Genomic DNA, 101,579 nt, shown 5'->3' with positions numbered 1-101,579 from the left:
TGATTGCTTAAAGGTATAATGACCTGAATACATAGGGTTCATTAAGCGAACCCGGGGAACTGAAACATCTCAGTACCCGGAGGAAAGGACATCAACCGAGACTCCCGTAGTAGTGGCGAGCGAACCGGGACCAGGCCAGTGCTCTTGTGAAATAAAGTCGAACGACCTGGAAAGGTCGGCCATAGCGGGTGACAGCCCCGTAGACATCAAACAGCAAGAGACTCGAGTAGGGCGGGACACGTGAAATCCTGTCTGAACATGGGGGGACCACCCTCCAAGCCTAAGTACTCCTCTACGACCGATAGTGAACAAGTACCGTGAGGGAAAGGTGAAAAGCACCCCAACGAGGGGAGTGAAACAGATCCTGAAATCGGAAGCCTACAAGCAGTCGGAGCCCCCATGCGGGGTGACGGCGTACCTTTTGTATAATGGGTCAGCGACTTCATGTGTCGAGCAAGCTTAAGCCGTTAGGTGTAGGCGCAGCGAAAGCGAGTCTGAATAGGGCGCCAAGTTCGACGTATGACGACCCGAAACCAGGTGATCTATCCATGAGCAGGATGAAGGTTGGGTAACACCAACTGGAGGTCCGAACCCGTGAATGTTGAAAAATTCTGGGATGACTTGTGGATAGGGGTGAAAGGCCAATCAAACCTGGACATAGCTGGTTCTCCGCGAAATCTATTTAGGTAGAGCGTCCGACGAATTCCCTGGGGGGTAGAGCACTGGATGGTTGCGGGCTGCGCGAGCGGTACCAATACTAACCAAACTCCGAATACCCAGGAGAACTATCGGGCAGACACACGGCGGGTGCTAACGTCCGTCGTGAAAAGGGAAACAACCCTAACCATCATCTAAGGCCCCCAAGTACTGGCTAAGTGGGAAACGATGTGGGATTGCTTTGACAATCAGGAGGTTGGCTTAGAAGCAGCCATCCTTTAAAGAAAGCGTAACAGCTCACTGATCAAGCGATCCTGCGCGGAAAATGTAACGGGGCTCAAGCCAGTCGCCGAAGGTATGGGTTTGCACTTTGTGCAAGCGGTAGCGGAGCGTTCCGTAAGCCGGTGAAGGTCAACTGCGAGGTTGGCTGGAGGTATCGGAAGTGAGAATGCTGACATGAGTAACGATAAACAGTGTGAGAAACACTGTCGCCGAAAGACCAAGGGTTCCTGCGTAAAGCTAATCTGCGCAGGGTTAGTCGGCCCCTAAGGCGAGGCTGAAAAGCGTAGTCGATGGGAAGCAGGTAAATATTCCTGCACCAGCTGGAAGTGACGGATGGCGTAAGTTGTCAGGGCTTATTGGATTGTCCTGGCAGCGAAGTTGTCCCTGGAAATAACTCCAGCAGAGACCGTACCCGAAACCGACACAGGTGGTCAGGTAGAGTATACCAAGGCGCTTGAGAGAACTGTGCTGAAGGAACTCGGCAAATTGCACGCGTAACTTCGGAATAAGCGTGACTCACCTAGCGCAAGCTAGACTGAGTGGCACAAGCCAGGGGGTAGCGACTGTTTAGCAAAAACACAGGGCTCTGCGAAGCAGCAATGCGACGTATAGGGTCTGACGCCTGCCCGGTGCCTGAAGGTTAAAGGGAGATGTGAAAGCGTCGAACTGAAGCCCAGGTAAACGGCGGCCGTAACTATAACGGTCCTAAGGTAGCGAAATTCCTTGTCGGGTAAGTTCCGACCTGCACGAATGGCGTAACGACTTCCCCACTGTCTCCAGCACAGGCTCAGTGAAATTGAATTCCCCGTGAAGATGCGGGGTTCCCGCGGTCAGACGGAAAGACCCTATGAACCTTTACTATAGCTTCGCCTTGGCGTTAGCGACCGTATGTGTAGGATAGGTGGGAGACTATGAAACCGGGGCGCCAGCACCGGTGGAGTCATCCTTGAAATACCACCCTTACTGTCGTTGACGTCTAACCGAGGGCCGTTATCCGGTCCCGGGACATGGCGTGGTGGGTAGTTTGACTGGGGCGGTCGCCTCCTAAAGTGTAACGGAGGCGCGCGATGGTGGGCTCAGACCGGTCGGAAATCGGTCGTCGAGTGCAATGGCATAAGCCCGCCTGACTGCGAGACTGACAAGTCGAGCAGAGACGAAAGTCGGCCATAGTGATCCGGTGGTCCCGCGTGGAAGGGCCATCGCTCAACGGATAAAAGGTACTCTAGGGATAACAGGCTGATTTTGCCCAAGAGTCCATATCGACGGCAAAGTTTGGCACCTCGATGTCGGCTCATCACATCCTGGGGCTGGAGCAGGTCCCAAGGGTATGGCTGTTCGCCATTTAAAGTGGTACGTGAGCTGGGTTCAGAACGTCGTGAGACAGTTTGGTCCCTATCTGCCGTGGGTGTTCGAAGCTTGAGAGGATCTGTCCCTAGTACGAGAGGACCGGGATGGACGTACCTCTGGTGGACCTGTCGTGGCGCCAGCTGCGCAGCAGGGTAGCTATGTACGGAATAGATAACCGCTGAAAGCATCTAAGCGGGAAACTAACCTCAAAACAAGGCTTCGCTGAGGATCGTGGAAGACTACCACGTTGATAGGCCAGGTGTGGAAGTGCGGCGACGCATGAAGCTTACTGGTACTAATAATCCGATCGGCTTGATCGTTTCTCAGCAAAACTCATTCGATCTTTGAATAGACAATGTCTTCTCTAATCCACTGACCGCCTGGTTGACCCGGTGGCTATGTCGGAGGTTCCCCACCCGATCCCATCCCGAACTCGGTCGTTAAGCCCTCCAGAGCCAATGGTACTTCGTCTCAAGGCGCGGGAGAGTAGGTCGCCGCCGGGTCTACCAGTCGGTCAATGGATCAGAAAACTTCTCGAACACCTTCCTCACACCACCCCTGACGCGGGATGGAGCAGCCCGGTAGCTCGTCAGGCTCATAACCTGAAGGTCGCAGGTTCAAATCCTGCTCCCGCACCCAAACAAACAAAAAGCCCCGCTCGGCACAAACCGACGGGGCTTTTTGACGTCCGGAGACACGCTCAATCCCGCAGGAACGCCTCGAACCGCGGCGTCCAGTCCGGATGCCAGCGCGACAGCGGCGGGCGGTTCTCGATCACATCGCCGATCGCCCAGGCCATCCGCTTCTCGTCCGTGGCGCGATCAACGTCGTTGTCGGGGCAGAGAATGTAGAAGTCCCCGGCCGCCAGCCGCTCCAGCATGAAGTCGACGGTCTCGACGGCGGTCCAGGCGCCGGCGGGCTTGTCCGTGCGATCGCCGGCGGCGAGGGGCGTCCAGACGAAGCCGGGGATCAGCAGGTGGGCGCTGACCCGGGCGCCCGGCGTGTTGCGCAACTGGTGCTGCAGCGCCTCCGTATAGGCCTTCACCGCCGCCTTCGAGACATTGTAGGCCGGGTTCCCCGGCGGGGTGGTGATGCCCTGCTTCGAGCCGGTGTTGATGATCAGGCCCGGCCGGCCGCGCGCGATCATGCGGGGCGCGAAGACCTGGCTGCCGTCGATCACGCCCCAGACATTGACGCCGATCAGCCTGCGCCAGTCGGTATCCGGCCCGAGGGCGTCGGTGGGGATCTGGATGGCGGCGTTGTTCATGACCACGTCGGCGCCGCCGAAACGGTCGGCTACCGCCCGCTCCAGATCCGCGAGGGCGGAGCGGTCGGAGACATCGATCTCGAAGCCGGCGATCTCGGCGTCCTCGCGCGCGTCCGGCGTCAGCTCGGCCACGGCCGCCGCCAGCCTGTCCGGGCCCAGGTCGGCGATACAGACATGCAGGCCCAGGGCGGCGAAACGGCGGGCGGCGGCCAGTCCGATGCCGGAGGCTCCGCCGGTCACGACCGCGACGGCTCCGGGAACGAGGGCGGGATGGGACATGGTCACTCCTCCGTCTGGCGGCTCACCGGGATGGTAGCCGGGTTTCGCCCCGACGCCAGCAGATGAAAGTCATCCGGCATCCGCCTGTCCACGAGTTCATCTGCCCGCCCTGATCGCGCCGCAATTCGCTACAAGTGTAGCGCTACATTTGTGGCGACGAGGATGGCTGGCAATGATCGAGACACTTCCCAGGCGTGAACGCGAGGTGTTCGAGACCCTGTGTCGGCTCGAGCAGGGCACGACCGGCGCGGTCCGCGCGGCCCTGGCTGATCCGCTCAGCGATTCCGCCGTCCGCACCCTGCTGGCGCGGCTGGAGGCCAAGGGGCTGGTGGCGCGCGAGGCCGGGGAGGGCGGCGTGATCTATCGCCCGGCGCCCGAGCCCGAAATCCTGGCCACGGGAGCCTTGCGCCGGATGGTCGACACCTTTTTCGCCGGTTCGGCGGCCAGCGCCGCGACGGCGCTGCTGGGCCTGACCCGCTCGCTCAAGCCGGAAGAGGTCGAGGCCCTGCGGCGCGCGATCGACGACGCCGGGGAGCGCGACGCATGACCCTCGAACTGTTGCTGGAGCTTCTGGTCAAGTCCGGCCTGATCGCCGGGGCCGGTCTGCTGGTCGCGACGGCCCTGCGCACCCGACCGGCGACGGAAGGCGTGGACGTGCTGCGCGCCACGGTCCTTCTGCTGCTCGCGCTGCCGGTCCTGATGCTGGTCTTGCCCGCCCTGGCTGTTCCCCTGCTGCCTGCGCCGGAGCCGGCGGTGGAGATCGCCTCTGCTCCCCTGTGGGCGGGGAATGTGGGACAGGTCGGGGGCGTCACCGTGTCCGCCTCCCTCTTCGAGCCGAGCCCGGCTCTGGTCGCCGCCATGATCTGGAGCCTGGGCGTCATCCTGGTGCTGGGGCGTTTCGCGCTCGGGCTCCTGACGCTGGTGCGCTGGACCCGGGCCGGGCGACCGGTCACCGCTTCCCGCTGGACATCGCCGTTGGCGGAGCTGTCGAAGACGCGTCAGCCGCGGCTGATCGCCTCCGCCTTCGCTCCGGCGCCGCTCAGCTGGGGTCTGCCGCCCGGGGTGGTTCTGATCAGCGATGACCTGGTCCGGCGGCCGGAATGCGCCCGCGCGGTTCTGGCCCATGAGCTGGCTCACATCCGCCGCCGGGACTGGCTGTTCCTGCTGTTGTCCCGGACCGCCGTCGCCCTGTTCTGGTTCAACCCGCTGGTCTGGTGGCTGCACGCCCGGCTGGCGGCCCGCACCGAGGACGCCGCCGACGCGGCCGCTCTCCAGCACCTCGACCCCGCCGCCTATGCCCGCACCCTGGTCGGTCTCGCCGCCGAGTTCGGCGGGGGCGCGCCCCAATCCGCCGCCGTCGGCCTGACCGGCCCGGCCCGTTCTCTCTCGAAAAGGATCGCTCGCATTATGAAGACGTCTCGCACCCTGCCGTCCCGCCCCTTCTTCCTGGCCCTGACCGTGGGTGGTCTGGCCGTCGTCGCGACGCCGCTGGCGGCCGTGGAGCTGACCTCGCGCGCCGGGGACGCCGTCGTGGCGCCGACCGCGCGGGAGGCCGCCCTGTCCTCTCTGGCGGTTGAACCCGGGGCAGGGGAGCAGCGGAGCGAGGCCCGGACGCGCTGGCCCGCGCCGCCCAAACCGCCTTCGCCCCCCGCGGCGCCGATGCAACTGGCGTGGTCCGCCCCGTCGCCGCCGCCGCCTGCCCCTCCGGCCCCGCCGGCGCCTCCCGCTCCGCAGCTGACGGCGCCGCCTGCCCCTCCGGCTCCTCCGGCGCCCCCGGCTCCCTCTGCGCCGCCCGCGCCTCCTGCTCCGCCCGCGCCGCCGCGCTACTGGCAGGACGGTCGCCAGGCGACGGTGTCCGAAGCGGCGCGTGAGGCGGCGCGCTCAGCCCGCGCTGATGCGGCCCGGGTCCGGGCTGAAGCCGCCAGGATGCGGGCTGAGGAACGGGCGCGTCGCCCTGAGGTGATCGCCGCCGCGCGTGAGGCCGAAGCCGGCGCCGCCCGCGCCCGGGATGCAGCGGTGATCGCCCGAGAACGCGCCGCCGCCGCCCGCGTCGATGCCGCCCGGGCCCGGGCCGAGGGGCGGATCAATATGGCCCGCGGCGCCGACGAGATGGATCGTGGCGCCCGCCAGATGCGCGAGGAAGGTCGTCGCCTGCAGGATCCGGCCTATCGCGCCCAGGTCATCCAGCGTCAGCAGGCGCAGGGCAGTCCTGTGACGGACGCCGAGCTGCGGGAGCTGTCGACGACCCTGCCGCAGCGGGCCGACGACCTGGAGCGCCGCGCCGCTGACCTGAGGAGTCGGTCTCGCGAGGGCTGATCCCTTCGCCGGAAAGAGAAACGGCCCCGTCCGGGTTCGGACGGGGCTGTTCTGTTATGCGCCCTGGGCGTCCAGGAAGCGGACGGCGTCCGCGTCGCGGGCGCTGAGTTCCGGGTAGTCCGGATCGGAGCCGACGTCGGGCACCTTGCGCCACGAACGGGCGCATTTCGGATAGTCGGCCAGCCTGACCTCGACCGTGACGGCCTCGCCGCCGTGGACCAGTTCGGCGCCCGAGGTCCGGAAGACCTCGGCGGCGTCCAGTCCGTCGAAGGCCGCGAAGGCGTCGGCCGGACCGGTCACGACCGGCCAGGCGTCCAGAGCCCCGCCGATGACCTTGTCGCGGCGGGCCGCTTCCAGCGCTTCGTTGACGACTTCCAGCACAGTCTGGACCTTGGCCCAACGCTGGGCCTCATCCGCGTTCTCCCACTCGGCGGGCGTCTGCGGGATGACGCGGGCGCAGTTGGAGCCGCCGTCGGGGTAGCGGGTGGTCCAGGCCTCTTCCATGGTGAAGGGCGTCAGCGGGGCCAGCCATGCGGTCAGACGGGCGAAGACCTCGTCCATCACCGTGCGGGCCGCGCGACGGCGGATGCTGTCGGAACGGTCGCAATAGAGGCTGTCCTTGCGGACGTCGAAATAGAGGGCCGACAGGTCGCTCGAGCAGAACTCCAGCACCGGACGGACGACGTCCTGGAAGCGGTATTCGTCGTAGGCGGCGCGGACCTGGCCATCCAGTTCATGCAGGCGATGGAGGATGAACTTCTCCAGCGGCGGCATGTCGGCGTAGGGCAGGCGCTCGGCCTCGTCGAAACCGGCCAGGGCGCCCAGCAGGTAGCGGACGGTGTTGCGCAGCTTGCGATAGGCGTCGACCGTGGTCTGCAGGATCTGTTTGCCGATCCGCTGGTCCTCGGAATAGTCGACCAGGGCCACCCACAGACGCAGGATGTCGGCGCCGCTCTCCTTGATGATGGTCAGGGGATCGGTCGTGTTGCCCTTGGACTTGGACATCTTCTCCCCCTTCTCGTCGAGGGTGAAGCCGTGGGTCAGAACCGCCTTGAACGGGGCGCGGCCGCGGGTGCCGCAGCCTTCCAGCAGGGAGGACTGGAACCAGCCGCGGTGCTGGTCGGAACCTTCCAGATAGAGGTCGGCCGGCCAGTGGGCCGGACGGTCGCCGGTGTAGCCGTGCTCGGCCGTGCGCGGGTCGAGCGTAAAGGCGTGGGTCGAGCCGGAATCGAACCAGACGTCCAGGATGTCCTCGACCTTCTCGTAACGCGAGACGTCGTGGGTGCCGAGGAAGTCGCTGTCCGGAGCGGTGAACCAGACGTCCGCGCCGCCCTTGGCCACCGCCGCAACGATGCGAGCGTCGACTTCCGGGTCATGCAACGGCTGGCCGGTCTGCTTGTCGATATACATGGCCAGGGGCGTGCCCCAGGCGCGCTGGCGGCTGACCAGCCAGTCGGGGCGGCCCTCGACCATCGAGCGGATGCGGTTGCGCCCGCCCGCCGGGTGGAAGGCGGTATCGTCGATGGCCTGCAGGGCGGTTTCGCGCAGGGTGTCGCCCGACTTGAGCGGCTCGTCCATGCGGATGAACCACTGGGGCGTGTTGCGGAAGATGACCGGGGCCTTCGACCGCCACGAGTGCGGGTAGGAGTGCTCCAGTCGACCGCGCGCCAGCAGATTGCCGGCCTCGATCAGCTTCTCCATCACCGCGCCGTTGGCCGGACCGAACTTGCCGGTCTTCTTGCCTTCGGTCTCCAGCACCTTCAGGCCCGCGAACAGCGGAACCGAAGGATAGTAGGCGCCGTCCGGGTCGACGGTGTCCGGCACCTCGTGATGACCGTGGGCCTTCCAGACCTCGAAGTCGTCGGCGCCGTGGCCCGGAGCGGTGTGCACGAAGCCGGTGCCGGCGTCGTCGGTGACGTGGTCGCCGGCCAGCAGGGGCACGGAGAAGCCATAACCGCTGTCCAGCGCGGCCAGCGGGTGGGCGCACTCGAGGCCCGACGGATTGATCTGGTAGACGCGGGTCCAGGCGGCGATCTTGGCGGCCTTGAAGACATCCTCGGCCAGCTTGTCGGCGACGATCAGACGATCGCCGGGCTTGGCCCAGGGCTCGAACTCCAGCCCCTCTTCCATCGCCGTGACCTCATAGAGGCCGTAGCTGATCTCGGGACCATAGCTGATGGCGCGGTTGGCCGGGATGGTCCACGGGGTGGTCGTCCAGATGACGATCGACGGCGTGCTGGCGCGGAAGCTCAGCAGGTCGTCCTCGTGATCGTCCGAGGCGCCGGTGACCGGGAACTTCACCCAGATCGTCGGGCTGACGTGGTCGTGGTACTCGATCTCGGCGTCGGCCAGCGCCGTGCGCTCGACCGGCGACCACATCACCGGCTTGGAGCCGCGATAGAGCTGGCCCGAGTTCTTGAACTTGTGGAACTCGGCGACGATGGCGGCCTCGGAGGCGTAATCCATCGTGGCGTAGCGGTTGGCGAAGTCGCCGGTGATGCCGAGACGTTTGAACTGGTCGCGCTGCAGGTCGATGTATTTGCCCGCGTACTCGCGGCAGGCGGCGCGGAACTCGTCCTTGGAGACCTCGTCCTTGCGGCGGCCCTTGGCGCGGAACTGCTCCTCGATCTTCCACTCGATCGGCAGGCCGTGGCAGTCCCAGCCGGGGACGTAGTCGACGTCGTAGCCCAGCAGGAAGCGGCTGCGGACGACGAAGTCCTTCAGCGTCTTGTTCAGCGCGTGGCCGATGTGGATGTCGCCGTTGGCGTAGGGCGGGCCGTCGTGCAGGACGTAGAGGGGCGCGCCCTCGGACTGTCGCTGCTTGCGCAGGGCGCCGTACAGGTCGCCCCACTGCTCGAGGATCAACGGCTCCTTCTGCGGCAGGCCGCCGCGCATGGGGAAGGGCGTCTCCGGCAGGAAGACGGTGTCGCGGTAGTCGCGGCCGGTGGGGGTGTCGTGGTCGGCGTCAGCCATGAAGTCGGTCTCGTCGTGTCGATCGTTCGCGTGGTTTCGATGGATTGTCCCGACGTGCGCGGGGCCGGCGGCCCTGCAGCGCTACGCCGGGCGGCTAATCGAAATCGGGAGACGGACGCGAACGGTCATGGTGCAGGCGGTCTAGCAGGGGCATGAACCGCGCGCCAGCCGAAGCCTTGCCAAGAGTCCCGACCGGGCCGATATTTGCCCCATGACCGACGTCACCATCCAGCGCGCCGCCAGCGGCAAGCGAGCCGGCAAGAAGCCGAAGGGCGTCACGCTCCAGCGCGTCACCGCGGCGGACGGGCAGAAGGTCACGGTTCGCGCCGTCGACGCCCACAGCCCGACTTTCGGCGAGGACTTCCTCTACGTATTCACCAAGAACGTCGAGGCGGCGCGGCAGGAGAACAAGCGCCTGTTCGGTTCGGCCGATGGCGTCAAGAAGCCCGCGTAGGGCGCCAACCCTCTGGATCATCGCCGGCCCCAACGGTTCGGGGAAGAGCAGCGCCTATGGCATGGCGGCGGTGAATGAGCCCAGCGGCTCGATCTGGATCATCAACCCGGATGAACTGGCCCGCCGCATCGCGGACGAGGAGCGGCTGGAGCTGCTCCCGGCCAATCTGGCGGCGGTGCAGCGTATCGAGGCCTGGCTGTCGACCTCGATCGACGCCTACCAGACCATCGGGGTGGAGACCGTCCTGTCGACGCCGAAGTATCGGCGGCTGGTGGAGCAGGCGAAGGCCAGAGGGTTCTCGGTCAGCCTGATCTATGTCTTCCTCGAAAGCGCGGACCTGAACATCGAGCGGGTGGCGACGCGGGTGCGCAAGGGCGGCCACGCGGTGCCGGAGGACAAGATCGTCAGCCGCAGGCTGCGGTCGTTCGAGCAGTTCGGCTGGTTCTTCGATCAGGCCGATACGGTGGGGGTGTACGACAACTCCGGAGCGACCCCGCAGCTGGTGCTGAGCAAGCGCGCGGATGAGGTGGTGATCTACAGCGACCTGCCGGACGAGATGCTGGGCTCGCTGGAGCAGGTCATTCCCGGGCTGCGCGCCCTCTACGACGCCGACTGAGCCAGGGCCGCGCGGGCGTCGGCGGCGTCCCGGTCGATCTGGACCTTGAGGGCGTCGAGGCCATCGAACTTCAGCTCGCCGCGGAGGAAGGCGAACAGTTCGGTCTCGACCGTCTGGCCGTAGAGGTCCTCGTTGAAGTCGAACAGCCAGACCTCGAGCAGCGGGTCTTCGGTCGGGTACATGGGGCGGACGCCGAGGTTGGCGACGCCGTCGATGAGGCGACCGTCCGGCAGGCGAGTGCGGGTCGCATAGACGCCGTAGGCCGGGCGCATATAGCCGCCGAGGCTGACGTTCGCGGTCGGCACGCCGATGGTGCGACCGCGCTTGTCGCCGTGGATCACCTCGCCCTCGACGACGAAGGGACGGCCCAGGATGGCGGCGGCGCGGGTCATGTCCCCGGCCTTCAGCGCCTCGCGCACGGCGGAGGAAGACAGCTTCAGCCCGTCGGCGTCGTCCAGCCGTTCGGCGACCGAGACGGTGAAGCCGGCGGTCTCGCCATAGCGGCGCAGGGCCTCGGGCGATCCGGTGCGGCCCTTGCCGAAGGTGAAGTCGAAGCCGACGGCGGCGTGGGCGATGCCCAGACCGTCGCCCAGCACCTCGCGGGCGAACTGCTCGTCGGTCATGGCCGCCATCTCGCCGTCGAAGGGCAGGAGGTAGAGGCGGTCGACGCCGAGGGGCTCCAGCGCGCGGGCCATCTGGTCCGGCGTCATCAGACGGAAGGGGGCGGCCTCGGGCTGGAACCAGCGGCGCGGGTGCGGGTCGAAGCTGACCACGGCCAGCGGAACGCCGAGCCGGGCGGCGGCCTCACGGGCGAGGGCGATGACCGCCTGATGTCCGCGATGAACGCCGTCGAAGGCGCCGATGGCGACCGCCGCGCCCCGCTGGGCGGCGGGCAGGTCGCGCCAGCCGCGAACGATCTGGATCAACGGGCCGACGGCTTGCGGCGGCGCGGGACGCGCACGGTGGCGATGCCGTCCATGATCAGCTTGCCGTCGACGAAGCCCTCGCAGTTCAGCTCGACGCGGGCGCTTTCCTGATCGACCGAGATCACGCTGATGCGGATGGTGACCACGTCGTCGATGCGGACCGGCAGGTGGAACTGCAGCTGCTGGGAGATGTAGATCGACCCGGCGCCGGGCAGGACGGTGCCGACCACAGCCGAACCGAAGGAGGCCGAGAGCAGACCGTGGGCGATCCGCCCGCGATAGGCCGTCTTGGCGGCGAAGGCCTCGTCCAGGTGCACCGGATTGAAGTCGTCCGACGCCTCGGCGAACAGGCGAATCCGGTCCTCGGTGGCCGTGATGATTTTCTCGGCGGCCATGCCGACGCGGAGTTCCTCGAGGATGTAGCCGCCCGAGGGATGTTTCTGAACCAGATCAACCATGAGGGGGTGTTAGCGCCCGTGCGTCAGAATGACCATCCTCACCATGCCAGATCGAGCATGGCGTAGCGTGCATATGTGGTTTCAGCCTTCAGGAGATCGGCGGCGCGGGCCGGGTCCAGGCGGCCGTCAGCGCCGCGCGCCTTGTCGCCGTGGATGCCCTGGGCGATGAACAGGCAGTCCAGCGCCTGCTTGTCGGCGCCGAGCACATCGGTGACCACGCCGTCGCCGATGCACAGGACGCGGGAGCGGTTGACCGGGCCGCCCAGCAGGTCGGCGGCGTCCTTCATCGCCAGATCGTAGATCGGGCCGAACGGCTTGCCCGCCATGGTCACCCGCCCGCCGAGGGTTTCGTACAGATCGGCCAGCGAGCCGGCGCAATAGATCAGGCGATCGCCGCGCTGGGCCACGCGATCCGGGTTGGCGCAGATCATCTCCAGCCCCCGTTCGGCGGCCTCGGTCAGGCGTTCGCGATAGTCCTCGGGGGTTTCGACCTCATCGTCATAGGGGCCGGTGACCGAGAGGAAGGCGGCGTCCGATGCGCCCGCGGCGGTGGTCAGGCCGAGACCTTCATACAGCGGGGCGTCGCGGTCGGGACCGATCAGCCAGGCCGGACCGGGCGCGCGCCTGGCCAGTTCGGCGCGGGTGGCGTCGCCGGAGGTGACCACGGCTTTCCAGCTGTCGCGCGGGACGCCGAGCCCGTCCATCTGGGCGATGACGCCGGCGCTGGTGCGGGGCGAGTTGGAGATCAGGATGACGTGGCCGCCCTGCTGGTTGAACCGGGTCAGGGCCTCGCACGCCTCGGGCCAGCTTTCGCGGCCGTTATGGATCACGCCCCAGACGTCGCAGAGCAGGATGTCATAGTCCCCGGCGATGGCGCCGAGACCGGTGAGGGCGTGGGGGAGGCTCATGGGACGGAGATAGCGGTTCGGGGGGGCGGGGTGAAGGGCGGGGAGTAGGGAGTAGGGAGTAGGGAGTAGGGAGTAGGGTGGGCTTGGGGAACCTCGCCAACTCGTCCTTGCTTTCGTCATCCTCCGGCGAGCGCAGCGAGACCGGGGGACCCAGCGGCGCGCGTGAGCGCGAAGCTGTCGCGAGTGCGACTGCCTGACCCTGCTGTGTTTCGCCGCCGTCGCGGCGCCGCTGGGTCCCCCGGTCTGCGCCGCTGCGCGGCTTGCCGGAGGATGACGAAAGCAAAAAGGGGGAGCGGCCATCGCCTTGAAGGGGCGATGGAGAGGTGAACCTGTGCGCGGATGTGGGTTTCGGAGGCTCGTCATCGTCGTCGGAGCCGTTCGCGGAAGGTGCGGCGGCGGTTGGAATCCGGGGCGACGGGCGAGGCCGGGGCTTCGCGGATGATTTTCGCAGCATCGGAAAAATTCGGGTGCGAACAGTGCGGATGGGTTCGGCAAAGGCTGTCGTCGAAGACCCATTTCCCCGCCTTGCCGGCCTCGATGCGGGCGGCGAGGCGAAGAGCGCGCAGGTATTTGACGATCACACGATGGAAAGAGCGGACGCGGCGGGTGTCGCCCTGACGACGGGCGAGCGCCAGCTGCAGCCGGGCGAAGCGATGCTTCTCCCGGAGATCGGCGCACTGGCTGGCGAAGCGGTCGCGGTCCATGCCGGACAGGATCGCATGCCGGTGCGTCAGATTTGGTCGTATGGGGTGGTGGTGACCGCGCCAACCCGACCCCTCCGTCTCTCGGGCTATGCCCTCGAGCCACCTCCCCACTGCGTGGAGAGGTGAGAACCCCTCCGTCTCGTCGGCTGCGCCTCCGAGCCACCTCCCCACCTCCGGTGGAGAGGTGAAGTTCGCCTCACCTCTCCGGCGAAGCCGGGGAGGGGGACCATGCAAGCCGAAGGCGAAGCATGGTGGAGGGGTTGCGGTGAGCGGGTGTCACCCGAACCGGCGGCGCTGTTCGGCGCTGCGCAGGGTGGAGCGGAGGAATTCGGCGGGCGGGTCGGTTTCGGCCAGCACCTGTTCCTTGATGGCGCGCGGCTCGCCGAAGAGGTGGCCCTGGCCCATGCCGACGTCCAGTTCGAGGATATCGACGATCTGGCGCTCGCTCTCGCACTTCTCGGCGATGACCTCGATGCCGTAGCGGCGGGTCAGTTGGGCGAAGTCGGCCGCCTGGATGTCGCGCAGCGACGGGATGGCCGGGCCGTTGTCGAGGTCCAGCAGTTGTTCGATCAGCAGGTCGGCGGCGACCTTGAGGAAGCGGACGTCCGAGCGTTGCAGGTCGGCGAAGTCGAGATCCAGCGTCTGGACCTTGTCGATGGAGAAGCGGAAGCCGAGGTCGGCCAGCTTGGCCATGTTGCGGGCCTCGACCGCGCCGCGGGCGTCGAAGACAGCTTGGCCCAGTTCGAAGATCAGGGCCTGGTTCAGGTCGCGGTTCTCGCTGAGGAAGTCGAGGAACTGCGGGAAGAAGGTCTCGTCGCCCAGGGAGGACAGGGCCACGTTGCAGAAGACGCCGACCTTGCGGTCCTGACGGGCCAGACGGCGGACGATCTGGGCGCAGCGGAACAGCAGCAGGTTGTCGATGGCCGGGACCAGCCCCTCGCCCTCGGCGACCGACAGGTATTCGGCGGGCATCATCACCCGGTCGTCGGCGGCGCGCAGACGGGTGAAGCTTTCGTAGAAGATGGTCCGGCGCTGGGGCAGGGAGACGACCGGCTGCAGATAGAGGTCGACGCGGTTCTCGGCGAGCGCTTCATGGATGGTCTGGAGCAGGACGTTGGACTGCTGCTGGTAGCGGGCCTCGAAGGCGCTGGCGGGCGTCGGGCGGCTCATGCGCTCGTCGATCGAGACGCTCATCTGCTGGATCAGGGTTTCCAGCATGCGGACCTCGCCGGAGAGTTGCTCGGTCGAAGTGAGGGCGCCGGCCTCGATGGCCTGGGCCAGTTCGGTCAGGGCGCCTTGCGTCGACTCCATCGCGTCGGCCAGCAGGCGGTGGGCCTCGCGGACCTGATCAATCTCTTTCTTGAGGGCGGCGCGCTGGGCCCGGCCCACGATCAGGACGTGGGTCGCCAGAAGCAGGCCACCCGCTGCGAGGCCGCCGGCCACGCCCGCGCCGGCGCCGAGGTTCGCGCGCCACAGGAAGGCGCCGACGGTCATCGCCAGGAACAGGTAGCCGAAGAACAAAAAGCCGTTGGTAATGGCGCGCATGGGTTACGGAGTTTCCGCCTTCCCGGATGGAATCGCCCGAGTATCGGGGTATCACGAGGCTACGCATAGGGTCCGGACACGGATTTCTCCCCACGCATTCGAGGTTAACGATGGAATTGTTCGATCTGACCGGCAAGGTCGCGGTGATTACCGGCTCCTCCAAGGGCATCGGCAAGGCGATTGCCGAGCGGATGGCCGAGCACGGCGCCAGGGTGGTGATCTCGTCCCGCAAGGCCGAGCCCTGCGAGGCCGTGGCGAATGCGCTGAATGAGAAGCACGGCGCGGGCACGGCCATCGCCATTCCGGCCAACATCGCCTCCAAGGAAGAGCTGCAGCGGCTGGTCGACGAGACCAACGCCGCCTTCGGCAAGATCGACATCCTGGTCTGCAACGCCGCGTCCAATCCCTATGCCGGGCCGATGGCGGGGATTTCGGACGACCAGTTCCAGAAGATCTTCCACAACAATGTGCTGGCCAACCACTGGCTGACCCAGATGGTCGCGCCGCAGATGCTGGAGCGGAAGGACGGGGCGATCCTGATCATTTCGTCGGTCGGTGGTCTGCGCGGCAACGCCCTGATCGGCGCCTACAACGTGTCCAAGGCGGCGGACATGCAGCTGGTGCGCAATCTGGCCGTTGAATACGGCGCCTCGAACGTGCGGGTGAACTGTATCGCGCCGGGCCTGATCCAGACCGATTTCGCCCGCTATCTGTGGGAGAATGAGGAGGTGCTGAAGGTGACGGTCGAACCGAACCCGATGAAGCGCATCGGCCAGCCGGACGAGATCGCGGGCACGGCCGTCTATCTGTGCTCGAAGGCCGCGGCCTATGTGACCGGCCAGACGCTGGTCGTGGACGGCGGGCTGACGATTGCCTGGTGACGAACGCAAGGTGAGCCTGGGCCAGGATCTGTCCTGGCGGCTGGAGGCGGTGGCCTTCGCCGGCTTCGTGGGCCTGATGCGCCTGCTGGGTGTGGACCGAGCGTCGAACCTCGGCGGCTGGCTGCTGAAGACGCTGGGGCCGCTGACCAGCACCCACAGGACGGTGACGCGCAATCTGCGCATCGCCTTTCCCGAACTGTCCGTGGCCGAGCGCAAGGCGCTGGCGCTGGAGGCGTGGGAGCGGGTCGGCCGGACCTTCGCCGAGACCCCGCTGCTGGACCGGATCACGGTCGAAAGCGGGCGGCTGGAGGTGGTCGGCCTGGAGCGGATGCACGCCATTCGCGACGGCGGACGGCCGGTGGTCTTCGTCTCCGGCCATCTGGCCAATTTCGAGACGATGGCGAGCATGATCCTGTCGTCCGGGGTGCCGTGCCAGATCACCTACCGCGCCGCGAACAATCCCTATGTGGACGCCCAGATCCGCGACACCCGCGCCCGCTACGGCGTGAAGCTGTTCGCGCCCAAGGGGGGAGATGGCGCGCGGGAGCTTCTGCACGGGCTGGAGCGCGGCGAGTCCGTCGCCCTGCTGAACGACCAGAAATTCTCGGAAGGTCCGGAAGTGACCTTCTTCGGCCAGCCGGTTAACGCGGCGCCGGGGCCGTCGCGGCTGGCGCTGCGGTTCGGGACGGTGCTGCAGCCGATCTCGGTGGTGCGGCTGCCGGGCGTGCGGTTCCGGGTGACGGCGCATGAGCCGATCGAGGTGACCGCGACCGGCGACCGGCAGGCGGACATCGCGCGCGGCGTTCAGGCCATCACCACCTTTGTCGAGGATCGGGTGCGAGAGGTTCCGGCGGACTGGTTCTGGGTGCACAAGCGCTGGCCCCAGTCGGTCTATGACGCCCTGCCGCCGGAAGAGTGACGGCGGGCCCCGATCGGGTCAGATGTCGCGCGAATTGTCCTGCGCCCGCCGCCAGGGGCCGTTGTAGGCGCCGGACTGGACCCGGCGGCGGTCGGGGCCGAAATAGCCGTCGGTCTTCACATAGGGACGCGGCTTGAAGATCACGGCCTGGATGCGGTCGAGGATGGCCTTGGCCGTGATCGGCTTGACCACGAACTCGGTGACGCCGGCGTCGCGCGCCTCGTAGACACGGCTCTTTTCCGAATGTCCGGTCATCATGATGATCGGCAAATAGGGATTGGCGCTGTCCGGGCTGTTGCGGACCAGACGGGTGAACTCGACGCCGTCCAGCGGGAACATGTTGAAGTCCACGATGACCAGATCGACCGGATGCTCGCGCAGGATTTCCAGCGCCGCCGCGCCGTCGGTCGCCTCGCGCACCTTGCGGATGCCGGCGGACTGCAGAACGGCGGAGGTGATCGCCCTCATATGCTGGTTGTCGTCAACCAGAAGAACCTGAAGAGAGGCGAGGGAGGACATGCGGACGCGGCTTGAACGGTGACGGTGAAGCCGTCGGACTACTCAGGTCTAGGGATGGATTCGGTTCGCGTCCATCGGCGAACGGCGTTTCAACTTTAGCGTAAACGGCCAAGCTTGCTCAGGATTTGACCAGCAGGGAGGGATCGATGTTGCGGTCCCGCCATTTGCCGCGCCAGCACAGGTGCGGGCCGGTGGCGCGGCCGGTCATGCCGACCCGGCCGATCAGGTCGCCGCGCATGACATCCTGTCCCTGACGGACCTCGATGCGGGACTGGTGCAGATAGGCGGTGATCAGCCCCTGGCCGTGGTCGATCAGGACCAGACCGCCCTCGAAATGCATGCCGGAGCGGGCGAGGGTGACGCGACCGGGGGCGGGGGCGCGGATGGCCGAGCCCTGCGGCGCCGCCAGATCAATGCCGTAGTGGGGGCGGGCGGGCGTGCCGTTCAGCACCCGCTGCGAGCCCCAGCGGCTGGTGACGCGATACGTCTCCAGCGGCCAGACGAAGCCGTCCCGGAAACCGTCGGCGTCGATGCGGCTGGCGAAGGCCTCGGTCTTGATCGCCACCTCTTCCTGGATCCGGGCCAGAAGGGCGGGATCGGTGGGGGCGACCGTCGAGGGCGGCAGGCCGTTGACGCGGGTGGACGGGAAGCGTCCGGGCGCGATGTCGAGGGTGCGCGAGGCGGCGCGGCCCTGCAGCCGGGCCTCGATCTGGACGCTGCCGGGCGCCTCACGGTCGAAGCCGACGATGAACCAGCCGTCGGCCGAGGCGGCGGACAGGGCCTCGCCGTCGACGAAGATCAGGGCGCGGGGCCAGGTGCGGCCGATGGCGTGACCGCCCTGGACGAAGCGGCCGGTGAGCTCGAGGTCGGTGGTCTGCGACCGGGCCTGTCCGGCGGCGAGCAGGGCGGCGCTTCCGGCCAGAAGGCCGCGTCGGTCGAGCATCAGGGCTGCTGGCCCAGACGCTGGAAGGCCTCGGCGGGCCCGGCATAGGGCTCCTGCAGGCTGGCCGACCAGTAGCGCAGGGTCTCCAGCGGAATGGTCTTGCCCGAGACGGCGCAGGTCACGAACCGGCCCGGCTTGAGCACGGCGAACTCGCCGTCGCCGTAGTGGAGGGTGGCCTGCGGATTGGCGGTCTGGTCCATGCGCCAAGCCTAACGTGGGCGGTGGTCAGGCGCCAAGGCGGAATTCCGTCTCCCCGAGGGAGAGGCGCGCGCCTAGAACAGATCACCCTGTCCCGGCGGGGCCGGCCTGGGTTTCGGGGCGGGGCGCGGCTTTGGGGCGGGGATCGGCTCGCCTCCCGCTCCGCCGTCGATGCGCGCGCCCTTCGCGCCGTCGGCGAAGACCAGCCTGACCGCCTGCCCGTCGTGCAGGCCCGAGGCGGAGGCGATCATGGCGCCATGCTCGTCCTCGACGCGGGCGAAGCCGGGCTTGGGCCGTTTCGGGTCGAGGCTGGTCAGGGCGCGGGACAGGGCGGCGAGGCGGGTCTGGTCGCGGTCCAGACGACGGCGGATGGCGGGCTCGAAGCGTTCGGACACGGCGACCATCCGGTCGTGACGACGCTCGATGGCACGGTTCAGCAGGCCGTCGGACAGCCGGGCCGAGACGGCGGCGTACTGGCGCTCGTGGACGGCGACATTGCGGTGCAGGGCCGAGCCCAGCTTGCTGCCGGCGAGGTCGAGGCGCTGCTGGGGCAGGGCCAGCAGGTCCTCGGGCCGGGCGGGCAGGCCGCGGGCGGCGGCGCGCAGGCGGGTGCGGCGGTCCTCGAGCAGACGGCCCCCGGCGCGGACCAGCCGGCGCTCGAAATCGGCGACGGCGTACTGCAGGTCGGCCAGGACCGGGGTGGCGATCTCGGCGGCGCCGGTGGGGGTGGGGGCGCGGCGGTCCGAGACGAAATCGATCAGGGTGGTGTCGGTCTCGTGCCCGACCGCCGAGATGATCGGGATGGAGGCGGCCGCGACGGTGCGGGCCAGAGTCTCGTCATTGAAGCACCACAGATCCTCGACCGAGCCGCCGCCGCGCGCGACGATCAGCAGGTCGGGGCGGGGGACGGGGCTGTCGGCGGTCAGGGCGTCGAAGCCGCGGATGGCGTTGGCGACCTGCCCGGCGGCGGCGTCGCCCTGCACCACGACCGGCCAGACGATGACCCGGCAGGGCCAGCGCTCGGCGATGCGGTGCAGGATGTCGCGGATGACCGCGCCAGTCGGGCTGGTGATCACGCCGATGGTGGTCGGGAAGGTCGGGATGGGCTTCTTGCGCGACCCCTCGAACAGGCCCTCGCCCGCCAGCTTCGTCTTCAGCCGCTCCAGCTGGGCCAGAAGGGCGCCGGCGCCGGCGGCCTCCATGCTCTCGATGACGATCTGATAGGAGGAGCGGGCCGGGTAGGAGGTGATCTTGCCGGTGACGATGACCTCGAGCCCCGACTCGGGGCGAACGCCGAGACCGCGCACCACGCCCTTCCAGACCACACCGTCGATGGCCGACTTGTCGTCCTTGAGGGTCAGATAGACGTGGCCCGAGGCGTGGTGATTCACCTTCGAGATCTCGCCGCGCAGGCGGACATGGCCGAAGCGATCCTCGAGCGTGCGCTTCAGGGCGAAGGACAGCTCGGAGATCGACAGCGGCGGATTGTTGTCGCGCGGCGCGGGCGGTTCGTCCGCCGGGCCCTCGAAGACGTAGTCATCGCTCATGGCCGGACCCTAGCGGGAGGAGGGGGACGGGGGAACTCAGAACCGCTTGGTCAGGCCGACGGTGATGATGCGGCCGCGCGGATCGGCGACGACCGGATCATAGCCGAGGGCGAACTGGGCCAGCGGCGGATCGGAATCCCCGAGGTTCACCACGCCGACCGACAGGTCCAGCGACGGGGTGACGGCGCGGACATATTGCAGGTCCACGGTGGTCCAGCTGTCGATGGTTGCGTCGGTGATGCCGCTGCGGTCATTGCGGTAGCCGCTGGTGTAGTGGGCCAGAAGGGTGACGGTGTCGGTCGGACCGCTCCAGCCCAGCGCGATCTCGCCGCGATCCTGCGGCAGGGAGCGGGCGATGGTGTTCTGGTTGGTCGAGCCGAGGCCCGAGGTCGCGGCGGCGCCGGGCGTCAGGCGGATGTCGTACTTGTCGACGTACGTCCAGGTCGCGGCGGCGGAGAGGACGCCGCCGAACAGGTCGCGGTCGTAGCGGGCGGACAGGTCCAGCCCCTGCGTCTCGATGGACGAGGCGTTGACGAAGCGCAGGTCGACGAAGGTCAGGGCGCCGTTGCCCGCGCGGGTGACGCGCTGCTGGGCGTCGGTGCCGGTCAGGCCGGCCAGATCGTCGGCGGCGGCGCGGTCGATGAGGGTCTGGGCCGACTCCTTCACGATCAGGTCGGTGTAGTCGATCCGCCAGGCGTCGAGGCCGAGGCGCAGGCCGGGCAGGGGCGTCCAGATCGCGCCGAGGGTCAGGGCCTCGGACTTTTCGGGCTTCAGGTCGGGATCGCCGGTGGTCAGGGTGTTGACGAAGACGAAGGCGCCCCGGTCGAAGACCGAGGGCTGCGACGCCTGTGCGCCCGACAGGGTGAAGACGGACGGGGCGCGGAAGCCCTGGCCCCATGACGCGCGCAGGGTCAGCGTATCGGTGGCGTCCCAGCGGACCGCGACCCGCGGGCTGAGGGCGTCGGCGCCGCCGTCATAGACCTCCTCGCGCAGGGCCAGCTGGGCCTCGATGCGGTCGCCGAGGTGCAGGCGGGCCTCGGCGAAGGCGGCGAACACCTCCTGATCGCCGTCGAAGTCGGGCGAATAGCCGGCGGTGAGCAGGTCGCCTGCATTGACCAGATCGCTCCAGTCATGGCGCAGGCTGCTGCGGCGGTACTGGGCGCCGAAGGCCAGGTCGAGGCGGCCGCCGTCCCATGCGAAGGCGCGGCCATCGGTCTGGAGATCGACGGTGGTCAGGGTGGCGGCGCCGCGCAGGCCGGTGGAGCCGGTCAGGCTGGCGATCAGCTCGGGGCTGTTGGCCGTGCCGGTGCCGAGGAAGGCGCTGCCGAAGGGGTTGAACCACTGGCAGGGGCCGACGCCGGGCGTTCCGGTCGCCGGATTGCAGCCCGCGCCGCCCAGACCGTTGAGAGCGTTCTGCAGGGCCGTGCCGATGCTGTCCGGCTTGTCATAGGCGATGTGCTGACGGCTGGAGGTCGCCGAAACGTCCCAGTCCCAGCCGTTGGCGAACTGGCCGGAGACGCCGCCCGACAGGCGCCAGGTCTCATAGTTGAAGACGGCCTCGGAGGCGCCGGCCTCGGCGCCGAGGGCGCGGCCGCGGAAGAGGACCGCTTCGCCGAACGGATTGTCCGGGTGGTTGGCCGGCACGGTCAGGGCGCGGGCGAGGATGGGCAGGGACGGGCTCTGCCGGGCGATGGTCTCGGTTCCCGACCATGCGGCCTGCAGCCGGAGCTCGACGGAACCGACGGGACGACGCCAGTCGGCGAACAGCTGGGTGCGGGTCTCTTCCGGCGCGAGGTCGAAGAAGTCCGAATAGTCGAGACGGCAGAAGGCGTCGGTCGGGCTGTTGCGGAAGGCGCTGGTGAAGGCCGGGTTGGCGCAGTCCGGGTCCGGGGCGTAGCCGTTGGTGCTCGGGCGGAAGTAGGAGCCGGGCTGACCGTAACTGGTCACGGCGGTCCAGCCCGCACGGCCGTAGGTCTCCGCCTGGGTGAAGTCGCGTTCGTCCGAGCCGAGGGCGGAACGGTGGGCGTAGGATCCGGCCAGCGTCAGGTCGCCGCCCAGAACGGTGGTCCCGCCGATGGCCTCGATCAGGCTGTCCTCGGCGCCGTCCATGATCCCGTAGCGGGCGCGCATCTCGGGGCGATCCACGCCCGAGCGGGTGACGAAGTTGACCACCCCGGCCACGGCGTCCGAGCCGTAGACCGCCGAGGCGCCGTCCTTGAAGGCCTCCACCCGCTCCAGCGCGATCAGGGGCACGAGGCTGTTGATGTCGACATAGGCCGAGCCGTCGGTGGCGACCGCGGCGCTGGAGGTCCAGCGCAGGCCGTCGACGAGCACGAGGGTTGAGCCGAGGCCGAGGTTGCGCAGGTTGAACTGGGCCGTGCCCGAGCTCTGGGGCTGGTTCAGCTGATCGACCTGCGCCTCGGAGCCCGAGTTGGCGGTGAAGAGCTGCAGCATGCGCGCCGGGTCGGTGACGGCGGCAGCCTCGAGATCAGTGCGGTCGATGACCTCGACGGGGGCCAGCCGGTGGGCGCCCGACAGGCGCGAGCCGGTGACGACGACCTCATCCAGGGCGGCGGCCTGCGGCGCGGTCTGGGCCTGAGCGGGGGCGGCGAAGGCGCACAGGGCGGCTCCGGCGAGAAGGGCGAGACGACGATCGGTACGGGGGGAATCGAACATGGTCGGGCGGTTTAGGCCCCATTGTTGGACAGCGACAGGGTGAAGCTTGGCCGGATGTGATGGGGAACGGCGTTCAGGTGTGGGTCGTTTTCAGACCATGGCCGCTGACCCGCCCGACACCGACCCCGCCGATCAGGATCCCCGCGAGCGCGGACTGCGCCGCCGGACCGGTTCGCCCGAAACCAGCCTGTGGCTGGTGATCGGCGGCATCGTGATGCTGGCGGTGGTCGCCTACGCCGTGTTCGCCCTGATCTGATCGAGGAGCTTCCCATGATCCGCACCGCCCTTCTGAGCGCCGCCGCCGTCAGCCTTCTGGCCGTCGCCGCCTGTTCCGACACGACCGATGACGTGGTGCAGGCGCCCGCGCCGGGCGCCGCGCCTGCGCCGGTGACCGAAGCCCAGGCCGAGACCGCGCAGGCGACCGCCGCGCTCGCCTTCGGCATGACCCGTCAGGAACTGGAGGACGCCGATCTGGTGTCGGCCAACTATACGGACCTGGGTGATATCGACACCCTGGTGCTCGATCCGAACGGCGCGCTGACCCATGTCGTCGTCGAGCTGGAGGGGCCGGGCGACCGAAAGGTGGCCCTGCCGATCGATCAGGTGCGCGGCATCGCCCATGACGACGGAAAGTTCATGGATGTGACGACGGATCTGGGGGCGCAGCAGCTGGCGGCGATGCCGGAATGGACGCCCACGCCGGCGCGTTGACACCGTTTAACCCTGCTGACGACTTGACCGCCTTCGCAGGTGCGGTAGTTCGCATGGCATGAATATCCTGCTGGTTGGATCGGGTGGGCGCGAGCACGCCCTGGCGTGGAAGATCGCGCAGTCGTCGCTTGTGAAGCGTCTCGTCATCGCGCCGGGCAATCCGGGCATGGAGAAGCTGGGCGAACTGGTCGCCGTGAAGGCCACCGACGCCGAGCAACTGGCGGCGCTGGCGCGCGAGATCAAGGCTGATCTGGTGGTGGTCGGTCCCGAGAGCGCGCTGGAGCAGGGGCTGGCCGACCGGCTGGCCGCCGCGGGGATTCCCTGCTTCGGCCCGACGGCCAAGGCGGCGCAGCTGGAAACCTCCAAGGCCTTCTCCAAGGCCTTCATGGAGCGGCACGAGATTCCGACGGCCGGTTTCGGGGTCTATGAGCGACTGCACGAGGCGCGGCAGGCTCTGACGGTGTTCAAGCCGCCGTACGTCATCAAGGCCGACGGTCTGGCCGCCGGCAAGGGCGTGGCCATCTCGCCCACCAAGCGCGAGGCCGAGAACGAGATTGAATGGATGCTGGGCGGCCGCTTCGGCCAGGCCGGCGCCCGGGTGGTCATCGAGGAGTTCATGGACGGCGAGGAAGGCTCGCTGTTCGCCCTGTCCGACGGGCGCAACTACGTCCTGCTGGGCGGCGCCCAGGACCACAAGCGCGCCTATGACGGTGATCTGGGCCCGAACACCGGCGGCATGGGTAGCTATTCGCCGGCGCCGGTCTTTACCCCGGAGCTGGTCAAGGCGGCAGAGCACAAGGTGGTCAAGCCGGTGATCGAGGGGATGGCCGCCGAGGGCATGCCCTATCGCGGCGTGCTGTACGCCGGTCTGATGGCGACCGAGGACGGCCCGAAGGTGGTCGAGTTCAACGCCCGCTTCGGCGATCCGGAGTGCCAGGTGCTGATGATGCGGCTGGGCGGCGATATCGTGCCGATGCTGCTGGCCTGCGCGCGCGGCGACCTGAGCCGGGCGACCCTGCCGGAGTTCCTGTCCGAGACGGTGATCTGCGTGGTCATGGCGGCGCAGGGCTATCCCGACAGCCCGGTCGAGGGCTCGATCATCCGCGGCGCCGAGCAGGATTTCGGGCCGAATGTGCAGGTCTTCCACGCCGGCACCAAGCGTCGCGATGACGGGCAGCTGGTCGCCGCCGGCGGCCGGGTGCTGAACGTCTGCGCCCGGGGCGCGGACATCGCCGAGGCCCGCGAGCGCGCCTATGCCGCGATCCGCAAGATCGACTGGCCGGGCGGCTTCTACCGCACCGACATCGCCTGGCGGGCGCTGGATCGCGGGTAGCCGCGGACTTCGGGCTACTCGTACAGGTTGAGGGCGGGTGCAGCCGTCGGTCCGGTGTGTTAACCTGTCGGCATGGATGAGGCCGACAAACACTTCGCTGAAGAGCCGGTAGCCTTTGACGCCGAGGACGCGTCGGTGCCGGATGCGCGTGAACAGCAGGCCTTGGCGGATATCGCGGCCGGACGTTTCATTAGCAATGACGCGATGGTCCGCTGGCTCCGGACTTGGGGCGATGAAACGCCCTCGCCGCCGCCTGAATGCGGCGAGTAATCTGGTCACCGGGCGCTCGATCAGAGCTCCTCGCAATTCGCGACTATGTGCGAGCCTTCAATGTGTCTGCGGCACAGAAGCTGGCCGGGCGGCTGATTGAAGCCGCGGGCGATCTGACCGAGCACCCTGATCGCGGACGCTTTGTCCGAGAGGGTGTGCGAGAGCTTGTGACGGTTCGACCGTACGTCATCCGTTACGAGATCGCCGGCGAGGAAGTTCACATCCTCACGATCCGCCACTCCGCTCAACAGACGGAATGAGAGCCAGCCTCCCGCATCACGAGAGTGCTTCTCGAGCGTAACTATACGGGGTTATGCCTAATCGCTGATTAGTCAGGTTTTCAGGGAACGATGGGATGTGGAGGGGTTCGCTCCTCACACGGATCACCCATGAAGACCCTGACGATCGGAAAACGCATCAGCCTTCTGACCCTGCTGGCGGTCGCGGGGCTATTGATCGTGCTGGGCCTGGCCCTGATGGAGCTGAACTCCGCCCTGCGGACGCAGATCGCCGATCGCACGCAGAAGACGGTCGAGGTCGCGCATAGCGTGGTGGCCCATTTCCACGCGCAGCAGGTGGCCGGTCTGATGACCGAAACCCACGCCAAGGAGGCCGCGAAGGCGACGCTTAAGGATCTGCGCTACGCCGGGACGGACTATTTCTGGATCAATGACATGCATCCCAACATGGTGATGCACCCGACCAATCCGAAGCTGGACGGCACCGACATCACCGAGAACACCGACGCCGACGGCGTGAAGATGTTCCAGAAGATGGTCGAGGTGGTCCGCGCCGACGGCGAGGGCTTCGTCTCCTATCAGTGGAACAAGCCGAACGAGGAACAGGCGTCGCCGAAAATCTCGTTCGTGAAGGGGTTCGCGCCCTGGGGCTGGGTGATCGGGTCGGGCGTCTACACCGATGAGATCGCCGCCCTGGTGGGCAAGACGGCGCTGGCGCTGGGCCTGATGGCGCTGGTCGTGGTGCTGGCCATGGCCGTGGGCGGCGTTCTGATCGGACGGTCGGTGTCGCGGCCGGTGGTGGCCCTGTCGAGCCGCATGCGCTCGCTGGCGGCGGGCGACAAGACGTCGGCCATTCCCGGCCTGCAACGCGGCGACGAGGTCGGTCAGATGGCCGCCGCGCTGGAAACCTTCCGCGACGCCGCGATCACCGCTGAACGTCTGGAGGCCGAGGCGGTCTCCAGCCGCAGCGCCACGGAGACCGAGCGCGCCCGCAACCAGCAGATGACCGAAGCCGCCGCCCAGGAGCAGGCGGTGGTGGTGGCGGCGCTGGGCGAAGGGCTGGACCACCTGATGCGCGGGGACCTGACCTACAGCCTGACCCAGCCCTTCCCGCCGCACTACGCCAAGCTGCAGAACGACTTCAATGCGGCCATCGCCCAGTTGAAGACGGCGATGTCGGTGGTGGTGACCAATGTCTCGGCCATCCGTTCGGGCTCGGGCGAGATCAGCCACGCCGCTGACGACCTGTCGCGCCGGACCGAGCAGCAGGCCGCCTCGCTGGAAGAGACCGCCGCCGCGCTGGACGAAATCACCGCCACCGTGAACCGCACCGCCGCCGGGGCGCGCCAGGCCTCGCAGACCGTGCAGGCCGCCAAGGGCGACGCCGAAACCAGCGGGGACATCGTGCGCGACGCCGTCGGCGCCATGAGCGCGATCGAGAAGTCGTCGCAGGAGATCAGCCAGATCGTCGGCGTCATCGACGAGATCGCCTTCCAGACCAACCTGCTGGCCCTGAACGCGGGCGTTGAGGCGGCGCGGGCCGGGGACTCCGGTCGCGGCTTCGCGGTGGTCGCCTCGGAAGTGCGGGCCCTGGCCCAGCGCTCGGCCGACGCCGCCAAGGAGATCAAGACGCTGATCTCGGCCTCGACCCAGCAGGTGAACGCGGGCGTCAATCTGGTCGGTCAGACCGGCGAGGCCCTGCAGCGGATCGTCAGCCGCGTGGCCGAGATCGACGGGCTGGTGTCCGAGATCGCCGCCTCGGCGCAGGAGCAGGCGACGGGGCTGCAGCAGGTGAACACCGCCGTGAACCAGATGGATCAGGTGACCCAGCAGAACGCCGCCATGGTCGAGGAATCGACCGCCGCCAGCCACTCGCTGTCGCAGGAGGCCGAGGTGCTGGCCGGTTCGGTGTCCCGCTTCCGCATCGGCGATGCGCCGCAGGCGGCCGCGGCTCCGACGCCCCGTCCCGCCGCGCGACATGCGTCCGTGCCCCAGATGCGGACGGTCGGCCAGGGCGGCGCGGCGCTGAAGTCGCATCCGGCCGAGGACGGCTGGGAGGAGTTCTGAGGCCTGGGCTCAGGCTGAAGGGAAATCAGGGCCGGGTCGGACGATGTCCGGCCCGGCCTTTCTGATTCAGGCCCAGGCGAAGAGAAGGCGGCCTTCGCCCATGCGCTCGCGCAGGCGCGGCAGGTCGGTGTGGGCGACCGAGAAGCAGCCGTAGCTGCGCCCCAGCTTGCCCTCGCGGGCCAGGAAGGCCGGATCGGCGTAGTCGGCGCCGTGGATGATGATGGCGCGCTCGCGGGCGTTGTTGTTGGTGTACTCCAGCCCGTCCAGCAGGACGTTCGGGCCCTGCTGCGAACCCCAGCTGGCGCCGGCGGTGGCGAAGGCGCCGACCGAGGACTTGTAGCTGTCCGGGGTGTTGGAGAAGGTCCTGGCATAGCCGGAGTGATCCGGATCCGACCCGCGCCCGTGGCAGGTGCGCATCAGGGTGATCTCGCCGCCCGCCAGATCGACCTCGTACAGGCGCTCGTCACCCGAGAATTTGGTGAAGTCGACCAGATACATGCGATCGCGCTGGGTGATCTTGTGGCCGTGGATGTCCATGGCGGCGAGGGCGCGTTCCATGAGTTCGGGACGAACCTGACCGCGCGGGTCGAGCAGACGGGTCGAGTTCAGCCGGGCGGTGATGGCCTCGGGCTCGGCGGCGGCGACCACGATCTGAGGCGTCGGAACCGGGGTGGCTTGCGCGGTGGTCACCGGGGCCAGGGCGGTCGGGCGGGTGGCCGCCGCGGAGGCGCAACCCGACAGAAGCGCCGCGCCGCCCAGAATGAATCCACGTCTTGCAAGCCGCATGCGACGCCCCTCGCACGTTTCACAGGAAGTGACGGGTTGTTTCAAAACGGGCGGACGCTGGCAACCTGAGCCTTGGCTCCGGGCCGTGGACAGGTACAGTGAAGCGGGGACAGAGGGAGATTTTCGTGAAAAGCCTCACAGCAATGATGGCGGCTTTGGCCGCGTGCATGGCGACAAGCGTCGCGGCGCAAACGCCCGCGAGCCCGTCCGTTTCGCCCGAGGCGGGAACGACGTTCGTCCAAGTGGGGCGACTTCTGGCCGACCCGGCGACCGGCGTTGTGCAGCGCGATAAAACTCTCGTGATCAGAGGGAACCAGGTCGTCGAAATCCGCGACGGCTTCGTCGGCGAGGGCCGGATCGTCGATCTGAGGGGCGCCTTCGTGCTGCCCGGACTGATCGACAGCCATGTCCACCTGACCGGCGAACAGAACCCCAACTCCCGGCTGGAAGGGGTGACGCAATCCAATGCGGACCAAGCCTTCGTCGGCGCGCGCTTCGCGCTGCGGACGCTGGAGGCGGGCTTCACCACGGTGGCCGATCTGGGCGCGACGAACGAGTCGATCTTCGCCCTGCGCGACGCGGTGCGGCGCGGCGACGTGCCCGGCCCGCGCATCATCGCCTCGGGCGAGGCGGTCTCGATCCACGGCGGCCATGGCGACGTGAACGGCTATCGCGACGACATCATGCATATGTTCACCGGCGAGAGCATCTGCTCGGGCCCGGAGGACTGCATGCGCGCGGTGCGGCTGCAGGTGCGGGCGGGCGCGGACATCATCAAGATCACGGCCACCGGCGGGGTGCTGTCGAACACGGCGGCGGGGCTGGGCCAGCAGTTCTCGGACGAGGAACTGGCCGCCATCATCGACGCCGCCCACCGGATGGGCCGGCAGGTCACCGCCCACGCCCACGGCGGCGACGGGATCAACAGCTTCCTGCGGGCCGGCGGCGACTCGATCGAGCACGGCACCTATCTGGACGCCGAGTCGATCCGGCTGATGCGGCGCGACGGGGTTTATCTGGTGCCGACCCTGATGGCGGGAGATTTCGTGGCCCGCATCGCCTCGGGCCCCGACAACTTCTTCACGCCCGCCCAGACGACCAAGGCCCTGCAGGCCGGGCCGCTGATGCTGGACATGGCGCGCCGGGCGCATGAGGGCGGGGTTCGCATCGCCTTCGGCACCGACAGCGGCGTCTCGGCCCATGGCGACAATGCGGGCGAGTTCGTCCTGCTGGTGCGGGCGGGGCTGACCCCGCTAGAGGCGATCCAGACCGCGACGGTCAATGCGGCGGCGCACCTGCGCATCTCCGATCAGGCCGGAAAGATCGCGGTCGGCATGCCGGCCGACCTGATCGCGGTGGACGGCGATCCGCTGACGGACGTGGCCGAATTGCTGGACGTCGACTTCGTGATGAAGGGCGGGGTGGTTTACCGCGACGCGCAGTAGGGGCCTCTATTCCCCGGATGCGGGGCTGGGCCGGCCCGGTGCGCGCGGGGCGGCCGGGGGCGGGGCGTCGGCCTGTTCCCCGGTGGGCGCCGGCGCGCGAATGTCGAGCAAGGCCTGCCGCATCGAGGTGACCTCGAACGCCAGGATGACGGTGAGCCTGGAGGTCTCCGGATCGATAAGGCGGACGGCGTTGATGGAGCCAACGAACGGATCCCCGCGACCGGAGGCGAGATACTCGATCTGGGCCGCCTCGTCGTTCATGATCCGGTCCGCCAACGCGCGGTTCAGGAAGCCGGCGTCAGCCTCGGGATAGGGGACGATCTCCAGCCCCTGCGCCCGGAGCCAGGCCAGATAGCGATCCGCCACCTCGCGGGCGTCCGGTTCGTTCGCCTCGAAACAGAAGACCTGAACATTATCTCTAGGCGAGTTGCAGGGCGTGAACGGTGTCGCGCCTTCCAGAACAGGAATGCGGAAGTCCTCCGGTTCCCCGGAACCGGTCATGAGAGCGAGGGAGAGGGCGAGCGCGGTCAGCATGGGCGAGCCTCCGGAAACGGGGTTGTCCTAGCGGTGTTCGAGCAGACGCGCGAATCCCGCTTCATCCTCGAACGTCGCCTTCACGGGCCAGCTGACTACCTTCGCGCGCCAGTCGGGCGGCAGGCGGGACCAGTCCTTTTCGGTGGTGACGAGCGTGGCGCCGAAGATCTCCGCGCGCTCGGCGAGGAAGCGCAGGTCTTCCTCCTTGAAGGCGGCGTGGTCGGGGAAGGGGGCGAAGTCGGCCAGTTCGCCGCCGGCGGCCTTGAGCGAGCGCTCGACCTTCCACGGCTTGGCGATGCCCGCGAAGCCGACCAGCGGGCCGGACGGCGGCGGGCCGGCGGGCTCCAGCCGGGCGATGAAGACGGGCAGGGCGCCGAAGGTCTCCAGCAACTCCTCGTCCGGCTCGGCGAGGTCCGAGGGCATCAGGATGACCACGGCGTCGGCGCGGGCCAGACCGGCCTTCAGGGGTTCGCGCATCGGGCCGGAGGGGAAGACCGAACCGTCGCCGAAGGGCCATTCGTCATCGCGGGTCTCGCCGTCCACGACGATCAGGCTGAGGGTCTTCTTCAGCGCCGGGTTCTGATGGCCGTCGTCCAGCACCAGCGCTTGCGCGCCATCAGCCGCCGCAGCCTTCGCCCCGGCGACGCGGTCGCGGGAAATCCACGCCGGACTGTCCAGCGCCAGCATCAGGGGCTCGTCGCCGACATCGACGGCGGTGTGGGTTTCGAGGTCGACGCGGACGGGGCCTTCCAGCTTGCCGCCATAGCCGCGCGACAGGGCCTGGGCGTCGACGCCGGACTGGCGCAGCAGGCGCAAAACCTCGCGGGCGATGGGCGTCTTGCCCGAGCCGCCGACGGTCAGATTGCCGATGGAAATGACCGGCACGCCCGGATCGACGGGTGTCGCGCGGGCGATGCGGCTGGCGGTCACGGCCGCCCAGATCCACGACACGGGCTTGAGCAGCATCCGCGTCATGGCCGCCGACTTGCGGTCGCGCAGATACCACCATTTGGGCGTGCTGAGGCTCATCGGCGCGTCCGGGCGGGCGGCGGAGGCAGAAGGGGCTGGAGGCTGTCGATCAGCCGCTCCAGACCCGAACCGGCCTCGGCGGCGGCGCGGCGGCCGCGATCGCCCATGGCCTTGGCGGCCTTGTCGTCAGCCAGCAGAGGCACGAGCACGCCGGGCAGGTCCCACGGGGCGGCGACGATCCGCAGCCCGCCAGCCTCGACCAGCGCCTCGGTGACGGCGGCCCAGTTGGTCATGTCAGGGCCGGTGACGGCGGGCTTGCCCAGTCGCGCGGGCTCCAGCGGGTTGTGGCCGCCGACCGGGGGCTTCTCCAGAGCGGCGGAGAAGCTGCCGCCCATGACGACGACATCGGCGAGGCGCAGGAACAGGCCCATCTCGCCGAGGGTGTCGGCCACATAGAGGTCGGTGTCGCCGTCCGGCTGGCGGCCCTGAGACCGCAGGGCGAAGCGGTAGCCGTCGCGGGTCAGGGCGGTGGCGATGGCGGCGCTGCGTTCCGGGTGACGCGGGATCAGGATCAGGCACAGCCGGTCGGTCAGCTTGTCCAGCGCGCGGACGATGGCGATCTCCTCGCCGTCGTGGGTGCTGGCGGCCACGACCACGGGCCGGTCGCCGATGGCGGCGCTGAGTTTGGTGAAGGCCGCGCCGTCATGGGGCGGGGCGTCGCCCGCCAGCTTGAGGTTCACATGGCCGTCGATGCGGGCGCCGAGGCTTTCCAGCCGGTCGGCGGACACGCCGTCCTGCGGCAGGACCACGTCAAAGGCCGACAGGATCTTGCGCGCCGCGCCGGGGAAGCGGCGCCAGCCGGCGACGGTCTTTTCGGTGATGCGGGCGCTGGCCAGCACCAGTTTCACGCCCCGGCGATGCGACTCCAGGATCAGGTTCGGCCAGAGCTCGCTCTCGACGAAGACGCCGACGACGGGCTTCCACTTCGTCAGGAAGGCGTCCACGGCGCCGGGCGTATCGACCGGGGCGAACTGATGGATCACGCCCTGGGGCAGGCGCCGGGCCAGCAGATTGGCGGACGTCAGCGTGCCGGAGGTGACGAGGATGTTCAGGTCGGGGCGCGTGGCGCGCAGCCGCTCGACCACGGGCAGCAGGGACAGGGTCTCGCCGACGCTGACGCCGTGCAGCCAGACGATCTCGCCATCCGGGCGGGGCGTGCGGGTGATCCCGAGGCGCTCGTCGACGCGGATTGGGTCTTCCTTGCCCTTCTTGGCGCGGGCGTCCAGCAGGCGCGGAGCCAGCGGCTCCAGCGCCCTGGTCAGGAGCCGGTAGAGGATGAGGGCGGGGCTCAAGGTCAGACCCGCTTCAGGCCGGTGATGGCGTCGGCCTCGGCCTCGACCGCGTTCAGCCGTTCGGTCCAGGCGGCGGCGACGTCGGCCATGTCAGAACCTTCGGGATAGTCGGCCACGTCCCAGACGACGGCGCCCTTGCCGAAGGGCAGGGGCAGGACGGCCTTGTCCCAGCTGTTCAGGCGGATGGCCGGATTGCAGCTGAGGCCGATGAACAGGGCCGGGGCGCCGGAAATCTTCGCCAGCATGGGCAGGCCCTCGGCCATGTGCCGGGCGGGGCCGCGCGGGCCGTCGGGGGTGATGGCCAGGCCGCCGACCTTGAGCTGCTTCAGCCCGTCGCGCAGGGCCTGCGTCCCGCCCTTGGCCGCCTTGGCCTTGTCCTTGTTGGCGGAGGAGCCGCGCACGGCGGGGAAACCCTGCCGGGCCACGGCCTTGGCGATGAACTCGCCGTCCGCGCTGAGCGAGATCAGGGCCTTGGCGGGGGTGGCGCGGTCCAGCGGCCAGCAGGCGGGTGACAGGCCGATGCGCGAATGCCAGAAGACGGCCAACACGCCGCCGCCCTGTTTCCAGACCGCCTCGGCCACGCCTTCGTTCTGATGTGTCCAGCGAATGGTGGCGAAACAGAAGCGCATCCACTGGGCGAGCACCCAGGCGAGGGTGTTCTGGATGACCGGATTGCGGAGGGGCCTCACGACACCACCTCCACCGAATCTCCGTCCAGCGACTGCTGCTTCGCCAGACGGGCGTAGAGGCCGCCCTTCTTCACCAGCGCGGTGTGCGAGCCCTGCTCGACCACCTTGCCGGCCTCGATGACATAGATGCGGTCGGCGTTGCGGACCGTGGACAGGCGGTGGGCGATCATCAGGGTGGCGCGGCCTTCCATCAGCCGCTCCAGCGCCGCCTGAACCAGAGCCTCGCTCTCGGTGTCGAGGGCGCTGGTGGCTTCGTCGAGCAGCAGGATGGGCGCGTCCTTCAGGAAGGCGCGGGCGATGGCGACGCGCTGGCGCTGGCCGCCGGACAGGCGAAGGCCCGCTTCGCCGGCGCGGGTCAGATAGCCTTCCGGCAGGGCGGAGATGAAGTCGTGGGCGGCGGCGCTGGCGGCGGCGGCCTCGATCTCGGCCTGCGAGGCGCCGGGGCGGCCGTAGGCGATGTTGGCGGCGATGGTGTCGTCGAACAGGAAGGGCTCCTGCGTCACCAGGGCGATGCGGCTGCGCAGGTCCTGCAGCTTCAGCTCGCGGATGTCGCGGCCGTTGATCGTCACGGCGCCGGCGGTGACGTCATAGAAGCGCGGCAGCAGGCTGAGGATGGTGGACTTGCCGCCCCCGGACGGGCCGACTAGGGCGATGGTCTCGCCCGGCTTAACGGTCAGGGAGACGTCGGACAGGGTGGGGGCGCCGCCTTCCGCCGCCGGAGCATAGGCGAAGCTGACGCGATCCAGCGCCACCGTCACCGGCCCCTGCGCCAGCGGCGCCGCGTCGGGCGCCTCGCGGATTTCCGGCTGGATGTCGAGCGATTTGAACAGGCGGCGGGCGGCGGTCAGGCCCTCGGCCATGACGGTCTGGAGGTTCGTCACCTGACGCAGCGACTGGCCCGCCGACATCAGCAGGCCGATGTAGGCGGCGAAGGCGCCGACGCTCATCTGGCCCTGACGCGCCTGCCAGCCCGCATAGCCCATGACGGCGGCGACCACGACCATGGCGACCAGATTGGAGAAGGGACCGGCGAAGGCCCTGGAGTCGGCGGACTTGATGACGTGACGCTGGCGGCGGTTCACCACCTCGCCGACGCGGGCCTCCTCGGCCGCCTCGCGGTTCTCGATCTTGATCAGGCGGACGCCGTCCAGGTTCTCCATCAGGGCGGTCGACAGGTTGCCCGTCTCGAGCATGGCGCCGGTGGTGGCCTTGCGCATCCGCTTGCCGAACCGCTGCAGGACGAAGGCGATGACCGGGGCGCCGAGCAGGACGATGGCGGTCAGCTTCCAGTCCGTCCAGGCCATGTAGCTGAGCACGGCGATCAGGGTCAGGCCGTGCTGGGTGTAGTTGACCACCCCGTTGGTGAAGGCCTCGCGCACCAGATTGGCGTCGAACAGGACGGTGGCGACGAAGCCGCCGGAATGCTGGCTGCGCAGGCGGGCCAGGTCGGCGCGGATCATCGAGCCGAACAGCTTGACCTGGATGTCGCCGACGATGCCGTGGCCGAGCCGGTTGACCAGCGCCGCCTGACCGAGCGCCGCGAGGGTCCAGATCACGCCCGCGCCGATGATGATGCCCGGAATGGCCAGCAGGGCGTCCTGCGGCTGGATGGTGATGACGCGCCAGATCGTGACGGGGCGACCGAGGAACAGGCCGTCGATGGCCGGTTGCAGCAGCTGCAGCACCGTGGCGGCCATGATGCCCACGATGGCGGCGCAGACGATGGACAGGAACAGCGGCGTCCGGTGGTGCGAGAGGTAGTCGCGCCAGATACGCCCCAGCAGCGGGCGCAGCGCCTCTTTCTCGTCAGTCGCGGGGGCGGGCGTCGTCATCGGTCCGAGGTCGGACGACGGGGGGAGGAAGTCAAGCGGGAAGGCCCTTCGTCGTGGTTGAGGATGACGCGGAGCCTCCGACCCTCTATCTCCGCACCCATGTCGAGTTACGACCTCTCCACCGCCGCCGGCCGCTTCAAGGCGCGCTGGGACTATGTCTGGAAGGACCATGCCTTCCTGCGGCGGTGGTTCATGAACGCCCACTGGCTGGGGCCGGATCTGGTGCGGACCAACCAGCCGTCGCCGCGTCAGCTGGCGTACTGGAAGTCACAGGGCGTGAAGACGGTCATCAACCTGCGCGGGGCGCGGGACGAGGCCTATTATGCGCTGGAGAAGGACGCCTGCGAAAAGCTGGGCCTGACCCTGATCGATGCGCCGCTGGACAGCCGGGACGCGCCCCAGGCGGATCGCGTGCACCGGGCGAAGGCCTTGTTCGAGACGATCGAATATCCGGTGCTGATCCACTGCAAGTCCGGCGCGGACCGGGCGGGGATGATGGCGGTCTTCTATCGCCACTTCCATCTGGGCGAGCCGATCAGCGAGGCGATCAAGCAGCTGGACAAGAAATACCTGCACCACCGCGAGGGGCTGACCGGGGTGCTGGACTATACGCTGGAGAAATACCTGAAGGAGGTCGAGCCGACGGGCGTCAGCTTCCTCGATTGGGTGGACAGCCCGGCCTATGACCCGAAGGCCATTCGCGCCGAGTTCAAGGGGCAGTGGTGGGGCACGCTGCTGACCGAGAAGCTGCTGCGCCGGGAGTAGGGCTCAGCCCCCCCGATCAGCCCCTCGATCAGCCCCAGGGGCCGCGCGGGGTGTCGGACGGCTTGTCCGGGTTCTCCGCCGCCAGCTCGGCGTCCCGGCGGGCCTTGCGCTCGGCCTCCCAGTTCCGGAACCAGCGGGTCCACGCCAGCTCGTTGCGCATGGAGATGGTCCACAGGACCAGCGCCATGAGCATGAAGACCAGGGCGCCGATTTCTTCAAAACCGAGGGTGCGGCCGAACAGGGTCATGGGCGCGGGGTCTCGTCATTGGCTGGGGAGACAGGATCGTTCCACGCCGTGTCGGATTCAAGCGGCGCGTTGCTGTGGGTCCGCTCCGGCTTGCGGCGGACAGCCCAGACGACGATCCCGACGCCGAGGGCGCCCAGGGCCAGAACGATCAGAATGGCTTCCATGCTCGGGCCCTCCTTGCGGCCGTGGCTTCACAGGAAGCGCCCGAGCGGCCCGGTTCGTTCCGATCAGGCGGCGTCGCCGCGCGGATCGATCAGGCGGTGGGCGTGCAGGATGAAGTAGCGCATGTGGGCGTTGTCGACCGTGGCCTGGGCCTTGGCCTTCCACGCCTTGCGGGCTTCCTCATAGCTGGGGAAGGCGCCGACGAACTCGATCTGGGTCACATCGCGGAAGACGGGGGCGTCCAGATGGCGCAGCTCGCCGCCGATGACGATGTGAAGAAGCTGGGCCGGATCGGCGTTCGTGGTCATGTTCTTGTTCCCGGGGGAGGGCGGTCTGTGATGTCACCGTCCCACGAGCAGGTTGAGATCACCTGAAGGGACGGATCAGCGGGGCGCGAGCGGAATAGGCCCTGTGCGCCTCAGGATCAACGGGTGGAGGCCCGGCGCGGCGCAGATCAGGCTGGTTTGTCGCGGATCGGGCTGATTAAAGCGCCAGGGACGGCCGTGATGGTCGCTGACCTTCGCCCCGGCCTCCTCGGCGATCAGGGCGCCGGCGCAGACGTCCCAGTCCCATTTGGGCGTCAGGGCGATGGCGGCGTCGAAGGCGCCCGCGGCCACCAGCGCCATGCGGTAGGCGAGGGCGTTGCGCTTCTCGTAGCGCATGGGCGGCCAGGGCTCGGGCCAGTGCGGGCCTTCCATCAGCCGGGCGTCAGCGAGGACGGAGGCGTCGTCCAGATCGGTGGTGTCGGAGGCGGTGATCGTCCTGCCGTTCAGGGTCGCGCCGCCGCCGCGCGTGGCGACGAAGGTCTCGTTCAGCATCGGCGCATGGATGACGGCGGCGACCGGCTGGCCGTCCTCGACCACGGCGATGGGAATGCACCACCACGGCTTGTCCTTCATGTAGGCTACGGTGCCGTCGATGGGATCGACCACGAAGATGCGCCGCTTGGTCAGGCGGTCCGGACCGTCGGCGGTTTCTTCCGACAGCCATCCGTAGTCGGGGCGGGCGGTCAGCAGGCGGTCGCGCAGCAGCGTGTCCACCGCCAGATCAGCCGAGGTGACGGGCGAGCCGCCGGACTTGGACCAGATTTTCAGACCGGCCTCGCGCTCGGACAGGGCCAGTTCGCCGGCGGCGATGACCGCGTCGCGGATGAGTTCGAGATCGGCCGCGTAGTCCGTCATTTGCCCGCGATGGCCACCGCGTCGAACAGCAGGGAGGGGCTGTTGAAGCCGCCGCGGAACTCCAGATCCGCGCCAGGGACCAGACGGGCCCACAGGTCCTTCAGATTGCCCGCGACGGTGACCTCGCTGACCGGATACGCGCGCTGGCCGTTCTCGAACCAGAAGCCCGACACCCCGGCGGACCAGTCGCCGGTGTTGCCGTTCAGCGAGGGGCCGAACATGGAGGTGATCAGCAGGCCGGTCCCGGCGGCGCCCATCAGGCCGTTCAGATCCTGCTCGCCGGGCTCCAGATGCAGGTTGTGGGTCGAGACGCCCGGAGGTCCCGCCAGGCCGCGCGAGGCGTGGCCGGTCGAGGCCAGACCCAGCTGGGCCGCGCTGGCGCTGTTCATCAGCCAGGTGGTCAGGACGCCGTCCTCGACGATCGACTGTTTCCAGACGGCGACACCCTCGTCATCGAACGGGGTGGAGCCGAGGCCGCGCGGGCGGAACGGGTCGTCGATCAGGTTCACGCCCCTGGGCAGGACGGGCTGGTTCAGATGCTCCTTCAGGAAGGAGGTGCCGCGCGCGATGGAGGCGCCGGAGATGGCGCCCAGCAGGGGCGACAGGACCTGCGTCGCGATGCGGTTCTCGAAGATCACGGGGGCGGTGGTCGAGGCGATCTTGCGCGGGCCGGTGCGCTCGACCGCTCGCTTGCCAGCGAAGGCGCCGATGGCCTCGGCGGAGGGCAGGTCGGACAGGTGGCGGACGGCGCGATGCTCGCCGCCCCGTTCCATGGCCCCGTCCTTCTCGGCGATGACGCCGACGCCCAGCGAGAAGGCCGAGCCCTGATAGGCGCCGTCGAAGCCGTGCGAGGTGACCAGACGCCAGCGGCTGGACGAGGCGGCGGCGTGGCCGCCCTCGGACTTGGCGACGCCTTCGACGGACAGGGCGGCGGCCTCGGCGGCGGCGGCGGCGGCCTCCAGCTCGGCGGCGCTGCGTTCGGTCGGGTCGTAGAGGTCGAGGTCGATGAAGGGCCCCTTCGCCAGACGATCCTGTGGCGCGAGACCGGCCCAGGGATCTTCCGGGGCCAGACGGGCCATGGCCACCGCGCGCTCGACCAGACGGGCGCGGGTCTTGTCGGACAGGTCCGAGGCGGAAACGGTGGCCTGACGCTTGCCGATAAAGACGCGCAGGCCGAGGTCACGGCTTTCCTCGCGCTCGACGTCTTCCAGAGCACCGTTGCGGACGCCGATGGACAGGGAGGCGCGCTCGGAGGTCACGGCCTCGGCGGCGTCCGCGCCGGCCTTCAGGGCGGCGGCGATCAGATCGGGCAGGATGTCGGAGGCGGCGGCGTCACGCGGGGAGGTCATGCCCCGATATGGCCGGGCCTCCGCGATGGCGCAACCGCCGTCAGAAGACGGCGGCGAAGATCAGCAGGCCCGCCGAGCCGACGAAGACCAGATAGGTCAGCAGCATGCCCAGCATACGGCCCGGCGACGGCTGCTTCTCCTGACCCATGCCCCAGGCGTGCAGGACGCGGCCCAGGAAGAAGGCGCCGCCCAGCAGATGGACGATGGCCGCGCTGTAGAAGACCGCGACGACCGCCAGCGCGACCAGCGCCAGCGGCAGGTATTCGATGGCGTTGCCGAAGGCGCGGGTGGAGGCGATCAGTTCCGGATGGCCGCCGTCGCCGACGGAGACCTTGAGCTTGCGCCGACCCGCGCTGATCCGCATCGACAGCCACAGGACGAACAGCAGGGACAGGCCGGCCCACAGGGCGACGGCCCGGAAGGCTTCGGTGTGAAAGGCCAGGGCCTGTTCGATGCTCATGATGTCCCTCCCCAGGGTGATGGTCAGTTTTCGCGCGCCACCGGATAGAGGCGGTAGCGATCATCGTAGAAGGGCGTGCGCTCGTAGAACCACTGCAGGCGCGCATCGCCGTCGGCGGCGAATGTGGCGTCCGACGCCAGCTTGGCCTCGAACTCGGCCTTCAGGGCCGGATCGGCGGCCATCATCCGCTCGGCCAGCGGGGCGATGGCGTAGCCCTCGATGTACTCCACCCGGCTGAGCACCTCGGGGAACATGCCCCAGGCGAAGAAGCTCTCCGACGACTGCGGCTCCAGCAGCAGGACGACGATCGTGCCCAGCGGCTGGTCGGTCGGCACCCGGACCGAGCCGGTCGGGAAGGTCCAGTCCCGGCGCTCCGGCGTCACCTGGGCGACGCTGATCTGGACGTGGCCTTCATTGGCGCGGGTCGCCAGACGGGGATCCTGCAGGCGCAGCATCTCCACCGGCACGGTGCGCGGTGCGTCCAGCGTCTCCATCGCCACGCCGTGGATTCGCAGGCGCTCGATAATGTCGGTTCGGTAGGACGGCACCCAATAGGCCTCGGGGCGGCGCAGGGTCAGGGTCGGGTGCGAGGAATAGAAGGGCATCTGCCAGACCTGCGGGTCCGGCTGGCCCAGCCAGCGGATTTCGCGACGGCCCGAGGCGGGGCTGTCGTAGGTCTCGTAGGTGATGCCCTTGAAGGCGCGGGTGGCGGTCGGTTGCTGGTCCGACTGGAAGTTGGCGGGGATCTCGGTCGGGCGCAGGGCGCTGTCGGCGGCGGCGGCGGCGCGCAGATCCGCGCCCTCGGCGGCCAGCAACTGCATGGCCTGTTCGAGGAAGACGTAGGTGCCGAGTACGCGCTGCTCGTGCGGCTTCAGGCTGTGGTTCTCGATCAGGATGGTCGGGATGTGGGCCGCGGAGCCCCAGCCGTTCGAGAACCGCTCGCCTAGCCCGCCGTCGTTCAGGCCGGCGCGCGGGTTCTGGTCGTCAATGCCGAAGACCAGTTCACCCGGGATGTGGCCGCGGGCTTCCAGCGCGGCGTTCATCGCGGGCTTGAAGGCGCTGTCCAGCCACTGGGCCGTGGCGGGCGACCGGGAATAGACTCCGTCCTCGCCGTTGTAGCCGTAGGTGACGTCGTACTGGTAATCCATGCCGTCGGTGACGTGGATGTCGACGTAGAGGTCGGGCCGGTACTTCACGATCAGGCCTCGCACGGCCCGCATCTCGGGCTGGTCCAGCTTGAGATAGTCGCGGTTCAGGTTCTGGTTGGTCGCCGTGTTGCGCCAGCCCTGGATGCGCGGACCGCGCTGGTTCGGGCGGCTGTAGGCGCCGGCGCGCTCGTGGCCATCGACCGACAGGATGGGGATCAGGATCAGGTTGACCCGGTCCAGCAGGTCGTCCTTGCCGTAGAACGCGATGTCGCGCAGCAGCATCATGCCTGCGTCCTTGCCGTCGATCTCGCCGGGATGGATGCCCGCCTGGGCCAGCAGGACGGGCTTGGACGGATCGAAGGACGCGCCGTCCTTGGAGGCAATGACCGCGTAGATCGGGCGGCCTTCCGGCGAGACGCCGAACTGCTCGATGCGGATCAGGTCGCTGGCGGCGTCCAGACGGTCGAACCAGGCGCGGGTGTCCACATAGTTCGGGCTGAAGTCGTGGTCGGCGTCGGCCTCGAAGGCGGTGACCCAAGGATCCGAGGCGTCGCGCAGCAGGTCACGGCTGGCGCCGTTCCACTCCGGCGCGGGCGGCAGGAAGGGCTGGTCCCACGGGGCGACGTTGGAAACGGACTGGGCCATGGCGGGACTCGCGAACAGAAGGGCGGCGGCGATCAGCAGGGACGTGCGCATGGCGCCCTTCCTCGACCAAATGCGCGCCTGCGGCAAGCTGTCCGTTTGGATCAGTAGAGGCCGGTCGCCGGCGCCCAGGCGCCGCGCGAGATCAGGCCGATAGCGGACATGACCACGACCCAGGCGCTGTAGGCCAGCACGACGAGAAGCGCGCCGACGACAGCGGGCCTCCACGGCGCGAAAGCCGCCGTCGCCGTGCCGAAGAAGAAGATGCCGAAACCGACCCAGAGCCGCACGGTGGAGAAGGCGGCGAAGCTGTCGTTCACGCTCATCAGCGTCAGGAACAGCAGGCCGACGATCATGTTGGCGGCCATGATGCAGCCGAAGACCAGGCGGCGGTAACGCCAGAAATGGTCGGTCAGGTCGATCCGGTCGGCGCTGCCCTCGGCCGAAACGCGGGGGAAGGTGACGCTGGCGGCGACATAGAAGGTGGCGGCGATGATGAGGCCGGCGATCAGCAGGGCGTGGTTGAACGGCGCGCCGCGGAAGATGACCCAGGCCTGATTCCAGAAGGTCGCGACATCCAAAGCGACGAAGGCGGCCAGCATGGGGGTCAGCCAGCCGAAGCGAACCCGTTCCTTCTCATGCAGGACGCGGGCGAAGCCGCCGACCAGTTCGGCCACCGACAGGCCGAGCAGCAGGCCGTAGAAACTGAAGAAGAACTCGAACGCGCTCATGGCCCCCACCTTTGCCGTGGCAAACTAGGCGGCGGCGCGTGTTCTCGGCAAGGGCCGACGGCGACCGGGATCGCCGTCGGCAGGGTTCAGCCGGTTCAGGCCGGGTGTTCGACGTCGCCCATCTGGCCGACGGCGCGGTTATAGCTGTCGACCACGTCCTCGCGATCGCTGTCGCTGTCGCTCTGCTTGTAGTCGCGGTAGTTGCCGATCATGCTTTCCAGATAGTCGGCGATGAGATTGAACTCGGTCTTGTTGCCGTCGTCAGCGGCCAGCGTGGCTTCGGCCTTGCGGACCTCGGCCACGGCGGCCTCCAGGGCCGGCAGCTGGCGATCGGCCTCGGCCTTGTTGCCCTCGATCACCGAGTCGCTGAAGTGGTCGGCCTTCTGCATGGCGTCCATCAGCGAGGCCAGTTCACCGTGTCCGGCGGCGCGATAGGCGGCCAACTGGGCCTCGTCGCGGGCGCGCAGATACTGGGTCAGGGCGGTGTCGAATTCCTCGATCCCGGCGAGCGCGGCTTCATAGGCGCTCTTCAGGTCGGCATCCGCCGCCTTGCCCTGGGCCAGGCCATCCTCGCGATAACGGCGGCTCTCGTAATAGGGATCCAGGGTCCGCCACTGGGTCAGCAGCGCTTCCAGACGCGGCAGCAGCTTGTCGACGGCCGCGTCGGCCGCGTTGGCCTGATTGCCGCCGTTCAGCGCGCGCCCTTCCTTCAGGGCCTCGATGGCGCCTTCAAGGGTGGTGATGTTTTCCGGGAAATAGATGGAATCGCTGGCGGATTTATTCGGAATGTCGAGCTGCTGATAGCTGTGGAAATTCTTGCTCACGCCCCAGTTGTCGTCGATCAGCTTGTTGAAGCCTTCGACATAGTGGTTGAACTTCTCCTGCGTCGCCGTGCTGCCGGCGGCTTCGGCCACCGAAGCGGCTCCGCCTTCCTTGCCGGCGCCATCGCCGCAGGCCGCAAGGCCGAGGGTCAGCACGCTCGCCGTGGCCAGGGCCAGGGCACGCATTCCGGTTTTCATCATCAGACACCCCTGTCGAAAGCTGCGCGAACAGCCGCGCGGACAGGTCAACGGCCAAGGTTGCGAGTCGGTTGCATCTGTGGACCACCAAAGAGGGTGGCCGGCGACGGCGCCCCAACGGCCCGCGCCTGATGCAGGCGTCAGGAGAACAGGTTCGTCAGCCTCGCCAGGCCGAACATCAGCGGCTGATACACCAGAGAAAGCGCGGTCGAGACGCCCAGGGCGATAAGGACGCCGCGTCGGCTCGGCAACCAGCCGATCGCCGTCAGCAAAAGGAAATAAGGCAGGTTGAGCAGAAGGTTGTAGCCTAGGAGCGCCCAGCTGAAGCCCATCGCGATGCAGAAGCCGACCGTGACCAGCAGGTTGCTGAGAATGACCGCGATCACCACGCTCCTGCGATGCGTCATGACATGATCGGTCGGCGTCACCGTCGATCCCTCCCGCGGGAAGACCTGGGTCGCGGCGAAATAGTAGAACAGGGCGACGGCCGCGGCGGTGAGGGTCACATAGTAGTCGACCTCGATCCGGTCCCGGATGCCCCAGCTGTTGGTCCAGAAGCTGACGAGGTCGAGCATCAGGACAATGGCGAGCATGGGCGCGGCCCAGCCGATGGGGACGGTCTTGCGTCGGTCCCATGCCCGCGAGAAGCCCGTCGCCAGCTCGGCGATGCTCAGGCCCAGCAGCAGGCCATAGAAGCTGAACAGGAACTCGAACGCGCTCATCCGTCCCCCGGGCCGATCAGTGAGCGGTCAGCCTATTTCCAGATCGGGGTTCCGTCACCCGGCAATCCCAGGCGGTCCCACATCTCCGAAACCCGGTCGACGACCTCGGTCTCCATGCGGATTTCCTCGCCCCATTCGCGTTTGGTCTCGGGCTCCCACTTGTCGGTGGCGTCCAGACCGATCTTGGAGCCGAGCCCGCTCTCGGGGCTGGCGAAGTCCAGATAGTCGATGGGGGTGTTCTCGATCAGGGTGATGTCCCGCGCCGGATCCATCTTGGTCGAGATGGCCCACATGACGTCCTTCCAGTCGCGGGCATTGATGTCGTCGTCCACGACGATCACCCACTTGGTGTACATGAACTGGCGCAGGTAGCTCCACACGCCCAGCATCACGCGCTTGGCGTGGCCGGGGTAGGCCTTCTTCATCGACACCACGGCGATGCGGTAGCTGCAGCCCTCGGGCGGCAGCCAGAAGTCGGTGATCTCGGGGAACTGCTGGCGCAGCAGGGGGATGAAGACCTCGTTCAGCGCCTCGCCCAGCACCGAGGGCTCGTCCGGCGGACGGCCCGTGAAGGTGGTCAGATAGATCGGGTCCTTCCGCATGGTGATCGCCGTCACCTGGAAGACCGGGAAGGTCTCGACCGAGTTGTAGTAGCCGGTGTGGTCGCCGTAGGGGCCCTCGGGGTGGTGCTCGTCCAGCAGGACGTGGCCCTCCAGCACGATCTCGGCCTGGGCCGGGACCATCAGCGGCACGGTCTTGCAGGGGACCAGTTCGGCCTTGGCGCCGCGCAGCAGGCCGGCGAACTGGTACTCCGACAGGGTGTCCGGCACCGGCGTGACGGCGGCCAGGATGGTGCCCGGATCGGCGCCGAGGACGATGGCGGCGGGCAGGGGCTCGCGCGAGCCGGTCTTCTTGTGACGGGCGTAGTGCTGGGCGCCGCCGCGGTGGGCCAGCCAGCGCATGATCGCCTTGTCCTTGCCCAGCACCTGCATCCGGTAGATGCCCAGGTTGAAGTCGTCCTCGCGGGCGTCGGACGGGCCCTTGGTGACGACCAGGCCCCAGGTGATCAGCGGCGCGGGCTCGCCGGGCCAGCAACCTTGGATCGGGAGCGAGGTCAGGTCGATCTGGTCGCCCTTCAGCACGACCTGCTGCACCGGGGCGGTCTTCACCGTCCTGGGGCGCATGGCCATGACGGTCTGGGCCAGTGGCAGCATCTCCATGGCGTCGCCGAAGCCGCGCGGCGGCGTCGGATTGCGCAGGAAGGCCAGAAGCTCGCCGACCTCGCGCAGTTCGGCGGCGGTGGTGCGGGACTTCTTCTCCAGCGTCACCCCCATGGCGACCCGCTTCACCGTGCCGAACAGATTGGCCAGGCAGGGGATGGGGCTGATCGTGCCGTCGGGCATGACCGGCTTCTCGAAGATCACCGCCGGGCCGCCGTTGCGCAGCAGCCGGGTTTGGATCTCGGTCATTTCCAGATGGGTGGAGACCGGCTCGGTCACCCGCACCAGTTCCCCCTCGGCTTCGAGGATGTCGATGAAGTCGCGCAGCGATTTGTAGGCCATGCGGCGAGGCTTAGGCGGACGCGGCGCTCCTGTCACGCCGTCCAAGCCTGCGGTCGATCGCCACGACGATCAGGCCGACCAGCCAGAAGAAGACCAGCAGGCCCGCGAAGGCGGCGCCGGCCTTGATCCAGCCCCGCGCCGGGACGTCGATGAACCAGTAGGGCCACCAGTCGGTTGCGAGGCCATGGATCACGGTCCAGCCGCCGTAGAGCAGGGGGAAGGCCAGCCACTTGCCGGCGTCGTTCCAGCGCAGCTGGCCCTTGGGCGTAAACAGCAGCCAGTCCAGCAGCATGGCGACCGGCATGACGTAGTGCAGGCCGATATTGGCGATCAGGGCCCAGCCCTGCGGGTTCCAGGTGGCGTGCAGGAGGAAGTGGTACACCAGCCCGACGACCACGGCGTACAGGGTCACGCCTGCGCGGACCCCTGACGAAGCGGCCCAGCGACCGAGGGGGCGGTTCGCGGCGACGACCGGCAGGGTCATGGCGAGCGCCACCAGCACATTGGTCAGGATGGTGAAGTAGCTGAAGAAGTTCACGGTCAGCCCGACGGGGCTCATGCCGGGATTGGTCGTCAGCATCAGGCCGTACTGGAGCGCCAACGTCGCCCAGCCGAGACCGGCGAAGACCGCGCGCCAGATCAGGGCGGTGCGCGGTCCCTGCATTCAGTAGGCCCGGCTGTCGGAGACCAGCGCCCACAGGGGCAGGCGCAGGGCGGTGGTCGCGGCGCCGACGCCGAGGCTGTCCAGATGGGCGCGGCCCGCCTCGATGCGGCGGGCCTCTTCGGGGGTGATGTCCAGATGCCGGGCGAGGTCGTCCAGCGTCATGCCGCGCTGTTCGCGCCATCGTTTCAGCCTTGCGCCGACCGCCGCGTCCGACGGATCGACGCCCGGAAATCCGTGCACCGAACCCATTGAAACCTCCCGGTACAACGCCCTCTCAGGCGGGGCGCGTTACGCCCATTCTTCATCCCATTTGAAGGCCGGATCAATCCAGTCGCCCAGGCGACCGTCGGGGTGGGCCAGCGAGTGGATGCGGTCCATCTCCTCCGCCGAGAGTTCGAAGTCGAAGATGGCGAAGCTCTCTTCGGCGCGGCTGACCTTGCTGGTGCGCGGGATGGCGATGACGCCCTGCTGGATCAGCCATCGCAGGGTGACCTGGCCGGCGGACTTGCCGTGGGCCTCGCCGATCTCGATCAGGGTCGGGTCGGTGGCGATATTGCCCTGGGCCAGCGGCGACCAGGCGGTGATCGAGGAGCCCAGCTCCTTCGCCGTGGCGAGCAGTTTCGTCAGCTTGAGGTAGGGGTGGTACTCGACCTGGTTGGTGACCAGCTTGGCCTTCGACAGGCTCTGGGCGCGCGCGAACTCGGTCGAGGGGAAGTTCGACAGGCCGATGCTCTTAGTGAAACCCTGCTCCAGCGCCTCGTTCAGGGCGCCCAGCGTCTCCTCGAACGACGGCTCGGGCTTGGGCCAGTGGAGCAGCAGCAGGTCGGGGGTGAAGCCCAGCGCCTCGGCGGACTCCTTCGCCTGTTTCAGCAGATCGGCGCGGTGGAAGTGGGCGACCCAGATCTTGGTCGTCAGCCAGATGTCCTCGCGCTTCACATGGCCGGCGGCGATGGCGTCGCGGATGCCGTCGCCGACCGCGGCCTCGTTCTTGTAGATCCAGGCGGTGTCGATGTGGCGGTAGCCGATACGCAGGGCCTCGGCGACCATCTTGCGGGCGTCCGCGGGCTCGAGGTTCCAGGTGCCGAAGCCCAGCAGGGGGATGGCGTGGCCGTCGATGGTGAGGACGGGCTGGTTGGTCATGGGAAGGCTCCGGGAAGGGGAGGCGCTTACCTATGCCGTGACGGGGCCGGTTCAACCAGTTGATCGAAAATCCTGTCCCACAGGGGCTCCATACCCTTCCGGAACGCGCCCTCGTGACCGATGCGCTTCACGCCGAGATCGGCGGGCGACAGGACGGTCATCGCACGCGGCGCGTTGGGATAGACCTGCATCAGGATCGGTCCGGTCACCGGGGTGGCGATCGGATCGTCGGTGAAGATCCACGAGTGGATCGGCGCGGTGACGGCGTCGAAATGATGCGGTTTGAGCTGGTCCTTCAGCTCATCGAGGAAATAGGGCGCCTTCAGGCACCAGCGCCGCCAGGTCTGGAAGACGCCGCGCGGCAGGTCCGTCCCGGCCCACAGGCCGCCGCCCTTGATATAGCCCCGCCGGGCCAGGCTTGCCGGGCCGAAGCCGAGCCAGAAGAACAGCTCCAGCGGATTGTAGGCGCGGTGGTGCCGCCCCCAGTAGCCGCTGCCGACCGAGACGAAGGCGTGTTTCGCGATCCGGTCCTGATTGGGCATGAAGCCGAGGAAATGACCGCCGACGCTGTGGCCGACGTGGATGACCGGCAGGCCGGGCGCGGCCTCGATCAGGGCGTCCAGCGCGGCGGGCATGTCGAGCCGGCCCCAGTCGACATAGTCCATCTTCATAGCGGCCAGATCATCGGGCCGTGATCCGGCGATGCCGCGGAAGTCATAGGTCAGGACCGCCGCCCCCTTGCCCGCCAGATGCCGGGCGAAACGGTCGTAGAAGCCCTTGGGAAAGCCGGTGCCGGAGCTCATCAGCACCGCCACGGTCGGTTCCGGCGCGGAGACCAGCCGCATCGACAGCGGGTAGCCGTCGCTGGCCGGGGCGGTGAAGTCGCGGATGATGAGATCGGTCATCGGACGGGTCCGTAGTGATTTGCAACGAACCTAGTCGATTGACCTCGGGTCAGGTCAAGAGCTTGGAGCGCGGCTCCGGACCGGCTAAAGGCGGCGGCTGATTTGCCGAAGAGCCAAGCCATGACCGATCTGCCCGACCGCCTGTCCGTCGATCCCGACAGCAAATTCCACGATGCCGACCTGCTGGCGCAGGGCATCGGCGTCCGCTTCAAGGGCGAGGAAAAGACCAACGTCGAGGAATACTGCATCTCGGAAGGCTGGGTCCGTCTGGCCGTCGGCAACCGCGTCGACCGTCGCGGCAAGGCCCTGACCGTCAAGCTGCAGGGGCCGGTCGAGGTGTGGGTCAAGGGCGACGCCTGAGCGTCTGACGGGCGGCGAATTCGCTGCTGACATCCCGTGGCCGGACGTTCTTCCCGGCCCACGAATGTGGGTCTAGGGTCCGGCTCCAATCTGAGTCCCCCGGAGTCGCCATGCGCCTGTCCGCCCGTCTTCTCGCCGCCAGCGCGCTTGCGCTGAGCCTCGCCGCTCCGGCCTTCGCCCAGGACGCGGCGACCATCCAGCGGGCCGCGCAGGTCCGCGACGCGGCGCTCGAGCAGAACATCGCGCTGGACTACGTCACCCAGCTGACGACCCGCTTCGGTGCGCGCCCGGCGGGCTCGAAGTCCGAGCAGGACGCCGCCGCCTGGGCCGCCGGCTACATGCGCGAGCACGGCTTCAGCAACGTCCGCATCGAGACCTTCCCGCTGGTCGGCTGGGAGCGGGGCGAGGAGAGCGCCAGCATCGTCGGCGCCCGACCGCAGCGTCTGGTCGTCGCCGCGCTGGGCCATTCGCCCGGCACCAACGGCGTGATCGAGGCGGATGTGGTGCGTTTCGACAGCCTCGAAGCCCTGAACGCCGCCCCGGCCGGATCGCTGGCGGGCAAGATCGCCTTCGTCGACGCGGGCCAGATGGTCCGCATGCAGGACGGCGGCGGCTACGGCCTCCTCTCGCGCATCCGCAGCGGCGGGCCGGGCGCGGCGGCGTCCAAGGGGGCGGTGGCCTTCATCATGCGCTCGGCCGGTTCGGACGAGCACCGCATGCCGCACACCGGCACCACCCGCTATGTCGAGGGCCGGGTGCCCCTGCCGGGCTTCGCCCTGTCGGCGCCCGACGCCGACCAGCTGTCGCGCCTGATCGCGCTGGGCGAGACGGTGCGGGTCAGTCTGTCCTCGACCGCCCACACCTATGAGACCGTGTCCCAGAACGTGATCGGCGACATTCCCGGCGTCTCGCGTCCGAACGAGATCGTCGTGCTGGGCTCGCACATGGACAGCTGGGATCTGGGCACCGGCGCCATCGATGACGGCTCGGGTGGGGCGATCACCCTGGCCGCCGCCAAGGTCATCGCCGAGAGCGGTCGCCGTCCGGCCCGCACCCTGCGCGTGATCCTGTACGGCTCAGAAGAGGTGTCCCAGCCGACCAACACCGGCAACGGCGGCGGCGCCTATGTGCGCGGCATCGGCGCGGCGGTGGAGCAGCACATAATCGCCGGCGAGAGCGATTTCGGCGCCGACCGTGTCTATGCCCTGCGCCTGCCGCCGGGCGGCCAGAACACCGACTTCCAGCGCGCCGCCACGCAGGTGCTTTACCCGATCGGCGTCCTGCCCTCGGCCGAGCCGGAACTGCACGGCGGTGTCGACATCGGCCCGCTGGCCGAGGCGGGCGTGCCGGTCTTCACCCTGGCGCAGGACGGGACCCGCTATTTCGACCTGCACCACACCGCGGACGACACCCTGGACAAGGTTGATCCGGCCCAGCTGACCCAGAACGTCGCCGCCTGGGCCGGCCTGCTGTGGCTGATCGCCGATTCCGATGTGGACTTCCGGGCCATGCGACCGGCCGGTCAGGCGGCGCATTGAGGTCGCTTTGATCCGTGATCGCGCCATGCGAGGCTGGCGCGAATCCACGCTGACGCTTCGGGGGACAGGATGAGCGACGACTTCAATCGGGGCAGGGCGCCCGAGCCGACCAATGGCCTAGCCATCGCCTCGCTGGTTCTGGGCATTGTGGCGGTTCTGCTCGGCTGGATCCCGATTGTCGGCCTGGTGTCGTGGATCATCGCGCCGCTGGGGCTGGTGCTGGGCCTGATCGCCCTGGGCAAGACCTATGGCCGTCCGCTGGCCATCGGCGGCATCGTCGCGTCGGCCATCGGCTTGCTGATCTGCCTGCTGTGGCTGCTGGGTCTCGGCGCCCTGATGGCGTTGAGCGCCGGCGCCAACTGATCGTCCGCGTGGCGACGGTGGTCCGGCCCTGTTATAGAGCCGGACCGGTTTGCGGGCGTGGCGAAACTGGTAGACGCAACGGACTTAAAATCCGTCGGGCGAAAGCCCTTGCCGGTTCGACCCCGGCCGCCCGCACCATCTTTGGCAGAACGGTCGCTTCTGGCGTCTCCTGATCGTCAGCCGGCGCCTGTTTCGCCATGTCGTCGCGCAAAGTCGATGAACGCCTTGAAGGCCGCGGTCGGGTTGCGACGGCTGGGATAGTAGAGGCTCAAGGGCGACAGGGTCGGCGTCCAGTCCTCCAGAACGCGGACAAGCCTGCCCGCCTCTATGTCTTCCCGCACATCGGATTCCATCGCGAGGGTGAGGCCTACCGAAGCCAGGACGGCCGTGCGGGCCAGGCCCGCCTCATCGAGCGTAAGGGCGCCCTCGACATCGATATGGACCGATTGCCCGTCCTTCTCGAACGGCCAGCGATAGATCGCGCCATTGGGCAGACGGACGCGAAGACAGGCGTGGTTCAGCAGGTCCTGAGGGACCATCGGCGTCCCATGCGCTTCCAGATAGGTCGGCGAGCCCACCACAACGTTTCGTCGCGCGCGCCCGAGCGGCACGGCGATCATGTCGACTGGCACGCGGTCGGCGCTGCGGATGCCGAAGTCGAAACCGCCCGCGACGACGTCCACCATCCGGCCCTCCGTCACGACATCGATGTGAACCTGGGGGTGTTCGCTTACGAACGGCAGGACGAGGGACGAGAAGATTTCTCGCGCTGCTGTCGGGAAGGCGTTGATCCGCAGCGTGCCTGACGGAGTGGCCTGCCGGGAGCGGACGACATCCATGGCTTCATGGATGTCTCGTACGGCTGGAGCGACCTGCGCGACGAACTGCTGCCCCGCCTCGGTCAGGGAGACGCTTCGGGTCGTCCGGTTGAACAGCCGGACGCCGAGGGTCCGCTCAATCTTCCCGACCGCATTGCTGAGCGCGGTCGTCGACACGCCGAGTTCGATCGCCGCTGTTCGGAACTTGCCGCAGCGGGCGACGACCAGAACGGCGTCCAGTTCGGTCAGGCTGCTCTTCATCATTGTCCTGCTTTTCGTGACGACTCGTGCCGATTTGTCCCGATTATCGCGCGAACTGTCCACCTCTACCTTGGCGTCATCGAAGGCGCGGCCATCCGGTTGCGACCACAGCAAGCAGGACAGAACGATGTCGTTAGAGCTCCCTTCCCCGATCGCCGACTATGTCGAGGCCAATGCCCGCCTCGACCTCGACGGCATGATGAAGACCTTCGCCGCTGACGCGGTGCTGCTGGACAACGGCAAACGCTTCGAGGGCCGTGCCGAGATCCGCACCCTGCTCCAGGAGATGGTCGTCGATCTCAAGGCGATCTTCACCCCCGACGCCCTTCGCCGCGAGGATGATGTGGTCGTGTTCGAAGGTCCGGCCCATGGCGACTTTCCGGGCAGCCCGATCCGTTTCACCTACCGCGTCACGCTCGATGGCGAGGCGATCAAGACCATGGATGTCTCGGCATGAGCGTCCAGGCCAATCCCAACGAGTTCGCGGGCAAGCGCGTCCTCGTCAGCGGCGGCACCAAGGGTCTGGGCCGCGCCACCGTCGATCGCTTTCTGGCCGGGGGAGCCCGGGTGATCACCTCGGCGCGCGCCAATCCTGAGCCCATCGACGGCGTCGAGTTCGTTCCGGCGGACCTGACGACTGCCGCAGGCGGGGAGGTTTTCGCCAAGGCGGCGCTCGAGCGTCTGGGCGGCATCGATATCCTCGCCCATGTGATGGGCGGCTCCGCCACGCCCGGCGGCGGCTTCGTCGCCCTGACGGACGATCACTGGCTGTCAGAGCTGAACCTGAACCTTCTGGCGGCCGTTCGTCTCGACCGTCTGCTGATCCCCCAGATGATCGAGCGGGGTTCGGGCGCGGTGGTGCACGTCACCTCCATCCAGTCGGTCCTGCCCCTGCCGGACGCGACCACGGCCTACGCCGCCGCCAAGGCCGCGCTGCGGACCTACAGCAAGTCCATCTCCAAGGAGCTTGGCCCCAAGGGTGTGCGGGTCAACACCGTCTCGCCGGGCTGGATCATGACCGAGGGCACGGACGTCTTCCTGCAACGCATACAGGCCGCCAATGGCGGGACGCTTGAGGACGCGCGACAGCTCGTGCTCGCCGGCCTTGGCGGCATCGCGATCGGACGGGGAGCTGAACCTCATGAGGTCGCCGAAGCCATCGCCTTCCTTGCCTCGGATCGCGCCTCCTCGATCCATGGGTCGGAGCTTGTCGTCGACGGGGGGACCGTGCCGACCGTTTGACGGGCGTCTGTCCGATATCGTGCGCGCGACCGAAGCACTTACACAGTCGTTACACAGTGGTTTGTTTTCCGAATTTAAATATGCAAAAACAGGATATTAGGCGAGATTGATGTGACTTAAAATCCGTCGGGCGAAAGCCCTTGCCGGTTCGACCCCGGCCGCCCGCACCAGTCGATCTAGCCGCGGGTCGCGTGCCAGCCCCGGATCATGAAGGCCTGGAAGAAGGGGATGGGCAGGGGGAAGCCCGCCTGACGCCACAGGGCCTCGGTCTCCGCGACCGGCAGGACGCCCAGCACCTCGCGCATCATCCCGGGCAGGTTGGCCAGTGAGTCCGGTGTGGCGCCCATCAGGGTCTGGACCTGTTTCCAGTCGGCCAGCAGGGCAGGGAACTCGGGGCTGTCCGGATCGCCGCTGATCTCGGCGCTGAGGAAGCGGCCGCCGGGCTTCAGCCGGTCATGGATGGCGCTGTAGAAGGCGGGCCGGTCCTCACGCTTGATGAAATGGGCGACCAGCAGGCTGACCACGACGTCAAAGCCCGTCTCGCCGACATCCCCGACATAGCCGTGGATCAACTCGCAGCGGTCCGTGAATCCCGCCTGCGCCAGCCGATGACGGGCGACGTCCAGCATCTCGGCGGAGGGATCGACCCCGACGAAGGTCCAGCCGGGGAAGGCGTCGGCCAGCGACAGGATTTCCGCGCCGGTGCCCACGCCCACGCACAGCACCCGCGCCTCGGCGGGCAGGTCCGCCAGTGTCAGCCGCATCAGGAAATGCAGGCTGTCCGAGATGGGCTTCAGACCGGCGTTGCGACGGTCATAGGCGTCGGCGATCTCCTGACTGAAGAAGCCGGAGGTGCTGAAGGATGCGTGCTGGGTCATTGTTATAGTGTAACAGCGACCGGGCGGCGACGCCAGATGGGCCGGCGGGCGCCCTCCCCCTCATTGAAGGGGAGGGCTCAAGGCGTCAGCTGTCCTGCGGCATGCCCTGCGGGACGATGGTCTTGATGATCGAGGCGTCCAGCTCCTCGAACTGGTGCAGGCCGATGGTGTCGTACAGCTCCTGACGGGTCTGCATGCGGTCGATGTATTTGTGGGTGCCGCCGTGCTCGGCGATCGAGGCGTAGAGTTCTTCCTGCGCCTTGTTGGCGGCGCGCAGCGAGGACACCGGCCAGATCACCATCTTGTAGCCCATCTCCTCGAATTCCTTCGCGGTGAAGAAGGGCGTCTTGCCGAACTCGGTCATGTTGGCCAGCAGCGGGACGCCGGGCATGGCGGCGGCGAATTTCTCGAACATCTCGCGGCTGGTCAGGCCTTCGGGGAAGATGGCGTCGGCGCCGGCCTCGACATACAGCTTCGCGCGGTCCACGGCGGCGTCGAAGCCCTCGACCCCGACCGCATCGGTGCGGGCCATGATGACCAGATCGCGACGGGCCTTGGCGGCGGCGGCGACCTTGGCGGCCATGTCCATGGCGGGCACCAGCGACTTGCCGTTCAGGTGGCCGCATTTCTTGGGCAGGATCTGGTCTTCAAGGTGCACGGCGCCGGCGCCGGCTTCCTCGAAGGTCCGCACCATGTGCATGACGTTCAGCGCCTCGCCATAGCCGGTGTCGCCGTCCACCAGCAGCGGCAGGCCCGAGGCGCGCGCGATCTGGCGGATGAAGAAGGCGACCTCGTCCACGGTGATGATGCCGAGGTCCGGCAGACCCATGGACGCGGTCATGGCCGCGCCCGACAGATAGACGCCGTCGAAGCCCGCGTTGCGCGCCTGGATCGAGGCCTGGCCGTTGTGGGCGCCCGGCAGCTGCCAGATGCCGTCACGGGCCAGGGCGGCGCGGAACCGCTTGCCGGCGGATTCGGTGGGGAGGTCGGAGGCGAGGAGGTAGGGCATGGGTACTCCGTGAACTCAGCCGCGCTTCGACAGCGGGACGAACTCGAGATTTTCAGGACCGGTGTAGTTCGCCGTCGGGCGGATGATCTTGCCGTCCTGGCGCTGTTCGATGACGTGCGCGGACCAGCCGGTGACGCGCGAGATGACGAACAGGGGGGTGAACATGGCCGTGGGCACGCCCATCATGTGGTAGCTGACGGCCGAGAACCAATCGAGGTTCGGGAACATCTTCTTGGCGTCCATCATGACGCTCTCGATGCGCTCGGCGATGTCATACATCTTGGTCGAGCCGGCCTCGTCGGACAGCTGTTTGGCGACGCGCTTGATGACGACGTTGCGCGGGTCCGAGATCGTATAGACCGGGTGGCCGAAGCCGATGATGACTTCCCTGGCGTCCATGCGACGGCGGATGTCGGCCTCGGCCTCGTCCGGATTGGCGTAACGCTTCTGGATTTCGAAGGCGACCTCATTGGCGCCGCCGTGCTTGGGCCCGCGCAGGGCGCCGATGGCGCCGGCGACGGCCGAGAACATGTCCGACCCGGTGCCGGCGATGACGCGGGCGGTGAAGGTCGAGGCGTTGAACTCGTGCTCGGCGTAGAGGATCAGCGAGGTGTGCATGGCCCGCACCCAGCTCTCGGACGGCTCCTTGCCGTGCAGCAGGTGCAGGAAGTGGCCGCCGATGGTCTCGTCGTCGGTCTCGACCTCGATGCGACGGCCGTTCTGGCTGAAGTGGTGCCAGTACAGCAGCATGGAGCCCAGCGAGGCCATCAGGCGGTCGGCGATGTCGCGCGCGCCCGGATGGTTGTGGTCATGGGCTTCCGGCAGGACGCAGCCGAGGGCCGAGACGCCGGTGCGCATCACATCCATCGGGTGGGCGGCGGCGGGCAGGCATTCCAGCGCGTCCATGACGGCGGCGGGCAGGCCGCGCAGGGCCTTCAGCTTGGCCTTGTAGGCCTTCAGCTCGGCCGCGTTCGGCAGCGTGCCGTGGATCAGCAGGTGGGCGATTTCCTCGAACTCGGCGCCTTCCGCGAAATCCAGGATGTCGTAGCCGCGGTAGTGCAGGTCATTGCCGGTCTTGCCGACGGTGCACAGGGCGGTGTTGCCGGCGGTGACGCCGGACAGGGCAACGGACTTCTTGGGCTTGAACGCGGGGGCGGCGGCGTCGGTCATCGATTTCCTCACTGGTCCAGTGCAGCGCGTCGCGGCGTTCTGGCGTCCCGGAGGGGAGCGCGGGCCGAGCCTGCACGCGGCGGCGCCCGTTGATCGCGCGTCCGCCCTGATTGATGGGCACGAAATAGCGGAATTCCGCGCCGGGTGAAGGGTGAATCTGCTTCGGGCGCGACTTGCGTGGTCGGGCCGTGCTACCACTTGGCAAAACAGAGCCAAATGGCCACGGGAACGCACAACGGCAGGAATGACAGCGCTTTCGGCGCTGCCCGTCGGCGGGATCGTGGTCCGACGACCGGACAAGAGTGCTGACATGAATACCGCCTTCCGCAAGCCGCTGCCGGGCACGGCGCTGGACTATTTCGACACCCGCGCGGCGGTCGAGGCGATCCGCCCGGGCGGCTATGACGGCCTGCCCTATGTGTCGCGCGTGCTGGCCGAGCAGCTGGTGCGGCGGTGCAATCCGGCCTCGCTGACCGCCGCCCTGACGCAGATCGTCGAGCGCCAGCGCGATCTGGACTTCCCCTGGTATCCGGCCCGCGTGGTCTGCCACGACATCCTGGGCCAGACGGCGCTGGTCGATCTGGCGGGCCTGCGCGACGCCATCGCCGATCAGGGCGGGGACCCGGCCAAGATCAATCCGGTGGTGCCGACCCAGCTGATCGTCGACCATTCGCTGGCCGTCGAGGCGCCCGGCTTTGATCCCGAGGCCTTCGCCAAGAACCGCGCCATCGAGGACCGCCGCAACGAGGACCGCTTCCACTTCATCGAGTGGACCAAGCGCGCTTTCGAGAACGTCGACGTCATCCCGGCCGGCAACGGCATCATGCACCAGATCAATCTGGAGAAGATGAGCCCGGTCATTCAGGCGCGCGACGGCGTGGCCTTCCCCGACACCTGCGTCGGCACCGACAGCCACACCCCGCACGTCGATGCGCTGGGCGTCATCGCCATCGGCGTCGGCGGTCTGGAGGCCGAGACGGTCATGCTGGGCCGTCCGTCGATGATGCGCCTGCCGGACATCGTCGGCGTGAAGCTGACCGGTCGTCGCCATGAGGGCATCACCGCCACTGACATCGTGCTGGCCCTGACCGAGTTCCTGCGCAAGGAGCGGGTCGTCGGCGCCTGGCTGGAGTTCTTCGGCGAGGGGGCGGACAGCCTGACCATCGGCGACCGCGCCACCATCTCGAACATGTGCCCGGAATACGGGGCGACGGCGGCGATGTTCTACATCGACCAGCAGACCATTGATTATCTGCGCCTGACCGGCCGCGAGCCGGAGCAGATCGCCCTGGTCGAGACCTACGCCAAGACGACCGGCCTGTGGGCCGAGGCGCTGAAGACCGCCGAGTACGAGCGGGTGCTGGAGTTCGACCTGTCGAGCGTCGAGCGTAATCTGGCCGGGCCGTCCAACCCGCACCGCCGCCTGCCGACCTCGGCCCTGCACGAGCGCGGCGTGGCCGTCGATCTGGAAGGCGCGCGGGCCGAGGAGCGCGAGGGCCTGATCCCCGACGGCGGCGTGATCATCGCCGCCATCACCAGCTGCACCAACACCTCCAACCCGCGCAACGTCGTGGCCGCCGGTCTGGTGGCGAAGAAGGCCCGCGCGCTGGGGCTGGACCGCAAGCCGTGGGTGAAGACCTCCTTCGCCCCCGGTTCGAAGGTGGCGCAGCTGTACCTGGAAGAGGCGGGCCTGCTGTCCGAGCTGGAGGCGCTGGGCTTCGGCATCGTCGGCTTCGCCTGCACCACCTGCAACGGCATGAGCGGCGCGCTGGACCCGGTGATCCAGAAGGAGATCGTCGACCGCGACCTCTATACGACCGCTGTCCTGTCGGGGAACCGCAACTTCGACGGCCGCATCCACCCCTATGCGAAACAGGCCTTCCTCGCTTCGCCGCCGCTGGTGGTCGCCTACGCCATCGCCGGGACGGTGCGGTTCGACATCGAGCAGGACGTGCTGGGGATCGCCCCGGACGGGTCGGAAATCCGCCTGAAGGACCTGTGGCCGACGGACGCCGAGATCGACGCCATCGTCGGCGAGCACGTGAAGCCCGAGCAGTTCCGCAACGTCTATGAGCCGATGTTCGCGCGCCGGACCATCATCGGCGCCCCGGTCAGCCCGCTGTACGACTGGCGGCCGATGTCGACCTATATCCGCCGTCCGCCCTACTGGGACACCGAGGGCCTCGGCGCCCTGGCGGCCAGCCCGCGCACCCTGAAGGGGATGCGGCCGCTGGCCATCCTGCCGGACAACATCACGACCGATCACCTGTCGCCGTCCAACGCCATCCTGCCGACCTCGGCGGCGGGCGAATATCTGACCTCGATGGGCGTGCCGGAGGAGGACTACAACTCCTACGCCACCCACCGTGGCGACCACCTGACCGCCATGCGCGCGACCTTCGCCAACCCCCAGCTGGTCAATGAAATGGCCGTGGTCGACGGGGCGGTGAAGAAGGGCTCGCTGGCCCGGCTGGAGCCGGACGGCGAGGTGGTCCGCATGTGGGAGGCGATCGAGACCTATCTGGGCCGTCGCCAACCGCTGATCATCATCGCGGGGGCCGACTACGGCCAGGGCTCGTCGCGGGACTGGGCCGCCAAGGGCGTGCGTCTGGCGGGGGTCGAGGCCATCGTCGCCGAGGGCTTCGAGCGCATCCACCGGACCAATCTTATCGGCATGGGCGTCATGCCGCTGGAGTTCATCAACGGCGTGACCCGTCTGGGCCTGAAGCTGGACGGCACCGAGACCTATGACGTCATCGGCACGCCCGCGCCGGGCGCCGAGCTGACGCTTGTCATCCATCGCACCGACGGTTCGGAAGAGACGGTGGCGGTGAAGTGCCGTCTGGATACGGCCGAGGAGGTGTCGATCTATGAGGCCGGCGGGGTGCTGCAGCGGTTCGCCCAGGACTTCCTCGACTCGGAGGCCGCCGCCTGATGTCCGGTCAGTTCCGCGTTCCCGCCACCTATATGCGCGGCGGTACCTCCAAGGGCGTCTTCTTCCGGCTGGAGGATCTGCCTGAGTCCTGCCGCGTTCCCGGCGCCGCGCGCGACCGACTGTTCCAGCGGGTGATCGGCAGTCCCGACGCCTATGGCAAGCATATCGACGGCATGGGCGGCGCGACTTCCAGCACCTCGAAATGCGTCATCATCTCGCCCAGCGACCGGCCGGGGCATGACGTCGACTATCTGTACGGTCAGGTGTCGATCGACACGGACTTCGTCGACTGGTCCGGCAACTGCGGGAACCTGTCGACCGCTGCGGGCGCCTTCGCGATCCATGCCGGCTATGTCGATGCGGGGTCGGACGGCGTGCGGACCGTGCGCATCTGGCAGGCCAATATCGGCAAGACCATCATCGCCCAAGTTCCGGTCAGTGGTGGCGCCGTGCAGGAGACCGGCGACTTCGAACTGGACGGGGTGACCTTCCCCGCCGCCGAGATCGTGCTGGAGTTTCTCGATCCCGCCGATGAAGGCGAGGGCGACGACGGCGGGGCCATGTTCCCGACCGGAAACCTGATCGACGCGCTGGACGTCCCCGAGGATCTGGTCGCGGGCGGCAAGCTGACCGTCACGATGATCAATGCGGGTATCCCGACGATCTTCGTCAACGCCGCCGACCTCGGCTACGCGGGCACGGAGCTGCAGGAGGCCATCAACGGCGATCCGGCGGCCCTGAAGCGGTTCGAGGCCCTGCGCGCCATCGGGGCGCTGAAGATGGGGCTGATCGACAGCCTCGAAGGCGCGGCCAAGCGCCAGCACACGCCCAAGATCGCCTTCGTCTCGCCGCCCAGGGACTATGTCTCATCCAGCGGCAAGGCGGTCGCGGCGGCCGATGTGGACCTGCTGGTCCGCGCCCTGTCGATGGGCAAGCTGCACCACGCCATGATGGGCACGGCGGCGGTGGCTATCGGGGCGGCGGCGGCGATCCCCGGCACGGTGGTCAATCTGGCGGCGGGGGGCGGCGAGCGTCAGTCGGTGCGCTTCGGCCACCCGTCCGGGACCCTGCGCGTCGGCGCCGAGGCCGTGCAGCAGGACGGCGGCTGGACCATCACCAAGGCGATCATGAGCCGGAGCGCCCGACGTCTGATGGAAGGCGCGGTCTTCGTTCCGGACGACACGATCTGAAAATCACATAATCATATAAAGATATCTTTATGTGATTATTGACATCCGGCGCGTCTGTGTCAGTCTGGCGGCGTCGTGGTTCTGCGCGTCCTCTCCGGAGGGCGCGGAGCTAAGAGGGAAGCCGGTGTGAAGCCGGCGCTGCCCCCGCAACTGTGAGCGGCGAGCCGAAGGTTCATCTCGTGTCACTGGGAGTCCAATCCCGGGAAGGCCGGACCGGAAGCCGTGACCCGTGAGCCAGGAGACCTGCCCCGACAGATAACGTCCTCCGGCGGGGTGTCCGGTCAGGTCGCATGAGCGCCGCGACGGGACTGATCCGCGCGGGCGATCGCGCGTCCCTGTCCGCTGTCCCGCCACAGCATCAACGGCAGAGACTCCCATGACCGCCGCCGACTTCACCTTCACCCTCTCGAGCATCGCGTTCGACGAGGACTATCACCCGGCCGAGAGCACGCGGCTCACCACCAATTTCGCCAATCTGGCCCGGGGCGAGAGCCGTCAGGAGAACCTGCGCAACACCCTGCGCATGATCGACAACCGGTTCAATTCGCTTGCGGATCAGGACAATCCGCGCGGGGACCGCTACGCGGTGGAGCTCAACATCGTCTCGGCGGCGCTGAACGTCGGGGGCGAGGATGACCGGGAGTCTTTCCCGCAGTTCGAGATCCTGCAGACGATCGTGGTCGACAGGGAGACGGGCGAGCGGACCAACGGCATCGTCGGCAACAACTTCTCATCCTACGTCCGCGACTACGACTTCAGCGTCGTTCTGCCGGCCCATATGAAGGCCAATCCGGGCGCCTTCGCTCCGGCGGACTACGGCGACCTGCATGGCAAGCTGTTCAGGCATTTCCTGAACTCGGCCGCCTATCGGGAAGCCTTCGCCAAACCGCCGGTGATCTGCCTGAGCGTGTCGAGCAACAAGACCTATCACCGCAACGGCAAGGCGCATCCGGTGCTGGGCCTGGAGTATGAGAACGACGCGTTCTCGCCGACCGACGACTATTTCGCGAAGATGGGGATGAAGGTCCGCTACTTCATGCCCCGGGGCAGCGTGGCGCCCTTCGCCTTCTACCACATCGGCGATCTGACGGCGGACTACACCGATCTGGAGCTGATCAGCACCATCGCGACGATGGAGACCTTCCAGAAGATCTATCGGCCCGAAATCTACAACGCCAACTCGCCGGCGGCCGACCAGTACCAGCCGAGCCTGAAATATCAGGACTATTCCCTGACCCGCATCGTCTACGACCGGGAGGAGCGCAGCCGGCTGGCCGTCGAACAGGGACGCTTCGTCGAGGAGCGGTTCATCAGGCCGCATCGGGCCCTGCTGGCGCAGTGGTCCGCCGATTTCGCCGCCGCCTGATCTGTTACGCGTTCACGAGACCTTCCCATGAGCAAACTCTTCCCCACCTCGACCGCCGGCAGCCTGCCGAAGCCCTCCTGGATCGCCACGCCCGAGCAGCTGTGGTCGCCCTGGAAGCTGGACGGCGATGAACTGGTCGCCGGCAAGCAGGACGCCCTGCGCCTGTCCGTGGACGATCAGCTGAAGGCCGGCATCGACATCGTCGGCGACGGCGAACAGACGCGTCAGCATTTCGTGACTACCTTCATCGAGCACCTGGACGGCGTCGACTTCGAGAAGCGCGAGACGGTGCGGATCCGCAATCGCTACGACGCCAGCGTGCCGACGGTGGTGGGCGCCGTGTCGCGCTCGAAGCCGGTCTTCGTCGAGGATGCGAAATTCCTGCGGGCCCAGACCGACAAGCCGATCAAATGGACCCTGCCCGGGCCGATGACGATGATCGACACCCTCTATGACGCCCACTACCAGAGCCGCGAGAAGCTGGCCTGGGAGTTCGCCAGGATCCTCAATGAGGAAGCGAAGGAACTGGAGGCGACCGGGGTCGATATCGTCCAGTTCGACGAGCCGGCCTTCAACGTCTTCTTCGACGAAGCCAACGACTGGGGCATCGCGACGCTGGAGCGCGCCGCCGAGGGTCTCAAATGCGAGACCGCCGTCCACATCTGCTACGGCTACGGCATCAAGGCCAATACCGACTGGAAGAAGACCCTCGGCTCCGAGTGGCGGCAGTATGAGCAGACCTTCCCCAACCTGCAGAAGTCGAGCATCGACATCATCTCGCTGGAGTGCCAGCACTCGCGCGTGCCTATGGAGCTGATCGAACTCGTTCGGGGCAAGAAGGTGATGGTCGGCGCCATCGACGTGGCGACCGACACGATCGAGACGCCGGAAGAGGTCGCCGACACCCTGCGCAAGGCGCTTCAGTTCGTCGACGCCGACAAGCTCTATCCCTGCACCAACTGCGGCATGACCCCGCTGTCCCGCAAGGTCGCCAACGGCAAGCTGCGCGCCCTGAGCGCCGGCGCCGAGATCGTCCGGAGGGAACTGTCGGCCTGATCCGCCCGCCGATGATTGGCGAAAGGCGGCGCATCGCTCTAGGGTCGCCGGCCTTCTGACTGTCTCCGGGACCGCCTGCCATGACCGACACGCTCGAACTCTCGCACTGGATCGACGGCGATCGGGTCGGGGGCGATCGTCCCGCCGAAAGCCGCAACCCGTCGGACACGCGCGAGGTCGTGGCCCGCACGCCCGACGGCTCGGCGGCGGATGTCGATGACGCCGTGGCGGCGGCGAAGGCGGCCTTCCCGGCCTGGGCGGACGCCTCGCCCGAGGCGCGATCGGACGTGCTCGACCGGGCCGGAACCCTGCTGATGGAGCGCAAGGAAGAGGTCGGCCGCCTGCTGTCGCGCGAGGAGGGCAAGACGCTGCCGGAAGGCATCGGCGAGACCGCCCGCGCCGCCCGCATCCTGAAGTATTTCGCCGGCGAGGCCCTGCGCCTGCACGGCCAGAACCTGGCCTCGACCCGTCCGGGCGTGGAGATCCAGACCTATCGCCAGCCGGTCGGCGTCTATGGCCTGATCACGCCGTGGAACTTCCCCATCGCCATCCCGGCCTGGAAGGCCGCGCCCGCGCTGGCGTTCGGCAATACGGTGGTGCTGAAGCCCGCCGGTCCGACCCCGGCCACGGCCGAGGCGCTGGTCGCCATCCTGCATGAGGCAGGCCTGCCGAAGGGCGTGCTGAACATGGTCATCGGTCGCGGCGGCGTCGGTCAGGCCATCGTTGACCACAAGGATATCGTCGGCGTCTCCTTCACCGGCTCGCAAAGTGTCGGCGCCGGGGTGGCGGCGGGCGCGGTGAAGCGTCAGGCCCGGGTGCAGCTGGAGATGGGCGGCAAGAACCCGCTGATCGTGCTGGACGACGCCGATCTGGAGCGGGCGGTGAACATCGCGCTGGACGGCTCCTTCTTCGCCACCGGCCAGCGCTGCACGGCCTCCAGTCGCCTGATCGTGCAGGACGGCGTCCATGACAAGTTCGTCGCCCTGCTGGCCGAGAAGGTCGCGGCCCTGCGCGTCGGCGATGCGCTGGATCCGAACAGCCAGATTGGGCCGGCGGTCAGCGAGGCCCAGATGGAGACCTCCTACACCTACGCCGATATCGCGCGCGGCGAGGGCGCCCGCATCGTCACCGGCGGCGACCGCCTGAAGCTGGACAAGCCCGGCTGGTACGTCCAGCCGACCCTGATCGCCGACACCGCCGCCGACATGCGGATCAACAATGAGGAGGTCTTCGGCCCCGTCGCCTCGACCATCCGCGTGAAGAGCTACGAGGAAGCTCTGGAGATCGCCAATGGCGTCGAGTTCGGTCTGTCGGCGGGCATCGTCACCAGCAGCCTGAAGCACGCCCGCGACTTCCAGCGCCGGGCCAAGGCGGGGATGACCATGGTCAACCTGCCGACGGCGGGCGTCGACTATCACGTACCGTTCGGCGGGACGAAGTCGTCCAGCTATGGCGCGCGCGAGCAGGGCTTCGCCGCGGCGGAGTTCTTCACCCAGATCAAGACCAGCTACAGCGCGGGATAAATCCGGGAAGAGGGGTGGCCTCGGCGGAGTGCGGAGCGTAGCAGTCCGGGCCTGTCGCAGAGCTGTCGCGCTGGAGCGCTAGGCGGCAGCGACCCGCAGGAGACGCCCCCGTGACCCGAGTCCGCACCACCTTCGCCGCCGCCGCCGCGCTTCTGACCCTCGCCGGATGCGGCGCTGTTCAGGGCTGGACGCCTGCCGCCCAGGCGCAGACCCCGGCGCCAGCCCCGGCTCCGGCGACGGAAGCGACCGCCCGGCCGACGCTGGTGGTGACGCTGGTGATCGACCAGTTCAGCGCCAATCTGTTCAACCAGTATCGTGACGATTTCACCGGTGGCCTGGCCACGCTGGCGCAGCAGGGGCGGGTGCACGCCAACGGCTTCCAGCAGCATGGCCTGACCGAGACCTGCCCGGGCCACTCCACCGTCCTGACCGGCATGAACCCGGCCCGCACCGGCATTCCGGCCAATGACTGGGTCGATCCGGCGACGGGCAAGGAGGTTTACTGCCTGTTCTCGCCGGTGAACCATCTGGCGCACGGCGACGACACGACCGACAACGGCGTGGTCGGGACCGAACAGCTTGAGGCCACGACCCTGGCCGACTGGCTGAAGGCCGCCAGCCCGCAGAGCCGCGTCTTCGCCGTCTCGGGCAAGGATCGCGGCGCCATCAACCTGAACGGCCACAAGGGCGACGGGGCCTACTGGTATACGGTGGGCTTCGGCTTCACGACCTATGTCGAGCCCGGCCAGACGGCGGAGGCGCGGCTGCAGCCGGTCGCCGCCCTGAACAGCCGGATCGCCGAACGCCTGCGCGCCACACCGCCGTCCTGGACCTACACCCGTGACGCCTGCCGGAACCTGGACGGCGAATGGGAAATCAATGGCCAGACCTTCCGCTCGAGCCTGCCGCCGCAGCGGTTCGAACTCGACACCTCGCCGATCCTCGATGAACTGACGCTGGAGGCGGCGACCGAACTTCTGGAGACGCAGCAACTGGGTCGTCGCGGCGTGGTGGACATGCTGGGCGTCAGCCTGTCGGGCACCGACCGGATCGGCCACACCTTCGGCACCCAGGGGCCGGAGATGTGCGAGCAGATGCATCGTCTCGACGCGGCGCTGGGCCGCTTCCTCGAGCGCCTGCCGCAGGGCGCGATCGTGGTGCTGACGGCCGACCACGGCGGCTCGGACTTCGTGGAGCGGCTGGCGGTTCGCGGCTATCCCCACGCCCATCGCGGCGACGCCGCCGCCATGGCCCGGATCAACGAGACGCTGAAGGCGCAGTTCGGCCTCGACTACGGCCCGCTGTCGCTGGGCGGAAGCGGCGTCATGGTCGGCGACGCCGAACAGAAGGGCCTGCCCGAGCCCCTGCGCGGTCGCATCCTGAACGCGGCGCTGGAGCTGCTGCGGGCCAATCCGGACATCGCCTTCGCCGAAAGCCGCGACGTGCTGCTGGCCGAGCCGATGCCGCCCGCCGACCTGACGCCGGACCTGATGACGGTGCGTCAGCGCATGCGCCTGTCGGCGGTGGCGCAGCGGTCGCCGGACATCATCACGGCGCTGAAGGAGAATGTAGTCATGGGCGGCCGGGTCGGTCGGACCATTTCGGGCCACGGCACGCCGTGGGACTATGACCGCCGCGTGCCGATCATCTTCTGGTGGCCGGGCGCGCAGGGGCAGGAGCGGTTCCTGCCCATCCGCACCATCGACATCGCTCCGACCCTGGCGCCGATTATCGGTGTGCAGACGCCGGCCGATCTGGACGGACGCTGCATCGACCTGCAGGCGCCGGGCGGTTCGGTCTGCCCGACCGGTCGCTGAGGCGCGTCCATAACTTCGTGTTTCCGGGAACCGGAGCGACTTTACCCGTTTCGCGTTTCACAGGCACAAGGGGCTCGCAATCGTAAGAAGACCAGAGCCACCCGATGAACAGAGCCCGGCGCGCGCGTATTGTCGCCACCCTTGGACCCGCCAGCCGGGCGCCCGGAACGGTGAAGGCGCTGGCCCAGGCGGGGGTGGACGTCTTCCGTCTGAACTTCAGCCACGGCTCGCATGAGGATCACGCGGCCGCGCTGAAGGCGGTGCGCGGCGTCGAGATGGCGCTCAAGCGGCCGCTGGGCGTGCTGGCTGACCTGCAGGGGCCCAAGCTGCGTCTCGGCCGCTTCGCCAATGTCGAGATCGACGTGGGGCCCGGGCACAGGATGCGCTTCGACCTCGACCCGACGCCGGGCGACGAGACGCGGGTGCAGATGCCCCACCCGGAAATCTTCAAGGCCCTGCGCACCGGCATGCTGTTGCTGCTGGACGACGGCCGGGTGCGGCTGCGCGTCGGCGAGCGGACGGACGAGTGGGCCGATGTCACCGTCGAGAGCGGCAGCAAGCTGTCGGACCGCAAGGGCGTGGCGGTGCCGGAGGCGGTGATCCCGGTTTCGGCCCTGACGCCCAAGGACCGCGAGGACCTGGCCTTCGCCCTGCGCATTGGTGTCGACTGGGTGGCCCTCAGCTTCGTGCAGAAGGCCGAGGACATGGCCGAACTGAAGCAGCTGGTGAAGGGCAAGGCCGCCTGCCTGGCCAAGATCGAGAAGCCCCAGGCCCTGGCCCAGCTGGACAGCATCCTGGACTACTGCGACGGCGTCATGGTCGCCCGCGGCGATCTGGGCGTGGAGCTGGACCCGGAAGAGGTGCCGGTGGCCCAGAAGCAGATCATCCGCGCCGCCCGCGATCGCGGCGTGCCGGTGATCGTCGCCACCCAGATGCTGGAATCGATGACCAGCGCCCCCGCGCCGACCCGCGCCGAGGCCTCGGACGTGGCCAACGCCGCCTATGAGGGCGCCGACGCCCTGATGCTGTCGGCCGAGACCGCCTCGGGCCAGTATCCGCTGGAGGCCGTATCGGTGATGAGCCGGATCATCGAGCGGGTCGAGAGCGATCCCCTGTGGCCCAGCCTGATGGACGCCGAACACGCCGGCATGCACGATTTCGACGCCGACGCCCTGGTGGCCGCGGCGCGCAAGGCGGCCGAGGCCCAGTCGACGGCCTGTATCGTGGTCTTCACCACTCTTGGCGGCACCGCCCGCCGGATGGCCCGCGAGCGGCCGCTGCAGCCGGTGCTGGCCCTGACGCCGAACCCCGACACCGCCCGCCGTCTGGCGCTGGTCTGGGGGCTGGAGACCCGGCTGGGCAAGGAGCCGACCTCGCTGGAGGATGTCACTGAGGACGCGGTGACCAGCGCCATGACCTACGGCCTCGCCGAGCCCGGCCAGCGCATCCTGATCCTCGCCGGAACGCCCTTCGGCGCGCCGGGGGCTGCGAATCTGCTGCGTCTGGCGCATGCTCCGACCAAGAAGGGCAAGCGCTGACCAGTTCCTCCCCCTTGGGGGAGGGGGACCATCCGAAGGATGGTGGAGGGGCGCGGGCCGGAAATACGGTGTGGGGCTGACACCCCTCCACCGCTTCGCGGTCCCCCTCCCCCGGAGGGGGAGGAAGGGGCGTCTTGATCAAATACATCGGCTCCAAGCGCGCCCTGCTCGGTCAGGTGTCGGCCACGGTCGCCGCCCTGCTGCCGCAGGGAGGAGCGGTGTGCGACCTGTTCTCCGGCTCGGCACGGGTGGGCCATGCGCTGAAGGGGCAGGGGTTCCGGGTCTGGTCGAATGACCACAACGCCTACGCCCACACCCTGGCCGTCGGCTATGTGCAGGCCGACCGGGAGCGCTGGATGGAGCGGGCGGAAGGCGTCCTGGCCGAGCTACGCGCGGTGAAGCCCGAGGCGGGCTGGTTCACCAAGGCCTTCTGCGAGGATGCCCGCTTCTTCCATCCCGACAACGGCGCCGTCATCGACGCCCTGCGCGAGCGGATCGCGGCGATGGCGCTGGAGCCGGAGCTGGAGGCGGTCGCGCTGGTGGCCCTGATGGAGGCGGCGGATCGGGTCGATTCCACGGCCGGTTTGCAGATGGCCTATATGAAGTCCTGGGCTCCAAGGGCGCTGAAGCGGCTGGAGCTGCGGATGCCAGACATCCTGCCGGGCGTGGCGGGCGGTCCCTGCAAGGCGACCCATGCGGACGCCGTTGAGATCGCGCCGGAGATCGAGGCGGACCTCGTCTATCTGGACCCGCCGTACAACCAGCATTCCTACCTCGGGAACTACCACTGCTGGGAAAGTCTGGTTCTGTGGGACAAGCCCGAGACCTATGGCGTCGCCAACAAGCGGATCGACGTGAAGACCCGCAAGAGCGCCTTCAACAGCCGCCCCGGCATCGGCCCGGCGCTGGAATCGGTGATCGCCAATCTGAAGGCCCCCAATCTGGTCGTCTCCTTCAATGACGAGGGCTATCTGAGCCGCGATCAGCTGGTCGCCATGCTGTCCGCGCGGGGGGAGGTGCAGGTGATCGAGATCGCCCGGCCCCGCTACGTCGGCGCCCGTATCGGCATCCATAATCCCAAGGGCGAGAAGGTCGGGGCGGTCGGTCGGCTGCGGAACGTCGAATATCTGTTCGTGGTCGGCGAGCGCCGGATCGAGATCGCAGAGGCCGCGTAAGGGAACGGCCTGACTCCCGGGCCGTTGTGTCCGGCATGGAACAGATGACCATGACCCCCTCGCGCCGCATGGAAGGCGTTCGCGCCTATGACCGGGCCGCCGATGCGTTCGGCGTCGTCGCCTGGAAGGCCCCTGGCGCCAGTCGTTTCGAACACCGGCCCGCCAACGATACGGTCGAGACGCCCGAGCCGACGGTCAAGGACATGGTCGGCGCCATTCCCGGCTGGGCAGTGGTCGTGGGCGGCGGGGTGGTCGCGGCCCTGATGGGCGTGCTGCTGGGCGGCGCGCTTCAGGTCTGACCTTCAAGCAAGGCCTTCACCGGTCCCCATGAGCGTCGATGCTCGGGGCAAGGGCCGTGGAGGCGGAGCGCCTCGGAATGGATCGGGGCGTTGTAGCCCTTGTGCCGGGCGAAGCCGTAGGCGGGGTAGAGGGCGTCCATCTCGATCATCACCCGGTCCCGCGCCGTCTTGGCGAGAATGGAGGCCGCGGCGATCGACAGGGACAGGCTGTCCCCCTTCACGACAGTCTGGATCGGGCAGGGGAGTTTGAAGCGGTAGTTGCCGTCCACGAGCGCCGCGACCGCCGGAACCTGCAGGGCCCCGATGGCGCGGCACATGGCCAGACCCGTGGCGCCGAGGATGTTCAGCTCCTCGATCTCGCGCGCCGAGGCGAAGCCGACGCCCCAGGCGAGGGCGCGGGCCTTGATCTCCGGCTCCAGCGCCGCGCGGCGCTTCTCGGTCAGGGCCTTGGAGTCGTCGATGCCGGGGGGCAGGTCGTCGGGATTAAGGATCACCGCCGCCGCCGAGACCGGCCCGGCCCACGGCCCGCGCCCGGCCTCGTCCACGCCGCAGACCAGCCCGCCGCTGGACTGGGCCAGCAGGGTCTCGAGGGCGAGGGTGGGGAAGGCGCGGTCGGACATCAGGTGCGGGCCATCGCACGAACCTCGACCTGACGAAAGCATGATCGTTGGTGGTCGTTGACCATGCCGACCGCCTGCATGAAGGCGTAGACGATGACCGGGCCGCAGAAGTTGAAGCCGCGCTTCTTCAGCGCCTTCGCCATGGCCTCGCTCTCGGGCGTCTTCACCGGGGCCTCGCGGAAGTCGGACCAGTCGTTCTGGATCGGCGACCCGCCGACGAAGGACCAGAGCCAGGCGGAGAAATCCTCGCCGTTGTCACGCATCTCCAGCCAGATCTGGGCGCCTCGGATGGCGGCGTTGATCTTGGCGCGCGAGCGGATGATGCGCGGATCGGCCAGCAGCCGTTCGATGTCGGCCTCGCCATAGGCGGCGACCTTCTCGGGATCGAAACCGTCGAAGGCGTCGCGGATGCCCTCGCGCTTCCGCAGGATGGTGATCCACGCCAGCCCGGCCTGGAAGCCGTCGAGGATCAGCTTCTCCCACAGGGCGCGGGCGTCATACTCGGGCACGCCCCATTCCTCGTCGTGATAGGCGATGTAGAGGGCGTCGGTGGTCCCGCACCAGCCGCAGCGGCCGTCAGCGTGTGAGTCGGTCATGGGGCCAGCATGACGGCCCCCTGCTGTCAGTGGAAGGCAGCAGCCCTCAGGCCGCCTCGTCCTTGGCCGGCATGACCTCGCCCACGGTCGGGCGGTTGCGGTCGTGGATCAGCTGGATGTCGCGCGGTTTGACGATCTCGTTGCAGTGGGCGCAGGCGATGCGCGGGTTGAGATCGTGCTCGCAGGTCTTGTGGACCATCTTCAGCCCGGCGTTTTCCTCGCCATAGACGTGCTTGGCGCCCCAGGCGTGCAGGGTGACCAGGACGCCATAGAGATCCTTGCCCTTGGCGGTGAGGACGTACTCGTTGCGCGGCGGGCGCTCGGAATAGAGGCGGGGCTCCAGCACGCCGTGCTGGACCAGGGTCTTCAGGCGCGCGGCCAGAACATTGCGGGCGACGCCGAGCCGCTCCTGCCACTGTTCAAAGCGGCTGACGCCGTTGAAGGCGTCGCGGATGACCAGAAGGGTCCACGGATCGCCGATCACCTCGAGGGTGCCGGCGATGGTGCAGCTCTGGCGAGAATAGTCGGCGGTGCGTCCCATGCCCGCAAAGGTGACCCCACGTCAGCTGATTTGCAAGAGGGTTGCCAATCTGAACCCACTAAGTCAGTCTTGTTTCACTACGGACGTGTTGCGGGCGACCGCCGGGCGTTTCGTGGTCCCTTGAACTTCGGGCGGAGGATTCCGGTCTTCCGCCCGTCCTTTTGCGCCGATAGACCGATCGCATGACCTTCCAGACCCTCGATGAAGCCCTGACCCTGACCGAGGACGGCGAGGGCGGCCTGCTGGCCCCGATGACCGGCTCCTTCTCCAACGCCCCGACGATGATGCCGGCCGAGCGTGGCTCGCCCTTCGGCGGGCTGATGGCGGCGCTGGCGGCGAAGGCGGCGCGCGAGACGCTGGGGATCAGCGCCCCTCTGCGCACGGTGGCGACCCAGTTCCACATCGGGGCGAAGTTCGAGCCGATGACGATCAACAGTGAACTGCTGCGGGGCGGCCGTTCCGCCGCCTATGGGCTGGTGAAGGCGGGGCAGGGCGACCGGCTGGCGATGACCGGCCTGGTCACCTTCGGCGCGCCGGGCGAGGGGCCGGAGCTGCGCGCCGCCTCCATCACGCCGCCGCCGCTGCTGGAGCAGCCGCTGACGCCGATGGACCCGCAGTTCGGGCCGCACTTCATCAGGCACGTCGAGCACCGCTTCGTCGGGGGCATCCAGCTGTTCGGGCGCAACGAGACCGATCGGATGGGGGTGTGGATGCGCACTGTGGACGGCAAGCCGCTGGACGAGGCCCGTCTGGCCTTCCTGCTGGACGCCACCTTCCCGGTCTACTGGACCATGCTGCCCGCCCCGCCGGCCATCTCGGCCACGGCGGACCTGCGCTACGACTTCTTCGGCCCGATCCCCGAGGACGCGGCCCCTGACGGCTGGACCTATTTCGAGTTCGTCTCGCGCGACAGCCACGGCGGCTGGACGGTCGAGGATGCGACGGCCTGGGCGCAGGACGGGCGGCCGCTGGCGGTCGGGCGTCAGCTGAGGAAGGTGCTGGCGTCGCGGGCGCCGAAGGCCCCGGCGGAGGGCTGAACGACGAAAGCCGGCCACGCTTGCGCGCGACCGGCCTCCGTCATCCCTTGACGCACACCACCTGACGCAGGGTGTGCACGACCTCGATCAGCTCGGACTGGGCCGCGATCACGGCGTCGATGTCCTTGTAGGCCATCGGCGTTTCGTCGATCACGTCCGCGTCCTTGCGGCACTCGACGCCCTGGGTGGCGCGGACGTGGTCCTCCACCGTAAAGCGACGCTTGGCCTCGGTCCGGCTCATGGTCCGACCGGCGCCGTGAGAGCAGGTGCAGAAGCTTTCCGCATTGCCCTTGCCGCGCACGATGAAGGACTTGGCGCCCATCGAGCCGGGGATGATGCCCAGCTCGCCGTCCTTGGCCGACACCGCACCCTTGCGGGTCAGGAACACGTCCTTGCCGAAGTGGCGTTCCTTCGAGACGTAGTTGTGGTGGCAGTTCACCGCTTCCTGCGTCGTCTCCAGATCCGGCCAGAACGCGCGCAGCACGTTCAGGACGCTGTCCATCATCACCTCACGGTTGGCGCGGGCGTATTTCTGCGCCCACGACACCGCGCGGATGTAGTCGATGAAGCCCTCCGACCCTTCCGGGAAGTAGGCCAGGTCCTGATCCGGCAGGTTCAGGAACCAGCGACGCGCCTCATGCTTGGCCCGCTCGATGAAGTAGGTCCCGAAGCGGTTGCCGACACCCCGCGAACCGGAGTGCAGCATCACCCACACATCGCCCGCCTCATCGAGGCAGAGCTCGATGAAGTGGTTGCCCGTGCCGAGCGTGCCCAGGTGGCCGAAGCCACGCGGGTGCGCCGCCTTGGGGTGCTTCTCCACCACGGCGTCGTAGCCGGCCTTGAGGTCGGCCCAGCGGGTCACCGCCGCGGCCGGGGGCTCGTCGGCCCAGGCGCCCTTGTCGTTGCGCCCGCCGTTGTCGGTGCGGCCGTGCGGAACGGCCGCCTCGATGGCGGAACGGATGCCCGACAGGTCGTCCGGCAGGTGCTCGGCGCGGATCGAGGTCCGCACCGCCATCATGCCGCAGCCGATGTCCACGCCCACGGCGGCCGGGATGATGGCCCCCACGGCGGGGATCACCGACCCCACGGTCGCGCCCTTGCCCCAGTGCACGTCCGGCATGACCGCGATGTGCTTATGGATGAACGGCAGGGCCGCCACGTTCTTGAGCTGCTTGAGCGCGGCGTCCTCGATCGGCACGCCACGGGTCCACGCCTTGATGGGCGCGCCCGGGCTTTCGATCACGTCATAGTCGCGCATGGCTCTCTCCTTTCTTTCGTTGATCCTTCCGGACCGGCGGGAGAGGGCGCTTGCGGATACAAGAAACCCCTCCGGCCGGTTGGCGGGAGGGGTTGCTTGAAAACCGAAGCCGTTACGGCCCTGTCATTCCCTACACACCCTCCGCGCACGCGCCATTGGTCTCGACCGGCTGGCGGTCGAGCTGCATGGGCAGCCGGGAGTTGGCGTAACAGGCGAACATGGGTCGTCTCGTTTTCGGGAGGGCGCTGATATCCGAAGCGTCAGCGGATGGCCAGCCCCGAAATTGGTCAGTGCGGCAGGCCGCGCAAGTGGATCAGGGGGATGACGATGTCCTCCTCGTCCTCCAGATGGCGCAGTAGGGGACGGGCGCCGGCATCCAGCGTGTCGACCAGCCGGGCGGCTCTGTCGGCGGCGTCAGGGGCGTTGGAAGCGATGGCCTGATGGAAGGCGAGGCCGGACTGGAACAGGGCTTCCAGCGTGTGATGGATGGCGTCGTGGTCGCGGTCCAGCAGGTCGATGCCGTGGGCGATCTTGGGCTCGATCTTCCGCATGGCCGGGAAATACTGGCCGCTCTCGATCCGGTGGTGACCGTCGAGGTGCTGGAGGAAGGACTGCAGCGCCGGGATCAGTTGGCGGTGCAGGACGCGGATGTCGCCACCCGCGCGCCACTGGCTGACCAGCCCGTCCATATGGGCCTGATGGCCCCGGAAGGAGCCGTGCATCTGAAGCCAGAAGGCGGCGGTCTGGTCGAGACCGGGCTCGGCCCAGCGGTCGCGGGGATATTCCTCGCGCAGGTAAAGCATCTCGACCGGCAGGCCGTGCCGGGTGGCGAGCGCCAACGCCTCGGGAGAGGGATCAGGCAACCGCGGTGGTCGCGGTGATGAAGCCGCCGCCCAGCAGGCGCTCGGTGTCGGCGGGGTCGTAGAGGGCGCAGGCCTGGCCGGGGGCGACGCCTTCCTCGCCCTTCTCGAACACCACGCTGACGACGCCGTCCTCGATCTTCAGACGGGCCGGGGAGGGCGGACGGGTGGAGCGGACGCGGGCAAGCACCGGCGCGCCCTCGAGGGCGGCCGCTTCGATGGAGGGCTGGTCGCCCAGCCAGTTGGTCTCGTCCAGCGTCAGGGACGCGGTCAGCAGGGCCTCGCGCGGGCCGACGATGACGTGGCGCTTCACCGGATCCAGCCTGGTGACGAACAGGGGCTCGCCGACGGCGACGTTCAGACCCCGGCGCTGGCCGATGGTGTAGTCGGTGATGCCCGCGTGCTTGCCCAGGGTGCGGCCATCCATGTGCACGATCTCGCCGGCCTCGCGGCCTTCGGGGCGCAGCTTGTCGATCAGCGAGCGATAGTCGCCCGAGGGCACGAAGCAGATGTCTTGGCTGTCCGGCTTGGCGGCGATGCGCAGGCCGAGTTCGAGCGCCACGCCGCGCACCTGCGGCTTCTCCAGATCGGCCAGGGGGAAGCGCAGGTAATCCAGCTGCTCCGGCGTGGTGGCGAACAGGAAGTAGGACTGGTCGCGCGAGTGGTCGATGGCCTTGCGCATCTGGGCGCGGCCGTTAACGACCGCGCGGCGGACGTAGTGGCCCGTCGCCATGGCCTCGGCGCCAAGGTCGCGGGCGACGTCCAGCAGGTCGCGGAACTTGACCGTCTGGTTGCAGCGGATGCACGGCACCGGCGTCTCGCCGCGAAGATAGCTGTCGGCGAACTGGTCGATCACGGCGTCGCGGAAGCGGCTTTCGTAGTCGAGGACGTAGTGCGGGATGCCGATGGTCTCCGCGGCCAGACGGGCGTCGTGGATGTCCTGACCGGCGCAGCAGGCGCCCTTCTTCTTGAGCGCCGCGCCGTGATCGTAAAGCTGCAGCGTCACGCCGACGACGTCATAGCCCGCCTTGTGCAGCAGGCCGGCGACGACGGTGGAGTCCACACCGCCGGACATGGCCGCGACCACCCGACTGCCGACCGGCAGGCCGACCGCCTTGCGCGCGCTCTCGATCGCCGCGTCCATGTCCTGCTGCGAGGCCATGGGGGCGATATCGGGAACGGGGCAGATGTCCTCGGCGAAAGTCATGGCGGCCATTTAGTGCTGAAGCCGTACAATTTCGAGGCCCGGTGAAACATCAGGCGAAAAAACGACAACGGCCGCCCCGTTTCCGGAGCGGCCGCTGCAGGCGTTAACGCGGGGGGTGACCCCTAACCGCGGTAGTGCTGGATACGCGTGGTCCGCAGACCCTGCATGCCCCATTTGTCGATCGCCTTCTGCCAGGCGATGAACTCTTCCGCCGTCAGGCGATACCGGGCCAGCGCGTCCTCAAGGCTGATCAGACCCCCGCGGACAGCGGCGACCACCTCGGCCTTGCGACGGATCACCCAGCGATCCGTATTGGCCGGCGGCAGGTCACGCAGCGTCAGCGGCGTGCCGGTCGGTCCGACCACATATTGTTCGCCTGAAGTATTTAGGCGTCGCTCTTGCAACATGGGCTTATGCCTCATTCACCACCACCATTGAGCGTGCACGGTAGCGCTGGGCCGCTAAGGGCCGTTTAAGCGTCGTGGTGAAGGAAAGGATAAAATCCCCTCCGTACCCGGTGCAGATGGTCAATGAAGTCTTCATGGAGACTAACCGTCAGTTACCCGAAGATCAGCGTTTGATGTTGATCAGTTCCGCGAGCATCTCGTCCGCGGTGGTGATGATCTTGGACGACGCGGAGTAGGCGCGCTGGGTCGTGATCAGGCCCGTGAACTCCGCCGACAGGTCCACTGTCGAGGATTCCAGCTGCTTGGACGACAGTGTGCCCGCGCCGCCCGTGCCCGCGGCCTTCAGGTTGAAGGTGCCGGACTGGAGGCTGACGGCGTAGGCGTTTCCGCTGACTTCCTTGAGGCTGTCGGGGCTGGGGAAGGTGGCGACCGCGACCTGGGCGATCCGGCGCTTCACGCCGTTATCGAAGATGGCGGTGACGAAGCCGCCCTCGTCGATGGTGATTTCGCTCAGATTGCCGAAGGCCGTGCCGTTGGTGATGGTCGACTGGACCACCGAGGCGGTGTTCAGCTGGCTGAGGCCGCCGGCCGAGGTGTTCAGGTCCAGGGTCACCGTCTGGGCGGCGATGCCCAGGCCGTCAGCCCATTTGACCAGACCGTTGTCCGCCGGGTTGGCCGGATCGATGGTGTTGTTCGGGTCGGACTCCAGGAAGGACAGGCTGGCCTGGGTCGGGTCGTCGAACAGACCGGTGCCGGCGGGCCAGCTCTGCATGGTTTCGATGTCGAGGCGGCCCGAGGGGGTGAAGGCGATCAGGCCGGTCTTGATCTGGCCGTGGGAATAGGGGGCGCCGGTCACGACGTCCTCAGCGGGAACGGCGACGATTTCAGCGTACCACTGGTTCGGCTCGTCGCTCTTCAGGAAGCGGATTTCCAGGTTGCGCTGGCCGCCCTTGGAGTCCGACACCGGGATGTTCATCTTGAAGTCGGGCTTCACGCCGACGGGGTTGTCGTCGTCGGAGTTGTACATGGCCATCGAGTTGACCGAGGGATCGTACTTGGTCTTGGCGATGCCGTCCGTGGTCATGGCCAGCTTGGAGAAGTCGATCGCGAAGGGCGTGCCCGGCGCGCCGTTGCTGGTCGGCGTGATGGTGATGGCGGTGGCCGTGGCGGTGGCCGTGCCGTTGGCGCTGGTGGCGTTGTTCGGCACGAAGCCCGTCAGGGCGCCCGCGGCGTTGTAGCTGGCCACGCCTTCGATGCGGCTGATGCCGGTCTTCAGGGTCACATTGTAGGTGGTGACGCCGGTGCCGGCGTCGTAGCCGGCGCGCTCATAGGACACCGAGAAGTCGTGCAGCGAACCGCTGGTGGCCGGCGGGGCGAAGTTGGCCTCAACGGCATTGTACTTGGCGGCCGCGGCGGGGGACGACACATCCTGGGTCGAACGCAGGTTGGCGTTGATCTGGACGCGGGTGGTCGGCTCGGCGGTGCCGCCGACCGAACCGATGTTGATCGAGCGCAGGCGCGACAGGTCGGACGGATCAGTGGCGATCTCGCCGTTCGAGTCCACCGGCCAGCCCTGCAGGTACAGGCCGGCGCTGTTCTTCAGATAGCCCAGGTCGTCGACGCGGAAGGCGCCGGCGCGGGTGAAGAGGCGGCTGTCGGTCGCGCCGACGCCTTCAGCCTGGGTGGTGGTGACGAAGAAGCCCTGACCGTTGATGGCCAGATCGGTCGACTCGGTCGTCCGCTGCAGCTGGCCTTCCTGGCTGATGAAGGAGCGGGCGTTGGCGGTGACGCCGCCGGCCGAATAGCTGCCGCCGGCGCGGGTCTGGCTGTTCACCAGGGTCTGGAACTCGGCGTTGGTCCGCTTGTAGCCAACGGTGTTGACGTTGGCGATGTTCTGGGAAATCGCGGCCAGGGCGGTGGAGTTGGCGGCCAGGCCGGAAACGCCGGCCAGCATTGCGCTGTTGAGGCTCATGAGAACGCTCCTTGAATGGAAATAATCATCGGGAAGGCGGCGGAGCGCATCATGCGGCCACCTCCTCGTCGGGGACGGGCGGATTCTCCGCATCGTCGTTGTCAGCCTGTTCGCGGATCTCGTTCAGCGAGATCACGGTCGAAAGCGGGAGGACGGAGTCGCCGATCACCAGATACGGGGCTCCATTGTACATCTCGACACCGGTGACCCGGCCGCGGATCAGCGCCTGGGCGTCGACCTTGGCTCCGGCGGAGTCGGTGGCGGTGACCTTCAGGGTGTAGACGCCGCCCTCGGTGGCGGTGTCCCCATTGGTCATCTTGCCGTCCCAGGTGAAGTCGTGCAGGCCGGTGGTCTTCTCCGGTCCCTGACCTTCCCAGACGACCTTGCCCGTGCTGTCCAGCACCTGCAGCTTCACATTGGCGGCGGCGCCGCCCAGCTCGTAGGTCCACTTGGCCTTGCCGTCCTCCAGCGAGGTGGCGGTCCAGGCGGCGGTGACTTCCTTGCCGATATAGTTGGAGGCGTTGTCCAGACCGCCGGCGGACTGGGCCGCCAGCAGGCTGGTCAGCAGGTCATTGGTGAGCAGTTGCTGCTCCACCCCGGCCATCTGCGTCAGCTGGGCGGTGAACTCGTTGGAGTCCAGCGGCGACAGGGGATCCTGGTTGCGCAGCTGGGTGGTCAGCAGCGTCAGGAAGGTCTCGAAATTCGAGGCCAGCGCGGCGCCGCCGGTGGCGGTGCGCGAGGCGGCGTTGGAGGTGGTGACGGCATCGACCATCGATCAGACCTTCATGTCCACGCCCGCGGGCGTGAGGGAGAGCGCCTGCCAGCGGGGGGGCTGGGCCAGGACGTCGGCTTCAGTGTTCAGGCGATTGGCCTCGGCGAAGGCGCGGGACTGGCCGCGCTCCTGGCTCTGGCGGCTGTCCTGTCCGCGATCAAAGGCGCTGGAGCCGCTGTCGCGCTGGGTGAATTCGATGGCGTCGTCGGACAGCTGGAAGCCCTGCTGCTCCAGCTGACGGCGCAGTTCGTCCACACGCCCCTTCAGGTCAGCGGCGGCGGCAGGGTTGTCGAAGGCCAGACGGGCGGCCAGACGGCCCTCGGCGTCGATGTCCAGCTTGACGTCGACCCGGCCGAGGTCATCAGGCGTTAGCGCCATCTCGAAGTGGCTCGACCGGCCTTCCAGCTTCCTCAGGATCTGGGCGGCGATCTGGGCGGTGGCGTCGATGGCGGTGCGCGACAGGGTGGAAGGCAGGGCCTCGCGCGCGGACTGGGCGGTCTGGGCGGACGGCGCGGCTTCAGGCGCGGGCGCTTCCACCGGCGTGTCGGCGGCCGGGTCCGTGCTGTTGGCGGCGGCGATATCGGTCGGCGCGGCCTCCGCCGTCGGGCGGGCGGCTTCGGCCAGGCTCGGGATGGCGGTCGAGGGCGAGGCCGCGGTCTGGGCCGTGGCGGTCACGGGCGTGGTCGTTGCGGGTGTGGATGGGGCGGCGGTGTCGACGGCGGCGTTGGTCTCGACCGGACGTGTGGCGCGTTCAGCCAGGGCCCGCAGGTTCGGCGCCTCGGTCGCACGTGGGGCGTCGGGCGTCGGCTGCGTCGGCTGCGTCGTTTCCGGCGCGACCGGCTGGGCGGCCTCGGTCAGCTCGACAGGCGCTTCAGGCAGGGTCTGCGGCTCCGCCGGAGCAGGATCGGCGGCCTTGGGCGCCGCCGCCGGCTGGACCTGCGGGCGCGGGTCCGCCGTCTTCGCCGTGGTTTCGGCGCTGACGGGGGGCTGGGTCAGGGGCGCGGGGGCCGCGCCCTTGGCGGTGTCGGCGATCACAGGCTCGGCCGCGATGGCGGCGCCGCCTGTGGGCTGGGCCGGGTCGACCGGCGCGACGTCGCCCGGCTGTTGTTGCAGGCCCCCGATGGGGAGGACCCGGCGCAGCAGGTCGAGCGGGATCTGGGTGTTCGCGGTCAGGCGGCCGACCCGGCTCAGGTCGATCAGGAAGCTGCGCGGATCGGCCCGCTCGGCGGCCGGACGCACCTGGGGCTCGGCGATGGCGGTCTTCGCGGCGGGCTCGGTCTGCACGGCGGGGCGGACCTGGGGGGCGTCCGTCAGGGTCGCCTTGGTTTCCGGCCGGATGTCCGGGCGAACTTCAGGGGCTTCGCCGGTCGCCTTGACGGCGGGAGCGACATCCGCGGCCGGACGGACCTGCGGTTGGTCCGTCTGCGGCTTGATCGCGGGGGCGGCGTCCGAGGCGATGTCCGCGGCGGGGCGCACCTGCGGCTCGGTCGCGACCGGCTTGGCGGCGGGCGTAGTTTCGGCGGGAGCCTCGGGCTGAACCTGGGGCTGGACCTGGGGCTGGACCAGCGGCTGGCCCGGCAGGGCGGCCTTGGCGGTGAGATCGGGCGTCGGCGCCGGCGGCTGCGTCAGGGGCGAGGCGGTGTCCGGCGTGATGTCCGGTCGCACCAGCGGCGCGGCCGTGGTCTTTGCGTCCGGCGCGATGTCGGATGACGGCGCGGGGGCGTCTTCGTTCGTTACGGCCGACAGGTCGGTTCCGGCCACCAGCAGCAGGGGCGGGGTGGGCGGCGGAGGCGTCTGGACCGGTGCGGCGACAATCATCGCCGCGGCGTCGGTCGCCGCATCCTTCTGTTCCGTCAGCAGCACGTTTTCGCCCTGGCTGTCACCATCCGGGGCGGCGCCCGCCATCGAGGCCAGCAGGCCTTCGAACACGCCGTCCAGCGCCGACGCGCCAGCGTCCGTCGCCCCTTGCGAGGGCGTCGGTGCGGCGGGCGCGATCATGGACAGCAGGGCTGAGGCGGTCGACATGGGGTCCGGGCGAAAATCGCCGAGCGAGAGGCTGTGGCGCGTCCTGCGCCGAACATTCGGAAGGCCCGGCGCAAGTCGCGGGCCACTCCCGAAGGTAGCTTTAGGTGTCTGTTTTTATTGCGCTTTGGCTTTCGGCTTGGGCGCGGTCGCGGTCAGGTGGATGGTCGAATCTTGCCGCGTGCCGACCAAACTTGCCCGGCGCCAGAAGCCGGTCCGGCCTCGCGTCGGGTCTGGCCCGTCGTTTGCGCTTCTGGTCAGTCATGACCCATGCGCGAAAATCGATCTTGCGTGATTTCAATGAGTTGGCTGGCGGCCTCGAACGGGCTGCCGGGCAAAAAGCGCGCGCCGACTGGCAGACCTTGCCGGGCGCCCCTTCGATGGAGGTCCGCGAATGTCGGTAACCAGCATCCTGAACAACGCCAACTCGGGCCTGATCGCCGCGCAGGTGCAGCTGCGGGTGGTCGCGGACAACGTCTCGAACGTCAACACGCCCGGCTATGTGCGCAAGATCGCCGATCAGGTCGCCATGTCCAGCCAGGGCGTCGGCAGCGGCGTCGAGGTCACGCGCATTCGTCTGGCGACCGACCGCTTCCTGCAGGCCGCCAGCCTGAGCGCCGGCGCGGAGGCCGCGCGCAACGAGGTTCGCTACGAACTGTATGACCGCATCCAGTCGCTGTTCGGCGATCCGGGCGGCAAGACCAGCTTCTTCGCCCAGGTCGACGGCATCTTCTCCGCCTTCGCCTCCAGCGCCGAGGATCCGACATCCTCGCCGCGCCGTCAGGACGCCCTGTTCAAGACGCAGGCCCTGTTCGACGAGGCGTCGCGGATCGCCAAGCAGATCCAGGCGGTGCGCGAGGACGCCGACGGGCGGATCCAGAGCGCGGTCGAGAAGACCAACAACCTGCTGGCCCAGATCGAGGCGCTGAACGTCGAGATCACGCGCGCCAAGGTCGTCAATGGCGACGCCTCGGGCGCCGAGACGGCGCAGGCGGCCCTGATCGATCAGGTCTCGCAGCTGATGGACATCCGGATCACGGCCCGCCCGGTCGGCGGCGTGACCATCCGCACCAGCGCCGGCGCCATGCTGGCGGGCGCGGGCGCGGCCACGCTGTCCTATACGCGCGCGGGTACGATCTCGGGCGAGACCAATTTCAACGAGATCTGGATCAACGAGCCGGGCGGCACCAAGCATGCGCTGCTCGACAGCGTTACCAGCGGCGAGATCAAGGGACTGATCGAGCTACGGGACGTCGAGGCCCCCGCCGCCGCCGCGCGCCTGGCCGAACTGATCACCCACGTCGCGGATGAGCTGAACCGCGCCCACAACGCCAATACGGCGATGCCGGCGCCGAACCGGCTGGATGGCCGCAATGTCGGCCAATCCCTTGAAAGCGCGCTGACCGGCTTCACCGGCCGCACCACCATCGCGGTGACCAACCCCGCCGGGGTGATCCAGCAGCGGGTGGACGTGGTCTTCAACGGCGCGACCATGACGGTGAACGGCGTCGCCGCCGATCCGACGACCTTCCTGGCGACGCTGAACGCCCAGCTGGGCGGCGCGGCCACGGCCACCTTCACCGACGGCAAGCTGTCGATCGCCGCGGCCAATACCGCCAACGGCGTCGCGATCGCGGATGACGCGACCACGCCGTCGAACAAGTCTGGGCGCGGCTTCTCGCATTACTTCGGTCTGAACGACCTGATCTCGACGGATCGCCCGGCTCTGTATGACACGGGGCTGACCCTGGCCTCGCCGCATGGCTTCACCGCCGGCCAGACCATGACCTTCCGCTTCTCCAACGACGTCGGGGCGCGGATCCGGGACATCAAGGTGACGGTGCCGCCGGGCGGTACGGTCGCGGACCTGATCAATGCGCTGAACGACCCGGCCTCCGGCATCGGCGGGCAGGGCAGCTTCGCCCTCGCGGCGGACGGCACCCTGAGCTTTACCGGCGTGGGCAATCCGCCGGCGAAGATGAGCGTGCTGAACGACACGACCCAGAACGCCGCCAACATCTCTGCAACTGAACTGTTCGGGATCGGCGCCGGCGTGCGCATCTCCCGCGCGGACGGTTTCTCCCTGCGCTCGGACATCCGGCAGAGCCCGGCGAAGCTGGCGCTGGGTCAGCTGAACCTCGCCGCAGCCGCAGGGACGCCCGCCCTGAGCGCGGGTGACGGTCGCGGCGCGCTGGCGCTGGCGGACGCCGGTGAACGCACGACCAGCTTCCAGCCCGCGGGCAACTCGCCGGGGGGGCAGATCTCGGTGTCCCGCTACGCCTCCGAACTGGCGGGCGAGATCGGCGGCAACGCCACCACGGCCAAGAACCGCAAGGAAAGCTCCGCCGCCCTCTACACCGAGGCCACCGCCCGCCGGACCGCGCATGAGGGGGTGAATATGGACGAGGAGCTGGTGCTGATGACCACCTATCAGCAGGCCTTCAACGCCTCCGCCCGCCTGATCCAGGCGGCGCGGGATATGTACGACACGCTTCTGGGGATGGTCTGATGACCCGCGTCGCGACCTTTGGTAATTATCAGTCGGCCCTGCTCGACCTCATGGCCGCCCAGACCCGGGGGCTGGAGGCGCAGGAGCGGGTGTCCACCCAGAAGAACGCCACCGACCTGACCGGGTTTGGTCGGCAGTCGGAGACGCTGACAGCGCTCAAGGGCGCGGAAAGCCGTCTGCAGGGCTTCCTCGACACCTCGGAGGCGGTGACCGCGCGTCTGAAAACGCAGGACCTGGCCCTGACCCAGATCAGCGACGGCATCGAGGCCGTCCGCGCGACCATCGGCAACGCTCTGGCGTCGGACTCGGCGACCTCGATGATGCTGGAGCTGGAGGGCCAGTTCCAGACCATCCGCGGCGGCATCAACATGCGCCATCAAGGCGGCTATCTGTTCGCGGGCACCCAGGTGAACACCCCGCCGATGGAGATCACCAACCTGACCGAGCTGGCCGCCGCGCCTAGCATCGCTTCGATCTTCCACAACGACAGCCTCAAGACCGCCAGCCGGGTGGCCGAGGGCACGACGCTGGAGACCGGCTTCCTCGCCAACGAGGTCGGCACGGATGCGATGACCATCCTGCGGGACATCCAGAACTACAGCGACGGCCCCAACGGCCCGCTGACCGGCAAGCTGAACGAGGATCAGAAGGCCTGGCTGGCGACCCAGCTGACCCGGCTGGAATCGGCGGGGCAGGGCGTCATCGACAAGGGCGCCACGACCGGCTCGCTGGCCAACCAGGTCGAGAGCATCGAGAAGGGCCATACCGCCCAGCTCGAGTCCCTGGGCGAACTGGTGTCGAAGCGGACCGACGCCGACATGGCCAAGGCCGTGACGGACCTTCAGTTGTCCCAGATCGCCATCCAGGCCTCGGCCCAGGTGATCAACCAGTTGCGCCAGGTCTCGCTGCTCAACTTCCTGAGTTAAATCCGGAAAATCGGCAACGGCCACGCTGGACAGTCGTTCTCGCTATGGAACATAGTGAGAACAAATGGCCCAGATCGATCTCCGCAGGAAGCTGTCCGTCCTCGCCGACGCGGCCAAGTACGACGCCAGTTGCGCCTCGTCCGGCACCTCGAAGCGGGATTCGTCGGACGGCAAGGGCATCGGCTCCACCGAGGGTATGGGCATCTGCCACGCCTACACCCCGGACGGGCGGTGCGTGTCCCTGCTCAAGATAATGCTGACGAACTTCTGCATCTACGACTGCGCCTACTGCATCAATAGGGCGAGCTCGAACGTGGAGCGGGCGCGGTTCAGCGTGCAGGAGGTCGTGGACCTGACGCTGAACTTCTATCGGCGGAACTATATCGAGGGGCTGTTCCTGTCGTCGGGCATCATCCGCTCCGGCGACTATACGATGGAGCAGCTGGTCCTGGTGGCGAAGACCTTGCGCGAGACGCACGGTTTTCGCGGCTACATCCATTTGAAGCTGATCCCCGAGGCCGATCCCAAGCTGGTCGAGGAGGCGGGGCTCTATGCCGACCGGCTGTCGGCCAATATCGAACTGCCGCGCGACGAGGCCCTGCAGCGACTGGCGCCGCAGAAGGACGTCGGGGTCATCAAGAAGGCGATGGGGCAGGTCCGGCTGGGCGTCGAGGCCGCGAAGCCGGAGAAGCGCGACCGCATCAAGCCGCCGAAATTCGCGCCGGCGGGCCAGTCCACCCAGCTGATCGTCGGGGCTGACGGTGCGCCCGACACCGAAATCATCGACCGGTCGGCGTCGCTGTACGGCGGCTACGGGCTGCGCCGGGTCTATTACTCCGCCTTCAGCCCGATCCCGGATGCGTCCTCGACCTTGCCGTTGCAGAAGCCGCCGCTGATGCGCGAGCACCGGCTGTACCAGGCCGACTGGCTGATGCGCTTCTACGGTTTCTCGCCGCCCGAGATCGGCGAGGCGACGGTCGGCGGCATGCTGGATCTGGCGATCGATCCCAAGCTGGCCTGGGCGTTGAACCGCCGCGAGCAGTTCCCGGTCGATGTGAACACGGCGTCGCGCGAGATGCTGTTGCGGGTGCCGGGGCTGGGGGTGAAGTCGGTGGACCGGATGATCTCCGTTCGGCGCTACCGGACCCTGCGGCTGGAGGATATCGCCCGCCTGTGCCGGGGGATCGACAAGGTGCGGCCCTTCATCACGGCGCTGGACTGGACGCCGGGCGGGCTGACGGACGCGGCGGACCTACGCGCCCGGATCGCGCCGGACCCGAAGCCGGTGCAGATGAGCCTGTTCTGATGCGGATCGGCGCGCTGGAGAGCGAGACTGACTTCGACGGCTGGCGCAAGGCGGCGCGCGCCTTCCGCTCGGCGGGGGTAAGGCCGGAAGAGGCGGCGTTCCGGGTCGGCGGTGGGGACGGCGGGCTGTTTGATGAGGTGGAGCCGCAGGGCGGGGAGGGCGCGCAGTTTCCGGTCCCCCGGGCGTTCGTGGAGCTGGCGCAGGCGGTGATCCTGCACCGGTCCGCCGACCGGTTCGATCTGCTGTACCGGCTGCTCTGGCGACTGGAGCGCGAGCCGGACCTGATGAAGGTGGTCTCCGATCGCGATGTCGCCGACGCCTTCGAACGGGCCAAGAACGTCAGCCGCGCCAGTCACAAGATGAAGGCCTTCGTCCGCTTCCGGCTGGCGCAGGAGGAGGGCGAGGAACACTGGATCAGCTGGTTCGAGCCCGCGCATCGAGTGCTGGAGCGAACGGCGCCCTTCTTCGCCCGGCGGTTCGCCACCATGCGCTGGTCGATCCTGACTCCGGATGGTCAGGCGCACTGGGACGAGCGGATGCTGACGTTCGGCCCGCCCGCAACGCGCGACATGGCGCCCGCCGAGGACGAGATCGAGGACTTCTGGAAGACCTATTACGCCTCGACCTTCAACCCGGCGCGGCTGAAGACGCAGACCATGCAGGGCGAGATGCCCAAGCGGTACTGGGCCAATCTGCCGGAGGCGGCGCTGATCCCGGAGCTGATCGCCTCGGCGGCGGCGCGCGAGAACGCCATGGTCGCGGCGCCCGCCCCGGAACCGAACCCGCGTCTGGCCAAGACGCTGGCGCGGATGAACCGGGATCGGGCGTTCGAGGAGGGCTTCGTCCCGTCGAACCTCGAGGAGCTGGGGCAGGCGGTGCAGGCGTGCCGTCGCTGTCCGCTGTGGCGCGATGCGACCCAGGGCGTCTGTGGTCAGGGGGCGCGCAAGGCCAGGCTGATGATCGTCGGTGAACAGCCGGGGGATCAGGAAGACCTGGCGGGCAAGCCCTTCGTCGGCCCGGCGGGACAGGTGCTGGACGCGGCGCTGGAAGAGGCGGGCATCGACCGCGACGACGCCTTCGTCACCAATGCGGTTCGGCACTTCAAGCATGAGCCGCGCGGAAAGCGACGCATTCACCAGACCCCGACGACCAGCGAGATCACCGCCTGTCGCTGGTGGCTGGACGCCGAGCGGACGCTGGTGAGGCCGAAGGTGATCGTGACCCTCGGCGGGACGGCGGCCCTGGGCGTGCTGGGGCGCAAGGTCGCGGTGACGAAGGAGCGGGGGCGACCGATCCCGCTGTCTGACGCGACAGCCCTGCTGACGGTCCACCCCTCTTATCTTCTGCGCATTCCGGATCGGGAGGTCGCCGCACTGGAACGGGAGCGGTTCGTGGCCGACCTGAAGGCGGTCCGGCGGCTCCTCTGAGCCGTAGAAGGTTGAAACCGTGGCTGAACGAATACGGCGGCGCTGCGTTGTGACAGAGGCCTCAGCTTTGCCGTAGAGCAGCCATAGGCAACCGGGACGGGGCGTTTTAGGTAGGGGCATGGCCGCAGCGGACTTCCAGATCGATGAAGAGGGGCAGGGGCTGACCCTGCACCTGACGGGCGACTGGACCGCCACCGAGCTGGGACGCGTCTCGCGCCGGCTGGATGACCAGTTGCACGGTCGCGAAATCACCGCCGTCGACCTGTCCGATCTGGGGCGCTTCGATACGGCGGGCGCGCTGGCCATCGTGCAGGCCGGGCATTGCAAGCTGCCGGAGAAGGCCTGGACCCAGCGGCCCGAGGCGGGCCGCACCTACGCCATGGTCGAGAAGCTGGAGCGCGAAAGCGCCGGCCCGCCCAAGCGGTCGGCCAACTGGGTGCGCGGCTTCGCCAAGATCGGGCGGGGCGTGCATGACATCGGCGCCGAGACGACCCTGTCGATGGCCTTCCTCGGACGGCTGGTCACGGCGACCGGGTCGACGGTCAAGCACTGGAGTCAGATCCGCTGGCCCGCCTGGTTCAGCCAGGCCGAACGGGCGGGGCTGGACGCCATCCCCATCGTCGCCGTCACCAACTTCTTCATCGGCGCGGTCATCGCCTTCCTCGGCGCCAACCTGCTGACCCAGTTCGGGGCCGGGGTGTTCACCGTGCAGCTGGTCGCGGTGGCGACCCTGCGCGAGCTGGCGGTGCTGATCACCGCCATCCTGCTGGCCGGTCGTTCGGCCTCATCCTTCGCGGCCGAGATCGGTTCGATGCGGATGAACCAGGAGGTGGACGCCATGCAGGTGATGGGGGTGAACCCCTTCCAGGCCCTGGTCATCCCGCGTCTGGCGGCCCTGCTGACCATGATGCCCATCCTGACCTTCATCGGCATGGTGTCCGGCATGATCGGCGGCCTTCTGGTGACCTGGAGCCAGCTCAGCTACGGCCCCAGCTTCTTCATCCAGCGCGTCAGCGAGGATCCGATGATGGGCACCCACCTGATGGTCGGGATGATCAAGGCGCCGGTGTTCGCCATCGTCATCGCCGCCATCGGCTGCCGTCAGGGCATGGCGGTGGCCGGCGACGTCGAGAGCCTCGGCCGTCGGGTGACCGCGGCCGTGGTGCAGGCCATCTTCGCCATCATCACCCTGGACGCCATCTTCGCCCTGATCTTCCTGGAGCTGAACCTGTGACGGCTCCCAACATCCCCGCCTTCGACAAGGCGCCCGAGAAGATGATCGAGGTGCGTGGCCTGCTGAGCCAGTTCGGTGAGCGCACCATCCACGAGAACCTCGATCTGGACGTCGAGCGCGGCGAGGTGCTGGGCGTGGTCGGCGGTTCGGGCACCGGCAAGACGGTGCTGCTGAACACCATCATCGGACTGAAGGAACCCGAGGGCGGCTCGATCAGCATCCTCGGCCACGACCGGGCGACCATGACCAAGGCGCAGGAGGCGGACATCGAACGCCGCACCGGCATCCTGTTCCAGCAGGGCGCCCTGTTCTCGTCGCTGAGCGTGATCGACAATGTCGCCTCGCCGCTGGTGGAGCACACCGGCCTGTCGCGCGAGGTTATCCGCGAGCTGGCCGAGATGAAGATCGCCATGGTCGGGCTGAAGCCCGAGGCGCACCACCTGAAACCGGCCGAACTGTCGGGCGGGATGCGCAAGCGGGTCGGTCTGGCCCGCGCGCTGGCGCTGGATCCCGAACTGCTGTTCCTCGACGAGCCGACGGCGGGGCTGGACCCCATCGGCGCCGCCGCCTTCGACGATCTGATCCGCCAGCTGTCGGACGATCTGGGCCTGACGGTGTTCATGATCACCCACGATCTCGACAGCCTCTACGCCATCACCGACAAGGTCGCGGTGCTGGCCGACAAGCATGTGGTGGCCAAGGCCCCCGTGCGTGAACTCGAACACTCGGACCATCCGTGGATCCGGGAATACTTCCTCGGGCCGCGCGGTCGCGCCGGCGCCAAGGCGGCTTGAGGAGAGCCGGAGAATGGAAAGAGACGCCCACTACGCCGCCGTCGGCATCGCCACCGTCGCCCTTCTGGCGGCGCTGGCTGTGTTCACGATCTGGCTGGCCCGCCTGCAGTTCAACAACGACTACGATGTCTATGACATCGTCTTCTACGGCCCCGTGCGCGGCCTGTCGGAAGGGGGCGAGGTCCACTTCAACGGCATCCGCGTCGGCGAGGTCACGGACCTGAACCTGGACCCGAAGAAGGGCGATCAGGTCATCGCCCGCATTCGGGTGAACGCCACCACGCCGGTGCGCGTGACCAGCCGCGCCCAGCTGGAGCCGCAGGGCATCACGGGGCTGAACTACATCCAGATCACCGCCGGCAATCCGAGCAGCGCCATCCTGAAGGAGCAGTATCCGGACAATGTCGTGCCGGTGATCCAGAGCCAGCCGTCGCCGATCGCCGAACTGCTGTCGGGCTCGGGCACGGTGCTGGCCCAGACGGTGGACGCCCTGAACCGGATCAACCGGGTGCTGTCGGACGACAACGTCCGCAGCTTCTCGACCAGCCTGAAGAACATCGAGTCCCTGACGACCGAGCTGGAAGCCCGCAAGGGCATGCTGGAACAGCTGGAGCAGGCGCTGACCCGCGCCAACTCGGCCGTCGGCGAGTATGAGCAGCTGGCCATCAGCACCCGGCGCGTGGTGGAGGGCGACGGCGCCCAGGCCATCGCCAAGGTCAACCAGGCCGCCGAGGAGGCGCGTCTGGCGGTGGCCTCGATCAACCGGTCGGCGACCAACCTTGAGCGGCCGCTGGGCGACTTCGCCACCACCGGCCTGCCGCAGCTGCAGCAGTCGATCCAGCAACTGGACGAGGCGACCCGGTCGCTGCAGTCGCTGATCGACGACGTGCGGGCCAGCCCGCGCGAGTTCATCGGTCGTCCGTCGTCGCGTGAAATGGAGGTTCAGCCGTGATCCGCATCCTGAAGGGCGCCGCCGCGGTCGCCGCCGTCGCCATGCTGGGGGGCTGCGCCCTGCTGTCCACGCCGGACCCGGTGCAACTGTACCGCTTCGGCAACCTGCCGTCGGGTGTCAGTGAGCGGGAGAGCCCGGCCTCGACCGTCCAGGTGGCCATGCGCCGTCCGGAGTTCGCCCAGGCCGTCCGCGAGGACCGCATCCTGGGCGTCACCGGGACCGAGGCCGCCTATATCAAGGGCGCGCGCTGGGTCAGCTCGGCCGACATCCTGTTCAGCGACTCGCTGGAGAGCGCCTTCGCCGCCCAGTCGACGCGGGTGCGGCTGGTCGGGCCGCGCGAGCTGACGCGGGCAGGGCAGGCGCTGGACATCGACGTCCGCACCTTCGAGGCTCGCTATGCCGCGCCGGGAGCGGCGCCGGTGGCGACCATCATCGCCCGGGTTCGCCTGCTGAACGCCATGGAGCGGTCGGTGACGGCCGAGCGGGTGTTCACGGTCGAGCAGCCGGCGGGCGAGAACCGCGTCGGCGCCATCGTCAGCGCCTTCGACGCCGCGACCCGGGACATCCACAGCCAGATCGTCGAGTGGACGGACCAGAACGCGGTGGCGCTGCCGACGACGCGCTAGAGGCGGTTCCGGGCTTGGGCCAGCCGGCCTTCGACGCCGGCGCGGCGGTCGCGCGCGGCGGCGATGCCGGTCAGGGCGCGGTCGATGCGGACCAGCAGGTCGTCGCGCAGGCGCAGCAGGCGCTCGCGGTCGGGGCGGACCTTCTTCGGCTTGCGGCCCGATAGTCCGAGCGCATCCTTCCAGTCGTCGCGCCAGGCGGCGGCGCCCTCGGCGCAGGACCTTAGCAGGTCGGCGAAGCGGACGTCGGCGTTCTGGGCGTTGCGGATCAGGGGCAGGGCCGAGACGGCGGCGTCGCGGCAGGCGTCCAGCGTGGCCCGCCGGGCCTCCAGCGGATGCGGCGCCTCGCCTTCAGCGGGGGCGTGGCCGGTCAGGCGACGGGTGGCGGCGGCGAGGTGGGCGTCCAGCTCGATCACCGCGTCGCGGGCCTCGGTCCAGACGGTCTCCAGCGCGGTGGAGCGGCGGCCGACACCCTCGATCCAGCCCGTCAGTTCGCGCCCGACCTCATCGACGGTGGCGGCGGCGCGGACGTAGGCGGCGCGGAAGGCCTTGAGGCGACGGCCCCGGCTGTCGAACAGGCCCGCCAGCCCCCGGCGCGGCTCCAGCGCCTCGGGGCGCAGGCCCTCCAGCACGGAGCGGGCGTGGGTCAGCTGGGCGTGGGCCTCGGTCAGGTCGCCAGTGCGGGCGGCGGCCAGGGCGCGCTCGATCTTCTCGACGGCGGCGACGCGAGCGGGCTCGGCGAAGGCCTCGGCCTGCTGATCGTCGAAGGCGTCATGGATCGCATCCACCCGCCCGGAGTCCGGTGCGGGCGCATGGCCCTGCCGACGGTAAGCCCCATCCGCCATCTCGATACTCCCACCCGGCGGGCCTTGTTGAGTGCGCTACCGCCCGGAGGGCTACTTGAGCGCGGGCGACCCGCTGGGGGAAAGGTTAACTACGCCTTCAGGCTGTCGGCAACGGTGTAGGTCGCCTCGGTCTTCGACGCGACCTCCTCGAGGGTGACGCCGTCGGCCAGTTCGATCAACTCCAGACCGGCGCCGTCCGGCTTGACGTCGAAGACGCACAGGTCGGTGATGATGCGGCTGACCACGCCCTTGCCGGTCAGCGGCAGGGTGCAGGCCTTCAGCACCTTGGACTGGCCGTGCTTGTTGGCGTGATCCATGACCACGACCACGCGCTTGACCCCGGCGACGAGGTCCATGGCGCCACCCATGCCCTTCACCAGCTTGCCCGGGATCATCCAGTTGGCGATGTCGCCGTTCTCGGCCACTTCCATGGCGCCGAGGATGGACAGGTTGATGTGGCCGCCGCGGATCATGGCGAAGCTGTCCGACGAGCTGAAGTAGCTGCTCTCGGGGATGGCCGTGATGGTCTGCTTGCCGGCGTTGATCAGGTCGGCGTCCACATCCTCATCGTAGGGGAAGGGGCCCATGCCGAGCATGCCGTTTTCGGACTGCAGGGTCACTTCCATCCCCTCGGGGATGTAGTTGGCCACCAGCGTCGGAATGCCGATGCCGAGGTTCACATAGAAGCCGTCCTGCAGCTCCTTGGCGGCGCGTTCAGCCAGTTGTTCGCGAGTACGGGCCATGGTTATGCGCTCTCCCGGTGACGGACGGTGCGCTGTTCGATGCGCTTCTCGGACACGGTCTGGACGATGCGGTCGACGTAGATGCCCGGGGTGTGGATGTGGTCGGGGTCGATCGAGCCGGTGGGGACGATTTCCTCGACCTCGACGACGGTGGTCTTGCCTGCCGTGGCCATCATCGGATTGAAGTTGCGGGCCGTCTTGCGGAAGACGAGGTTGCCGCGCTCGTCGGCCTTCCACGCCTTGACGATGGCCAGATCGGCGACGAGGCCAGTTTCCATGACGTAGTCGCGGCCGTCGAAATTGCGGACTTCCTTGCCCTCGGCGACGAGGGTGCCGACGCCGGTGGCGGTGAAGAAGGCGGGGATGCCCGCGCCGCCCGCGCGGATGCGCTCGGCCAGGGTGCCCTGGGGGTTGAACTCCAGCTGGAGCTCGCCGGCGAGGTACTGGCGCTCGAACTCCTTGTTCTCGCCGACGTAGGACGAGATCATCTTGGCGATCTGCTTGGTCTCCAGCAGCTGGCCGAGGCCGAAGCCGTCGACGCCGGCGTTATTGGAGATGACGGTGATCCCCTTCACGCCCGAGTCGCGCAGGCCGGCGATCAGCTTCTCGGGGATGCCGCACAGGCCGAAACCGCCGGACATGACGGTCATGCCGTCGAACGTCAGGCCCTCGAGCGCGGACGCTACGTCGGGAAAGATCTTCCGCATCGCTTCCTCATGTTTTCATCGCCTGATGAATATCGGCGACCTTGGGTCGTCCCTAACGCGAGGGACCGGGCGGGGCAAGTGTGGCGGATCGGCCTTTCGGGCGATCGGCCGGGCGAGACCAAAAGCGGGACGCCCGAGACTGTCGAAATACACCGTCTATCCCGTCTATGTCGTCTATCCCGTCTATCGGAGCCGGCCGTCGCGAGCAGGGGGCAGGTTAGCAGGCCGATGCGTCAGAAATGGACGCATCCAAACACCGCCGATCGGCGTATCCGGTTCATGAACATCGCCAACATCGCCATTCGCCAGCTGCAGGACGCGCCGTTTCCGGACTTCGTGACGCGACCTGCCATCGACAGTCTGGTCAGCGAGGCGCGGCGGCGGCTGGACAAGGAAGGGCCGCATGACGAAGCGGGGTTCGCGCGGGACATGGCGGTTCGCGCCATCGCCGAACACACGACGGCGGCCAATGAGCAGCACTATGAGCTGCCGCCCGAGTTCTTCCGCATCTGTCTGGGCGCGCGGCTGAAATACTCCTGCTGCCTCTATCCTGACGCCGCGACCACGCTGGATCAGGCGGAGGAGGCGGCTTTGGCGGAAACCTGTCGGCACGCGGCGCTGGAGGACGGGCAGTCGGTGCTGGAGCTGGGGTGCGGCTGGGGCTCGCTGAGCCTGTGGATGGCAGAGCGCTATCCGAACAGCCGGATCACGGCGGTGTCGAACAGCCACGGCCAGCGCGGTCACATCGAGGCCGAGGCGGCGGCGCGCGGCCTGAAGAACCTGAGCGTCATCACCTGTGACATGAATGACTTCGAAACCGAGGGCCGGTTCGACCGGATCGTCTCGGTCGAGATGTTCGAGCATATGGCCAACTGGCGGGCGCTGCTGACGCGGGCGAAGGGCTGGCTGAAAGCGGACGGGCGGATGTTCGTGCACATCTTCACCCACCGCGACGCGCCCTACCGGTTCGACCACACCGACAGCGGCGACTTCATCGCCCAGCATTTCTTCACCGGGGGCGTGATGCCGAGCCGGGGGCTGATGCGGCAGTTCCCGGACCTGTTCGAGGTGGAGCAGCAGTGGACCTGGAACGGGGTGAACTACCAGCGCACCGCCGACGACTGGTTGAAGAACATGGACGCCGAGCCGGAACGGGTGATGGCGCTGATGCGCGAGACCTATGGCGCGGACGCCGCGCTTTGGCGGCGGCGCTGGCGGCGGTTCTACATGGCCACGGCGGGGCTGTTCGGGAATGACGGCGGACGGGCCTGGGACGTGACCCACTATCGGTTGAAGCCCGCCTGAGGAGGATGCAATGCTGAAGTATCTGTTCGCCTATCTGGGCGCGGGACTGACCTTCGCGGCGATCGACGCGATCTGGCTGACGACGATGGCCGACCGGCTGTACCGGCCGGTGATCGGGTCGATCATGGCGGACAAGCCGAACATGACGGCGGCGGTGGCCTTCTATCTGATCTCCATCGCCGGGACGGTGTTCCTGGCGGTCGCGCCGGCGCTGAAGGAGGGGAACTGGACGCGGGCCCTGATCAACGGCGCGGTTCTGGGGTTCGTGGCCTATGCGACCTATGACCTGACCAATCAGGCGACGCTGAACGTCTGGTCCACCAGGTTGACCCTGATCGACCTGTGCTGGGGGACGGCGCTGACCGCGACCTGCGCCACGGCCGGCTATTTCGCCGCACGCTGGGCCGAGGGCCGCTGGGGCTGATTTCCGCAACACGGGTTAACCTTTTTCTTCGCGCCACGCGGGCGTTTGGTGGCGGCGGGCGGCCGATAGGTTAAAAGACCCGGGTGTTTGTTCGGGGGCTTGCGAGTTGAAGGTCGGCATCAACGCACTGACGGCGACGTTCGTGGTCGGGGTGATCGCGGGACTGGCGCTGACGCCGGACGGGCGTGAGTGGATGCGCCATCCGACCCTGTTGCTGGGTGGGCAGGCCTCGGCGTCCGCGCCGCCGTCCGCCGAAGCCGAAACCAAGGCGGCGCCGGTCGTGGTCGCGCCGCCGGTCGCGCCCGTCGCGGCGCCGGTCGCCGTGACCCCGCTGGCCGGGCGTCTGGCCCGGGGAACGCTGCGCATCGGGGTGTTCGGGGATTCGATGGCCGACGGCCTTTACGCCGGTCTGTACCGCGACCTGCAGGGCCAGCCGAATGTGTCGGTGACCAAATTCTCCCAGGTCTCCACGGGCCTGAGCCGCTACGACTATGTGGACATCCAGGCCAAGACGCGGGGCCAGCTGGACAACCAGCCGGTGGACGTGGCCGTGGTGCTGTTCGGCACCAATGACGCCCAGGGCATCTCGATGGACGGCGTGGTCCACGCCTTCGGCTCCGACGGCTGGAAGGCCGCCTACGCCCAACGGATCACGGACCTGGTGACCCTGCTGCGCAGCCGCGATGTGGCCGTCTACTGGGTCGGCCTGCCGCGCATGAAGCGCGAGAGCTTCGACGGGCGGATGACCCTGATCAACAGCGTCGTGTCCGAGCGGATGCGGGCGCTGGGCGTGCCCTATATCGAGACCACCAGCCTGACCTCGAACGCTGAGGGCGGCTATGAGGCCTATCTGCCCAATGACGCGGGGCGACGCACCCTGATGCGGGCCCATGACGGGATCCACATGTCGATGGCCGGATACCTGCGGATGAGCGCGCCGGTGGCCGAGCGGCTGAAGCGCGATGCTGGACTTCTCAGTCCCGCTCATCCCGGCGAAAGCCGGGACCCAGTTCTGTCCAGCCGGGCGTCGGCGTCTCAGGACAACGGGGGGCGGTGAACCCCGCCGACGCTGCATCACCCAAAACACTGGGTCCCGGCTTTCGCCGGGATGAGCGGAAATTGGGGGCGCTGATCACGGTTCTGGTCATGGCGGCGGCCCCGGCGGTCGCCCAGACCCTCTATGCCCCCACCCCTGTGATCGCGCCGGGCGCCAGCGTCTGTCCCGACGGCCTGTGCCAGCCGGAGGCGCTGGCGGGCGTGTTCGCGGCGTTGGCGGAGACGGAGGCGGGGACGCGGGACCGGCCCGTACACATCCTGCAGATCGGCGACAGCCATACGGCGGGCGATCGCATCACCGGCAAGCTGAGGGTCGATCTGCAACAGCGGTTCGGCCGGGCCGGGCGCGGGGTGATGCCCCCCGGCGTGCCCTATGACGGTTACGCCCCCTATCAGGTGACGGTGGCCCAGCGCGGCTGGCTTATGGAGACGGCGCCGTTGCAGCCGCCGACGCCGTCGGGCTTCCAGCGGAAGGGACTGGCGGGCGTGAGCGCCGTTGGCCTGCGCGACGCGGTGATGGGGTTCGAACTGGAGCCCGGCAGCGAGGCGACGGCGCTGGGCGTCTGCGGACGGTCTTCGGTCGACCGGAGCAGCGTGATCGTCGAGGCGGGCGGCATCGGGCGCGAGATTGATCTGGGCGACGGGATCGCCGAGGTCTGTCGCACCCTGACCTTCCCGGCGCCCGCGACCTCTGTGCGGGTGACGATGGCGGGCGAGAGCGGGGTGATCGACTCTGTCTGGCTGGGCGGCGCGGCGCGGGGCGTGACGGTGTCCAACCTGGGACGGGTCGGGGCGACGTTGCGCGATCTGGCGGTGCGGGACGAGGATATCGTCTCGGCCGAGCTGGCGGCCTGGCGGCCGGACCTGATCGTGCTGGCGTTCGGGACCAATGAGGGATTCGACGACGGACTGGACCCGGCGGCCTATGAGGCGCTGCTGCGCGGGCAGGTCGCGCGGCTGCGGCGTCTGGCGCCGGGGGCGTCGCTGATGCTGCTGGGCGCGCCGGACGGGCTGAGGAACGGCGTGACGGGCGGGTGCAGCGCCGACGGAGTGCGGGCGCCGCCGCCGAAACTGGCTGTGGTCCGGGATGTGCAGCGCCGGGTCGCCGCCGATCTGGGCGTCGCGTTATGGGACTGGCACGGCCGAATGGGGGGAGTTTGTTCGGCCGATCGTCTGGCGCTGGGGGCTGAGCCCCTGATGCGCGGCGACCGGGTCCATTTCACGAGTGCGGGGGCCGACTGGATCGGCGGCATCCTCTCGGGCGACCTGATGGGCGCCTATGACCGCTGGAAGGCGGCGGAGCAGGGGGCGGACTAATGCTGTTCCCCACGCTGGCCTTCGGCGTCTTCTTCCTGCTGGTCTATTTCACCGCCTGGTCGCTGGATCGCGAGAACGGGCGGCGCAAGCTGTTCCTGCTGCTGGCCAGCTGGTTCTTCTACGCCCAGTGGGACTGGCGGTTCGTCGGACTGCTGATCCTGTCGGCTGTGCTGAACTGGGGCATCGCGGCCCTGATCGCGCGCAAGATGGAGCGCGAGGGCGTCGACGCGAAGCGCGGCTGGCTGGTCGGGTTGGGCGTGGCGGCCAACCTGCTGATCCTGGGCTTCTTCAAATACTACGGCTTCTTCGTCGAACAGGCGGGCGACCTGCTGGCGCGGTTCGGCTGGGAGCGGGATCTGCCGCTGCTGGAGATCCTGCTGCCGGTGGGCATCTCGTTCTTCACCTTCCAGGGCATCAGCTATGTCGTGGACGTGCATCGCGCGAAGACGCCGCCGGCGAAGAGCCTGCTGGATATCATGCTGCTGATGAGCTTCTTCCCGCATCTGGTGGCCGGACCCATCGTGCGGGCGTCGGACCTGCTGCCCCAGTTCGAGCGGGCGCCGCGGCTGACCCGGGAGATGGCGACGCACGGCCTGCTGCTGATCTGCTGGGGCCTGTTCAAGAAGACGGTGATCGCGTCCGAGCTGTCGGTGAATCTGGTCGACCCGGTCTTCTTCGATCCGTCGGCCCATTCGGCGGTGGACATCGCGGCGGCGGTCTATGGCTATGCGGTGCAGATCTACTGCGACTTCTCGGCCTATTCGGACATGGCCATCGGGCTGGCGGCCCTGCTGGGCTATTCCTTCCCGCGTAATTTCGATCAGCCGTATCGGGCGTCGTCGATGCAGGACTTCTGGCGGCGGTGGCACATCAGCCTGTCCAGCTGGCTGCGCGATTATCTGTATGTGCCGCTGGGCGGAGGACGGAAGGGGCTGCTGCGGTCGTGCCTGAACGTCTTCATCACCATGGTGCTGGGCGGGCTGTGGCATGGCGCAGCCTGGACCTTCCTGGCCTGGGGCGCGCTGCATGGCGGGGTGCAGGTGATTGAACGGCTGGGGCGTTCGGTGTTTGGCGACCGCAAGATCATGCCGACGGTGGTGGGGGTGCTGATCACCTTCCACATCGTGTGTCTGGGCTGGATCCTGTTCCGGGCCGAGACCTTCGAGCTGGCCATGGCCATGCTGACGGGGCTAGGCCGGATCGGGCCGGTGATGATGCTGACGCCGCTGCTGCTGGTGCTGATCATGGGCGGGCTGGCGATGCACTGGCTGCCGCCGCGCGCCATCGAGGGCGTGACCGAACGGGTGAAGGCGGCGCCGTCGATCACCTTCGGCATCCTGATCGGCGTGGCCATCCTGCTGGTCGAGGCTGTGCGGCCCGAGGGCGTGGCGCCCTTCATCTATTTCCAGTTCTGAATCGTTGGAGCACGCATGACCGACGAGAAGGATCAGAACGGGCAGGGTGGGTTCCGGCTGGAGCCGTTCCCGACGCAGGGGGCGGAATCGCCGTTCCCGCCGCTGTATGAGAGCCTGCCCCCGCCGACGCCCGCCGACCCGCCGAGCGACTGGATCGAGACAGCCGACGCCCACGATCTGCCGACGGCGCCCGAGCCGGTGGTGGAGCGGGTCAATCCGCTGGTGACGCTGGGTCGGTTCGCCTTCCCACCGGGACCGCCGATTGATGACGAAGGGCTGGCGGCGCGGGATCTGCGCTGGACGACCCAGACGCTGGTGATCGCCGGGCTGTTCCTGCTGGTCTTCAACGCCGTCTCGCCGCTGAACTGGTCGCATCAGCAGGCGCCGGGCTGGGTGTCGGAGACAGTCGAGAAGGTGTCCGAGGCCTGGGTCGGGCAGCTGGCGCAGGTGGGGACCGACATGCCGCGGCAGGGGCTGAGGGATGTCTGGTTCGACCTGAAGGACGCGCGCTTCCCGGGACAGGCGCCGGCGCCGGAACGTGGTGATACACCGTAACAGTGTCTTGACCGGACTCGGACGCTGCCCCTAGCGTGCCGCCGCCCGTCAGTGAGCGGGCGCTCAAGGGGCTGTTCCATGCGTCGTCGTCTGCTCGCCCGGGCTCTGCCCGCCTTTGTCCTGCTGGCCGCCGTGGCCGGTCCCGCCCTGGCGCAGGAGGCCCTGACCTATCAGCAGCCGCCGGCGCCGATCGCGGAAATCCTGGACACCAAGCCGACGCCGAGCTCGAGCCTGAGCCCGGACCGGACGACGCTGGCCCTGTTCGACCGCTCGAACCTGCCGCCGATCGCCGAGCTGGCCGAGCCGATGCTGCGACTGGGCGGCTACCGCATCAATCCGCGCAACAACGGGCAGGCCAACAGCCGGGTCAGCTGGCTGACGGGCCTGAGCTTCCAGCCGGTGGCGGGCGGCGAGGCGCGGGCGGTGCAACTGCCGGCCAACGCCCGCTTCCTGTCGCCCAGCTGGTCGCCGGACGGGTCGAAGGTGGCCCTGCTGATGGACGCCCCGACGGGGCTGGAGCTGTGGGTGGTCGATGTGGCCACGGCGCGGGCGACGAAGCTGACCGAGGCGCGGGTCAATGCGACGACGGGCGGGGCCTTCGACTGGCTGTCCGACAGCGCCGGGCTGGTGGTGCGGCTGACGCCGGAAGGGCGGGGCGCGGCGCCGGACGTGAGCCGTCCGCCCTCGGGGCCCATCGTCGCCGAGAGCATGGGCCGGGTGGCCCCGGCGCGAACCTATCAGGATCTGCTGTCGAACGCGGGCGACGAGGCCCTGTTCGACCATTACTTCACCTCGCAGCTGACCTATGTGCCGATCAACGGCCGGGGGGCGCGGAACCTCGGCGCGCCGGCGGTCTATCTGGGCGCCAGCAGCTCGCCGGACGGGCGCTATGTGCTGACCACCACGGCCAAGCGGCCCTACAGCTATGTGGTGCCGGCCAGCCTGTTCCCGGCGGAGACGCGGGTGATCGATCTGCAGGGACGGATGGTGCATCAGGTCGCCGACCTGCCGCTGCGCGACAACATCCCGACCCCGTTTGACGCCGTGGCCCCGGGGCCGCGCTCGGTGTCCTGGCGCGCGGACGCGCCGGCGACGCTGGTGTGGACCGAGGCGCAGGACGGCGGCGATCCGCGCACCGCGTCGGAGGTCCGCGACCGCGTCTTCATGCTGGCCGCGCCGTTCAGCGCCCAACCGACGACCCTGATCGACCTGAACGAACGCTATGGCGGCGTGGTCTGGGGCGATGCGGACACGGCGATGGTGACCAGCCGCTGGTTCAACACCCGGCACGAGACCCGCTACGTCATCGACCCGTCGAACCCGGGAATGGGCCGGGTGCTGCTGGAGCGGAACTATCAGGACCAATACAACAACCCGGGCTTCCCCCTGACCGAGCCGAACGCGCAGGGCTTCAGCGTGGCGCGCTTCGATGCGAATGGCCGCCTGCTGATGACCGGGCCGGGCGCGACGCGGGAAGGGGAGTATCCCTTCCTCGCCGCCATGGACCTGAACACCGGCCAGTCGGAGCGGCTGTGGACGTCCGCGACCGGCGAGTACGAGAGCATCGTCGGGGTGCTGGATGACGGCGCCCGCCGTCTGGTGACCCGTCGCGAGACGAAGAACGATCCGGCCAACCTCTTCGTGCGCGATCTGGACGCCGCGACGACCACGGCCCTGACGGCGTTCACCGACCCGGCGCCGCAGCTGGCCGGGGTGTCGCGCCAGCTGATCACCTACACCCGCGCCGACGGGGTGCAGCTGTCGGGCACGCTGTATCTGCCGGCCGGTTACGACAAGGACCGCGACGGTCCGCTGCCGCTGGTGATGTGGGCCTATCCGGCCGAGTTCACCGACGCCGCCGTGGCCGGTCAGGTGGTGGACACCGCCAACCGCTTCGTGCGTCCGGGCGGCTCGAGCCACCTGTTCCTGCTGACCCAGGGCTATGCGGTGCTGGACGATCCGTCGATGCCGATCATCGGCAAGGACGGGGCCGAGCCGAACGACACCTATATCGAGCAGCTGACCGCCAGCGCCGAGGCGGCGGTCAATGCGGTGGTCGAGATGGGCGTGGCGGACCGCGACAAGATCGCCGTCGGCGGCCACAGCTACGGCGCCTTCATGACCGCCAACCTGCTGGCCCACACCGACCTGTTCCGCACCGGCGTCGCGCGCTCGGGCGCCTACAACCGGACCCTGACGCCGTTCGGCTTCCAGGCCGAGCAGCGCACCTACTGGGAGGCGCCGGAGACCTATAACGAGATGTCGCCCTTTGCTTTCGCCAACCGGGTCAATGAACCGATCCTGCTGATCCACGGCGAGGCGGACGACAACTCGGGCACCTTCCCGGTGCAGTCCGAGCGCTTCTATGCGGCGCTGAAGGGCAACGGGGCGCAGGTGCGCTACGTGGTCCTGCCGCTGGAAGCCCACGGCTATCGCGCGCGGGAATCGGTCGGGCACACGCTGTGGGAAACGGTGCGCTGGCTGGACACCTATGTGAAGAACGCGGGGCCGCGGGCGGCTCAATAACCCTCTCCCGGCGGGAGAGGGCTTGAGCGCCCGCGAGCGTAGCGAGTGGCTGCGCGAAAGGGTGAGGGCTACGGTTAGCAGCCGACCCTCACCCGACCGCGCGCAGGACGACGGCTGCGCCGCCGTGCGCGGTCTCCCTCTCCCATCGGGAGAGGGTCTAAGCCTCTACCAGCGGCCCGTTGCCGTCCGCCGTCTTCGCCACCGTGAAGGTCTTCAGCACCGAGGCCTCATACGGCTTCTCGAAGATGGTCGAGACGGTGTGGAGCTCGGCCTTCGCCTCGGTCGGGGTGAGGGTCAGCAGGACGAAGCCCTTGGCCGACTGGTCGCACAGCAGGACCTCCTCGTTGGCGGCGTTCAGGGCCGCGCCGAGGGGGACGCCCTGCACATGGTCGCCGGGCGAGGGGCTGGAGATGGCGCTGGTGGCGAACTCGACGGCGGCGCGGCGGCCCGAGGCGTCCTTCAGGTCATTGACCCAGAAGGCGTGGCTGTCGCCGGCCAGGACGATGGGCTGGACGCCGGCGTCGGCGAAGGCGCCGTACAGACGCTCGCGCCCGGCGGGATAGCCGTCCCAGCTGTCGAGGTTGAAGGGCACGCCCAGCTTGAACAGTTCGATCGACTTGCGGACCTCGGCGCGCACCGGGCCGGGCAGGCGAGCCAGCAGGACGGTGATCTCCAGCGGGGAGGCCATCTTCGTGATGTCCGGCCCCTGCACCCGGCCCATGACGACCTGGTTGCCGATGACCTGCCAAGGACGGCCGGCCTGGCGCGAGGCGGTCAGGGTGGAGCGGATCCAGTCGCGCTGAGCGTCGCCCAGCAGGTCGCGGTCCGGGGCGGCCAGTTTGGTGCGGAAGCCTTCGAGGTCCGGGCGGGCGTCGCGACCCGTGCCGACGGTCGGCATGTCGGTGACGAAGCTGAGGGCTTCCTGACGGGCCAGCAGGCGGGTCTCGACCATCAGCAGGCTGGCCAGATCACCGAAGTCGAAGCTGCGGTAGATGGCGTCCTCGGTCAGGCCGCCTTCCGGCTCACGGATCGGCATCCACTCGAAATAGGCCTTCAGGGCGGCGGCCTTGCGGGTGAGGAATTCGCCCTCGGTCTCCGCCTGATGGTTTTCGGCCCCGCCCGTCCAGGTGTCGTTGGCGACCTCGTGGTCGTCCCAGACGCAGATGAAGGCGGCGCGGGCGTGGGCGGCCTGCAGGTCGGGGTCCGACTTGTACTGGGCGTGACGCAGCCGGTAGTCCGCCAAGGTGACGATCTCATGCGGCGGATTGGGCGTGCGGTTCAGGCGCGCGCCGGTGGTCATGCCGTAGGACGCCGGCTCAGCGCCGTATTCGTAGATGTAGTCGCCGAGGTGGATGACGGCGTCGAGGCGCTCGAGCTTCGACACCACCTCCCAGGCGTTGAAATAGCCGCCCGGATAGAGCTGGCAGGAGGCGACCGCCATGACCACGTCAGGCGTCGGGCCGACGGGCAGGGTGCGGGCGCGGCCCTGGGTAGAGCGAACCTCGCCCGAGGAGAAGGCGTAGCGATAGTCCACGCCGGGCTGCAGGCCCGCGACCGGAACCTTGACCGTGAAGTCACGGTCGGGGCCGGTCTCGACCGTGCCCGAAGCCACCGAGGCGGAGTTGTCGTCTTCGCGCCAGACCGACCAGTCGACCCGCACGGTGCGGACCGACGGATCGGACGGGGTGACCCGCGTCCAGATCAGCAGGCCGTCCTGACGGGGATCGCCGGAGGCGACCCCGTGCA

General features: G+C 68.3%; 95 protein-coding genes, 2 tRNA genes, 2 rRNA genes and 1 riboswitch (2 of these 100 running past the window's edge). Of the genes, 48 read left to right on the top strand and 51 right to left on the bottom strand.

All coding sequences use genetic code 11. From position 1 onward, the window contains the following. The 3 genes from ACFQQC_RS08070 to ACFQQC_RS08060 form a co-directional block, all read left to right on the top strand. Nucleotides 1-2,606: ribosomal RNA gene (locus tag ACFQQC_RS08070) — 23S ribosomal RNA — on the top strand; it begins 180 nt to the left of the window's first position. A 68-nt stretch (nt 2,607-2,674) separates the two neighbouring features. Next, nucleotides 2,675-2,789: ribosomal RNA gene (rrf, locus tag ACFQQC_RS08065) — 5S ribosomal RNA — on the top strand. 59 nt (nt 2,790-2,848) lie between these two features. After that, nucleotides 2,849-2,925: transfer RNA gene (locus ACFQQC_RS08060), tRNA-Met, on the top strand. A gap of 61 nt (nt 2,926-2,986) precedes the next feature. Here ACFQQC_RS08060 and ACFQQC_RS08055 read toward each other — a convergent pair. Continuing rightward, on the bottom strand, nt 2,987-3,832 hold the full coding sequence (locus tag ACFQQC_RS08055; protein WP_376861449.1) for an SDR family NAD(P)-dependent oxidoreductase: 846 nt from the start codon (nt 3,830-3,832) through the stop codon (nt 2,987-2,989). A gap of 172 nt (nt 3,833-4,004) precedes the next feature. On the opposite strand from ACFQQC_RS08055, the gene ACFQQC_RS08050 reads away from it, so the two are divergent. Further along, on the top strand, nt 4,005-4,379 hold the full coding sequence (locus tag ACFQQC_RS08050) for a BlaI/MecI/CopY family transcriptional regulator (protein WP_376861447.1): 375 nt from the start codon (nt 4,005-4,007) through the stop codon (nt 4,377-4,379). Continuing rightward, nucleotides 4,376-6,148, top strand: coding sequence for a M56 family metallopeptidase (locus ACFQQC_RS08045; RefSeq protein WP_376861446.1), 1,773 nt, complete (start codon nt 4,376-4,378; stop codon nt 6,146-6,148). Before ACFQQC_RS08050 ends, ACFQQC_RS08045 begins: the two co-directional genes overlap by 4 nt. Nucleotides 6,149-6,202: 54 nt before the next feature. On the opposite strand, the gene ileS is transcribed toward ACFQQC_RS08045, so the two are convergent. Then, nucleotides 6,203-9,121 carry an isoleucine--tRNA ligase gene (gene ileS / locus ACFQQC_RS08040; RefSeq protein WP_376861444.1) on the bottom strand — a complete coding sequence of 973 codons (2,919 nt, stop codon included), beginning with the start codon at nt 9,119-9,121 and terminating at the stop codon, nt 6,203-6,205. A 211-nt stretch (nt 9,122-9,332) separates the two neighbouring features. Here ileS and ACFQQC_RS08035 point away from each other — a divergent pair, with 211 nt between their 5' ends. Both ACFQQC_RS08035 and ACFQQC_RS08030 read left to right on the top strand, forming a co-directional pair. Then, nucleotides 9,333-9,575, top strand: coding sequence for a hypothetical protein (locus ACFQQC_RS08035; RefSeq protein WP_376861442.1), 243 nt, complete (start codon nt 9,333-9,335; stop codon nt 9,573-9,575). Further along, nucleotides 9,553-10,191: a zeta toxin family protein gene (locus ACFQQC_RS08030; RefSeq protein WP_376861440.1), complete on the top strand. Its 639-nt coding sequence runs from the start codon at nt 9,553-9,555 to the stop codon at nt 10,189-10,191. Before ACFQQC_RS08035 ends, ACFQQC_RS08030 begins: the two co-directional genes overlap by 23 nt. Here ACFQQC_RS08030 and ACFQQC_RS08025 read toward each other — a convergent pair. From ACFQQC_RS08025 to ACFQQC_RS08005, 5 genes are all read right to left on the bottom strand, one after another. After that, nucleotides 10,176-11,114, bottom strand: a complete 939-nt coding sequence (locus ACFQQC_RS08025; protein ID WP_376862094.1) for a bifunctional riboflavin kinase/FAD synthetase — start codon at nt 11,112-11,114, stop codon at nt 10,176-10,178. The genes ACFQQC_RS08030 and ACFQQC_RS08025 overlap by 16 nt on opposite strands. Continuing rightward, on the bottom strand, nt 11,114-11,575 hold the full coding sequence (locus ACFQQC_RS08020) for a MaoC family dehydratase (protein WP_376861438.1): 462 nt from the start codon (nt 11,573-11,575) through the stop codon (nt 11,114-11,116). The genes ACFQQC_RS08025 and ACFQQC_RS08020 overlap by 1 nt, the downstream gene beginning before the upstream one ends. Nucleotides 11,576-11,613: 38 nt before the next feature. After that, complete coding sequence (locus ACFQQC_RS08015; RefSeq protein ID WP_376861436.1) at nt 11,614-12,483, bottom strand: TIGR01459 family HAD-type hydrolase; 870 nt, start codon at nt 12,481-12,483, stop codon at nt 11,614-11,616. A gap of 359 nt (nt 12,484-12,842) precedes the next feature. Beyond that, nucleotides 12,843-13,187, bottom strand: coding sequence for a hypothetical protein (locus ACFQQC_RS08010; protein WP_376861434.1), 345 nt, complete (start codon nt 13,185-13,187; stop codon nt 12,843-12,845). A gap of 276 nt (nt 13,188-13,463) precedes the next feature. Beyond that, nucleotides 13,464-14,732 carry an EAL domain-containing protein gene (locus ACFQQC_RS08005; protein ID WP_376861432.1) on the bottom strand — a complete coding sequence of 423 codons (1,269 nt, stop codon included), beginning with the start codon at nt 14,730-14,732 and terminating at the stop codon, nt 13,464-13,466. Nucleotides 14,733-14,842: 110 nt separating this feature from the next. Here ACFQQC_RS08005 and ACFQQC_RS08000 point away from each other — a divergent pair, with 110 nt between their 5' ends. After that, nucleotides 14,843-15,613, top strand: coding sequence for an SDR family NAD(P)-dependent oxidoreductase (locus tag ACFQQC_RS08000; RefSeq protein WP_376861430.1), 771 nt, complete (start codon nt 14,843-14,845; stop codon nt 15,611-15,613). 16 nt (nt 15,614-15,629) lie between these two features. Continuing rightward, nucleotides 15,630-16,532, top strand: coding sequence for a lysophospholipid acyltransferase family protein (locus ACFQQC_RS07995; RefSeq protein WP_376862092.1), 903 nt, complete (start codon nt 15,630-15,632; stop codon nt 16,530-16,532). A gap of 18 nt (nt 16,533-16,550) precedes the next feature. Here the strand turns inward: ACFQQC_RS07995 and ACFQQC_RS07990 are convergent, their stop codons facing one another. The 5 genes from ACFQQC_RS07990 to ACFQQC_RS07970 form a co-directional block, all read right to left on the bottom strand. Beyond that, the gene (locus ACFQQC_RS07990) at nt 16,551-17,051 is read right to left on the bottom strand and encodes a response regulator (protein WP_376861428.1); all 501 of its coding nucleotides are present in this window, start codon (nt 17,049-17,051) and stop codon (nt 16,551-16,553) included. A gap of 118 nt (nt 17,052-17,169) precedes the next feature. Continuing rightward, nucleotides 17,170-17,994: a M23 family metallopeptidase gene (locus ACFQQC_RS07985; protein ID WP_376861426.1), complete on the bottom strand. Its 825-nt coding sequence runs from the start codon at nt 17,992-17,994 to the stop codon at nt 17,170-17,172. Beyond that, on the bottom strand, nt 17,994-18,194 hold the full coding sequence (locus ACFQQC_RS07980) for a DUF2093 domain-containing protein (RefSeq protein WP_376861424.1): 201 nt from the start codon (nt 18,192-18,194) through the stop codon (nt 17,994-17,996). Before ACFQQC_RS07980 ends, ACFQQC_RS07985 begins: the two co-directional genes overlap by 1 nt. A 72-nt stretch (nt 18,195-18,266) precedes the next feature. Further along, nucleotides 18,267-19,739 (bottom strand): exodeoxyribonuclease VII large subunit, encoded by a 1,473-nt coding sequence (xseA, locus tag ACFQQC_RS07975; protein ID WP_376861422.1) that lies wholly within the window; start codon nt 19,737-19,739, stop codon nt 18,267-18,269. Between the two features lie 36 nt (nt 19,740-19,775). Beyond that, complete coding sequence (locus tag ACFQQC_RS07970) at nt 19,776-22,415, bottom strand: TonB-dependent receptor plug domain-containing protein (RefSeq protein ID WP_376861421.1); 2,640 nt, start codon at nt 22,413-22,415, stop codon at nt 19,776-19,778. Nucleotides 22,416-22,512: 97 nt separating this feature from the next. Here ACFQQC_RS07970 and ACFQQC_RS07965 point away from each other — a divergent pair, with 97 nt between their 5' ends. From ACFQQC_RS07965 to ACFQQC_RS07940, 6 genes are all read left to right on the top strand, one after another. Further along, on the top strand, nt 22,513-22,671 hold the full coding sequence (locus ACFQQC_RS07965; protein ID WP_376861419.1) for a hypothetical protein: 159 nt from the start codon (nt 22,513-22,515) through the stop codon (nt 22,669-22,671). A gap of 14 nt (nt 22,672-22,685) precedes the next feature. Beyond that, nucleotides 22,686-23,126 carry a hypothetical protein gene (locus ACFQQC_RS07960; RefSeq protein WP_376861417.1) on the top strand — a complete coding sequence of 147 codons (441 nt, stop codon included), beginning with the start codon at nt 22,686-22,688 and terminating at the stop codon, nt 23,124-23,126. Between the two features lie 58 nt (nt 23,127-23,184). Next, nucleotides 23,185-24,459 carry a phosphoribosylamine--glycine ligase gene (purD, locus tag ACFQQC_RS07955; protein WP_376861415.1) on the top strand — a complete coding sequence of 425 codons (1,275 nt, stop codon included), beginning with the start codon at nt 23,185-23,187 and terminating at the stop codon, nt 24,457-24,459. A gap of 72 nt (nt 24,460-24,531) precedes the next feature. Beyond that, on the top strand, nt 24,532-24,729 hold the full coding sequence (locus ACFQQC_RS07950; protein WP_376861413.1) for a CopG family transcriptional regulator: 198 nt from the start codon (nt 24,532-24,534) through the stop codon (nt 24,727-24,729). After that, on the top strand, nt 24,717-24,989 hold the full coding sequence (locus ACFQQC_RS07945; protein WP_376861411.1) for a type II toxin-antitoxin system RelE/ParE family toxin: 273 nt from the start codon (nt 24,717-24,719) through the stop codon (nt 24,987-24,989). Before ACFQQC_RS07950 ends, ACFQQC_RS07945 begins: the two co-directional genes overlap by 13 nt. A 129-nt stretch (nt 24,990-25,118) precedes the next feature. Then, complete coding sequence (locus tag ACFQQC_RS07940; RefSeq protein ID WP_376861409.1) at nt 25,119-27,035, top strand: methyl-accepting chemotaxis protein; 1,917 nt, start codon at nt 25,119-25,121, stop codon at nt 27,033-27,035. A gap of 66 nt (nt 27,036-27,101) precedes the next feature. On the opposite strand, the gene ACFQQC_RS07935 is transcribed toward ACFQQC_RS07940, so the two are convergent. After that, nucleotides 27,102-27,821 carry a murein L,D-transpeptidase catalytic domain-containing protein gene (locus ACFQQC_RS07935; RefSeq protein ID WP_376861407.1) on the bottom strand — a complete coding sequence of 240 codons (720 nt, stop codon included), beginning with the start codon at nt 27,819-27,821 and terminating at the stop codon, nt 27,102-27,104. Between the two features lie 143 nt (nt 27,822-27,964). On the opposite strand from ACFQQC_RS07935, the gene ACFQQC_RS07930 reads away from it, so the two are divergent. After that, nucleotides 27,965-29,266, top strand: coding sequence for an amidohydrolase family protein (locus ACFQQC_RS07930; protein ID WP_376862089.1), 1,302 nt, complete (start codon nt 27,965-27,967; stop codon nt 29,264-29,266). A 6-nt stretch (nt 29,267-29,272) separates the two neighbouring features. On the opposite strand, the gene ACFQQC_RS07925 is transcribed toward ACFQQC_RS07930, so the two are convergent. The 5 genes from ACFQQC_RS07925 to ACFQQC_RS07905 are packed head-to-tail and all read right to left on the bottom strand — an operon-like array spanning nt 29,273 to nt 34,642. Next, a complete protein-coding gene (locus ACFQQC_RS07925) occupies nt 29,273-29,800 on the bottom strand; it encodes a hypothetical protein (protein ID WP_376861405.1) in 528 nt (175 codons plus the stop codon). 27 nt (nt 29,801-29,827) lie between these two features. Further along, the gene (gene lpxK, locus ACFQQC_RS07920) at nt 29,828-30,829 is read right to left on the bottom strand and encodes a tetraacyldisaccharide 4'-kinase (protein WP_376861404.1); all 1,002 of its coding nucleotides are present in this window, start codon (nt 30,827-30,829) and stop codon (nt 29,828-29,830) included. Beyond that, entirely contained in the window at nt 30,826-32,121 is a 1,296-nt protein-coding gene (locus ACFQQC_RS07915; RefSeq protein ID WP_376861402.1) for a 3-deoxy-D-manno-octulosonic acid transferase, read from the bottom strand. Before ACFQQC_RS07915 ends, lpxK begins: the two co-directional genes overlap by 4 nt. A 2-nt stretch (nt 32,122-32,123) precedes the next feature. Beyond that, nucleotides 32,124-32,810 carry a lysophospholipid acyltransferase family protein gene (locus tag ACFQQC_RS07910; protein WP_376861401.1) on the bottom strand — a complete coding sequence of 229 codons (687 nt, stop codon included), beginning with the start codon at nt 32,808-32,810 and terminating at the stop codon, nt 32,124-32,126. After that, nucleotides 32,807-34,642, bottom strand: a complete 1,836-nt coding sequence (locus ACFQQC_RS07905; protein WP_376861399.1) for an ABC transporter ATP-binding protein — start codon at nt 34,640-34,642, stop codon at nt 32,807-32,809. Before ACFQQC_RS07905 ends, ACFQQC_RS07910 begins: the two co-directional genes overlap by 4 nt. Before the next feature lie 99 nt (nt 34,643-34,741). Here ACFQQC_RS07905 and ACFQQC_RS07900 point away from each other — a divergent pair, with 99 nt between their 5' ends. Then, nucleotides 34,742-35,407: a beta-lactamase hydrolase domain-containing protein gene (locus ACFQQC_RS07900; protein WP_376861397.1), complete on the top strand. Its 666-nt coding sequence runs from the start codon at nt 34,742-34,744 to the stop codon at nt 35,405-35,407. Nucleotides 35,408-35,435: 28 nt separating this feature from the next. On the opposite strand, the gene ACFQQC_RS07895 is transcribed toward ACFQQC_RS07900, so the two are convergent. From ACFQQC_RS07895 to ACFQQC_RS07825, 15 genes are all read right to left on the bottom strand, one after another. Continuing rightward, nucleotides 35,436-35,654 (bottom strand): hypothetical protein, encoded by a 219-nt coding sequence (locus tag ACFQQC_RS07895; RefSeq protein ID WP_376861395.1) that lies wholly within the window; start codon nt 35,652-35,654, stop codon nt 35,436-35,438. Then, the gene (locus ACFQQC_RS07890; protein ID WP_376861394.1) at nt 35,651-35,818 is read right to left on the bottom strand and encodes a hypothetical protein; all 168 of its coding nucleotides are present in this window, start codon (nt 35,816-35,818) and stop codon (nt 35,651-35,653) included. The genes ACFQQC_RS07895 and ACFQQC_RS07890 overlap by 4 nt, the downstream gene beginning before the upstream one ends. A 63-nt stretch (nt 35,819-35,881) precedes the next feature. After that, nucleotides 35,882-36,124 carry a DUF4170 domain-containing protein gene (locus tag ACFQQC_RS07885; RefSeq protein ID WP_376861392.1) on the bottom strand — a complete coding sequence of 81 codons (243 nt, stop codon included), beginning with the start codon at nt 36,122-36,124 and terminating at the stop codon, nt 35,882-35,884. A gap of 75 nt (nt 36,125-36,199) precedes the next feature. Then, complete coding sequence (locus tag ACFQQC_RS07880) at nt 36,200-36,997, bottom strand: 3'(2'),5'-bisphosphate nucleotidase CysQ (RefSeq protein WP_376861390.1); 798 nt, start codon at nt 36,995-36,997, stop codon at nt 36,200-36,202. Then, nucleotides 36,994-38,346: a TldD/PmbA family protein gene (locus tag ACFQQC_RS07875; protein WP_376861388.1), complete on the bottom strand. Its 1,353-nt coding sequence runs from the start codon at nt 38,344-38,346 to the stop codon at nt 36,994-36,996. The genes ACFQQC_RS07880 and ACFQQC_RS07875 overlap by 4 nt, the downstream gene beginning before the upstream one ends. 40 nt (nt 38,347-38,386) lie before the next feature. After that, entirely contained in the window at nt 38,387-38,806 is a 420-nt protein-coding gene (locus ACFQQC_RS07870) for an MAPEG family protein (protein ID WP_376861386.1), read from the bottom strand. Nucleotides 38,807-38,829: 23 nt separating this feature from the next. Further along, nucleotides 38,830-40,650 carry a M14 family metallopeptidase gene (locus tag ACFQQC_RS07865; protein ID WP_376861384.1) on the bottom strand — a complete coding sequence of 607 codons (1,821 nt, stop codon included), beginning with the start codon at nt 40,648-40,650 and terminating at the stop codon, nt 38,830-38,832. A 50-nt stretch (nt 40,651-40,700) separates the two neighbouring features. Further along, nucleotides 40,701-41,327 (bottom strand): hypothetical protein, encoded by a 627-nt coding sequence (locus tag ACFQQC_RS07860; RefSeq protein WP_376861382.1) that lies wholly within the window; start codon nt 41,325-41,327, stop codon nt 40,701-40,703. A 95-nt stretch (nt 41,328-41,422) separates the two neighbouring features. Further along, complete coding sequence (locus ACFQQC_RS07855; protein WP_376861380.1) at nt 41,423-42,334, bottom strand: DUF3829 domain-containing protein; 912 nt, start codon at nt 42,332-42,334, stop codon at nt 41,423-41,425. Nucleotides 42,335-42,486: 152 nt separating this feature from the next. Beyond that, nucleotides 42,487-43,068, bottom strand: a complete 582-nt coding sequence (locus tag ACFQQC_RS07850) for a hypothetical protein (protein ID WP_376861378.1) — start codon at nt 43,066-43,068, stop codon at nt 42,487-42,489. A gap of 32 nt (nt 43,069-43,100) precedes the next feature. Beyond that, complete coding sequence (locus ACFQQC_RS07845) at nt 43,101-44,630, bottom strand: UbiD family decarboxylase (RefSeq protein WP_376861376.1); 1,530 nt, start codon at nt 44,628-44,630, stop codon at nt 43,101-43,103. A gap of 10 nt (nt 44,631-44,640) precedes the next feature. After that, on the bottom strand, nt 44,641-45,294 hold the full coding sequence (locus ACFQQC_RS07840; protein WP_376861374.1) for a Pr6Pr family membrane protein: 654 nt from the start codon (nt 45,292-45,294) through the stop codon (nt 44,641-44,643). After that, nucleotides 45,295-45,543: a helix-turn-helix domain-containing protein gene (locus tag ACFQQC_RS07835; RefSeq protein WP_376861372.1), complete on the bottom strand. Its 249-nt coding sequence runs from the start codon at nt 45,541-45,543 to the stop codon at nt 45,295-45,297. A gap of 39 nt (nt 45,544-45,582) precedes the next feature. Beyond that, the gene (locus tag ACFQQC_RS07830; RefSeq protein ID WP_376861370.1) at nt 45,583-46,434 is read right to left on the bottom strand and encodes an aldo/keto reductase; all 852 of its coding nucleotides are present in this window, start codon (nt 46,432-46,434) and stop codon (nt 45,583-45,585) included. A 26-nt stretch (nt 46,435-46,460) separates the two neighbouring features. Beyond that, a complete protein-coding gene (locus ACFQQC_RS07825; RefSeq protein ID WP_376861368.1) occupies nt 46,461-47,339 on the bottom strand; it encodes a serine aminopeptidase domain-containing protein in 879 nt (292 codons plus the stop codon). Nucleotides 47,340-47,459: 120 nt separating this feature from the next. Here ACFQQC_RS07825 and ACFQQC_RS07820 point away from each other — a divergent pair, with 120 nt between their 5' ends. The 4 genes from ACFQQC_RS07820 (at nt 47,460) to ACFQQC_RS07805 (ending at nt 49,738) form a co-directional block, all read left to right on the top strand. After that, nucleotides 47,460-47,699 (top strand): DUF3297 family protein, encoded by a 240-nt coding sequence (locus ACFQQC_RS07820; RefSeq protein ID WP_376861366.1) that lies wholly within the window; start codon nt 47,460-47,462, stop codon nt 47,697-47,699. 110 nt (nt 47,700-47,809) lie between these two features. Beyond that, entirely contained in the window at nt 47,810-49,237 is a 1,428-nt protein-coding gene (locus ACFQQC_RS07815; RefSeq protein WP_376861364.1) for a M20/M25/M40 family metallo-hydrolase, read from the top strand. Nucleotides 49,238-49,306: 69 nt separating this feature from the next. Then, nucleotides 49,307-49,600, top strand: a complete 294-nt coding sequence (locus tag ACFQQC_RS07810; RefSeq protein WP_376861362.1) for a hypothetical protein — start codon at nt 49,307-49,309, stop codon at nt 49,598-49,600. A gap of 51 nt (nt 49,601-49,651) precedes the next feature. Further along, nucleotides 49,652-49,738 (top strand) — tRNA-Leu (locus ACFQQC_RS07805). A 38-nt stretch (nt 49,739-49,776) separates the two neighbouring features. On the opposite strand, the gene ACFQQC_RS07800 is transcribed toward ACFQQC_RS07805, so the two are convergent. Further along, entirely contained in the window at nt 49,777-50,682 is a 906-nt protein-coding gene (locus ACFQQC_RS07800) for a LysR family transcriptional regulator (RefSeq protein ID WP_376861360.1), read from the bottom strand. Nucleotides 50,683-50,806: 124 nt separating this feature from the next. Between ACFQQC_RS07800 and ACFQQC_RS07795 the strand changes: the two genes are divergently transcribed. Beyond that, nucleotides 50,807-51,136, top strand: a complete 330-nt coding sequence (locus ACFQQC_RS07795) for a nuclear transport factor 2 family protein (RefSeq protein WP_376861358.1) — start codon at nt 50,807-50,809, stop codon at nt 51,134-51,136. Continuing rightward, nucleotides 51,133-51,921 (top strand): SDR family oxidoreductase, encoded by a 789-nt coding sequence (locus ACFQQC_RS07790; protein WP_376861356.1) that lies wholly within the window; start codon nt 51,133-51,135, stop codon nt 51,919-51,921. Before ACFQQC_RS07795 ends, ACFQQC_RS07790 begins: the two co-directional genes overlap by 4 nt. Nucleotides 51,922-52,097: 176 nt before the next feature. Here ACFQQC_RS07790 and ACFQQC_RS07785 read toward each other — a convergent pair whose 3' ends face one another. The 3 genes from ACFQQC_RS07785 to prpC form a co-directional block, all read right to left on the bottom strand. Next, the gene (locus ACFQQC_RS07785) at nt 52,098-52,799 is read right to left on the bottom strand and encodes a class I SAM-dependent methyltransferase (RefSeq protein ID WP_376861354.1); all 702 of its coding nucleotides are present in this window, start codon (nt 52,797-52,799) and stop codon (nt 52,098-52,100) included. Nucleotides 52,800-52,884: 85 nt separating this feature from the next. Beyond that, complete coding sequence (gene prpB / locus ACFQQC_RS07780) at nt 52,885-53,808, bottom strand: methylisocitrate lyase (protein ID WP_376861352.1); 924 nt, start codon at nt 53,806-53,808, stop codon at nt 52,885-52,887. Nucleotides 53,809-53,823: 15 nt separating this feature from the next. Continuing rightward, entirely contained in the window at nt 53,824-54,978 is a 1,155-nt protein-coding gene (gene prpC / locus ACFQQC_RS07775) for a 2-methylcitrate synthase (protein WP_376861350.1), read from the bottom strand. A gap of 310 nt (nt 54,979-55,288) precedes the next feature. Between prpC and acnD the strand changes: the two genes are divergently transcribed. The 9 genes from acnD to ACFQQC_RS07730 all read left to right on the top strand — a co-directional run bounded on the left by acnD (nt 55,289) and on the right by ACFQQC_RS07730 (nt 67,877). Next, complete coding sequence (gene acnD / locus ACFQQC_RS07770) at nt 55,289-57,913, top strand: Fe/S-dependent 2-methylisocitrate dehydratase AcnD (RefSeq protein ID WP_376861348.1); 2,625 nt, start codon at nt 55,289-55,291, stop codon at nt 57,911-57,913. Beyond that, nucleotides 57,913-59,103 (top strand): 2-methylaconitate cis-trans isomerase PrpF, encoded by a 1,191-nt coding sequence (prpF, locus tag ACFQQC_RS07765; protein ID WP_376861346.1) that lies wholly within the window; start codon nt 57,913-57,915, stop codon nt 59,101-59,103. The genes acnD and prpF overlap by 1 nt, the downstream gene beginning before the upstream one ends. A 59-nt stretch (nt 59,104-59,162) precedes the next feature. After that, a riboswitch (cobalamin riboswitch) is annotated at nt 59,163-59,369 on the top strand. Nucleotides 59,370-59,479: 110 nt separating this feature from the next. Then, complete coding sequence (locus tag ACFQQC_RS07760) at nt 59,480-60,469, top strand: DUF1852 domain-containing protein (protein WP_376861345.1); 990 nt, start codon at nt 59,480-59,482, stop codon at nt 60,467-60,469. 27 nt (nt 60,470-60,496) lie between these two features. Then, the gene (locus ACFQQC_RS07755) at nt 60,497-61,525 is read left to right on the top strand and encodes a methionine synthase (protein WP_376861343.1); all 1,029 of its coding nucleotides are present in this window, start codon (nt 60,497-60,499) and stop codon (nt 61,523-61,525) included. An 80-nt stretch (nt 61,526-61,605) separates the two neighbouring features. After that, nucleotides 61,606-63,048 (top strand): aldehyde dehydrogenase family protein, encoded by a 1,443-nt coding sequence (locus ACFQQC_RS07750; RefSeq protein ID WP_376861341.1) that lies wholly within the window; start codon nt 61,606-61,608, stop codon nt 63,046-63,048. 110 nt (nt 63,049-63,158) lie between these two features. Further along, the gene (locus ACFQQC_RS07745) at nt 63,159-64,865 is read left to right on the top strand and encodes an alkaline phosphatase family protein (RefSeq protein WP_376861339.1); all 1,707 of its coding nucleotides are present in this window, start codon (nt 63,159-63,161) and stop codon (nt 64,863-64,865) included. A 104-nt stretch (nt 64,866-64,969) separates the two neighbouring features. After that, entirely contained in the window at nt 64,970-66,403 is a 1,434-nt protein-coding gene (gene pyk / locus ACFQQC_RS07740; RefSeq protein ID WP_376861337.1) for a pyruvate kinase, read from the top strand. A gap of 134 nt (nt 66,404-66,537) precedes the next feature. Further along, complete coding sequence (locus ACFQQC_RS07735; RefSeq protein ID WP_376861335.1) at nt 66,538-67,578, top strand: DNA adenine methylase; 1,041 nt, start codon at nt 66,538-66,540, stop codon at nt 67,576-67,578. 44 nt (nt 67,579-67,622) lie between these two features. Beyond that, the gene (locus ACFQQC_RS07730; protein WP_376861333.1) at nt 67,623-67,877 is read left to right on the top strand and encodes a hypothetical protein; all 255 of its coding nucleotides are present in this window, start codon (nt 67,623-67,625) and stop codon (nt 67,875-67,877) included. On the opposite strand, the gene ACFQQC_RS07725 is transcribed toward ACFQQC_RS07730, so the two are convergent. From ACFQQC_RS07725 to ACFQQC_RS07715, 3 genes are read right to left on the bottom strand one after another with little or no spacing between them, the layout of a single operon-like run. Further along, nucleotides 67,868-68,497, bottom strand: coding sequence for a ribonuclease HII (locus ACFQQC_RS07725; protein WP_376861331.1), 630 nt, complete (start codon nt 68,495-68,497; stop codon nt 67,868-67,870). The two genes, ACFQQC_RS07730 and ACFQQC_RS07725, sit on opposite strands and share 10 nt — an antisense overlap. Beyond that, entirely contained in the window at nt 68,497-69,093 is a 597-nt protein-coding gene (locus ACFQQC_RS07720; protein WP_376861329.1) for a DNA-3-methyladenine glycosylase I, read from the bottom strand. Before ACFQQC_RS07720 ends, ACFQQC_RS07725 begins: the two co-directional genes overlap by 1 nt. A 46-nt stretch (nt 69,094-69,139) precedes the next feature. Continuing rightward, nucleotides 69,140-69,634 (bottom strand): winged helix-turn-helix transcriptional regulator, encoded by a 495-nt coding sequence (locus ACFQQC_RS07715; RefSeq protein WP_376861327.1) that lies wholly within the window; start codon nt 69,632-69,634, stop codon nt 69,140-69,142. Between the two features lie 182 nt (nt 69,635-69,816). Between ACFQQC_RS07715 and ACFQQC_RS07710 the strand changes: the two genes are divergently transcribed. Further along, nucleotides 69,817-70,671 (top strand): acyl-CoA thioesterase, encoded by an 855-nt coding sequence (locus tag ACFQQC_RS07710; RefSeq protein WP_376861325.1) that lies wholly within the window; start codon nt 69,817-69,819, stop codon nt 70,669-70,671. 40 nt (nt 70,672-70,711) lie between these two features. Here the strand turns inward: ACFQQC_RS07710 and ACFQQC_RS07705 are convergent, their stop codons facing one another. From ACFQQC_RS07705 to ACFQQC_RS07675, 7 genes are all read right to left on the bottom strand, one after another. Then, nucleotides 70,712-71,929: an RtcB family protein gene (locus ACFQQC_RS07705; RefSeq protein WP_376861323.1), complete on the bottom strand. Its 1,218-nt coding sequence runs from the start codon at nt 71,927-71,929 to the stop codon at nt 70,712-70,714. A 287-nt stretch (nt 71,930-72,216) separates the two neighbouring features. Continuing rightward, nucleotides 72,217-72,792: a hemerythrin domain-containing protein gene (locus ACFQQC_RS07700; protein ID WP_376861321.1), complete on the bottom strand. Its 576-nt coding sequence runs from the start codon at nt 72,790-72,792 to the stop codon at nt 72,217-72,219. Next, nucleotides 72,785-74,005, bottom strand: a complete 1,221-nt coding sequence (mnmA, locus tag ACFQQC_RS07695; protein WP_376861319.1) for a tRNA 2-thiouridine(34) synthase MnmA — start codon at nt 74,003-74,005, stop codon at nt 72,785-72,787. Before mnmA ends, ACFQQC_RS07700 begins: the two co-directional genes overlap by 8 nt. A gap of 113 nt (nt 74,006-74,118) precedes the next feature. Then, complete coding sequence (locus tag ACFQQC_RS07690; protein WP_376861317.1) at nt 74,119-74,403, bottom strand: DUF1153 domain-containing protein; 285 nt, start codon at nt 74,401-74,403, stop codon at nt 74,119-74,121. A 163-nt stretch (nt 74,404-74,566) separates the two neighbouring features. Beyond that, nucleotides 74,567-76,375 carry a flagellar hook protein FlgE gene (flgE, locus tag ACFQQC_RS07685; RefSeq protein WP_376861315.1) on the bottom strand — a complete coding sequence of 603 codons (1,809 nt, stop codon included), beginning with the start codon at nt 76,373-76,375 and terminating at the stop codon, nt 74,567-74,569. A gap of 49 nt (nt 76,376-76,424) precedes the next feature. Continuing rightward, nucleotides 76,425-77,147 (bottom strand): flagellar hook assembly protein FlgD, encoded by a 723-nt coding sequence (locus tag ACFQQC_RS07680; protein WP_376861313.1) that lies wholly within the window; start codon nt 77,145-77,147, stop codon nt 76,425-76,427. Between the two features lie 3 nt (nt 77,148-77,150). Beyond that, the gene (locus ACFQQC_RS07675; RefSeq protein WP_376861311.1) at nt 77,151-79,172 is read right to left on the bottom strand and encodes a flagellar hook-length control protein FliK; all 2,022 of its coding nucleotides are present in this window, start codon (nt 79,170-79,172) and stop codon (nt 77,151-77,153) included. Between the two features lie 391 nt (nt 79,173-79,563). On the opposite strand from ACFQQC_RS07675, the gene flgK reads away from it, so the two are divergent. From flgK to ACFQQC_RS07635, 8 genes are all read left to right on the top strand, one after another. Further along, nucleotides 79,564-81,678 (top strand): flagellar hook-associated protein FlgK, encoded by a 2,115-nt coding sequence (gene flgK / locus ACFQQC_RS07670; protein WP_376861309.1) that lies wholly within the window; start codon nt 79,564-79,566, stop codon nt 81,676-81,678. Beyond that, on the top strand, nt 81,678-82,604 hold the full coding sequence (locus ACFQQC_RS07665) for a flagellin (RefSeq protein ID WP_376861308.1): 927 nt from the start codon (nt 81,678-81,680) through the stop codon (nt 82,602-82,604). Before flgK ends, ACFQQC_RS07665 begins: the two co-directional genes overlap by 1 nt. Before the next feature lie 64 nt (nt 82,605-82,668). Further along, on the top strand, nt 82,669-83,910 hold the full coding sequence (locus tag ACFQQC_RS07660) for a putative DNA modification/repair radical SAM protein (protein WP_376861306.1): 1,242 nt from the start codon (nt 82,669-82,671) through the stop codon (nt 83,908-83,910). Continuing rightward, a complete protein-coding gene (locus tag ACFQQC_RS07655; protein ID WP_376861304.1) occupies nt 83,910-85,337 on the top strand; it encodes a UdgX family uracil-DNA binding protein in 1,428 nt (475 codons plus the stop codon). The genes ACFQQC_RS07660 and ACFQQC_RS07655 overlap by 1 nt, the downstream gene beginning before the upstream one ends. A 118-nt stretch (nt 85,338-85,455) precedes the next feature. Continuing rightward, nucleotides 85,456-86,571 carry an MlaE family lipid ABC transporter permease subunit gene (locus ACFQQC_RS07650; RefSeq protein ID WP_376861302.1) on the top strand — a complete coding sequence of 372 codons (1,116 nt, stop codon included), beginning with the start codon at nt 85,456-85,458 and terminating at the stop codon, nt 86,569-86,571. Between the two features lie 41 nt (nt 86,572-86,612). Continuing rightward, a complete protein-coding gene (locus ACFQQC_RS07645; protein WP_376862086.1) occupies nt 86,613-87,365 on the top strand; it encodes an ABC transporter ATP-binding protein in 753 nt (250 codons plus the stop codon). A 13-nt stretch (nt 87,366-87,378) separates the two neighbouring features. Further along, on the top strand, nt 87,379-88,317 hold the full coding sequence (locus tag ACFQQC_RS07640) for an MlaD family protein (RefSeq protein WP_376861300.1): 939 nt from the start codon (nt 87,379-87,381) through the stop codon (nt 88,315-88,317). Continuing rightward, nucleotides 88,314-88,943, top strand: coding sequence for an ABC-type transport auxiliary lipoprotein family protein (locus tag ACFQQC_RS07635; protein WP_376861298.1), 630 nt, complete (start codon nt 88,314-88,316; stop codon nt 88,941-88,943). Before ACFQQC_RS07640 ends, ACFQQC_RS07635 begins: the two co-directional genes overlap by 4 nt. Here the strand turns inward: ACFQQC_RS07635 and ACFQQC_RS07630 are convergent. From ACFQQC_RS07630 to ACFQQC_RS07620, 3 genes are all read right to left on the bottom strand, one after another. After that, the gene (locus ACFQQC_RS07630; RefSeq protein ID WP_376861296.1) at nt 88,940-89,785 is read right to left on the bottom strand and encodes a toxic anion resistance protein; all 846 of its coding nucleotides are present in this window, start codon (nt 89,783-89,785) and stop codon (nt 88,940-88,942) included. The two genes, ACFQQC_RS07635 and ACFQQC_RS07630, sit on opposite strands and share 4 nt — an antisense overlap. 89 nt (nt 89,786-89,874) lie before the next feature. Further along, a complete protein-coding gene (locus ACFQQC_RS07625) occupies nt 89,875-90,528 on the bottom strand; it encodes a 3-oxoacid CoA-transferase subunit B (protein ID WP_376861294.1) in 654 nt (217 codons plus the stop codon). Nucleotides 90,529-90,530: 2 nt separating this feature from the next. Beyond that, nucleotides 90,531-91,235, bottom strand: a complete 705-nt coding sequence (locus ACFQQC_RS07620) for a CoA transferase subunit A (RefSeq protein WP_376861292.1) — start codon at nt 91,233-91,235, stop codon at nt 90,531-90,533. 279 nt (nt 91,236-91,514) lie between these two features. On the opposite strand from ACFQQC_RS07620, the gene ACFQQC_RS07615 reads away from it, so the two are divergent. The 7 genes from ACFQQC_RS07615 (at nt 91,515) to ACFQQC_RS07585 (ending at nt 99,833) form a co-directional block, all read left to right on the top strand. Next, on the top strand, nt 91,515-92,540 hold the full coding sequence (locus ACFQQC_RS07615) for an SAM-dependent methyltransferase (RefSeq protein WP_376861290.1): 1,026 nt from the start codon (nt 91,515-91,517) through the stop codon (nt 92,538-92,540). Nucleotides 92,541-92,550: 10 nt separating this feature from the next. Further along, entirely contained in the window at nt 92,551-92,964 is a 414-nt protein-coding gene (locus tag ACFQQC_RS07610; protein WP_376861288.1) for a DUF2177 family protein, read from the top strand. A 106-nt stretch (nt 92,965-93,070) separates the two neighbouring features. Then, nucleotides 93,071-94,021 carry a DUF459 domain-containing protein gene (locus ACFQQC_RS07605; protein ID WP_376861286.1) on the top strand — a complete coding sequence of 317 codons (951 nt, stop codon included), beginning with the start codon at nt 93,071-93,073 and terminating at the stop codon, nt 94,019-94,021. Between the two features lie 62 nt (nt 94,022-94,083). Then, complete coding sequence (locus ACFQQC_RS07600; protein WP_376861285.1) at nt 94,084-95,337, top strand: GDSL-type esterase/lipase family protein; 1,254 nt, start codon at nt 94,084-94,086, stop codon at nt 95,335-95,337. Continuing rightward, a complete protein-coding gene (locus ACFQQC_RS07595; protein WP_376861283.1) occupies nt 95,337-96,752 on the top strand; it encodes an MBOAT family O-acyltransferase in 1,416 nt (471 codons plus the stop codon). Before ACFQQC_RS07600 ends, ACFQQC_RS07595 begins: the two co-directional genes overlap by 1 nt. Before the next feature lie 15 nt (nt 96,753-96,767). Then, on the top strand, nt 96,768-97,307 hold the full coding sequence (locus ACFQQC_RS07590) for a hypothetical protein (RefSeq protein WP_376861281.1): 540 nt from the start codon (nt 96,768-96,770) through the stop codon (nt 97,305-97,307). A 78-nt stretch (nt 97,308-97,385) separates the two neighbouring features. Continuing rightward, on the top strand, nt 97,386-99,833 hold the full coding sequence (locus ACFQQC_RS07585; RefSeq protein ID WP_376861279.1) for a prolyl oligopeptidase family serine peptidase: 2,448 nt from the start codon (nt 97,386-97,388) through the stop codon (nt 99,831-99,833). A gap of 157 nt (nt 99,834-99,990) precedes the next feature. On the opposite strand, the gene ACFQQC_RS07580 is transcribed toward ACFQQC_RS07585, so the two are convergent. Beyond that, nucleotides 99,991-101,579: the 3' portion of an alkaline phosphatase D family protein gene (locus ACFQQC_RS07580; RefSeq protein WP_376861277.1), read on the bottom strand. 100 nt of this gene lie beyond the right edge of the window; only the last 1,589 of its 1,689 coding nucleotides appear in the window; its start codon lies beyond the right edge, outside the window; it ends in the stop codon at nt 99,991-99,993.

The sequence above is a fragment of the Brevundimonas sp. GCM10030266 genome (assembly GCF_042666595.1).
Taxonomy (GTDB): Bacteria; Pseudomonadota; Alphaproteobacteria; order Caulobacterales; family Caulobacteraceae; genus Brevundimonas.
This window is presented reverse-complemented; position numbering and strand designations above follow the sequence as displayed.

Excerpts from the sequence above, each read along its gene's own strand:
- ACFQQC_RS08055 (WP_376861449.1), bottom strand. The coding sequence starts at position 3,832 with ATGTCCCATCCCGCCCTCGTTCCCGGAGCCGTCGCGGTCGTGACCGGC.
- ACFQQC_RS08050 (WP_376861447.1), top strand. The coding sequence starts at position 4,005 with ATGATCGAGACACTTCCCAGGCGTGAACGCGAGGTGTTCGAGACCCTG.
- ACFQQC_RS08045 (WP_376861446.1), top strand. The coding sequence starts at position 4,376 with ATGACCCTCGAACTGTTGCTGGAGCTTCTGGTCAAGTCCGGCCTGATC.
- ileS (WP_376861444.1), bottom strand. The coding sequence starts at position 9,121 with ATGGCTGACGCCGACCACGACACCCCCACCGGCCGCGACTACCGCGAC.
- ACFQQC_RS08035 (WP_376861442.1), top strand. The coding sequence starts at position 9,333 with ATGACCGACGTCACCATCCAGCGCGCCGCCAGCGGCAAGCGAGCCGGC.
- ACFQQC_RS08030 (WP_376861440.1), top strand. The coding sequence starts at position 9,553 with ATGGCGTCAAGAAGCCCGCGTAGGGCGCCAACCCTCTGGATCATCGCC.
- ACFQQC_RS08020 (WP_376861438.1), bottom strand. The coding sequence starts at position 11,575 with ATGGTTGATCTGGTTCAGAAACATCCCTCGGGCGGCTACATCCTCGAG.
- ACFQQC_RS08015 (WP_376861436.1), bottom strand. The coding sequence starts at position 12,483 with ATGAGCCTCCCCCACGCCCTCACCGGTCTCGGCGCCATCGCCGGGGAC.
- ACFQQC_RS08010 (WP_376861434.1), bottom strand. The coding sequence starts at position 13,187 with ATGGACCGCGACCGCTTCGCCAGCCAGTGCGCCGATCTCCGGGAGAAG.
- ACFQQC_RS08005 (WP_376861432.1), bottom strand. The coding sequence starts at position 14,732 with ATGCGCGCCATTACCAACGGCTTTTTGTTCTTCGGCTACCTGTTCCTG.
- ACFQQC_RS08000 (WP_376861430.1), top strand. The coding sequence starts at position 14,843 with ATGGAATTGTTCGATCTGACCGGCAAGGTCGCGGTGATTACCGGCTCC.
- ACFQQC_RS07990 (WP_376861428.1), bottom strand. The coding sequence starts at position 17,051 with ATGTCCTCCCTCGCCTCTCTTCAGGTTCTTCTGGTTGACGACAACCAG.
- ACFQQC_RS07985 (WP_376861426.1), bottom strand. The coding sequence starts at position 17,994 with ATGCTCGACCGACGCGGCCTTCTGGCCGGAAGCGCCGCCCTGCTCGCC.
- ACFQQC_RS07980 (WP_376861424.1), bottom strand. The coding sequence starts at position 18,194 with ATGGACCAGACCGCCAATCCGCAGGCCACCCTCCACTACGGCGACGGC.
- xseA (WP_376861422.1), bottom strand. The coding sequence starts at position 19,739 with ATGAGCGATGACTACGTCTTCGAGGGCCCGGCGGACGAACCGCCCGCG.
- ACFQQC_RS07970 (WP_376861421.1), bottom strand. The coding sequence starts at position 22,415 with ATGTTCGATTCCCCCCGTACCGATCGTCGTCTCGCCCTTCTCGCCGGA.
- ACFQQC_RS07965 (WP_376861419.1), top strand. The coding sequence starts at position 22,513 with ATGGCCGCTGACCCGCCCGACACCGACCCCGCCGATCAGGATCCCCGC.
- ACFQQC_RS07960 (WP_376861417.1), top strand. The coding sequence starts at position 22,686 with ATGATCCGCACCGCCCTTCTGAGCGCCGCCGCCGTCAGCCTTCTGGCC.
- purD (WP_376861415.1), top strand. The coding sequence starts at position 23,185 with ATGAATATCCTGCTGGTTGGATCGGGTGGGCGCGAGCACGCCCTGGCG.
- ACFQQC_RS07950 (WP_376861413.1), top strand. The coding sequence starts at position 24,532 with ATGGATGAGGCCGACAAACACTTCGCTGAAGAGCCGGTAGCCTTTGAC.
- ACFQQC_RS07945 (WP_376861411.1), top strand. The coding sequence starts at position 24,717 with ATGCGGCGAGTAATCTGGTCACCGGGCGCTCGATCAGAGCTCCTCGCA.
- ACFQQC_RS07940 (WP_376861409.1), top strand. The coding sequence starts at position 25,119 with ATGAAGACCCTGACGATCGGAAAACGCATCAGCCTTCTGACCCTGCTG.
- ACFQQC_RS07935 (WP_376861407.1), bottom strand. The coding sequence starts at position 27,821 with ATGCGGCTTGCAAGACGTGGATTCATTCTGGGCGGCGCGGCGCTTCTG.
- ACFQQC_RS07930 (WP_376862089.1), top strand. The coding sequence starts at position 27,965 with ATGATGGCGGCTTTGGCCGCGTGCATGGCGACAAGCGTCGCGGCGCAA.
- ACFQQC_RS07925 (WP_376861405.1), bottom strand. The coding sequence starts at position 29,800 with ATGCTGACCGCGCTCGCCCTCTCCCTCGCTCTCATGACCGGTTCCGGG.
- lpxK (WP_376861404.1), bottom strand. The coding sequence starts at position 30,829 with ATGAGCCTCAGCACGCCCAAATGGTGGTATCTGCGCGACCGCAAGTCG.
- ACFQQC_RS07905 (WP_376861399.1), bottom strand. The coding sequence starts at position 34,642 with ATGACGACGCCCGCCCCCGCGACTGACGAGAAAGAGGCGCTGCGCCCG.
- ACFQQC_RS07900 (WP_376861397.1), top strand. The coding sequence starts at position 34,742 with ATGTCGAGTTACGACCTCTCCACCGCCGCCGGCCGCTTCAAGGCGCGC.
- ACFQQC_RS07895 (WP_376861395.1), bottom strand. The coding sequence starts at position 35,654 with ATGACCCTGTTCGGCCGCACCCTCGGTTTTGAAGAAATCGGCGCCCTG.
- ACFQQC_RS07890 (WP_376861394.1), bottom strand. The coding sequence starts at position 35,818 with ATGGAAGCCATTCTGATCGTTCTGGCCCTGGGCGCCCTCGGCGTCGGG.
- ACFQQC_RS07885 (WP_376861392.1), bottom strand. The coding sequence starts at position 36,124 with ATGACCACGAACGCCGATCCGGCCCAGCTTCTTCACATCGTCATCGGC.
- ACFQQC_RS07880 (WP_376861390.1), bottom strand. The coding sequence starts at position 36,997 with ATGACGGACTACGCGGCCGATCTCGAACTCATCCGCGACGCGGTCATC.
- ACFQQC_RS07875 (WP_376861388.1), bottom strand. The coding sequence starts at position 38,346 with ATGACCTCCCCGCGTGACGCCGCCGCCTCCGACATCCTGCCCGATCTG.
- ACFQQC_RS07870 (WP_376861386.1), bottom strand. The coding sequence starts at position 38,806 with ATGAGCATCGAACAGGCCCTGGCCTTTCACACCGAAGCCTTCCGGGCC.
- ACFQQC_RS07865 (WP_376861384.1), bottom strand. The coding sequence starts at position 40,650 with ATGCGCACGTCCCTGCTGATCGCCGCCGCCCTTCTGTTCGCGAGTCCC.
- ACFQQC_RS07860 (WP_376861382.1), bottom strand. The coding sequence starts at position 41,327 with ATGAGCGCGTTCGAGTTCTTCTTCAGTTTCTACGGCCTGCTGCTCGGC.
- ACFQQC_RS07855 (WP_376861380.1), bottom strand. The coding sequence starts at position 42,334 with ATGCGTGCCCTGGCCCTGGCCACGGCGAGCGTGCTGACCCTCGGCCTT.
- ACFQQC_RS07850 (WP_376861378.1), bottom strand. The coding sequence starts at position 43,068 with ATGAGCGCGTTCGAGTTCCTGTTCAGCTTCTATGGCCTGCTGCTGGGC.
- ACFQQC_RS07845 (WP_376861376.1), bottom strand. The coding sequence starts at position 44,630 with ATGGCCTACAAATCGCTGCGCGACTTCATCGACATCCTCGAAGCCGAG.
- ACFQQC_RS07840 (WP_376861374.1), bottom strand. The coding sequence starts at position 45,294 with ATGCAGGGACCGCGCACCGCCCTGATCTGGCGCGCGGTCTTCGCCGGT.
- ACFQQC_RS07835 (WP_376861372.1), bottom strand. The coding sequence starts at position 45,543 with ATGGGTTCGGTGCACGGATTTCCGGGCGTCGATCCGTCGGACGCGGCG.
- ACFQQC_RS07830 (WP_376861370.1), bottom strand. The coding sequence starts at position 46,434 with ATGACCAACCAGCCCGTCCTCACCATCGACGGCCACGCCATCCCCCTG.
- ACFQQC_RS07825 (WP_376861368.1), bottom strand. The coding sequence starts at position 47,339 with ATGACCGATCTCATCATCCGCGACTTCACCGCCCCGGCCAGCGACGGC.
- ACFQQC_RS07820 (WP_376861366.1), top strand. The coding sequence starts at position 47,460 with ATGACCGATCTGCCCGACCGCCTGTCCGTCGATCCCGACAGCAAATTC.
- ACFQQC_RS07815 (WP_376861364.1), top strand. The coding sequence starts at position 47,810 with ATGCGCCTGTCCGCCCGTCTTCTCGCCGCCAGCGCGCTTGCGCTGAGC.
- ACFQQC_RS07810 (WP_376861362.1), top strand. The coding sequence starts at position 49,307 with ATGAGCGACGACTTCAATCGGGGCAGGGCGCCCGAGCCGACCAATGGC.
- ACFQQC_RS07800 (WP_376861360.1), bottom strand. The coding sequence starts at position 50,682 with ATGATGAAGAGCAGCCTGACCGAACTGGACGCCGTTCTGGTCGTCGCC.
- ACFQQC_RS07795 (WP_376861358.1), top strand. The coding sequence starts at position 50,807 with ATGTCGTTAGAGCTCCCTTCCCCGATCGCCGACTATGTCGAGGCCAAT.
- ACFQQC_RS07790 (WP_376861356.1), top strand. The coding sequence starts at position 51,133 with ATGAGCGTCCAGGCCAATCCCAACGAGTTCGCGGGCAAGCGCGTCCTC.
- ACFQQC_RS07785 (WP_376861354.1), bottom strand. The coding sequence starts at position 52,799 with ATGACCCAGCACGCATCCTTCAGCACCTCCGGCTTCTTCAGTCAGGAG.
- prpB (WP_376861352.1), bottom strand. The coding sequence starts at position 53,808 with ATGCCCTACCTCCTCGCCTCCGACCTCCCCACCGAATCCGCCGGCAAG.
- prpC (WP_376861350.1), bottom strand. The coding sequence starts at position 54,978 with ATGACCGACGCCGCCGCCCCCGCGTTCAAGCCCAAGAAGTCCGTTGCC.
- acnD (WP_376861348.1), top strand. The coding sequence starts at position 55,289 with ATGAATACCGCCTTCCGCAAGCCGCTGCCGGGCACGGCGCTGGACTAT.
- prpF (WP_376861346.1), top strand. The coding sequence starts at position 57,913 with ATGTCCGGTCAGTTCCGCGTTCCCGCCACCTATATGCGCGGCGGTACC.
- ACFQQC_RS07760 (WP_376861345.1), top strand. The coding sequence starts at position 59,480 with ATGACCGCCGCCGACTTCACCTTCACCCTCTCGAGCATCGCGTTCGAC.
- ACFQQC_RS07755 (WP_376861343.1), top strand. The coding sequence starts at position 60,497 with ATGAGCAAACTCTTCCCCACCTCGACCGCCGGCAGCCTGCCGAAGCCC.
- ACFQQC_RS07750 (WP_376861341.1), top strand. The coding sequence starts at position 61,606 with ATGACCGACACGCTCGAACTCTCGCACTGGATCGACGGCGATCGGGTC.
- pyk (WP_376861337.1), top strand. The coding sequence starts at position 64,970 with ATGAACAGAGCCCGGCGCGCGCGTATTGTCGCCACCCTTGGACCCGCC.
- ACFQQC_RS07730 (WP_376861333.1), top strand. The coding sequence starts at position 67,623 with ATGACCATGACCCCCTCGCGCCGCATGGAAGGCGTTCGCGCCTATGAC.
- ACFQQC_RS07725 (WP_376861331.1), bottom strand. The coding sequence starts at position 68,497 with ATGTCCGACCGCGCCTTCCCCACCCTCGCCCTCGAGACCCTGCTGGCC.
- ACFQQC_RS07720 (WP_376861329.1), bottom strand. The coding sequence starts at position 69,093 with ATGACCGACTCACACGCTGACGGCCGCTGCGGCTGGTGCGGGACCACC.
- ACFQQC_RS07715 (WP_376861327.1), bottom strand. The coding sequence starts at position 69,634 with ATGGGACGCACCGCCGACTATTCTCGCCAGAGCTGCACCATCGCCGGC.
- ACFQQC_RS07710 (WP_376861325.1), top strand. The coding sequence starts at position 69,817 with ATGACCTTCCAGACCCTCGATGAAGCCCTGACCCTGACCGAGGACGGC.
- ACFQQC_RS07705 (WP_376861323.1), bottom strand. The coding sequence starts at position 71,929 with ATGCGCGACTATGACGTGATCGAAAGCCCGGGCGCGCCCATCAAGGCG.
- mnmA (WP_376861319.1), bottom strand. The coding sequence starts at position 74,005 with ATGGCCGCCATGACTTTCGCCGAGGACATCTGCCCCGTTCCCGATATC.
- ACFQQC_RS07690 (WP_376861317.1), bottom strand. The coding sequence starts at position 74,403 with ATGTTGCAAGAGCGACGCCTAAATACTTCAGGCGAACAATATGTGGTC.
- flgE (WP_376861315.1), bottom strand. The coding sequence starts at position 76,375 with ATGAGCCTCAACAGCGCAATGCTGGCCGGCGTTTCCGGCCTGGCCGCC.
- ACFQQC_RS07680 (WP_376861313.1), bottom strand. The coding sequence starts at position 77,147 with ATGGTCGATGCCGTCACCACCTCCAACGCCGCCTCGCGCACCGCCACC.
- ACFQQC_RS07675 (WP_376861311.1), bottom strand. The coding sequence starts at position 79,172 with ATGTCGACCGCCTCAGCCCTGCTGTCCATGATCGCGCCCGCCGCACCG.
- flgK (WP_376861309.1), top strand. The coding sequence starts at position 79,564 with ATGTCGGTAACCAGCATCCTGAACAACGCCAACTCGGGCCTGATCGCC.
- ACFQQC_RS07665 (WP_376861308.1), top strand. The coding sequence starts at position 81,678 with ATGACCCGCGTCGCGACCTTTGGTAATTATCAGTCGGCCCTGCTCGAC.
- ACFQQC_RS07660 (WP_376861306.1), top strand. The coding sequence starts at position 82,669 with ATGGCCCAGATCGATCTCCGCAGGAAGCTGTCCGTCCTCGCCGACGCG.
- ACFQQC_RS07655 (WP_376861304.1), top strand. The coding sequence starts at position 83,910 with ATGCGGATCGGCGCGCTGGAGAGCGAGACTGACTTCGACGGCTGGCGC.
- ACFQQC_RS07650 (WP_376861302.1), top strand. The coding sequence starts at position 85,456 with ATGGCCGCAGCGGACTTCCAGATCGATGAAGAGGGGCAGGGGCTGACC.
- ACFQQC_RS07645 (WP_376862086.1), top strand. The coding sequence starts at position 86,613 with ATGATCGAGGTGCGTGGCCTGCTGAGCCAGTTCGGTGAGCGCACCATC.
- ACFQQC_RS07640 (WP_376861300.1), top strand. The coding sequence starts at position 87,379 with ATGGAAAGAGACGCCCACTACGCCGCCGTCGGCATCGCCACCGTCGCC.
- ACFQQC_RS07630 (WP_376861296.1), bottom strand. The coding sequence starts at position 89,785 with ATGGCGGATGGGGCTTACCGTCGGCAGGGCCATGCGCCCGCACCGGAC.
- ACFQQC_RS07625 (WP_376861294.1), bottom strand. The coding sequence starts at position 90,528 with ATGGCCCGTACTCGCGAACAACTGGCTGAACGCGCCGCCAAGGAGCTG.
- ACFQQC_RS07620 (WP_376861292.1), bottom strand. The coding sequence starts at position 91,235 with ATGCGGAAGATCTTTCCCGACGTAGCGTCCGCGCTCGAGGGCCTGACG.
- ACFQQC_RS07615 (WP_376861290.1), top strand. The coding sequence starts at position 91,515 with ATGAACATCGCCAACATCGCCATTCGCCAGCTGCAGGACGCGCCGTTT.
- ACFQQC_RS07610 (WP_376861288.1), top strand. The coding sequence starts at position 92,551 with ATGCTGAAGTATCTGTTCGCCTATCTGGGCGCGGGACTGACCTTCGCG.
- ACFQQC_RS07595 (WP_376861283.1), top strand. The coding sequence starts at position 95,337 with ATGCTGTTCCCCACGCTGGCCTTCGGCGTCTTCTTCCTGCTGGTCTAT.
- ACFQQC_RS07590 (WP_376861281.1), top strand. The coding sequence starts at position 96,768 with ATGACCGACGAGAAGGATCAGAACGGGCAGGGTGGGTTCCGGCTGGAG.
- ACFQQC_RS07585 (WP_376861279.1), top strand. The coding sequence starts at position 97,386 with ATGCGTCGTCGTCTGCTCGCCCGGGCTCTGCCCGCCTTTGTCCTGCTG.